The organism is Brasilonema octagenarum UFV-OR1, from assembly GCF_963888615.1.
GTDB classification, from domain to species: domain Bacteria; phylum Cyanobacteriota; class Cyanobacteriia; order Cyanobacteriales; family Nostocaceae; genus Brasilonema; species Brasilonema sennae.
In genome coordinates, this window is the sequence record NZ_CAWPKW010000139.1 from 1 (window position 1) to 85487 (window position 85487).

Here is an 85487-nt window from a genome sequence, read left to right on the forward strand (position 1 = left end):
AATTCTTGGCGCTCTTGGCGACGCCAGTCACCTACGGAGGGAAACCCTCCTGCAGTGCTGGCTCGTCTTGGCGGTTCGATAAATTAAGCTTTTTGGCTATTTTTGCGTAAGTCCTAAAGAAGTCAGGGATCTTGTTTTTTTAAGACTCCTCACCTTTTACTCTTTACTTGCCTGTGCTTGGCTCGTAGCGTGCAACTTAAGAAAACTATCAAAAGCGTACCAACCTAACACATACCAAGGAATAGTTTCCAATTGCAATCCCTTAGTAAGCAACTGCCGAATAGAAAACACACCCAGTCCCAAAGGAAAAAGCAAGCGCAAATCAACAGCATTATTCGTCGCTTGTCTAACTCGCTTATTCAAGTCAACAACTGCATTTGATACTTCTGCTGCGGCTTCAGATTTTCCTAATGTGACATCACCAAAAATAATTCCTAAATCACATAATGTCGCGTAAACATTGTCTCGACTTACATCGTCACCATCGTGATTGATGACGATACTGCCATTTTGAATATTAGTCCGTACTTGGTTAATATTAGGATTTGCTTGCAGCGCATTAGCAATCCGTTGCATGTCCCCAGATTGACGATGGGGGTGTGCAACTCTCAAACGCAGTCTTCCTGGAGTAGAACTGACAACCCGCGTAGATATTGGTTGAAAAACTTTTTTTATAGATCTTTCTTCAATCACTTTTGGCATATCAGTGAGATTAATATAACCATTTTTTGACACGTAATTATCCTCCTAATTCAGAAATTCGTAATTCGCAATTGAGCAGAAAAATGATTGCGAACTACGAATTTCCTTGGTGTTCCCTGGCTCAGCCAAGGAACACGAAATTAATCGAAAGCTATGCACCATTATCGAGCGTATTGTCAACAGGGGAACCCACAACATCAACTGCTGGTAGCTGTCTTCCTTCAGCAAGTTCTGCTCTTGCTTCGGCTACCATGTCCTCCCAACTTTCGCCAACTTCTGCAACGGCTCCCTTGCTTTTTTCAAAAAGAACAAGTCCGCCTTTGATGATTGATTTGGCTATGGGTTTACCAATACCTGTGACAATCGGAATGACGACAGGTGCGAGGAGTACTGCTCCAATACCAGCTATAATACCAGGTGCGCCAGCGTCTTCAACAAAATCGGTGATTTTAGGTGCCATGATTATTTTCCTCCTGTGAACGGGAAAAGTTTTTACAAAGTTGTTCAGTGTACTATCGTTAAGATAGCTATCTCCGAATAGCTGATGGTAGAGCTTTTTGTTTGCGGTTTTTGAGAATTGGGCGCAAACCATTAACTCCCGCAACAACTGTTGAGCCATTATTAACGACAGTTGCTGCTAAGGGGTTAAGACCAAACAAAACTGCGATCGCTAATGCTGCTACGTTAGGAACAGCGATCAGAGTCGTGTTTTGCTGAATTATTTGCCTAGCATTGCGGGCAATTTCAATCGCCTCCAACAAACCATACAAGTCATTCTCCATTAGCACTACGTCTGCTGTCTCGCGAGCGATTTCAGAACCATTGGCAAAGGAAACAGAAACATCAGCATAGGCTAATGCTGGCGAATCATTGATTCCATCACCAACAAATGCAACTGTCTTACCTTGTTCGTGCAGCTCACGGACAACAGTTGCTTTCTGCTCAGGAAAAGCTTCTGCGTGGGTGTGCGTTGGAGGAATTCCCAATTGAGAGGCTACAGCGCTAGCAGTTCGTTTATTATCCCCAGTCAGCATGTGGACCTCCACACCTTCGGCTGTCAAGAGCGCTGTGATAACTTCTCGGCTTTCTGAACGGAGTACGTCACTATACTCTATCATACCTTGAAGTTGACCATTGCTAGCAACATAAATGACTGAAGTTGCCTGCTTTTGATGTCCATTGAGATCCATCTCAACGCCTTCTTGACGCAGATAGCGCTCACTACCCACGTAAACAGTTTCCCCGTCAATGTCTGCACGAACACCTAGACCAAGTTGGTAGTCCCACTTAGTACGGGAAAGCGTTTGTACTCCTTGTTCTTGAGCATAGCGGACGATCGCCTCCGCCACTGGGTGAGTCAGACGCTGCTCAGCCGCTGCAGCAAGTTCCAGGACTCGTGTTGTTGATGTTGCAGGATTTCGACTTTCGACACCAACAACAGCCACTTCACCTTTAGTCAATGTGCCTGTTTTATCAAACACAATGGTGTCAACTTCTGCAAGTTTTTCTAGTGCTCGTCCGCTACGAATCAGAACACCGTGCCGTGCTGAGTATGTTAGCGCGGCTAATACAGTTGTTGGTATTGAGACACGAATTCCAGTGCATAAATCGAGAGTGAAGATGCTGGCTGCTCGTGCTGGGTTACGAGTAAGGGCAAATACTGCCCCGCCAAGTAGCAATGTTGGTACGACTGCTTTTTGAGCAATATTCAGAGCCTGGTTTTCCATACGGGTATCGTGAACAGGAGCTTCTTGCATTAACCGAATGCTCTGTCCAGCACAAGTATCATTACCGACTCGTTCCGCCGAAATATAAATTCGTCCCTCGCGCATGAGAGTTGAGGCGTAAACGGTTTGTCCCTTTTTCTTCAACACGGGCATAGACTCACCAGTGAGTTTTTGCTCATCCAGTAACGCTTTACCTCGTAGGATAGTACCATCAACTGGAACTTGTTCACCCGGATAAACTATGACTGTATCGCCTCGGTGTACATCTTGGATCGGAATTTGCACCTTTTCGCCATCGCGTTCCACCCAGACAAACTGTCCCAGGGAACTGAGTAGATCCAAAGTTTGTTGAGCTGAAGAACGAGCCGTGCGATCGCGTATATTCTCGCCAATTTCAATCAAACTCAGCATCAGCGCAGGTGTGAGAAATTGACCCTGGACTGTGGTAATAGCAATAGCAATAAAATCTAGAAAGTCAATATTCAGTTTTCGCTCATCCCTGATCCCCTCCCAAGCTCGTTTGAAAACAGGTAATGTGGCAAGGGCGATAGTTCCTGCAACCATCACAGGCGGAATAGACCATCCTATCGGTCCACCCAACACAGCCAAAGCCGTAGCCAAACCCGAAAGTTGCATTCCTGGCCAAGATTTTTCTTCTGCATCCGATGCAGGTTTAGGCTGGGAGGGTTTAAGAACGACAACTTCACTAGCTGCTTGAATTAAATGATCCAGATGCGAACGTATCTTAGTATCTGAAACTTTGCTGGATTTATAAGTCACTGTTAGTGACGCGGCTGCACGTTTAACACGAACACTTGTCACAAGGGTGTCAGCTTCTAATAACACTTGTAGGCGCTGTGCATAATCTGCATCAGAAAGCAAACGAGGTACTCGCAACCTCACTCTTTCCGGGAGCCTATGCACAATACTATATGAAACTTCGGAAGACTTAACCTCTGGGTGTCCATTTGAGTGTCCATTACTCTCAACTCTAGAAATCCCATTTTTTGCTGCTACAGCTACTTGGGATGCATGACCTCTGGAAGTTGGTAGTTGTACACTGAGTTTTGCCATTTCTTCTCTCTAATACAAAGTTTGTTCAAATTGGAGTTTTAAAAATCTGCTGCTTTGAGATTAAGACAGGGTACTTCAGGCAGTTCAAAGACAACTGCCTTGAGACTTGGTGGGGCTTGAATTTGACTGCCCTAATTGCAAAAGTGGGCAAGACTCTCTTCTAGTTCACTGATGGAAACTACAGTATCGCTAGCAGCAGATTGAATCAGAGTGGATAAATATGATATGACCTGTTCCAAAAGGTTTAAAGAAGGTTTTTTGGAATTGGGCATTATTCCAGACTTGTAGGTAATGACAATTGAGGCTGCGGCGCTATTAACGCGTTTGCCAGTAACTAGAGGATCTCCTTTAAGCAACGCTTCCAAGCGTTGGACGTATTTTGAATCTTTGGCTATTCGAGGTATACGAAAACGTACTCGTCCTGGAATGGCATGAGCAATGCTATATGCTACTTTTGCTGGTTGCTTTGCTTTGTGATAAGTCTTATCAGGAGTATGATTCGACTGTTTTGATGAGGTAGGTATCTTGTCTGCTTCTTTTAATTCGGAGTTTGGGGAGACTTTGGCTGTCTCTAATTTAGAGTCCAAACATGTTTCCATCCTGACAAGTTCAGGACTAGATAAGACGTTAGCCTTCACAGGTTCATAACCATTCTCTTTTTCTTTGTTGACAAGTTCAGGACTAGATAAGACGTTTGCCCCCACAGGTTCATAACCATTCTCTTTTTCTTGTGCAACACTCAGACGAGCAGCTGCTTGAGGTACGGAGGATGAACTCACTGGCTTTTCTTCTGGTTTGCCTGCAAACTCAATGATACTAGCCAAACACAGACGCATCTGCACATCTGGCACTCCAGGTTGGTAATCTATGACAATAGATCCTGCGTTCTCGTTAACTTTGTGACTTATAACCCGAGGATCACAAGCAAGCAAAGTCAGCAAGCGCTGCACATATATGGGATCTACAGATATTTGAGGGACACAAAAGCCTACGCTACCAGAAGTTGCATAGACAATACTGTAAGCGATCGCACAATATGCTTTTGCTGTTGGATAACTAGTCTGTTGTTCTACGACCTGAGATTCTCTATATGAGTGGGATGCTAATTGCGTTGTTAAACCAGCCATTTATGTCCTCCAGTATTCCTTGGTCTGGAACAGGGTCTAATGGAAAGTTCGCCATAAAGGATAGAGCTGTATTCAAAGCTGGAGATTTAAAATCAGACCACAGACCAGGTGTTTCTACTATGGGTTGCTGTTTTAGCGTTGTTGATTTTGGAGGTTCTTCGCTAGGCTGATCAACTGGTTGTGTCAGGGCTTGGTTTGTTTTTCTCTTTCTGGCGTTAGTTTGCGCAGTTAATTTGGCAGGTTCTTCGCTAGGCTGATCAACTGGTTGTGTCAGGGCTTGGTCTTCTATCTTTATGGGGTTTGTTGGCGCAATTGTTTTGTCTGCCAATAGCATCAAACCAACCCAATGAGATACTGGAATCTCTGATTTATAGGTAATAGCAATAGATGCAGCATCCGGGCTGACGCGTACGTTTGTCACTTGGGGTTCTGTTTTGAGTAACCTTTCGAGTCGTCGTGCATAGGCGCGATCGCGTCCAATTCGAGGCACATTCAACCGGATACGTCCTGGAATCGCATGAACTACGCTGTAAGCAATTTCTGCAGGCTGTGCTGCTACTTCAATAGATTTATGCTCCACTTTCGATAATGAAGGTTGGTCAGTTGTATTGGGTTTTGTCGAAGATTTATTATTCTCTGCTTTTCGCGAAGAAGGGACTGCACTTGTTTGTGATTTTGATTGAAGTTCGTCTATAACCCGACGAGTCGCATTTGCTGTCACATAGTAAACTGGAATCGATGCCAAACCGCTGATTCCGAGTCCTCCAGTGACTGCCAATCCCGTAAATAAGGGAATAAACGAAATGCCTTGCTCTTTCCAAAAATTAGGAGATTTCCATGCAGCGAAAGGGTCTTTTAAACTTCCTGTCTGAGCCGAAGCTTGCAACGGATGTATGTTCAATTGCTGGAGTCGTTCCAACATTTGAGGTAAGGGCAGTTTCTTCTCATCAAAGTTAACAACTAAACTGCCTGTTTGCTCATTGACAAAGACTTCCCTCACGCCGTCTTGCTTTCGTAACTGTTGAGAGATTGTTTCAAATATCGAGTTATGACTACCGTCAGTAGCGCGGATTCTAACGCGTCCTGTTGTTGCATGAACAACTTGCAATTCAACTATGGGTGGCTGCATCAGTGACTCTGCACCAGATTTGTTAATAGTTTCACTTGATTCATCGCTTAATTGCTGAGACGAGAATAAATCCACAGGCTCTTTTTCCTGAGGACTTACTCTCTCGCTACTACTGAGAGTTTTGGCCATTTACCCGATTACTGCGTCAAGCCTGATGGTTAACAATAGGTTAAGTGTACCTTAATTTCTTAGGTGAATTTTCATTCTTCAGAATGATTTATAGTTAAGTATTGTTAACAAGTTGTTTTTGATATTGCTGTTCTGTGATTATATCCAAAGTACTTTCCAGCCTATCCAGAAAGATGATACCATCAAGGTGGTCATGTTCATGTTGAAAAATACGAGCGACAAAATCAGTAAATTCCTGCTTTTGCGTTTTGCCATGTCGGTCTGTGTATTCCACTTCAATTTCTCGGTATCTGGGAACTAGCCCCCTAATCCCTGGAACACACAAACAACCCTCCCAGCCTTTGACTATCTCGGTCGAATGGGCAATGATTTTAGGATTAATCATCGCAGTTGGTTCCATTTCTGGAGCGTTGGGATATCTGGGATTGGGGCGAGAGGCAACAATAAATAAACGAGAAGATTGAGCCACTTGAGGTGCAGCAATACCGACACCATTAGCTTGATCAACTGTTGTTACTAGATCGTCAATTAGTTTTTGAATCTGCTCATCATTGATGTTTTCAACGAAGGATCCTTTTTGACGTAGTATCGGCTCGCCTAGTTGAAGAATTGATAATAATTCACCCATAATAACTTTTAATAATAGCTCTCATCGAGAAAATTTATGAAAGAGAAAATATGAATCAGGAATATTTGTTTCATTCATAATTCATACTTTATCATTTTTATTCTGCTACTGCGGGCGCATAAATAAACATACCATTCAAATGAGTGCGAAAAGCTTATAAGGTCAGCTTCTTGTGAAGTGCGTCCCTCTAGGACATGTTTGGAATGAGCCAATGAGCGAATTCAGCTTTTATACCTTTCATACCATTTCACAATCGGACCTGATAAAAATAATTGGTCTTTAATTCTTTCTCCCTGCTCCCTGTGCTCGCGTGCTCTCTATTTGTATCAAGCTTAAAGTGAAACGGTATTAGCGGTATTAGCTTCCACGTCGAGCTGGTAAAGGTGCGGGTTGAATAGCTATTTGTGTTGTTTGCCCATTACGTATAACTTCCAATTCTAAAGAAGAACCAATTTTACTCTTTTCGACTATCTTTTGCACTTCTTCTATTTTAGTGACTGGCTGGTTACTAATGCTTTGAATCACATCTCCTGTTTTTAGTCCAGCAGAAGCTGCGGGAGAACGGGGTACAACATCAATTAATAAAACTCCCTTATCTGTTGTCAAGTTAATACCGAATTTTGAATTCACTTGTTCTTTAATATCTGGAGTCAAAGTCGCCATTGTAATACCTAAATAAGGATGTTCAACCTTACCTTTTGCGATTAATTGCTGAGCAATCCCCTGTGCGGTATTGATCGGAATGGCAAATCCTAACCCTTGAGCGCCGCGAATGATCGCTGTATTCATCGCAATCACATCTCCGCGAGCATTTAACAGAGGTCCACCAGAGTTACCAGGGTTAATAGCAGCATCAGTTTGAATGTAATCAACACGTTTATCAGTAACACCAATGTCACTGCTAGAACGACCTGTAGCGCTGATAATCCCAGATGTAACTGTATAGTCCAAACCCAAAGGATTACCGATCGCAATCACCGCTTCTCCTGGTTGTAATGACTCAGAGTTACCTATAGAAACAGTTGGCAGGTTATTTGCTTCTATTTTAATCACAGCAACATCAGTTACCGGGTCTTCACCCAGTACGCGTCCCTTAAAAGAGCGACCATCTTTCAGTTTTACTGTGACGCTTTGAGCACCGTTCACCACATGGGAATTGGTCAAGATTTGACCGCCAGCGTTAATAATGAACCCAGAACCGCTACCCTTTTCGATTCTTTGTCTTGGCGGTTTTGAGCCAAAAAATCGCCTAATAACTGGATCGTCAAATTCCTCGGGAACTTGAGCAACAACAGTCCTTGCAGCATCAATACGAACAACTGCGGGTCCTACTTTTTGTACGACTCCAACAACGAAGTTAGGATTATTGGACGAAGAGACAACAGGTAAAATACTTGGGGAGGGGTTATCTGTTGTCTTTTGGACTGATGTTTGAGCCTGAGCATCTGTTTTTGTAGCATTAAGCGTACTTACAGGGATAGAACAACCCCCAATAGAGATCACTGTCCCACAACCAAGCAGCATGAGCAAAATACCATTTCTTGACCACCTTTGGGACAAACGCGTTTTTGGGAACACGGAAACGGGGAGATGGGGTGAGTGAGGGAGGGAGGGAGTCACAGAGCCAGGGAGGGAGAAGGATGAGGAGAGAGCTTCTCCCCTGCGGCTGTGTTTTCCTTGTTCTGTTTGCGGCTGAAAGTCATAGTCTGTGGTCTTCATTTGTCTTTGCTTCTCCGTATGAATCTATGGGTGATAAAATCTTGGCTACAGGGGGTAGAGCAAGAATGATGACAACTCAACGGCAAGTGTTCAGATCTAGAATGTTGTTTGCACTTCCTTGTACTTGCTTATATCTTCATTATTATTGTGACCATTGCCGAGCATTGGTGGTAAATTATGGAAATGCCCATAGAAAATCTGTGGAGTCAGGTACTGGAACGCTTACAACTAGAGCTATCCCGTCCCACCTTTGAAACTTGGATCAAAACCGCGAGCGCTGAGCGATTGGAAAATAATTGCTTGGTAATTTTTACTCCTAACCCGTTTGCTCGTAATTGGTTACAGAAATATTACATAAAAACAATTGCTAACGTTGTACAAGATATTCTTGGTTATCCTGTAGATATTTATATCACTGTTAATCAAGGTGATGAAGTTTCTGATGTCAAGGAACAAGAAGCTTCTTGGGGATTTCAAACTCAAACCAGTCCAACAGATGGGCTCCCTCAAAACCGACTAAAAACGACAGAATTAAATCTCAAGTATGTATTCTCTCGATTTGTAGTTGGTGCTAACAATCGTATGGCTCATGCTGCTGCATTAGCAGTTGCTGAATATCCTGGAAGAGAGTTTAATCCTTTATTTTTGTGTGGTGGTGTGGGTTTAGGGAAAACTCACCTAATGCAGGCAATTGGTCACTATCGATGGGAAATTAGTCCAGATTCAAGAATATTTTACGTCTCTACTGAGCAATTTACGAATGATCTCATTGCTGCGATTCGTAAGGACAGTATGCAAAGTTTCCGAGAGCATTACCGTGCTGCTGATGTCCTTTTAGTGGATGATATTCAGTTTATTGAAGGTAAAGAATATACTCAAGAAGAATTTTTCCATACTTTTAATACTTTACATGAAGCTGGTAAGCAGGTCGTCTTAGCTTCTGACCGTCCTCCCAACCAAATTCCTGGGTTACAACAACGTCTGTGTTCCCGATTTTCTATGGGGTTAATTGCTGATATCCAATCGCCAGATTTAGAAACAAGAATGGCAATTTTACAAAAAAAAGCTGAGTACGAAAATATTCGTCTTCCAAGGGAAGTTGTTGAGTATATTGCTTTTCACTATACTTCTAATATTCGAGAGTTGGAAGGAGCATTAATTCGTGCATTAGCGTATATTTCTATTTGGGGTTTACCAATGACGGTAGAAAATATTGCACCCGTTTTAGAACCACCAACGCAGAAGGTAGAAGCCACACCAGAAGCAATTTTATCAGTGATAGTTGAGAGTTTTGATGTATCAATAGAAGACCTTAAAGGGAATTCACGGCGACGAGAGATTAGCTGGGCGCGTCAAATAGGAATGTATCTTATGCGACAACATACAGATCTGAGCTTACCAAGAATAGGAGAAGAATTTGGTGGAAAAGACCATACAACGGTTATGTATAGCTGTGAAAAGATTACCCAACTGCGACAAACAGATCAAAACTTGGTGAAAACACTGCGTCAATTGAGCGATCGCATTAACATGGCTAGCCGTCCTCACAAATCATCTTGACAAAAACAAACAAAATAAGTAAAAAAGCGCGAACAAATCGAGCTATTACCAATGACTAATGACTAATGATCAATGACCAATGACTACCTTGACGAGTAAACTTTATTTGTACCAAGCGACTTATTGTGTTTTCCACAAGAAACGGTTACCTCAAGTGTTAAGTTAAGTATAAAGAATCTTTAAGATAAAATTGCTTTGTGGAAAGTTTTTTATTTTTTGTGGAAAACTTTCCACAAATCTGTGGAAAAGTACTTAAGTATAAATACTCTGTGGAAAACTAACCCTATTTTTCCACAAGTTTTCCACAGCTAGCAACCTGTTAAAGCATCTTTGAAGTAGACGTGCATCAAGTTTTCCACAATTTCCACAGGTACGACGACTGAATAACTAAAAATAATAAAGTTGACGAATGATTCCTTGATGGTACAAGCTCCCGGACTCGTCCGTGGAATCAATAGTTTAATCCAAAATTCTCAAGTCCTGGATCTGTCCGTGGGATCAATCCAAAATCTAAAATCTAAAATCTAAAATCTAAAATCCAAAATTGTCTGACCATGAAATTAGTTTGCACCCAAAGCGACCTTAGTACTAACCTCTCACTCACCAGCCGTGCTGTACCTTCACGCCCAACACATCCAGTACTTGCCAACGTACTACTACAAGCGGATGCTGAAACTAACCAAGTCAGCTTAACGGCATTTGATCTGAGTTTGGGTATCCGTACTAGTTTTAGCGCCGAAGTCTTGCACTCTGGAGAAATTGCGATCCCCGCCAAGCTGCTTAATGACATCACTACTCGCCTTCCAGAAGGTGAAATTACTCTAGAAAATGAATCAACTTCTACAGATGATCCCTTAGCAGGGGAAGGCTCAATTGTGACTCTGATACCCAAAAGCGGGCGTTATCAAGTACGCGCAATGGGAGCACAAGAGTTTCCAGAACTCCCTGTTATCGAAAATACTCCAGCACTACATATTCCTGCTGGTGCATTAATTGAAGGATTACGAGGTTCTTTATTTGCAACTAGTGCAGATGAAACCAAACAAGTTCTCACCGGCGTACATTTAACAGTTCAACAAGACACACTGGAATTTGCAGCAACTGACGGACATCGTTTAGCTGTCGTACAGACGACTAATGAGAGTCCAGACACAAATACGGAAACTGGCTTAGAAGTGACAGTACCAGCCAGAGCATTAAGAGAACTAGAACGAATGCTGGCTCACGCGCACTCAGAAGAGGAACCTGTGGCGTTGTATTTTGACCAAGGTCAGGTTATTTTTGAATGGCAAAATCAAAGGCTGACAAGTCGTACTCTGGAAGGACAATATCCTGCTTATCGTCTACTCATTCCCCGACAATTTGAGCGAGAATTGGTTTTAGATAGGCGACAATTCTTAAGTGCTTTAGAACGAATTGCTGTCTTCGCAGATCAAAAGAATAATGTTGTTAAGGTGAGCATGGATAGCGAAGAACAGGAGATTACTATATCCTGTGAAGCTCAAGATGTTGGCAATGGTAGAGAATCAATGTCAGCACAGATATTAGGAGAAGATATAGATATTGCTTTTAATATTAAATATTTGATGGAAGGTTTAAAAGCATTGCCATCTGTTGAAATTCACGTGCAGCTAAATGGAAACTTGACCCCAGTGATTTTCACTCCAGTTGGTGGTTTTAAGATGACTTATTTAGCGATGCCTGTTCAATTGAGGAATTAAAAAAGAATCCAAAAGTCTTCTCGTTCCTTGCCTCTGGCAAGGAACGAGAGAGACGAGAGAGCTTATTACGCCGCAGCAAAACGGATTTTGAGATAGTCTCCGTCCATTTTTGCCCCTCCAGGTTGCAGTGCGGCCAAAGCTTGTGGCAAAACTAAATTTCGGCGATGATTACCAATAGTGATGTTTAATTCATCTCCACTTTTACTGAGTTGAACTTGATTTTTGGGAATGCCTGGTAAATACAATTCCAAACTGTATTGATTATTTTCTTGAACAACTCTTATTGTGGTTTCTTTGTAATAAACCTGAGTTGGATCTTCATCTTTGTACAGTGTTTCCTTCAGACGTTCTAAAGCAGCCAAACCACACATCTCTTCAGAATACAGTGGAACTTCCTTGACAGGTAACGGATGGAAGTTTTCATGAATTTCGTGGCGGTACTGCTTTTGATTCTCTTTCCAACGCTGGAAAAAAGGATCTTCTACTGCTTCGGGAATAATCCGATTTGCGACGACTAAATCTGTTGCAACGTTATATAAGCTCAAATAAGCATGAGCGCGCAGAGATTCTTTAATCACCATTTTTTCAGGATTGGTGACAAGCCGTACTGAGGTTTGAGTGTTATCTGTTAATACTTTTTCCAGAGCTTCTATTTGTTGATAGAATTCATAAGGTGCGTCCATCACCTCTTTGTCTGGTAAAGAAAAACCAGCAATTGGTTTAAAAAAAGGTTCAACTAAAGGTCTTAGTGCAACAGAAATGTTTTGGAAAGGTTTGTAAAAACGCCGCATGTACCAACCACCAACTTCTGGTAAACTCAACAGACGTAGTGCTGTACCAGTAGGGGCTGAGTCAATAATCAAAACGTCAAACTCACCCTCATCGTAATGGCGTTTCATTCTGACCAAGCTGAAAATCTCATCCATGCCTGGTAAAATAGCTAATTCTTCCGCCTGCACTCCATCTAAACCCCGTGCTTGTAAAACTTGAGTGATGTAGCGCTTTACAGAACCCCAGTTTCCTTCTAGTTCAAGTAGTGCATCCAGTTCCGCACCCCACAAATTCGGGCGAATTTGTTTGGGTACATGTCCCAGTTCTAGATCAAAACTGTCTGCCAGAGAGTGAGCAGGATCTGTACTCAAAACAAGTGTACTATAACCCAGTTCTGCACAACGAAGTCCAGTGGCGGCGGCTACGGAGGTTTTTCCCACGCCGCCTTTGCCTGTCATTAGAATTACACGCATGGATGGTTTTGTCCAAGATGAGAAGTGTTTACATTTATTTACATTATGAACTCTTTAAGGGAAATAAATGCTGTTTCAGGACATCTAAACGCGAACAATGCCAATAATCTATGTGAGACACAATTAACCCTTGAGGGTTGAAACGCAATTCACTCCAGCCTGGGATAGAAATACGTGGCTTCCAAGGAAGGGGGGTATTCCAGCTGAGTGTCCACTCAGTTTTGATTGTGTCTCCTGTACGATTCATGCTGTGCAAGTCCATTTTGGTATTTAAAAACCAAGTACCGATGAGTTTAATCATCTGCTTGTACTTTTCAACACCACGAAATTTGTTGAGCGGATCTTGAAAATAAACATCTTGAGCGTAGACGCTGTATGTTTGATTATCAGGAAATCTTTGATAGTCTTGTTTGAGAATTTCAATGAGATTCATAATGAAATAATCCAAAAGACAAAGTGAAAAAACTTAAAGAATGAATATCTTATATATCTTATAAAGAATAATCGATGCTCAACACATGAAGTCATTCCTACTGTTCTGCCAATTCATGCTTCCTTTCCACAGGTGCAAAATGTCAGCAACAGTAAATTTATGTGTCAAGCAAATAGACACTGATATTTACACGTATGTAATAATAAAAAAAATAACTTGAATAATAACCATCTATGACTAAAATCTGGTCTAAAATTTTGAACTGGAAAGGAGGCAAAAAGCAGATTGTCCTTTGATTTCTGGCGAGAAAACAACTTTCGACTTGAGCCTTGGGGGAGTGACTACCAACCCCCAATTGATATAGAAGAACTTTCGGAATCGGCTAGTGAGGTTGACGCCACCGTAGAAGAAACCGACTGGAGCAAGTTTTGTAAGCGTCGTCCTCAGATTGATTTGCCCCAACGACTAATTTTTATCGATGGTCGTCGTCGCATTGATGCTGCCCTTGTCGGTGGTAGTGGCAATACAATTAATTATGGAGTCTTTGGTACCATCGCTGTGGGTGCAGTACTTGTAGATAGAAGCACCCACACCGCTAAGAGCGAGAACTTCAATATCCGCCGCATTTTGGGATTTGGAGGTAACCAAAAAGCGCCACTGACGCACATTCCTTGTCCTTTTGGAAGTGGGGCGGAATTAGTCTATGAGCCAGCCGAACCTTACGTAGAAAATAATCCTGACATTCGCAAGAATCTGGTTCAGAATGCAATGCTCAAGGCAGAGGCGACTCTGGCAAAGCAAAATTATACCATGCAAGCAGATACTTTAGTGATTCGCGATGGGCGACTACCGTATAATTCGCCGAATTTTACTGTGGGCTATGTGAAGACTATGCACAAAAACTATTTGAGCGAAAAACATGCAGACTTGTTGTGGGAATTAAAACCAACAGAGCGATCGCCCATCTTCTTAATCAAAGAACAAAACCGACCTCACTGGAGTTGGTATCTCAAAAGCGGCAATTCCCAAACTAACTCCCAAAGTTTAGGCTACCACGATTTGCACGGCATTGTGCGACTTGAATTGTCTAACGAAATTCCTCTAGAGACAGCCCAAAAGATAGCTGACCAAACCACCTATCTCATCCCTGAATATGCTTCCCATCCTTACAAAGACCCCCGCGCACCGCAAAACCTCACTCCTGTTGGCGCACTCGAACGCGAATTGGGACGGCGGATGGGCGATGCAAATCTCATTAAACGACGCGTGCAACACTATTTAGCTTCTTTAGGAGTTACGCCATGACGACTCCCATTGGTTATGTTCTTGGTACTCAAGAGGCGACTCCCCTAGAATTTTGGGTTGCAGTGTTACCCGGTCATGTTTTGCGCCTTGATGATGTGATAGAAGTGCAAACTCATCGACCTGATGGTGGCGAAATTGTTCACTTTTATGGTGTTGTGGATCATGTCCGCACATTATATGAAGGAACGCAATTTGACACAGATACTTTCTTAGTTAAAAGTGGTAGTCTACCAGTAAATATTTCTTATGCCGCCCATATTCAAGTCACACGAATTGAGCCAGAAGAATACTTACCACCACAACCAGGAGACACCGTCAATCTAGCTGTGGATGAAGATTTAAAACGTGCTTTACACTTTGATGGTATGGAAAAACGCATCAGCGCAGGAACGATGCGTAACAGTGACAGCAACATCAGGAAGAATTAGAACGAGTAAAACAAAATCAGACACAAAGACAAAAGAATCGAACTTCGGCAGCACAAGTCTTAAATGATGTTCAAAGTAAGCTACAAGCAGCTACCAAGCAAGCAGAAGATGCTGAACAAGAACTTACTCAGTATTCTTCAGGCGGTACGCGCTTACAGCAATTGCAACAAGTTTCACCCTTACTGAGTACTTGGAAAGTTATACTAGAACAGACTGTCAAAAGCCGTCAAAAGCTGGAAAAGACGACTTCCGAAAAACAAAAGTATGAAAAAATTTATCAAAAGGCAATTGTCGAATTAGAACAAGCAAGAATAGCACTGCAAGAAAAAGATAAACTCTTACAAGAAGCAGAAGAAGCTAACAAAAAAGTAATTCAAAGCAATCACGCTACTGCATTGCGCCAAATTCTTCATGATGGCGACAATTGTCCAGTTTGTAATAGCACATATCGAGAACCCCAGTTGCTACCTCTGCCAGAAGTTATTCTAGTCGAGACAAAGGAATTATTGCATCAGAAAGCTTCTGCAGAACAAGCACAAAAAGCTACTGAAAATCATTTGACTAAGGCAGAAACCACACTGAATAATTTAAAGCAACAAGAGTTAGAGTATAATCAGGATTTGGTAGCCAATGAGACTCGATTAACTAATTTACAACAACAAATTAGTGGTGTATTGCATACAGATTCTTGGGAAGCAGATGCACTGAACCAAGAGCTTAAGATACTGCAAGAAAATGATCTCAAATATCATCAAGCTTTGACAAAACACAAAGACGCAGTAGCACTAGTACTTCAAACTCAACAAGCCTTAGAATCAACTAGAAATACCCATAATACAGCTTCGGAAGAATACCAAAAGGCTACTCAAGAAACAGAACGTTGGCAACAATCGTTACAGGAAGTTGAAATTAAACTTCATGAAATGACTGGCGGTAAATCTTACGCCGAGTTGCACGCAGCATTAGAAAAAGAAAAGCACGCGCTACAGAAACAAGAACAACAAATTACCGAATCATATCAAGCAGCAGATAAAAAGGTTATTCAATGTGAAACTGAAAACAAAGAAGCTACTAATAATGCAGAGGCTGGGCGTATTCAAAGAGAACAGTTACAAATGACTTGGGATGCTGCACTCAAAGGCGCAAGTTTTACCGAAGAAAGTTTTATAAAACTATCAGCAGAGTCTGCACAGCAAGCAAGTTGGCAACAAGCAATTACAGATTACAATAATGCCAAAGTGAAGTTAGAAACTCAAGTTGAGGAAGTAAAGTTGCAAGTGGGCTATAGCACAAGCGATGAATTAACTATCAACTCTCAGCGTGATGCGAAAAATACTGCTTCCCAAGAATTCCAACAAGCGCAAGATCAACGCGCTAATTTAAAAATTTGGATGCATAATACAAAATTAAACCAACAACAAGCTGAGAAACTACAGTCAGATTTATCCAAAGTCAAAGAACAAGCGCAGACCTATACTACCCTGACTCGGAACCTCAAGTCAGATGAATTTCAAGCGTACATCCTAGAACATCTCGAAACAGATTTAGTGACTCGTGCTACAGATGCTTTACGGGAATTGACTGATTCTCGATACGCGTTAAAACTTCAAGAAGGCGATTACTGGGTTGAAGATAATTGGAATGGTGGTGAGTCAAGGCGAGTGCAAACCCTTTCGGGTGGTGAAACATTTGCTACTTCGTTGTCAATGGCATTAGCATTGTCAGAAAAACTTTCGATGGGTGCAGAATTAGGCAGTTTGTTTTTAGATGAAGGATTTGGAACTCTGGATGCAGATACCCTAGAAAGCGTTACCCAAATTCTGGAATCCTTACGACAACAAGATAAATTGATCGGAATCATTACTCATGTTAAGGCACTTGGAGAGCGATTGCCCACACAAGTTAAGGTTCGCAAGTCTCCAGAAGGTTCTAAGATAGAAGTTGAGACATTTTGAAATTTATGTCTAAGTGTCAAAATCAAGTGTTTCAAATTTTTACACAGAATTAGAATCAACTTCATTCCACAGGCGCTGTAACTGATAACGCCATACAGTTAAAACTTCCTCTCTGGCTTGTGAAGTTTGATCTAGTTCACCCATCAATCCTTCTGCATAAAAGCGTTCTAAGTTTTGCATTGTGGCTTCTAAAGACTGATTTTGCAGTTTAGCCGCTATCACAATCTGCCGAATGCGTTTTTCAATCAGCCGGTTAAAGACATTATCTAAACCATTTTGATACAGAGAAATCAGTTGGGCGATCGCATTTCCAAAATCTTCTGGCGTTAAACTATTGCAGTTGTGCTGAAATACCCCCCATAAAACTCCTTGCTGCAACGCATAACGTACTTCTTGAGTTTCTTCAAAGTTTGCTTCTAAAAACTGTTCTAAAAAAGGTAGAGCCTCGGACACTGGCATAATCGGTAATAAAATGCGTAATCCGCTTTCATCATCTGACAGCAAAACTAGCAGCCGAAACTTGGGAGTTTCTACTTGCCAAGAACCAGGTGCAATAGCATTGACAGACGCTGCACCAAATAACTCTTTGAGCGTATCCGCGATTTGCGAGGGTGTCATAGTCTTTTTTTTCGCTTCAGTTTCTAGCGTACCTTTTTCAGGTAGCAATATTATCTGCTTTCCTCATAAGTCTTTCTTTTGAGGTAACTAGGTAAGCGTAATTAATTCTTAAGATAAAACCTCACCCTCAATCCGTCTCCTTATTAAGGAGAGGGAAGCTGGAGGCAGGGTGAGGTTTTATATTTAATTCAAACCGCCTACCTAGCTGTCTTTTCATTAATTGCTATTTGCTTTAAATTTCTTGACAGAGGTGCCTGATTAATTCTTCAAACCTTTCTGATAAATTAAAAATACTGAACCAATTGGCCCAGGGTTTTCCACATAAATGTTCTTATTATAGTACAGCCCTGGAGACATTCCTCCATCAAATAACATTCCTTCTTGAATCTTGCCTAAACAGTTGTTGCGAGCAATTCCTTCAAGAACATCATCAAGCATATCTGGTAAAAGCTCTTGATTAAGTTCAGATACTTGAATATCGGAATTTGCCTTCATATCATTGACGAGTAAAATGACATAACCTTTATTAGTAATAGCTACAAGAGAGCGATTTCTTGCTTGTTTGCAAGCAAGTTCTCCTAAATCTTGACAAATATCTTTAAACTTGCCGTTACGATAGAATCTACCATTTCCTCCTACTAAGTTATAGTTTAGATCATTATCCTTTCTTCTTCCTACTTGAAGAGTTACCTGACGCTGGTTTGGTTTAGCTGCTGATATACCGAATGAAGAACGTTTATTCTTAAAATCTCCTGAATATTCCACTCCCCGAGAAATGTTTAACCCTTGAGGTTTATTATTAGTATCGATGTAGTCCGCATTAATTCCTGCAATTGGTAGTTGCCCGTTTAATTTGGCATTTTCGTTACTGACGAGTTCATGAAATAATTTTGGTATATATTCTTGACGAAATTTTCCTTTATTATCTTTTGCATAAAGCTGATGAGACAAACCCAGATTGACTTTGAAGTCTAAGGCTTCTGATTTTGGGTTAAAAATAATGACATGGTTAATACCTTTTGTATCTCTTTCTCCCTGATTATTGGTTTTTAAGAATGCAAGACTGAATTTAGCCTTTTGCCCTAAACAAGTTTGAGACGCTTCACTTGATGCGTTGAAGTTAAGATATTTATACCCTGCTAAAAAACAGATAAAGATTATAGATATCCATAAGTAAATTCTTATTTTTTTATAAAAAAGACAAACTTGAGTCATCATAAGTAAACAATTTCTCTAAAAAATTAAAACTTTACATCGATTTCAGGTGCCAAAAATTAAGGGGCAAACTCTTAGTCGATTAAGTATAGCAATCCTACTTGATTTGCTTGAAAGTGCCTGCGCTTTGCGCATAAGTCGTGCATCCTTAGATTACCAACTTTTTTTATCAGTCGGGAATCTTGTTGTTCAATGATTTAGGATTGCTATATCATGGCAATTTATAATATCAGGATTAAGAGGCGATCATGGTGAAAGAGGCGATGCTCCGGAAGAGCCGCCCCAAAAGGGCGATCGCATGATTGCGGGGGCTTTGCCCCATCGCTCTTGTATTCTGCAAAAACTATATATAGCAGGGAACGCTTAACGCTTAACAGACTTTCAAGTCTATTGGTAACCGTGTGTTCTCATTAGTTCGTGTCCTAATCTACCTGGCGACTGCTATACCTCAACACTTATAGAAACTTGCAAGAATATTTTACAGTACGAGGAGTTCCAAACATGATAAATTCTTTGTTACAGCGCTCACTTACAGAAAAAAACTTTACGAAAACATGAAATCTGTTTCACTATATAGACGTGGCAATCTGAACTAGGCTAAGCTAAGATACGATATCTAGTTATACCAATTTTCTATGAATATGAGTTTAATCTTTCTTAAGAATTTTGTCTGGAAGGCTTACACACTTTGGTTGTTTATCACCAAAGATTAAGCAAAAGTTTAATCCAGAATTGGTATTGCGAAACTTGGTTGATAATTTAGATCTAAGTTAAAATCTTTGCCTAAACAAAAAAATATTGTGAGCTACTGCATGAACCCCTGGTGTCAACAGCGCCAAAATCCTAATTATGTGGAGTGTTGTCAAACCTGTGGGAATAACTTATTTGTAAATGAGCGATATCGATTAGTAAAACCGTTGCGCGAATTGCGCCAAGAACAATATAGCGAAGTCTTTGAGGTAGATGATCGGGGGACGCGAAAAGTCCTAAAGATTCTCAAAGAAGACGAGCCTAAGTTGATCGAAATGTTGCAGCGAGAAGCAAGCGTCTTGAGCACTCTCAAGCACCCAGGAATTCCTAGAATAGAGCCGGATGGATACTTTACCATAACTTTGACGCTTGACTACAGTTATAGGATATTGCACTGCTTAGTGCTTGAGAAAATTGAGGGGCAAAACTTATGGCAGTGGTTAGAGCAAAATCAACCAATTTCTCAAAAGCAAGCTCTAGTTTGGTTGCAACAACTTGTAGAAATTCTAGCTTTAGTCCATGAAAACAAACTTTTCCATCGGGATATTAAGCCATCTAATATTATGCTCAAACCTGATGGTCAACTTGTGTTAATTGACTTTGGCTCTGTTAAATATGGCACAAAAGCTTACTTAAATAGTATACGCAAGGGTTTTGAAGGTACGATAATATTGTCATCTGGTTATACGCCTCCAGAACAAATTGAAGGCAAAGCTGTCAAGCAATCGGATTTTTATGCACTAGGGCGAACTTTTGTCAACTTATTAACGGGCTACCCTCCAAGTACATTTGTTGAGGACTTGACAACAGGTCAGTTGATTTGGCGAGATAGGGCTCCTGAAATCTCAAAGCCATTAGCAGATTTAATTGATTCCCTAATGGCTGTATCTCCAAATAACAGACCTGAAAATACGCGGTTTATATTGCAAAGACTAGAAAAGATTAGTCGCGAAACTGATGAATTGATGCAAGCTATAGAGTCATCAATTCGTTCAAGTTTGTCACAACTGCCTCCACCGGTAAAATATTTTACCGAAAAAATTCTCAAAAAGAAACTTCAGCGGTTAGCCAAGCAAAGTAGAATTCCTAAAATAGCTCTTTATGGGCGTTCTGGAGCGGGCAAATCATCTCTGATTAATGCCATTCTGGGACGGAATGTTACTGAGGTTGGCTTAGCCAGAGCAACAACACAAGTCACTGAAATATACGATTATGAGCGCAACGGGTGGAAATTAAGATTCGTAGACTCACGTGGTGTAGGTGACTCACGCGATCATGCAGCCTTTGAACAAGCCATTAACGAAGTCGTCCAAAACAAAGTAGATATCTTGTTATTCGTGATTCCAGCTGATGAGCGAGCATATGTGCCTAGCGATATTGATTTTCTCACTGAACTCAAATCAACGCAGAAGCGAAAACATGGAATTGAACTACCAGTTATTTTAGTTTTAAATAAGATTGATCGAATTCAACCCACTTCGGAGTGGAATCCACCCTATAACGTTTTTGACTCCCAGATTCGCGACGCCGAACTAAAAACAGCCAGACAGCAAGCAAAGGAAGCAAATATTCGTGATTGCGTTATGGCGAGAATCACCGAGTACAAAACTCTGAGTTCAATGTATGTTCATGTTTGTACTTTATGGGATGAGTACGAGGATAAACGCTACAACATAGAAGAACTCGCTCTACAAATATATAAATGTATTCCTGACGAAGCTGGTAAACAGGGCTTTGGAGGAGCAACCGCCGCGATCGCGCTCAAGAGAGCTGTTGCTCGGGACTATACATTTGTCGCCGCATGTTTGGCATTTATTGCTGGCTGCTTTCCTTTTGGTGACCAAAAGGGAGTGTTGTCGATACAACGTCGCTTAGTCAGTATGATTGCCCAAATTGCTACTAACGCAGACCAAAGTAATGAAGCGGAAAAATTATTAAGACAATTAGGTGTTCAACAAGGTGATACGAAATCACATCTGTCTACGACATTGGCAATTGGTGAAGCGGCGATTCGTTATTTTATCGAGCAAGACAGCACTATCGAACAAGCCCAGCAGGCTTTTGCTGAAGAAAAAGAGCGGCGAGAACCAGAATTTCAAGAGGCACTCAAGGGAGGAACTAACAAAGTAGTCAGCAAACTGCGAGAGATAGATCAAGAACTGTATGAGCGCTACGGTTTGCCGCGTATCTATGACGATGATTAAGGATGATATATTGTGAAACTTGACAGAATATTGGAGTCTAAACCAAAACTGAAAAAATTAAAGTGCAAAAAAAGCTGGCTGTCACTGAATTGGAAAATCTGTTTACCCTTGGCAGCTATAATTGTGCTGATTTTGAATTACGCCGCAGTTGCCCAAACTTCCACATCCGCAGTCAAACCCTCTCTAAGCTTAGAAGTAGGTGTAGACACGGTATGGGTGCTGTTCACTGGCTGTTTAGTGTTTTTTATGAATGCTGGCTTTGCAATGTTGGAAACAGGCTTGTGTCGCTACAAGAATGCCGTCAATATATTAGCTCAAAACTTCATTGTATTTGCAGTGGCGACAGTGGCTTTCTGGGTAATTGGCTGTGCGCTTATGTTTGGGGACAACACAAATCCATTGTTTGGAACAAAAGGTTGGTTTTTTGATGGGACAGACCAACAGATGTTTAAATCCCTCAAGTCTGATGTACCTAAGTCAGCTCTATTTTTCTTTGAACTGGTTTTTGCAGGCATAGCAGCAACTATTTTCACTGGAGCGGTTGCTGAACGGATTAAGTTTATTGCATTTTTGACCTTTAGCTTTTTACTGATTGCGATTTGTTACCCAATTACTGGTCACTGGATTTGGGGAGGTGGTTGGCTATCCAAATTAGGATTTTACGATTTTGCCGGTTCGACTGTGGTTCATTCGGTTGGTGGTTGGGCTGCTTTAGTGGGAGCTTGGCTGTTGGGACCACGTTTGTACAAACTTGAATCATACGGTGCACCGATTTATCGCTATTTAAAAAACGGTAGCAACATTGCTATGCCTGGGCATAATCAGAGTATGGCTACTCTGGGGAGTTTTATTCTTTGGTTGGGCTGGTTTGGCTTTAATGCAGGCTCAACGCTGAAAGCTGATCCTGGTGCGATCGCTCATATTTTCCTCACAACCAACATGGCAGGTGCAACAGGTGGTATTGCAGCAACCCTGATTTCCTGGTGGCGCTTTGGTAAGCCTGAACTTACCATGATCCTCAATGGAGTCTTGGCAGGTTTGGTATCGATTACGGCTTCCTCTGCCTTCGTGACCGTTCGTAGTGCGTTTTGGATTGGTCTGATTGCAGGAATCCTTGTGTTTTTCTCGGTACTTTTTATAGACGCAAACTTAAAAATTGATGACCCAGTAGGTGCTATCTCAGTTCACCTTGTCAATGGTATCTGGGGGACACTAGCCGTGGGCTTATTTAGCGTCGGTATAGAAGATAAACTACGCAATAATGCTGTGCAATTTGCGCCTGGTCCAAAACCGGGATTATTCTATGGTGGGGGTTTAGAACAATTATTGATTCAGTTACTTGGCATAATCTCAGTGGGTATTTTCACATTTGTCTTCAGCGCTCTTGCTTGGTCAGCAATTCAAGCTACAGTTGGTCTGCGAGTTTCACCCCAAGCGGAACTTGATGGTTTGGATATTAGTGAGCATGACATGGATGGTTACCACGGCTTTGAGAAGAAAGAGGTGTAGCAAATCTTTAGTCCTTACTCAGGTATCTTACTTCCTCTATACATTAGAGGATTGGAAAATCTACCATATCTTTTTGCAATTTTTGATACAGATTCTTGCAATTTTGTCTGATTGGAGTCTGTGCTCTGGGACTCCTCATCTTTAAGTACAGCGTTCAACTTATCCACAGTGCGATTGATATCTACAAGTAGCATCCCTTCTGGAATCTTACTGGCTATGACTAGTAATAAAATATCAGGGCTACAGGTGGTTAAAATCATATAACCGTCTGTACCTTTAACCGAAATCTGCTCAATCCCCTCCCATTGGACTTCCTTACGGGTGCGGTGAGCCAAATAAATCATCGTTCCCGCCATAATCAATGCGGAATCATCATCCATCCCAATTGTTGTGATCGGCTTACCCTCAGAATTCACAAGTGCTGTACCCTGAAAGCCCATCGTGTTACTAGCAAATTTTTTTAAAATTGCCTTAATCTCATCTATATTCATAGCTCGCTATATGTCTGATTATGCTAGAGGATATCACTTTTTTGATGATAACCTAGCAAATTTTAGGACATTGATCGTCATAGCTTCTTGACATCCTCCCCGCGCTAACCTGGAGTACCAGGTATAGCCGGAGATTCCAAAGATTGCTCTTTATAGGCTACCAAGTCGTTAGAGTGGACTACGCACCTTGCCTTTTTTACAGCAAAGTCTTTACACTGCTTACTTACCTTGAGGTGCTAGGCTATATTCGCCAGAAGCGGACTTATTATAATACCGCCTTGAGGAGTACATTGTTCGGTACTGTGGAATATCTCGGCTTCTACGTATCCTGCTTTTAGCCACTATTTGATTAACTACTCTGTCGGGGATTGTTCCGATACGAAATAGAAGTGAACGAATGCGATCGCTTAGCTGGAGCATAGCGGCAGATCACTAGTGAGAATAGGATATGAATTAGGAGTGATCACTTCAAAACTCATAACTCCTAACTCATAGCTATTATTTCAATTACCAAGTTGGATCACTAAACAAATTTATCGTCAACTCTTCGCGTCTTGGCGGTACTGCTGTAATGCAAGCACGAATGGTATGTCCATCCTCAACTTCCACACTGCAAGCGTGACATGACCCCATCAGACACCCAGTGGGAATAAACACGCCTGCTCGGTCTGCTACATCGAGCAGAGGTTCTCCCACTTCAGCATCAATTGTAACATCATCTGGTAGGAAGCGGACGCGAACAGTCATGAAAACTACCCTCAAGGTAAATACGGTGTTAAGTCCAAATGGCGTTCAACTTCAGCAGCGATAGAGTCTAAAATATGCTCTCTTTGTTCCCGGTAATTGGCAACTCCTGTTGGCAAAGATTTTAAACCCCGCTGTTGACGTAGACGATTTAACCAAGCACGTCTCCAAGGACCATTGTCGAAGATACCGTGGAGATAAGTACCCCAGACCGATAAGCAATTATCCACCAAACCTAAATTAGCATCATCGAATAAAGTATGGTAATTTTCGGTTTCTGTGGGAGGAATTTCTATACGTGATCGCCCTTGATGAATTTCAAACCCGATTACGGGTAAGCCCATTTGTGGAAAATGCGAGTTAACTTGGCGTTGACGAGCGACTTTCTGTCCTGTGATCACAGTTTTTATCGGTAATAACCCTAGTCCTTGATATCTACCTGCTTGTCCTTCAAGTCCCTCTGGATCGGCTATCATTTGACCTAATATTTGGTAGCCGCCACAGATGCCTAAAACTGTGCCACCTGCTGCGGCATAATGTTGAATTGCTTCTGCCATACCGCTTTTTTGCAGCGATATCAAGTCAGGAATTGTTGTTTTTGTGCCAGGAATAATCAGTGCATCAGGATGTCCCAATTCTTGCTTGGGACTAATATATTTTACCCCAACACTAGGTTCTGATTCTAGTGGATCAAAGTCAGTAAAGTTAGAAATTCTCGGTAAGCGGATGACACTAATATTGAGTTCAGCTTGAAATTTTTGTACTCTTTGTTCCAAAAGATCGAGGGAATCTTCCGCAGGATATAACTCTTCTAAGTAAGGGATAACACCGATAACAGGAATACCAGTGCGTTCTTCCAACCATTTTATTCCTGGTTCTAGGAGCGATCGCTGTCCACGGAATTTATTAATCACAATACCGCGAATTAAAGCGCGTTCTTCTGGTTCGAGTAACTCCAAGGTTCCCACAACATGGGCGAAAGCACCTCCTCTGTCAATATCAACAACTAGTAGAGTTGATGCATTCAGGTATTTTGCTACCCGCATATTGGTTAAGTCTCGGTGCTTGATGTTAATCTCCGCAGGACTACCAGCACCTTCACAAACCAACAAATCAAATTCTGTACTCAGATGCTGTAGAGATTCTTCAATTGCCCGCCACCCTAGTTCAAAATATTGTTCGTAGTACTCTACAGCGCTAACTCTAGCCATAGGTTTTCCCTTGATAATGACTTGAGAAGTCATATCTCCTTGTGGTTTGAGTAAAATAGGATTCATTTCTATCCAAGGGACAACTCCCGCAGCCCAAGCTTGTACCGCCTGGGCGTAGCCAATTTCTCCACCATTAGCGGTCACATAAGCATTTAAAGCCATATTTTGACCTTTGAAGGGAGCCACTCGCCAGCCACGGCGCGATAGTATACGACAAATAGCTGCCGTTAACAGTGATTTCCCGGCGTGGGATGTTGTTCCCACTATCATAATTGCTTTCATTTCAAACCTCCAGGAGATCCCTGCTGAATTCGGTATATAAATGAGAACCGCTATATACTCTTAATTCTAAAAGGGTAACCTAAACCAACGAAGAACGGCATTGTATAGGTTGTCACTCCATGTAGAAGTCCGCCAAGATTTTGTTTGAAATTGTTCTACTATCTGACGACCAACAGGAGTGAGGCGGAAACTATCTGTAATTCCTTGACCATCTACTTCGCGCCGCAGAACACCCACTTGAATCAGCCACACAAGTGCATTATCTGCTACTAACTCGGAAAGAGAATGTTTAGTGTAGCCATTTTGCACACCAGTACTAGCAGTTATTTCACTTAATGCTACTCGACGGGAGCGCATTGTTTCAAACAAGCAAGGATTGAAGGGAGAACACACTAAGGCCCGTTCGGCTCGTTCTAGGGTACTGCGAGAATAGGTAAAGGTTTTCTGGTTTTGAGAATCAATACGAGGCATGTTGTAAATTTGAATACTTTTTAGCTAAGAAAGAGGGGAGTTGAATTTTTAATAAGCCCATGGGCTTGTATGGATGAATCTCACACCTCGAAGCTGTGGGTGCATCAAAAAATATTAGCAAATAGTTAACAATAGCATACACTATGCAAGTCAACACAGGCAGGTGCGTTAACATCCTATTAATGTAAATCACATTACACAAAGCTTATGGAACCAGATTCTCTACCAACTGAGGTGATTCTGACGCATTCACGTCAGTCCCTTGGAAGTATGAAACTTGATTGGGCCCCACAACCTGGGAACTATGTTGACTTTGAAGGCAAAACATACGCAGTTTTAGAGCGCCGCCACCGTTATCAACTCAGGGCAGGGCGCTATCGTTTGCAAAAAATTGCTTTATACGTACAGTCCGCTATACGACCAAGTGAAAAAAGTCTTGTAGCAGGACGCTGGGTGATCGGCGATGCCACCTGCCGCTACAATGCTTGTTCAGAAATCATGCGCTGTGCGGTTAACCCAGATGGACCATGTGAAACATGCCGCTACTACGAGAGTGCGTAAGTGCTGAGTAAAGTAAAGGAAGTTGAGAAACAATCACTCATCACTCGTGACTCAGCATTCCCAAATACCTCTGTGACTGCTAAACGCGAACCATTAACAAAATCCCATCCTGACTGAGGACGTTTGCCAGCACTTTGAATTTCTCGCAAGAGCAATAAGCCTTCTCCAGTTTGGACAATTGCTCCCATCCCCTTGATGATGCTTACAACTTCCCCTGGACTACCCGAAGCAGTTGACAAATTAGGTAATTGATGGTTTAAGTCTTGGAGTTCTGCTGGTAGTTCATAACCATCAGCATCATCAAGGGGAGCAGTGGCAGTAATTTTCAATGGTTGGTTGCGGAAGATAGTGGTACAGTCTGGATAAAACCCTCTGGTTTGATTGTGTAATTGTATAGCACTCTTTGACCAATCTAATTGATAATCCTCTTTTTTAATCAAAGGCGCATAAGTCGCTTGAGAATTATCTTGAGCAATTGGCTGAATTTCCTGAAGTTCCAGCTTGCACAAAGTCTCTACCAACAAATCTGCACCCATAACTGCAAGTTTTTCTGCCAAATCATGAGCATTATTTAGCAGTTCTATCGGTGTTGTCGCTTTGAGAAGCATTGCACCAGTATCCATTCCTGCATCCATTAACATTGTGGTGATACCGGTTTGAGTCTCGCCGTTATACAAACACCACTGAATCGGAGCAGCACCTCGATACTTGGGTAAAATTGAGCCATGCACATTAACACAACCCAATTTAGGCATATCTAAAATTTCTTGAGAGAGAATTTGCCCATAAGCAACGACGACAAACACATCAGCGTCTGAGTTTTTGAGTTTCGTTAAAGTTTCAATGTCTTTTTTCACCCGCGGAGGTTGCCATACAGGGACATTAGCAGAGGTGGCGACAGCTTTTACTGGGGAGGGTATCAGTTGATTTCCACGTCCCCGACGTTTATCAGGCTGTGTTACAACTGCCAAGACATCAAATTCTGGATGATTCAGTAGTTTTTCCAGAGTTGGTACAGCAAAACTAGGAGTGCCAAAGAATACGATTTTCATCAGTCATCAGTTATTAGGAGGCAGTGCTCGAAAGTGGGTTCAGTCAGGCTACAGGACATGTGCGCCTTTGCGGCTGTGCCGACGTTAAAGCACAAGCGCCTCACCTGCCGTTCATGATTGAGCCACTGCGTTATATCGTACTCGAACTGACTTGATCTCCTGTTTTTTCCTAGAGCTGTTAAGATAATTCCTCAAGCGTTGTATTTTTTTGATCTTCGATCATTTTTGCGATCAGCCTTTATGCTTTAATGGGTCAATTAACATTTGTGTATCCCTATCCCAAAAGTATTGGGGAATTCTCTAAGATGTTGTACAAGCGATTTACGGAGCGGGTTTATCAGTCGTCCTAATTTGTTGGTTTTGTTAAACCTCTTAAGAACCGCCTGAGTGATGGTTTCCAATTTTTTGGTTTACTACCGTTCCGAAAAATCCTGTACGCAGAACGGGTACTACTAATGACTCAGTTTTGTAAAAGTATGCGAAATTTGAGTAAACTATATCGTTAAAACTGCTAGTTCCTTGTTATACATATTAATGATAGCTTGCTCTATTGCTGCATTCCTGTCTCCTCCTCACACAGCAACCGCCCTCTAGGAAGTCAACAAATGCTTAAACATCTTATGCTGTCTGGATGGTTCCGTGCGCAACCATTCGTTAAGTACCTCGTTTTTGTGATGCTGATCGCGCCCTTGACGGCAGCATCAGAGGACATGACTTCGGCACAACAAATACAAGGCGCTAAAGTACCTTCTGTAACAACACAGCCAGACTCTGTAGCAGTTCACTCCCAGTTAAAGGCAACGGCTGCGGTTGATCAAGCTAATTTCATTTCAGTACCAAAAGCAGCGCCAATCAACTCCCTGACAGAAAAATCTGACTCTATACCAAAGTCTGTAAGTGCGGTTTCCCAACCGCAAACACAAATAGATGAACAAACAAATAAAATTGATGCTTTAACTGTTAAAGATAGTTCTGAGTCAGTTCAGATGCCGGTGGATAATGATTCATTGGCACCAGTTGAGCTAGCGCCACTACCACAAGAATCTGAGTCGGCATCAAACGAGATGGCAGCTAGTCAACAAAATTTAGTGCAACGATTGAAAGCCTCTAAAGTTATAGCGTTGGCAACGAACAATGTCTCTGCATCTGGGGAAGTGCCTGCTGCTAAAACATTGGAAACAGTTAAAATTGATCCTTTCAAAAAAGGACAACAAAAGTCAACAGCAGTGCCTGTTGTAGAACAATCACGACAACAAGCTCAAGCCGCACAGCAAGATCCTATAGGAAGTCCCCATCCTATTCCTTGGGCTTGGATACAGGCGACTCAAGATGCTATTAGTTCTAGAGGTGCTTCTGGAGTGCGTTACTACCGCAGTATGCCTGTTATTTCTGCAGATGGTAGATATGCTATGTACAGCCGTGTACAACTGGAAGTCCGACCACAAATGTACAATAGCCGCGTGAATAGTGTTCTGTTTGTAGAAGATAGGCAAACTAAGAACTTGCGAGTGGTTAGCTCAACTGCTCCGATTAATGATCCCCTATTAAAGGTTCAGGTTTCCTCAGCAAGTGATTCACAAGGAACTATTGCGGTATTGGTTCCTGTTAGCTGGTCACAGAAAGGCGATCGCTTTTTAGCACGCAAGCTTGAAGGAGCGATGAACACTTCTGATGTCACAGATTATGCAGTCATATGGGATCGGGAACAAAATCGTTCTGAGAGTGTCACTCCTTCACAAGAACAATATAAACACGATATCGCTGTGTTGTTAGGTTGGAGTAAAACTCACCCTGACCAAGTGGTATTTCGTGCCGGCGAATTAGGTGAAGAACAATGGTCCTTGGTGACAGTTGCTTACGATGGCAAAACTACATCTGCTACAACTACAGAGCAGCCAGTTATCTATGGTCAAAGGATAACAGACGTCTGGGCTGGTCCACAAGTCGCCTACAGGTAGATCATATTTGTCCAGTTGCCCATAACTAAGACTAACACAGAAAAAATCAAACCTTTAATTTAGCGACTGAGTGAAAATATTCGCGTTCAAGAGTAATAATTCAATCACTTCAGTCGCTTAACTAGTTTTTACAAATTGGAATCTGAGCCTGAAAAAGAGCAGAAATCTAAAATAGAAAATCTCTACTTTTCTAGGCTCAATCTTCAAAAATGATAGAAAAGTCAAGAAGCCGGTGGATAAAACTTCTGCATTTTGTTTGCCTATTTAATAGGCACCTGTCTTGTTCAGAACAACTAGAACAGTTTTGAACAAAATTTTCACATCTAGCCAGATTGACCAATTTTCAATGTAAGAGAGATCTAATTTCACCGCGTCTTCAAAGTTATCAATATTGGAACGTCCAGAAACCTGCCACCATCCAGTAATACCGGGCAACACTTCTTGACGGATAAAATGTCCTGTTTGGAATTTATCTACATCTCTTAGAGGAAGAGGACGCGGACCGACCAAACTCATTTGTCCAAGTAAAACATTTAAAAGTTGGGGCAATTCATCTAGACTATAACGGCGCAGAAATTTACCAACTTTTGTGATCCGAGGATCATCCTTCATCTTAAACAGGACACCATCTTTGATTTCATTGTTTGTTTCTAAGGCTTTTTGCATCTTTTCCGCATCGGTTACCATTGTGCGGAACTTACAAATTTGAAACTTCTTACAATGTAGACCAATTCGATCCTGCCTGAACAAGATTGGTCCTGGAGAATCGAGCTTAATCAGCAGAGCAATTAACGCAAAAACAGGTGAGAGTATTAGTAACAAAATAATGGAACAACAAAGGTCAAAAGACCGCTTCACCCAAAAATCACTGCCTGCAATAATGGGTGCTGGAATACTCATACAAGGGACTCCACCTATGACCCATAATACGGATTTAGGATGGAAAGCAGTGGTTTGTGTAGGGAGTATTCTCAGGGTAATACCAGCTGTGTAAAAATGCCAGCAAATAAACAAACGATTTTTAATGGCATTCCAAGAAACAAAAACCTCTACTATTCCTTGATTGCGAAGATATTCAAAGGTTTGTTCTCTGTTAAGTCTGTCGAGACACTTAGAGTTAGAAGTACCCTGTACAATATAGCACTGTTCTTGTTGTATTAACTTAATATGACTCTCTTGTTCTTGTTTATCTGAAATCAGAAAAACGGGATAACAAATAGCTTTTTTCTTGCGAAGAAGTGTAGTGGTAATATCAAAGAGATAACGCCCGATACAAATGAAGGCAACAGATAAAAACCACAAGATTATAAAAAAGGTTCGAGAAAAATAACTCCCGGATTCGTAGAAAACATCAATCAGCAAGAGGAACATTTGTGACAAAGATACTGCTTTAATCAGATTATAATAGTTACGACGATCAATGCCTCCTTTATAAAGTCCTTGAGCTGCAATAATTCCTATTTCAATAGTTAAAACTAGCGGTAGTTGAGATATATTGTGTGTCCAATGAAATACTAATTTAGTCCCAAAAGATACGGAAAACTTCCATGCAATGATTAGGGAAATAACATCCAAAAAGATAAGTATTAAGACCCGCAAAAGTCGGATAGCTAATCCTCTCTGTATCCTTGTACCTTTGGGTGAACGTATATCGGGTTTTAAATTTACTTTTGATTCACTTCTGGAAGCCACAATTCGTATCCCTCCTTATATTTGTGCCGTTATGGCGATTGTTATTCGAGTCGAATACATTTGGTGTATGCAACCATAGGCTCTTACCGTTAAAGGCAAGAGTGATTCTTAATAAATCTGATCGAGAATTGAAATTAACGCTTTGGAGCTTTGTCAAACGCTCTTGCCATAGCATTCCATGCCAATTTAGGTTTGAGATTAAAATCGAAAGGTAAAGGTCGTAATGGCGCTCTGTCTGAGCGAGGAAACCTCGAAAGCCAGGTGTCGCTATCAGTAAATCCCCAACTTATGACAGCAATGACAGCTGGTTCATTTAGAACAACAGAAAGATAGTCTTCGTAGACACTTGCAACCATGCGATCGCGGACATCTATATCTTTAGGCAAGTCATTATCTGCTACATCTAGCTCAGTAATCAGAATTTTTAGACCAAGACTGGCAACATCACGTAGAAAAGCTCTCAGTTTTTTTGGATTGAATGGTTTATCTGCAAACAAGTGAGCTTGTATGCCTAAGGCTTGAACAGGTGTACCTTTAGACTTCAAAGTTTCTAGCAATTTCAGTGTAGCGATTCTTCTTGCTTCATGCTCGGGTATATCATGATCCAATAAAGCATCGTTATATACCAACAGCGCCTTGGGATCAGCATCTCTAGCAGTGCGAAAGGCAATGTCGATATAATCTGGACCCAAAAACTTTAGCCAAGGTGTGTTTTGTAAATTATCAGGTCGTCCGTGTTTCGGCTCAATTGCCTCGTTTACCACATCCCATGAGTGAATTCGTCCAGCATACCGTTTAACAATTGTTGAAACATGGTTTGTTAGAATGTTCTCAATTTCTTTAGAAGTCGTTTTTTGGTCTTGAAATTTACTAGTTAACCAATCAGGAATGACTTGATGCCAAACTAAAGGATGTCCCCGGAAAAGCATCCCATGTTCAGACGCAAATTGGGCAAAAGAATCAGTATCATGAAAGTTAAAATGATTGATACTAGGTCGAGTTACACCCCAATAAAACCCCCCTACTAGAAGACCGCACTCCCGAATGAAAGCAGACTGTAACTGCTTATTTTTGGATAAATTTTCGTAACCAAAAGACGGAAATGCTCCATAGATTAATCCTTTAAGAGCAGCCCGTTTGCGTAAAGAAGTATTACCGACCACAGAAAAACGTCTCTTTGGGCTATATGGAGCTTTAACTTGATTGTAGTTCTTGAATCTATTGGCACAAGCAAAAGGAACCGTGCTTGTTAAAGTTCCTAATCCTAGTAGAAGTTCACGCCGTTTGATCAAAAATCGCATTTTGATTAATTGTTAGTACATTAACTCTGCTAACAACATTTTCACACTTTTACCAGCCACTGACCAGTTAAGACGAGACTGATATTCATGAAATGAGGATAATGCTAGTTGTTTGTACCTTGAGTACTCAACAAATAAATTAGAAATGTAGTCACAATATTCTTTAATACTGGCTTCTTTAGAAAAGGTTTTACCGTTCACATTATCTTTGATAATTGTTCCAATTCCACCAACATTCGTTGCAAGACAAGGAACACCAAATGAGTTTGCTTCACAAAACACTACTCCAAAGCACTCTGCTTTAGAAGGCACAATAAGGAAATGTGCAGTAGATAAGAGTGAATCAAGCTGCTTTCTACCCTCCACAGTAGATTTGCTAATAAAATCAAATACTTTAACATAACTGGGTAGCTGTTGATCAACAATAGGTAGACAGCCTACAACTGACAACTCTGTACTTAAACCTGACTGATTTAATTGTCTGGCCACTTCAAGAGCAACATCGCCACCCTTTCTATACCAATCAACACCTAAGAAGACTAGATTACATTGATTTGAGGGTCTTGAATCTATAAGTGCTTTAATATCATCAAGAGTTTGCTCTGATTCTATGTTGGCACCGAAGGGGACAATTTTTACCTTTGCTGGGTCAATTTGATAGTTATCAATCGCTGTTTTAGCAGCCCATTCTGATGAATAGATTGCTAATTGACATCGTTCGAGAGCAGATCTTTCTGCAGCGTGACCGCTTTGAATAGTTTCTTGGCACAAATTACTGAATTGCGGATAAAAATCAACCATGCCTGCGAAGGTGGCATCGGTCCAAAAGGCAATTGGTTGATTGCAATCAAGATAGGAGATGGGAATGGTTCCTTCGCTGAATACAATGTCACAATTAAGCTGAGATAACTTGCTAGCAACCTGCTTTGCATAATGCTTCAAAATGAACGGTTCTCTATCTCGTAAGTATCTCTTTTTAGGGAAGGCACGGTATGCAAGTTGCTTTCCTTGAAATAATAAAACATTTTTCTGTTTTAAACAACAGATGTAATCAACCTTAGCGTCTTGTTGGCGTAGCGTCTGCACCATATGGTAAACAGTCCCCGACCACGCTTTAATATTGGTAGCATCATGCCTGGTTACATAAGCTAGTTTCATTGCTTTTGTGTGTTTATAATAAGTGTGCTATTGGACTCGTATTTGATTTTTAACGAAGCTAGGTACACTTTTTTTGCTTCTTAAGCGTTAAGCGTCTCTACTTTGTCAATTCACCCTTCGGGTTTGCCCTATGGCTAACGCCACGCCTTACGGCTATCGGGTTCGCAGTCGCCTCTGTCGGGAAACCCTCATCAAGCACTGGTCTCACCAAATAAAACCGGATTCCTATATCAGATCGTCGTTTTGTAATGACGCTGCATAATGACTATCATGAAGAGTTAATCTAGGGAATTTGTTTCAAACAGTCTCCAGCCGAACTTGCTTGCTAGCCATTGCATCACAAAAAACAGCAAAAATCGTGGATTGTGCTTAAAGTAACGTTTCCATAAACGTTTTGGTTCCATGATCAGCCTAAAGAGCCACTCCATACCCCTTTTCTGCATCCAGCTAGGGGCTTGCTTAACACGGCCTGAATGAAAATCGAAGGCGGCACCGACACCAAGGGTGACGGCAGGAATCCGGTTTTTGTGAGCTGCCATCCACAATTCTTGTCTAGGACAACCAATGCCCACAAATAAAATTCGTGCGCCTGACTCTACAATTTGCTGGGTGTAGGCATCATCTTCTTCGGGTGTTAACGGGCGAAAAGGTGGGGAAATTTTACAGGCAATTTGAAGGTCTGGAAAACGCTGATGCAAAAATTTTACAAATGCACCTAAGCTTTCTGATGTTCCACCATAAAGCCCAATTGGTATACCAGCTTTTGCTGCAGCTTCGCATACGTACAGCGTCAGGGTAGGGCCGTAGACTCGGGAGGCATTTTTGACACCAAGCGCAGTCAAAGCCCAAACTAAGGGCATACCATCGGGTGTTACTAGGGCAGCACTGTTAACTACACTCGCAAATGCAGGATTGTCGTAAACTTCCATAGTCATGTGGACGTTAGCGACACAGATGTAGCAACTTTTTCTCGCTTGGGCCCAGTCCAAAATCCGCTGTGTAGCGTCTTCGTAACTGGTAATGTCCACTCGCATGCCCACTATATAGCGGTGCTTAAGAAGATTCCGTTGACGATTTGTGAGCTTCATGTAGTATTATCTCCGTGTCAAGACGCACATTACGCATACTGAAGTTGCTAAAAAAGGTACGGGTTCAGAACAGATGAATCTGCCTGAACCCGCTATAATTGCAACACGCATATTTAATTTCAAGATAAGTTTGATCACGTTTGCTAGGTCATCATTAACTCACCTCTTACGGTTGACAACTTGGTTATAAATATCCATCAACATCTGGTAATTTCTTTGTGCCGTGTACTTCGCTTCAAACTCAGCTCTAGCTTCTCGCCGCATATGAGTGAGCTTTCCTGGATTCGCTAAAATCGACTCCACCTTGGCTATTAAATCATCCGCATCACCAGGACGGAAGTAAAACCCAGTTCTGCCAGGATCTACAACCTCTGCTATTGCACCGATATTTGCAGCGAGCACAGGAGTACCTTTAGCAAAAGCCTCGATAGCTACAAGACCAAAGGTTTCATACCATTCTGATGGAAAGACTAAAAACATGGCTTCACCCATCAAAGAATGCACTTCTTGTGTCGATCTACGTCCAAGGTATTCCACTTGGGAAAGTTTATTAGCTGCTTGTTTTACTTGATCGGCTAACGGGCCATCCCCCACAATCTTCAAAGGAATTTGTGTGTCAAGTTTTTCCCAAGCTTTTATAAGTGTTTTTATTCCTTTTTCAGGCGACAGGCGACCGACAAAGAGCGCATATTTACCTTTTCCATGACCTTCACCAGGGTCAGGATAGATAAAATTTGGTTTGACAGTAAGCTTTGATGGAGGCAAGTTTGCTTGAATAAATTTATTGCGGGCAAACTCTGTAATGGTGATGTATTGGTCTACATTGTTTTCCCAGGTTTGTAGAAATCGATGTACAAATTGCATCGTTGCAACGACACTTGCCGCTGTTTTACTATCCCGATAACAACCGTGATAAATACCAGGCCAAGGAAAAGATTTTCCAAGGCAGTCTTCACACACCTTGCCCTCTCGAAAGAAATAGGAATTGAGGCAAAATAAACGATAGTTATGCAGCGTTTGTACGACTGGTATACCTACCTCCTGACAGGCATAGTGAACCGAAGGCGACAACAGTGGGAAAAAGTTATGTATATGCACAACATCAGGTTGAAACCTGGCAATTTCTGCAAGTACTAACTGTTTTGATGAGAGGGAATAAATGGCACTGACAGCTGCCTTAAATTTTTCTAAAGAACTCGTAATATTGTCATTATTGACTTCCAGTAAAGCTATAGTGTGACCATTTGCCTCTAAAAGGGCTTTTTCTGTTTGCATGGTGACATCTTCGCCACCACCAATTTGATAGCGATTATGTAAAATTAAGATGCGCACGATTGTCTCACTCCTGTATTTTAATCAACAGCTTGATGTTGCCATTGATTAAAGTAATAACCTTTCATTCCTTTGAGAAGGTAACGCTTTCCACGTGCCATTAATTTCAACATTTGTCGTAAATACGCTCGTGCAGATGAGGGTACTTTTTGCAATAATTCATCATGACGAAGTAAAGCCATCTCTTGTTCATTAATTTGTTTCTGTAATGCAACTACAGATTTGTTTTCTGTGTGCCATCTAAAATCTGCTAGATAAGAATGAACGTGAATGAATTTATATCTTTTTAAAGCTAATCTCAGAAAAAATTCGTAATCCATCGCATATTGAAAAGAATCATCTAAAAAGTTTCCTTCATCAAATATCCTTCGTTTAAAGAATGTAGAAGTACTGGGTATATATAAAACATGAAGATATTTCAGTATGAAATAGTCAAAATCGATTTCTCTTCGGGATTGAAAAACATCTCCCTTTTCATTTATCCAACGATAGTCTCCATAAGCAATATCACTTTGCGGAGCTTCTGCGAAGCAGTTTGCTATCTTTTGAAAGCATCCAGGAAGATATTTGTCGTCTGCATTGAGCCAACCGACTATGTCACCTGTCGCCATACTAAAGCCTTTGTTAAGAGCGTCACTTTGACCCTTATCACGCTCAGATTTCCAAATCAGATGATCATATTTTTTGAGATGTTCAATAGTTTTATCTGTTGAACAATTATCTAAAATGATATGTTCAAAGTTGGGATAATTTTGTTCTTTTACGCTTTGGATGGCAAAATTTATATAATTACCTTGATTAAAAGAGGGGGTAATTATTGATATTTTGGGATACATTTTGATGACTCCTGATCAAATAGCTTAATGGAGGGTTGATGAAAACGATGTTTTGAAAATAAAAACTACAAATAAATTTATTTGTAGTTTTCACTACCAAGACACTTATCTTTTTTGGTTTGCTCTACTTAAGAGTTCTGTGTACATCGATAGATACCGTTGAGCTTGGATTTGCATAGTAAATTCTTGTTCTGCTTTCTCACGAGCATGATGACAAAGTTTTTGATATCGCTCTGTGTTTTCTAAAACCCAAGTAATTCCGTAGCTCAAATCTTCTATCTTGTAAGGTTGAGCTAAATAACCATTTTTCTGGTGCTCAATCATATCAGGCATACCACCAATATGAAAAGCAATACAGGGGGTACCACAAGCAATAGCTTCCATTACAGTGTTCGGCAAGTTATCCTCAATTGAAGGTGCGATGAAAACATCTGCTGCCGAATAAACTAAAGACAATGAAACATCATCTGCTAATTTCCCTGTGTAATGAGTGCGAAAGCCTAGGTCAATCTGATTATCAGATTGTGAAGACCCAAATATAACTAGTTCTAATCTGTCTTGCCAAACAGATTTACTTAAATCTTGCAGTGCTGCTTGTAATAAAGTAAATCCTTTTCTCTTATGCTGTGTTGCATTAACTGCTCCAAAAACAATAAGTTGCTTATCTTGCGGTAGATTGAGTAACTCCCTTGCTATATGTTTATTGACTGGCTTGTATTTGTTAGTATCAAGACCATTAGGAATGACTTCTACTCGTGTATTTCGGAAAATAGAACTGGCTTGAGCACATTTAGCAAGCCATGAGCTAGGAGAGACAAGTGTAATATCAGCTTCTTGCCAAGCTCTAGCTTTACGTTGCCATTGCCAGCGAGATAAATCTCTTTGTTTTTGACTATTAAGTTGGGGACAAGCGCCACAAGAGTTCATGTAGCGATCGCAGTTCTGGCTATAATGACAGCCTCCCGTAAATGCCCACATATCATGAAGAGTCCAGACTATAGGCTTATTTAGCTTTGCAATGGTTTCAACCTCTAAATAACCATTACTAATCCAGTGCAGATTTAGGATATCAGGATTGAGTTGTTTAACTTGAGGACGGACTCTATCTGGAAGCCAAGATAAATAATAGTCAGTCAGTTCTCGCTGGGGATAAAAATTTAGCAGCAGTCTACTTAAAGATGGTCTAAGCTTGGCAATTCCCTTTTCTAACTTAGTGTGTTGAGCAATAACTGTTTTATCATCAGTATTTTTGGCTTGTACTAAAAGTTGGGAATTGATGCCTATACTGTGTAAACCTTGATGAAGTCGATATACAGCCCGACCAGCTCCTCCACTATCGTAAGTACTCATCTGTAAAACTTTCATATATCAATTTCCTCTTTGATCTAAATAATCCCTATTTTTTACCTTTGTAGACAAATTTAAAGCATTTTACTTTTTCAAAAATATTTAAAAAGGATCGAAAAAATGGATTTTTTTAATTAGTAGGGATAGAATTTTTGTATTTACTGAGTAAAGCTGTCATTTTTAAGCTACTAATTAAGATTCCAATTATAAACAAAATATCCCATCCTGCTTCAATGTAAGCATTAGAAATAAAGGCCCAAATACAATATCCGATAACACAACAAAATAATGTTTTCCCAAAAAGTGAAATTTCCTGGTCTTGAAAGATTGATAACTGAAAAGATTCTTTCAAGAGAGTAAGGAGAAATCCTAAGTATATAGAAAATCCAACTATTCCCCACGACACATAAGTCCAAACATATACATTATGTGAGGGAATAACTTCAAATGCGTTCTCTTCACCAGCACCTCTAACAATTCCATTGATACGACAAACATATTCCCAACCACGGGAGCCAAAACCAAAAAGAGGTGAATTTTCATATGTGTAATTACTAGTAGGAGTCCATACTCTCTCTACACGAAATCCCCAAGTTCCTTCACCCTCAGACTCCTTAGAAAAAGAAGATTCAGCAAAGCTAACAACATACAAATTGTATATCAAAATAAAAATAATAAGAAATGGAGCAAGTCTCGTAAAGTTTTTGATAGAAAAAGTAAAATGAAACAAAAATAAAAGAATTGGAAAAGTGATAAATAGCGCCGTTCTTGTTCCATTTATAAACAAAAGCGGAGGAAGATAAAGTAATAAGGCAACCTTTAATATTAGCCCTTTTAGACCTGATTTTTGTTTAATATAAAACAAGGCAAGCGGAAATAAAGTAATTAAGCTATTAGCATCTTCGTTCGCAGAAGCAAATAGACCGAAAATGTCCTTTTCCTGAGTACCATAGGAGGCAATGATACTAGATAAACTCTGAGATGAACGCTGAATCACTATTGGATACTGAACAATAGTTGCTAGAAAGACTAATAGTAATGTAATGAACAAAATTTTTCTAATTAAATGGGTTGTTTGACTGTTTAAGCTTAATACTGTAGATAGATACAGCAGAGACCAGAAAATATACTTTGTACAACCAGAAAGATGAGTTGGTACAGCTGCTGGAGGAATTGCTACGATTTGGAACAAAAAAAGTATAGGAAGTAGTAGCAATGGCCAGCCCATACTAACTGCGAATCTTATTCTCTTCTCGTCAACTTTTCTTAATTGCTCAATTAAAATAAGGACTAAAAGTGGAAGAAAAACTAGTCTTGTTGCTCCAATAACACCTAAATTAAGTTGAGGAAGCGATAAGATCAGATCACTCACTGCTAAAAATGTAGGAATGTAAAATATTTTAATTTTCATTTTTTATAAACATAATACATTTTTAAGCATTTTAGTTAATATTAATCCAGTTGATATCAAGTATTTATATATATTTTTTTTACCTTGAACGAATTCATTTTTACTTCCAAAAAATCTATCTTTACAGCCATTCTCATATTAATAGACTACAAATCATAGGATCGGCATTGCCCACCTTACATAAAACCGCTGTATAAAACACTTTTTACACTTTTATCCCAAAGGTTAGTTGGCTTTTATGATTTTTTTAATCCTCTGTTTAATAACTTGGAGTAAAGTTTGCTTAAACAGCGTTTTTTGTGTGAAATTATCTGCGTTTACATTGCTAACCATGAAGGGTGGATGCTTCAGAGGAAATTGCATTGCCTCTATAGGCATATTGATGTAAGGGCTTACTTTTTTAGAAGTGAAATGAGTCGATTCTAGACCAAAGCCAATATTAGAAATTAAATTTGTCTTGGGAATAATACCTAGACTACTCTGTATCCAGCAGGCAAATGTCCATTGAAAATCCCAAATTCCATCTGAAGGGTTTTCAAAAACAGACTGAAAAAGATTACTCCAATATTTGACTGCCTTATAGTCTCTTAAAATATCGTTCAGATAACCTTCCGCTTGAATCTGTGGCCAAAGCTTCATATCAATATCAAAGTGCTGCCAAGCACGTCTCCAGCTTGCCCAACCCCAGCAGTGGTTATAAATAGAAAAGTAGTAACTATCATTCGTTCGTCTATGCCCAAACTGATAATTTGACCCGGAAATTGAAGCGACTCGGGAATCATATCTATATTTATCAAGTAATTCTTCACAAAATGGGAAAAATGTAGGATGATGTACGCAATCGTCCTCTAAAATAATTGCCTCTTCAACATTGCTAAAAACCCAATTAATACCACTGGATACACGTTTGCCACAGCCCAAGTTGGTATCAGAGTAGTTTTTGATGACTTCGCAATTCCAATCAACTCGCTCTATAATTGCACGAGTGGCTTCGCACTTTTCTGCCTCACCAGGACGTTCGGGACGGGCTGCGTCTGCGATCACAAAAAGTTTTGGTGGTTTAGCTTGGCGAATTGCTTCAAATACTTTTTCAGTTGTATGAGGTCTTTTGAAGATGATAAATGCTACTGGAGTTTGCATAGAGAATTTTTCTTAAATATGATGATTATTTCGACAGTTATTAAATAAAGCTATAGTCTTCACAATCAAATATCTTAAGTAGGTCAACTTAATTAAACGTAAAATGTCATTACGAGCGTAACGGAGTGAAGCGCAAAGCGCACGCTAAGAGCGTTCGCGCAGGCTGTCCCCTTGGGACTCAGTAATCGCCAAAACTCTATCTTACGTTTTTCAATGTTGACCTACTTAATAATTACCAACTAGTTATATAAGACATAAAAGGCTTAGCTTTCTTAGCGAAGTCAAATTCTTCTGCAAAACAAAATCTAGCATTGTTAGAGAAAAAACTGTAATTGTTTAATATCCGTTCGATAGCTAATTGAATCTCAACAGGATCAGAAGGATTTTGGATAACAACGCCAATTTTGTATTTTTCAACCAGAGTAGATAGAGATTCCAAATTATTGACTAGTACAGGTTTTCCATATTTTAAATAAAAAGACAACTTTCCTGAGGCTTTAGCAATTTGACCAAAATTGTGATTTATATTTTTATAAAATGCCAATCCAATAGTTGCAGAATCAAATACTTCATTGAGCCTTTCAAAAGGCAGGGGTTGTAACGATAGAAAAAGGTTATGAGAGTTTGTTTCTCTCAATGACTTTATGTAGGGTTCTTTTACATCCCTTTTTTCTTTTTCGTGGAGAACTAATGCACTTCCATTGTTGATAAACCTAAAAGCAGAAGCTAATTCTTGAGAAAAAACTTCATCACATATCATCCCAGCTTGAATTATGATGTATGGAAAATCTTTATCACTCAATTTCAAGATATTTCTCAAGTAATTACTATCAGTGAAATTTTGATTGACATCATCACAAGACATAGTCGAATTAGGCAGGTAAAAGACCTTACTATGATGATAGTTATTAAACTCTCCAAGACTTTTAAATCTGTCCTCGTCTTGAATAATAACACACTCAGCTTTTCGATATGCCAAGCATTCCAACCACTTGATAATTCTAGCTAGCTTTCCAAAGTACTTTGGAGGATAAATTTCTAAAGAAAGATATGCAAACTTTCGCTTGAAAAAATAGAAATTTAGCAAAGATGCAATTGAACCATTTGCATCAACACCAATAATAATACTGTTCTTGGGTAAGATAAAGTCATAGTTTTTGAATGTATAAAAAGCAGATTGTAATAGAAATAAAAATAACTCTATTACTCTTACTAACATTCCTAGTTTAATAATGCCAAGAAATGTATAAATTCTATTGATTGCAGGTATGTCATATCCCTTTGGAAAATAAACAGCGACTGTCCGTTCATTGGGTATTTTGAACGTTGATAAGTTATGTTTGGTAGAATAGAGAAAGACACGGTACCCTTGCTCGCTAAGAGAGTTAACTAAGCTAATGATAGTTGGAGCAATACTTATATGTCCTTCATAAAAAAATATGCAGCACGATCTATTCATGGTTTATATTCCTCTTATCCACGAATGACAAAGTAAACGCCCCAAGTGTCAAACCCTGGTTCTCGATTGGTCATCCACTCCTGATATTCGAGTATTGTCATCTGAAATTTCTGCGACACCAATTCGATTTCTGGCTTAAACAGATAACGCATTCGGTGAGTTTCTTGAAGCTCATTAACCGAATTGCTGTTTTTGTCCTTAATAAAGACTTGGTAATTGACATCTACTAAATTTTCATTTGCATGCACTACTGGTTCTGCAATTCTGGTAACTAGTATTTCCTCATCTTCTAGACGTTTGACTCTAACTCTAGGACGTTCAGTTAACACTGCAGGTCCATACCATATATCAAAAACAAAAATTCCGCCTGGCTTTAAATGTTCCTTTACAGTAGTAAAAGCTGCCAGTAAATCCTCATTCGTAATTTGGTAGCTGATGACATGAAAAAGAGAGAGGATGACATCAAATGTCTGATTCAGCCTGAGGTGACGAATATCTCCATGAGTAAATTTCAGTTGAGAAGCTAATTCTGGATGAAGTTGGGAGAGGCGGCTGTCAGCTTTTTGTAACATTTCTTGACTCAAATCCACCCCATGAATTTGGTACCCTTCCTTTGCTAGGAGAACTGCATGATTTCCAGTACCACAGCCTAACTCTAGAATATTCTGTGCATTTGGTGCATGAGTTTGAATTAACTGTTGAATAAACTTCGTTTCTCCAACATAATCCTTGTCTCGGTAGAGAATATCATAGTAACGGGCATAGTTGTTAAAAATACTCATAATAATCAAGCCTTTAGTTTGAAGTACAATCCGTGATAAAAGGGAACTGACTTCTCTGGATCATATGGAATGATGATACAAGAGTCATTTCTATCTTCCCAAATATCAACTAATTCATAGCCTATTTTACTAAATTGCTCTATAAATTCTATTTGATTAAACACGTATTGTGGGTAGAAGACCTTACCTCCATTTTGTAAAGTTACATACTGATTACCATTGTATAACGGTAAACGATTGAGTAACAAATGCTTAGGCTTGTGATACAGAGAAAGCGAGCTTGCCAAGTTCTCTACATATTGAATTGCACCAGAAGAAATAAAAATTTCTTTACCCTTAACATCTTTCAAATCAACTGTGAACTCTAAATTTTCAACAGAACGTTTCTTTGCTAGAGTTATACCATGATTTACTATTGCCGGTACATCACAAACCATCCATGTTAAATCTTTTGGATACTCTATGTACTTTGCGTAAGAATAAAAATGAATACCAACATTGCCACCAAAATCAAAAATTGTTTTGCCTTGATTATGATGAAAAATCGAAGTTAACCAGAAAATTATTGGATAATCATAGGAAGCAATAACACCACCACTATTCTCCCAGTTATTATCCTCTAGCATTTGCTGGTATTCTTGAGCAAGTTCTGCACTATCATACCCAATACTTTTTGTCTGAGGTGCTGATTCTATGGCTTCTTCAAATGTCTGAAAGACGCCAGAAAAACAGCCGTAGCAATCTCTAGCAAACCGATGCTTATACTGCTTTTCTTGAAAGAATCGGTAAATCGGTTTAGCAAATGGAATCTGCTTGATAATCTTCTTCATTTCAAAATATCCTTAACTGCCAGTGCGACCTGTGTCATTTGTTCATCTGTAAGTGCGACTCCGCTAGGAATATAGAAACCTCGACGAGCGATGTTTTCTGCCACTGGGCAAGATTCTTCTTCAAACAATCCCATCTTTCTGAACACAGGTTGTTCATGCATACACCAAAAGAAAGGACGAGTACCAATCTTGTGCGCAGCAAGATACTGCATCGCTTCTTGAGCGTCAAACGCTACATTGTCTTTTAAAACTAGACCGTACACCCAGTATATATTTGTTGCATATGTAGCGCGCGGCAACGGTAACTGTACGTCAGGGATATTCGCCAGTAACTCTGTGTAAATTTGTCCCATCCGTCGCTTACGTGCTACAAACTCATCCAAACGCTCTAACTGAGCAACTCCAATCGCTGCTTGTAAGTTAGTCATTCGCATATTCCAACCCAACTCTTCATGCACAAAGCGTTTTTGAGGTTGAAAGCACAAATTGCGTAAAGAACGGCAACGTTCTGCCAACTTCTCATCATTAGTCAGCAGCATTCCCCCCTCGCCTGTGGTTATGTGCTTGTTAGGGTAAAAACTGAAGGTACTGATAGTGCCTAAGCTACCACAAGGGCGTCCTTTATAAGTTTGACCGTGCATTTCGGCAGCATCTTCTATAATATGCAGCCCATACTTGTCGGCTAAGTCCGACACTTGATCCATATCTACAGGTAGCCCATAGATATGAACAACCATAATGGCTTTTGTCCTGGCTGTAATTTTGTCCTCAATCTGGTTAACATCCATATTACAGGTGTGCGGATCACAATCTACAACTACCGGTACAGCACCAGCACGGACAATCGCAGCCGCACAAGAAATAATCGTGAATGTGGGGAGAATCACTTCATCTCCAGAGCCAATTCCTAATGCTGCAACTGCTGCATCAAGAGCAACAGAACCATTGCAGACAGCTATTCCATATTTGCATCCCACACTGGCAGCAAATTGTTCTTCAAATTGTTTAACAAACGGTCCTTCAGAAGAAATCCAACCAGTTTCAATACACTCAAATAAGTATTTATTTTCGTTTCCGTTTAGCAGTGGTTCGTTGACTGGAATTGGCTTCATGGCTTACTCAACTCCAGTATCTTAGCTTCCTGTGCTGAAATGCCCACAAACCGGGTTTTATCCCGGTCTCCCAAATAGGGACCTTGTTTAACCTCAATCATCTCAATTTCTTCAAGCACCTCAAAACCATGCCCGCCTGTGACTAGAAGAATAACATCACCGCCTTCTAGGATACGGCTTTCTAGATACTTCTGTTGATCGTTGTAAAAGTCAACACGCAACTTACCTCTTTTAATAAAGAGAACCTCTTGAGTATAAAGCACTTCACGAGGTACGGGATTATGGACGTGAGGCTGAATAATTTTTCCCTTTGGATGACGCATATATGCTAATTGCTGGGAAAGTTCGTTGGGTGTGAAGAAGTGAATCCCTGGTTTGTCAAATTTATTGGAAATAATCACAGCAAGTAACTGATCGTGGTAGATGATTTGTTCCATCATGATTCATTAAAGTTGAGTATCGGTAATTGATAATACCACTACCGTTATCTAAAAAGACAGCTTAATGTCGATCTTTACGCATTGTTCAAAAATTGCAAAAGCATATGCTCAAACCCTTATTTATCATCAGTGGAATTAAGTTTTTTGCTCTCAACAGAATTTATGACATATTAGCTATAATCTTTTTCACAAACATGCCTTAGATTGTTCGATTGAAATAAAGTCGAGCTAGGAGTTCTGGCTTTTGATAAGCAGTAGTCTAAAGCATTAATACTCTCTATCAAGTAGTTAGTCTTGAGAATTAATTGCAGTTTTTTAGTTTGTAGCATATTCCAAATAAGTACTTAGATTAAATTCAGGTAAACATTTCTATAAAATTTGGTTAAAGTCTTTACTCATACAGAATGGAATCAGAAGCACATAGCCAGAATGTGATTTCATTGAATTTTTAGTATTTATTATTTAAAGATTATTTAAAGAAACATTCAAGATGAGATCGTTTGTCCCAAGACCACCTCTCGATAACTTCCTGACTTGACTATCCTTCCATGTTCAAGTACATAGATGCGATCGCAATGTTCTACAGTGGAAAGTCTATGAGCAATAAGGATTAAGGTTTTTGTACGACTCAATGACCGGATTGCCTCAGAAATTAGGTTTTCTGTTTCATTATCTAATGCTGATGTAGCTTCATCTAAAATTAAAATCTCTCTTTGGTGGTAAAGCGCTCGAGCAATTCCTATCCGTTGACGCTGACCACCAGACAACCGCACCCCACGTTCTCCAACAGAAGTTTTCATTCCATCAGGGAGTTGCAAAATCAATTCTTCAAGTTGAGCAGTTTTAATTGCCCTTTGCAATTGTTGTGAATCAATTTGATTATCTGGGACACCAAAAGCAATATTCCTTTCAATCGTGTCGTCCATTAGAAAAATTGATTGAGGAATATAGCCAATCATATTTTGCCAATAGCGTAAATTGTCATTATAAATCGATACTCCATCAACTTTAATGTCTCCATCATTAGGTATCAATAAACCTAAAATAACATCTACCAAAGTCGTTTTTCCTGCTCCAGATTTACCAATTAAAGCAATCGATTCACCCTTGTCAATAGTTAAGTCTAAATTATTTAAAGCTTGTTTTGATACGTTAGGATAACAATAATTAAGTTGCTTTATACTTATTTTATCTATAAAATTTAGTTTCTTTAAATTATTTGATTTTCTAATAAATTCTTCTGGTTCGGATTTATACAAAACATCGATGTAATTGATACTCTTTAATTTACTATTTTCTAATTCTTGTAAGTCAAAATACAATTTATTAAGTGAATAACTTGAATTTCTTAATGTACCTAGTGCAGACATTAATTGACTAGCTGCTGGAATTAACCGAATAGAGGCAACAGCGAAAATACTTAAAATTGAAATTAGGTTTTGTGGATTTTGATTGAAGACTAAAGATATAGATATGAAACATACTATAAATGTAACTAGAAGTGCCTCAATTGCAATACGTGGTAAGTTTTGAAAAACTTGAAATAAACTACCTGTCAATGCGTGTCTTTGAGCTTGTATGTTCATCTGACTCTCAAAGTACGATTCGCAACCTATAACTCTTGTTTCTTTTAATCCTCCTACACTATGATTTATAATCCGAATCATTTCAGTATCTGATTCACTTCCTTCTTTACCCCAATAAGCCATCTTGTCTTTAAATCTATTATAAAAAGCAAATGCCAATGTGAGCATTAACAAAATGCTGGCTGTTGCCGAAACATCTGTTTTAAGTAACAGAATTATTAAAGCAAATACAACAACAGAGTTTGCAGCAGTACTCAGAAGAGGAAGCGTTACAGAATAACAGAAAAGAAAAGTTTCGTGAATAATATTTTGAATTAATGAGGCACTATTTTTACTTAAGTGATAAGTATAATTAACTGTTAAATAACCATGCAGTAACCTGAGTCTAAGTAATCCCTGCTGAGTTAGACTGAAGTTAAAAATGTATCTTTGAACTTGGAAGTATAATAATGATTTAATGGCAAAAACAAAAATAATTCCCAATCCTAATAAAGCAATATATTGACTAGTAGATTTTAAACCTGAATTCACGTAGCCCCAATGTAACCAGGAGCTTTTAAAAACTAAATCTGGGTGTGTGGCTAAACTCATGAACGGTCCTACTAATCCAATACCTAAAGCATCCAAGACTGAAGTTAATAAAAACAAACATAATAAAACAAAAATTGTTCTTTTCTTCGCCGATATGACGTATAAAAACTTTGAAAGATATGTTTTCATCTTACTTGGTTAATGAATTGTCTTAAAATGTAATATTTTGCTTTCGTTTTTTGCCAAATGAACTATCTAAAAATGACAAGCGGCTTTTGATATGTCACAGCTTGATCCAAAAGGTTCAATGAAAAGCTAGCTAAACAAGGATGATTAGTCAGTTAGTAGTATTCATAAATTATGAGATTATTTTGTGATTATCTAAGTAATTACCTCAATAGTAATTGGTAGACGGTTTTGCAAAAAATTACCTCTACCAATAGTTCTTGATCAAGTCCGTCTTACAACTACAGAATTTTGAGATACACTACGACTCGACTCAACTGCTTCTTTCGTATAGTAAAAATAGCTGTCAGGCTCACCCTTGACATTCACACCATTAATTACCATACCCAACACATTGTGTCCTGACTGTTTCAAAAAGTCTCTAGCCGCATTGGCACTCGGAAAATCAACGACTCCTGGACGAACAACCCATAGTATACCGTCAACTAGATTGCCTAACACTGCAGCATCTGCGACTCCGCCTAAAGGAGCGGTATCAAAGATGACAAAATCATATTCTTCTGCAAACGAGCTAACAAGTGCAGCCATACACTTAGAGTCTAATAATGCTACTGGATTTGGAGGTACAACTCCAGCAGGAATAACGTGTAGGTTAGGCATCACTTCCTGTAAAGCTAGATCAAGGGTATCCGGATTAACTATGACATGACTTAGACCTACAGCATTCGTCAAATTCCAAATATGATGCTGGACTGGATGACGCATATCGGCATCGACCAGCAAAACCCGATGTCCCACTTGAGTCATCGCCATCGCTAAATTCGCTGCCACCTCAGATCTACCCTCACCAGAAACGGAACTCGTCACCACAATGACTCTTGGTTCTCTATCCGAACTTAGAAACTTCAAGTTAGCTTGTAGCATTTGGTACGCGTCACCAACAGGGAAGTGCGGAATGTCTCTGCCAATCACTCTGGGAATTGGTTGATCCACCTTTGACCTTTTAAAACTCTTCTTCTGATTTTTACCTGTTAAAGGTATGACCCCGAGTAAGGTGTATTTGAACAATTCCTTGGCTTGTTTAACTGTCTTAAGTGATGGGTCAATTGTATCTAAAGCAAAGGCAGCAATGGCACCAAACAAGACACCTAAAACTGCTCCAGCCCCTATAATCAGGATTTTTCCACTTCCAGTAGATTTATCAGGTACCAAGGCAGGGGAGATGACACGAGCATTTCCAATATTTTGATTTTCTGCTACTTGAACCTCTTGCAGTCTTGTTAAGAGTGTTTCGTAAGTCGTTTGAGCCGCTTTCAGTTTGCGCTCAAGTTCCCGCTGAGTCTGTTCTAGCCTGGGCAAGATATTTGCTCGCTCTTTGTAGAGAGTTCGTTGGTTTGACAATGTAGCGATTTGTTTGACGAAACCAACGCGTTGTGCTTCCATGCCAGCATAATCTTCCAGTAGCTTTTCTCGCAGAGAGCCATTCTGTAAATTCCCCAGGGAAATTTGCTGATTGCTACCAGTGACCTGCTTCATCCGCTGTTGTAGCACGCTGTTGAGAGCCGCAACTTTTTCTTGCAAGTTGACAATAATAGGGTGTTCTGGCTTCAAACGAGTACGCTCAACCGCAAGTTGGCTTTGTGCTTCCTGGAGTTGAGTCAGCACTTGCTGAATCCCAGATGCCTGAGTCAATGAGGAATTGATCACGGTTTGCTGCGAATCAATTTTTGCTTGAGCCTGTAATTTTTCTGACTTAGCAGTGACATCTTCTAGTTGAGCCTGGGCTTGAGAAATTTGATCATCTAACTTGGCGATCGCCTCAACTGCAGCAGTGGCTTCTTCTTGGAGAGTGATGATTTGATTGTTCTCTTTAAATTTGCGCAGCCCTGATTCAGCTTCTTTTACAGATACCTCTGTTGTTGGTAGTTGTTTTTGAATAAACTTGCGGGCGGAGACTGCCTCTTGCCGATTCGCTTCTATGTTATTTTTGATGTAAGCCTGCATGACCTTATTGACAACTCTAGCAGCCAGTTTTGGGTCTTTGTCAGTATAGGAAACCTGCAGGATTTCAGTTCCTTTGAGACTGCTGATTTTTAGTGAATTGGTTAATTCTTCAATTGTGATGCGTTTACCTTTCTCATCTCTAAGATTAAGTTCTGCAATGGTTTCCTGAATAACTGGAACAGATGCCACTATCTTTGCTTGAGTCTCAGACGGATTGCTTTCAGTAGTTAAAGCCTCAAGCCGTCCAATAGCTTCCCCCAAACCTGTTAGAGAGGAGGTACGGTTTGTCTTAATCAACAGGCTTCCTTCTGCCTTGTACGTGGGTTTTGATGAAAATGCAAGTAAGGATGCAATGATCACAACAACTCCACAAACTCCTACTGTAGGAAGCCAGCGTCTTTGCAGGATCAGCCAGTATTTTTGAAAATCTATTTCTTCAGAGTTTGGTACAGGCTCCATAGCAGACATTGATTTTCCTATTGTTTCCTATTGCATTTTATGATTGTTACTGTCTGACGCACTCAATCTCCAAAGTGGAAATCTTTACTTGCGTTATAGCTAAGCATCTTTGTATGTCTGCGAGTAAACTCGCCTACGGAAGGATTTCCCTCTGGATGAATGACCCCTATCGCTTGTTGCCAAAGTTCTGGAGATACTATCGATACCTCATAGATACAAATTTCCTTATTTTGAGTTTTGTTAACACGCTTTTTAACGTGATACCATTTGGTTTGTTGGCACTGATCACACCAAAATGCCTCCAACCACTCACCTTCCAAGGAAACCGCAGTCTTGGCTGCAATCAAAATCAAAGCATTCTGTCGGCTAAATCCCCGTTGCTGTAGTTGCCCTGCACGATCTGCAAGCAGAGGATACTTTTGACTGACGCTTTCAAGATAGCACCCATGAATTGGACAGTAGATAGCTCGTCTTTTTGAACGGTTTCGATTTCGCTCACACCTTCTATGCAATTTGACCTCCAGTTTCAGTAAATACACCTCATCAAAAAATATGTTAAATAAAATACGCTCAAGAAGACCGTTTTACTTAACATTTACTACTTCAAAATCGCCCGTATCATTAAAGTCAAATAAATAGTTACCTACAAACAGTTTAAAAATCAGTAGTGATTTTCTTCGGATATTTTCATTAGAGCAATAGACATCTCCGAAAACTAATCTCAAACCCTCACATGTCAAGGATAATGTTTTATTTATGGAGATGTCTAATAGAAAATTTTTATCATTTCTCATAAATAGTCATTTGTGACTCACTTATATGAAATTGAAAAAACACTCGATTGCCAAGAAAATAACCTGTTAATGAGGTAATAAGCAAAGTCTTCTATGTAACATAAAAACATTGACTTCACTGGATAACTTGTGAGGTTGAACGCTTTTGATTTTAGTTACACTATTTCTCTGATTCGGCCTTGTGATAAAGGCTACGTTGGAGGAACTGAGATCAAAAAGGCCATCAAAGTCCAACTCCGCACATAATTCATCAGATATTTTACTACAACGATATATCCAGTAATTCGATGCCAGATAGTCTATAGAGATTGCTACGATTTTTATTAAACTCTACATAAACTAAGTCCTAAATAATGCATGAGCTGAATATAGTTGATAACCAGTGATATTTTACGTGTAATCAACGTCTTTTAAAGTATAACAGATCTCTGTTGTCATTTTTTTGTAAGCATAACTTTGTTTTAAATTCTCTCAAAAATTCTAGATGTTGTACAAATTGTTACTATCGTAAGCCTGAGTCAATGGAGAAAAACTTTACCAAACAGGTTGCCAGAAATGTTCAGGTTTTAATTAAGTAGTAATTGTTGCAAGTAATTGTATCGTACTACATATTGCTTTGCAACTAGGTTAGTCAGGTCTAATATTTAAACCATTGATAGAACTGTTGAAAAATTCATCATTATGACTGTTAAATATTCCCTAGTCATGATATAAAGTTTAATTGTTTGACTAACTTTCTGTATACTAGCAGGAAATTATACGCAGCTATATAAAAATATGACGAAAATATATTTCTGATTTTTCTAAGTTCTTGAACTTTCGTTTAAAAAAAACATTAATTTAAACAGTAGAAATAAGGAGAATCCCAAATATGTACATTCACTGAATGGGTTATTACTGAGTATTAAAAAAACAGAAACCTCAAAAATGCGTCGGACGAATAATTTTATGAAATTTTGATTTTTAAAGTGAATATGTATTAAAAATTACATCTATCAAAAACATCAAAAACACGGTGAAGATACTGGTTGAATTAGATCTCAATTATAGTGTTATTGACATCCTAAATTATAACGATCACAAGAGCAAGGGGAGAGTGAGATAGTCAAGGAATTAGAAAAACACCCCCTCGACATGGTTTCAACCCCAACTGGTCAAACTATTTATCCATAAAAGTACGGATTGCTCTGCAACGCGATTTAATTGAACATCTCCAACAGAGGGCGATGCTCATGCGCGGAGCAAACATTGCTGATCGCCATGTTTAGTGTCTAGCTCAAAAGTGTCGAACGCTTTTGAGAACTGCCTAAGTCCTGAAATCATTAGACCACAAAGCGTAGGGAGGTATTATCCATAAAAGCTATGTGATGGACATTTGAGATACTCCTGAACAGTTTCCAGAAGGAAGCCGAAACCTGTTCTTGTAGGCGGAACCTCAGATCTTGCACCTCCGGCTGAGTACGGCCAGAACTCAAGTTCTGGGCTCACAAACACGCGTCCGTTAAAACGGATTGGAAAACTAACAACAGTCCGTTAAAACTGAGATCTTGCACCATTATCAAGAACGCAACCTCATCCGCCTGGGAATCAATTAAGAGGCTTACAGTTCAAGTCTACTTTAGTAGACTCAAAAGCTTATGCAGTCGTCTTGAGACGACTTTTACTATGAGCAGGCGGGTTTAAACCCTAGGCGGTTGTTGATAAGGAGGCAGAGCCTCCTGATTATTGAGAATGGTGCAAGATCTCAGTTTTAACCGACTTAGACTTTGAGCCAAGAAATTTATTTCTTGGCGGACGAAAAGTATGGTGCAATATCTGAGGAACGCCCTCCCGCAAGGTAGGAACTGCTCACCGGGGGAATAACTGGAAAAATAAGCGACTCGCTTATTTTTTTGTCCCAATGCGTCACCCGACGAAAGAAAACCAAATATTCCCCGTCCTCAACGTAGAGTGCAGGACGAGGAATATCAATAGTTGTGTTCTGTTCAACTCAGAACCGTCAAAAAATATAGTTCATCTTTGGCAGCTTTCGTCGTACTAAGACTTAGGCTTATAAGTCGAGGCAACATGCAACTCTTTTAACTGCTTCGTATCTACCAACGAAGGTGCATCTGTGAGCAAACAACGTGCTTGTTGCGTCTTTGGAAAAGCTATGACGTCGCGAATTGATTCTTCTTTGGCTAGCAACATCACCAAGCGATCTAAACCATAGGCGATCCCACCGTGAGGCGGGGTACCATATTCAAACGCTTCCAACAGAAAGCCAAACTTATTATCTGCTTCCTCTGGGGAAAGCCCAATCGCCTCAAACACCTGCTCCTGAATTTCGCGCTGATAAATCCGCAGACTTCCACCGCCTACTTCAAAACCGTTGAACACCAAGTCATAAGCTTGTGCTCTTGCACTTTTTAAGTCACTCAAATCATCAGGATGAGGTGCAGTAAATGGGTGATGCAGTGCTTCTAGGCGATTTTCCTGTGCGTTCCATTCAAACATGGGAAAGTCTGTAATCCAGAGCAAGTTAATTTTTTCTGGATCTATTAACCCAAATTCTCTAGCGATAACTTGGCGTAACCGATCTAATGTTTTATTAACGGTAGCAGTGTCAGCAGCCGCGAAAAGCAGTAAATGACCGGGTTTTGCATCTGTCCGGCGTAAGATTTCCTGTTTTTGCTCTGGGGTGAGGTTGTCTTTAATTGCACCAATAGTGTCGATTTCTCCATCATCCCTGACTCGGATGTAAGCTAAACCTTTAGCACCTGCATCAGTTGCTTCCTTGAATAAATCACCGCCTGGTTTGATACGGACGTTAGAAATTGAATCGTTCCCGTTGGGAATAGGAAGAATTTTGACAATTCCTCCATTGGTAACAGCTTCGCGAAAGACTTTGAAGCCACAGTCTTTGACAACATCCGAGACATCGACGAGTTCTAAATCATAACGTGTATCTGGTTTATCACTACCATAACGTTCCATTGCCTCGGGGTAGACTAGACGCGGGAAAGGACGTTGTAATTCAATGCCTTTAACTGTCTTGAAAATATGACAAACTAACTTCTCGTTTAATTCGATAATCTCTTCTTGGGACATGAAGCTCATTTCCATGTCCAACTGGGTAAATTCCGGTTGTCTGTCGGCGCGTAAGTCTTCATCGCGGAAGCAACGCGCAATTTGATAGTATCGATCTAAGCCGGATACCATCAGCAATTGTTTGAACAGCTGGGGTGATTGCGGTAAAGCAAACCATTCACTAGGGTTAACGCGACTGGGTACGAGATAATCCCGCGCACCTTCGGGAGTGGAACGGGTGAGGATGGGGGTTTCGACTTCTAGGAAACCTTCCACGTCTTCTAGGTAACGACGCATCGCTTTGACAACTTGATGGCGCAGTTGCAAATTGTTTGCCATGCGATCGCGCCGCAAATCTAAATAACGATACTTGAGCCGCAACTCTTCCCGCACAGGATCGGCGTCTGCAGTGGAAACTTGAAATGGTAACTGTTTAGCGACTGAGTTGAGAAGTTTAATTGTATCGGCGTAGATTTCTATTTCGCCTGTAGGTATGCGGGGGTTTAAGGATTCTTCAGGACGTTGCGTCACTCTACCTGTGATTTCAACAACGTATTCATTTCGTAGGCTATTTGCCAGATCATAGGAATTAGGGGTACGCTGGGGATCGCTGACAACTTGCACAATACTAGTGCTATCGCGTAAATCTATAAATATTACACCTCCATGATCGCGGCGACGGTCTACCCATCCGTACAAGGTAACAGTTTCTCCAATGTGTTCTTTTCGGAGTTCGCCGCAATAGTAAGTTCGCATAAGTCTTTGTTCTTAATAACCGAGCTAGAGAATTCAAGTCCATGTTAAAGCTTTTTCATTATCTAGCATCATTAGTCATTCCAGTTCAATAAATCTCATGCATAAACACTAAAGATGTAAAGGCGCAGCAATTGATGCATCTCGAAGAGCGTTTTAGGATTTATTTTTTTTTAAATTAACGTTGAAGGCGAGGAGTTTAGCCGCGTCTTGGAAGCGATGATTGCCCTTAGAGGCGACTTGTTATGCTCAAAATGAAAATTTAGATGTTCTGGAAAGACGTCCTCACCGCCATAATCTTTGACTATGGCGGGAGTTTTCTCTCGGAACTAGGTAATGCTGAAGTTATAGATTCATTGCCAGCAACAGCATTACTTAACCCGCACTTTGATTGTATCGACCTCAACACAGCTTGATCGCTTAGAAATTGCGCTCTAAATTTAGTACGGTTTTCTCACTCAAGTTTTTCAGTCCTCTTCTTGGTTTATACTTAAAGTTCATCCTCTTATTGCTGCCGAGAGCGACTGGTCGTTAAGTTATTTTGATGACAACTTAGCTGACATCCTGATCACAGGTTCCAAAAACTTATCCAAATCCGGCGAACGTCCCTAAACTGCTAAGTTTTTTCTCAAAGAATAGGCTTCCCCTAATCTCTGATTGGGCTGCGGTGAGCGACTTTGAGCAGTAGGACGCCCGAGAGCGATGCTGATAGACTGCGCCGCTTTTGGCGATGCTCCAGCAGGAAGCTTTACCATTGGCGATAGCGTCATTTTCGTCTGCTTTTATCAAGTACAACGTTTTGGATACCTTGAAGAGTCTTGGTGTTGACAACGAATTTGTTTATCATGATCACTCACCATAAACTTTTACATACAAAGCTGTATCCAGAAAATTACGCAAAAGGCAGAGTTTTGAAGCGGTATTGTGGTACTATTACTCTATTTGGTGTTCGTAGTCAAAACTACGCTCTTTTTTTTTGGTTACGACAAAAGTTATTGCCCAGGTCAATCAGTAGATTTACTGAAAGTGAGAAATTAATAATTTTTTTGCATACGACCATAACTGGAGTCGGATAAGACAGTAAAATTTCAAAAATGTCATGCTATTGCAAAGGAGTCAGAAGCTATGTGTTGCTAACTAGAAGATTACCAGTTCAAAAACTCTTGACTTTATGAAAAATGGGTAAAACGACTTACCTAAACTTACGCGAACATACCCACAACTTATCAAGCAATGCGCTTTTAGGGAGTTTACTCCGTTATAGACACCCACATAACAGCTTTACGCAATATACGGTATCCGCTGTTGCGTTGTAATGAGTTGCATCAAAAAGGCTAACATCGTTGCAACTCCTCAGTTGCCATCAAATCAAAGATTTAGTTAACAAATCCTATGCGGTAAGGTTTTGCTTACCCCTAAACTGGCTCTGGCATTAGGTGAACCTGTAGGGGTAATTCTAAATTACTGCTGGTTCCAATCCGCCACTAAAAAATGACTCTGACTCAATTGTGAATTTTGACTGGCTGAATTTTTATTCAATAATTGAACTCCTCTAGACAATAACCCATAAATAGGGAAAAGCAACACAGGGAATCTACGGATTAAGGCATCACCACTTTTTAATAAATCTTATGGCGCAAAATACCAACAGATTAGGAATACTCGAAAGACCCGCTAAGAGCTTGCACGATTTAGCAAGATTTATCATCACCCCTTGGTTAGAAAGAGCATCCGTCAAATCTCTGCAAAAACGAGTCGATTATCTAGAACGACGTTTATCTCAAGATCTACCTAATACCGAACAACGTTTGGGATCGCTGATTCAGCAACTACAACGCCAGTTCAACTTTCTCCAAGACAATACAACAAATCGAATAGACAAGTTATTAGAGTACGATTTGCCTCAACAAGTGCTGGACGTGCTGAAAGAGCAGACTGATTTGATAACTCAAAATATAAAACCGATTGTGGAAGATTTGATACGCGAGCAAGAGGAGAAGAAACGTTCACAAGAAAGTATCAGCGAAGCACTTACTCAAGTCAAACATCACAAAATTGAAGAATTTTCAGAACATCTTATAGAGTTCACTGCGTCACTTCCACTTGTAGAAGAACAATCAGCTGCTTCTTTAGAAGCAGGATTGTGGCTTTTAGCTCATCGAGAAGAAATAACACAACAAGTGGCGGATGAGTTATTGGGTTCCCAAGATGCCCAAACACAAGTCTTTCGTCAGAACCTTAGTAAATATTTGAAACTGCTTGGAAGCTGCTTGGAAAACGGGATTCAACCTCGTTTACTTCACAAAGGAATCATCACTCATGAACAGCCGGCAGTTGAGGTATATGTGAATGGGTTCAAGTTGATTCAAAATAAATATATAAAGTCTTGGGAACAATCAGCACAAGTGTCAACGGAAGCAGCTCAACAGTTGAGGGCGTACTTTAAGTACTTGATTGATTATTTACTCAAGATCCTAGTATAAACTTTTTTATTTGCCCCTTCTAAAAGAAGGATGGGGCTTTGGGCGCTTTTTGGTAAATTAATTTTAAAATTTCCAAAAAGCAAGTTGATGAATCAGATTTTAAGTGTAGCGCCTCCTCAACAGGTTACTACTCAACAGCAAGCTCTAAAGTCCAAGCAAATTCTTGTAAAGTCGTTAATTGTCTTGGGGTGGGAAATGCTTTTGGCATTACCCATAGGTTTGATTTTGGCAAGATTTCACATTGGAGGAATTGCCTGGATATTTGGTGGTATAGTCTCTGGTGCAGTTGTGCTTCAGACTTATCGGGTTTGGGGTGGGTGTACCCTCAAACCTAATCGGACAGCTAGAAAGACGGGAATGGCGCTTGTCGGACTAAATGTTGGCTTTTGTGTAGGTAACGCTCATTTAGCTGATGTTGCTTCTTGTCTTCCTATTTTCGCTTTGATCACGTTCTTTTTGTTGCTGTGTGGTACCGTAATTGGCTACATTTACTCCCACATCAGCAAAACAAATATTTTAACAGCGATGCTGGCTACAGTACCGGGTGGTGTGGGGCCGATGTCGGCGATCGCTGCAGACTACGGCAAAAATGTTACCCTTGTCGCACTCGTACAAGCAATTCGCGTTACAACTGTAGTTTTTTTGATTCCCATCATTGCTAGAGTATCATCTGGTCAGCAAATTTATCCGCAAGCACTCCCCGTCAAAAGTGTCTTGTTCAGTCTCGAACCATCCCAATTAGGATTACTTTTACTAGCGCTGTTATTTGGTGGATTAGGAGTATATCTTGCTATCTTAAGCAAAATTCCGGCTGGCGAGTTTTTTGGTGCAATAGTCGCTGGGATAGCGTTTAATCCTTTGTGTGAATGGCTGCCTTTCGTGGGTGATGTAAACTTTACTTTACCGCCTCTAGTCAATATAGTGGGGCAAATGCTTTTGGGAATAACCATTGGTGAGTATTGGGGTGACAAACCCGCTTTCACAAAAAGGACTATAGTCTGCGCTTTAATGTCTGTTGGAATGACGCTGGTTGCAGGGGGACTGGCTTCCATCCTTGCTATGGAATTAACTTCTTGGGACTGGCTAACCTGTTTGCTGGTTACAGCACCGGGAGGTTCGGCAGAAATGATTTTAGTTGCCCTGGCATTAGATCATAATGTCGAAATTGTCACAGCTGGTCATTTGGTGCGATTAATTGCTATTAACAGTTCTCTACCATTGTGGGTATTTCTGTTTCGCCGTCTTGAGAGTCAATCTTTGGAATCAACTTCAGTAGAGCGAAAAGTTTTGTGAAAGCGGTGTTTTTGGCGATAAACTGTAGCTTTTCAGACTCAATTCAGGAAATGAACAAAAGCTAACTACTTGAGACAAACGATAAATTGAGCTTATCAATCTATCTGAGAAGGCGAAATATAAAGCTTTGATAACAATTCTTATGGGTGGGGCTTGTGTATGGGAAGTGAAAAAGTGATAATCTATCTCAACAAAGATTAGTTTATTAAACTCATCTATTGCACAGCCAATCGGTGTGAGGGCTAGGAAAAATGCAACTACCACTCTCCAAGGATGCTACAAAAGTCCGAGGCGCGGCATAGCCGCGCCTCGGTTTAGTCAAACTATCAGCTTTTGTTCTGTTAACGAGTTTTGTTTCGGTGCTTGTTGCTGAAAAAAGTTTGTGTGAAGAGGCAGAACAGATGCATAGCTCTGGTACAGGTGTTGAGAAATCATCACAGTTGTTATCCAAAACAAAGCGACAGGGAACAACTAAGAAGATTCGCCAACTGAGTGAGATAGAGCGTCCCAGCACCAGCGCCCAAATGTTACTGGGGCAGTCGCCAGCACCACAAACAGCACCTTCTGCTGAAGTCGTCCAAGTTACAGAAGTTAAGGCAAATCCCACCGATAAAGGTGTGGAGATCATCTTACAGACAACTAAAGGGCAGGCGTTGCAACTAGTCAATCGCAGCACTGGCAATACCTTCATTGCTGAAATTCCCAATGCTCAACTGCGCCTACCGTCGGGAGAGAGATTCATATTCCGCTCCGAAAAACCAATTGGGGGTGTTACCGAGATAACAGTAACTAACTTTGACGCCAAGACTATCCGGGTGACAGTCAAAGGTGAGGCGGGTGTACCAATTGTTGAGTTGTTTGATAGTCCAAATGAGGGTCTTATCTTTAGCGTCGCGAGTACTGCACAAAGGGCGCAGCAGGGGCAAAACCCCACCCCAAATTCCTCCCCGAACCTCGCAGAGGGGCAGGCGGAGGGGTCACAGCAGCAGCAAAACCAGACACAGCTAACTCAACCATCAGCATCGGGTGATGAACCGATTGAGTTGGTGGTGACAGGGCAGCAAGACGGATATCTCATCCCTGATGCTTCCATTGCAAAAACCGACACTCCCATCCTGAATACCCCTCGATCTATTCAAGTAATTCCTCAACAGGTGCTAGAGGATCAGAAAGTTGTTGAGCTACAAGACGCCTTGAGGAATGTTTAAGGAGTAGTCATATCAGGAGGACCTCGTGATGCATTTCAAAACTTTACCATTAGAGGCTTTAGTAGTGGTGGTATTTACAGAAACGGTCTGAGAATCGGAAGTAAGGTATTGAGTTGGATATAGCTGGTGAAATTTTACCAGGTTGGAATATCATTGCTTCTTATGCCTATACAGACGCAAAAGTTACCAAAGACACCAGAACAACTCTTGTTGATAATACGTTGAATAATGTCCCTGAACATAGCTTCAGCTTGTGGACAACCTATGAGCTACTAAAAGGAAATCTCAAGGGATTGGGATTTGGTTTAGGGTTTTTCTATATTGGAGAGCGACAAGGTGACCTAAACAACACCTTTACTTTACCAAGTTACTTGAGAACAGATGCTGCCATTTTTTACAAGAAAAATGACTTGCGAGTGGCTCTCAACTTTAAAAATCTCTTTGGTATTGATTACTTTGAAAGTGCAGATAGCGACTTACGTGTTTTCCCTGGTTCGCCATTCACGGTTCAAGGAAGCGTTTCATGGCAGTTTTGATTTTCCTCAAGGTTTCCTTACAAAAGCAGGAGCATCGACCATGAACTCTAAATCACTTTACCTTACACCGCTACCTCGGCTCAGCCGTAGGACTGCGACTGATTATCTTCGGCTTGACCGGCAACTTAGGATAATAGAGAATAGAATTACGGATGCTATCAATGGTTGCCGAAATCAAAGAATTTGATGCCCTACATTGGGTGAAAACTCGTTCATCCCTTAATCCCGATGAATCAACCTTTCTCGTTTGGCAGGGCAAGATTTATGCTTTTGTCCCAGGTGAGAAGAGAAAACTTCTATTTCAAATAGTGGGTTACAGCGTGAGTAGGTGTATTCCAACAGAAGAAGGCTGCTGGGATTTTACCTCAAGGGAACTGACTTACTACCTTCACCCAGAAACAGGAGAAATTTTGCATAAGTGGCATAATCCTTGGACAAACGAGACAGTTCCAGTGGTACACGTTGCAAATAGTCCCGTACAAGGTCATTTTAAAGGTAAGTTTTCAGCACCAGTAGACGGAGACTGGACAACCTTTGTGTTTGATATATTTCCTACTTACCCTAATCCTCTTGGGGAAAATCCCAAGTTTGCTGAGTATAGCCCACACCCGATTTATCAAGCAGCGGAATTGTTTAAATTAACTGTACCAACTGCAGATTTATTAAACTCTGAACTTCCCTCGGTAACTGAACTCAAGCTAAGTTGGGACCGCATTGGTCCGTGGCTTCCTTGGATGAAAATGGGTGCACATGCTGGTCATCTGATCTATAGTGCTTATGGAAGCAAAGTCAATAGCTTGGGCGAGTTACCGCAAGTGCTGCAAGATGAAATCAATACTCGTGTTCCTTTGTACAAGGATGCGCCCAAATCGCTTCTTGATGTAGAAGATATAAGTTCTTGGCTTTATTTCCAACACCACTTTGATGCCTACTTGACAGGTGAAACCTTTCCAGTGCCAGAAGCGGAGGATGTTTAGCTTTGTTGTGTAGAGAACAACAAAGCAAAGACAAAATACGAATTAGTATTTTAATACGAGGTAGACAAAGTAAAAATATGTCTCTCGCATTAAAAACTCAAACTGACTTTTGAAACTGCGGTAGCGAGTTGTGGGCGTAGGGGATGGATAGGCATCCATTCCCATGTCTTGTGCCATTAACACGGCTCGCTTAAGATGCAAAGGGTCGCTAACAATCAGAAATTTGGACAAATGGTATTTATCTGCTACCTTTTGAGCATTCTCAAGGTTTTGGTGAGTTGTGTGAGATTCTGTTTCGACAAGAATATCGGTTTCTTTGACTCCCCGCGCCATTGCATAGCGTTTCCCCACAACGGCTTCTGATGTATCATCATTTTTGCCAACGCCACCAGTAAAAATGATAGTACGTACAACTCCTCTTTTGTAGAGATGAATGGCGTGGTTGATTCTTTCTCGGAAAACTGGAGATGGTTTGTCTCCCCAAACTGCTGCACCCAGGACTATAGCAGCATCAGTTTTGACAACACGGTTAGCCCTACCATAAAAGTATATGCTGAATGCTGTGATTGCAACTACCAGCAAAAGTGCAGACATAATCCCAAGTATGACCAAAGCTAGCCATTGTGTTTTGGTTTGGTAACTGGGCATTGTTGATATCTCCGAAATTAAAATTTACAAGACTTCATCTATCTTTTAACAACTTTATGGAGCTTCTAACAACGTCCAAAAGTACCCATCTGGTGCAACAAAAGAGAAACTCATCTCTCCAAACTCGTTAGGAACGAGGTTTGTATACTTTTGCACGGGGCTTGCTTTGATGCGATCGCAATACATATCTAGTCCTCGCACCCGGTAGGTGTAAAGACAAACTCCCAAGCAACCCGGTTGTGCAGCTTCAAACCTAGAATTTAACTTAATCACATCAGGAAAGCGAATGATATAAAGTCTGCCGGAACGTGCGGCAAATATGTTTGTTTGAGAAGACCGGGGATCATCAAAGGCGGTAAGATAAAACTTTTCCCCCTTTTGGAGATCAAAAATTTCTCGACCTGCTATAGAAGATTCGTAGCTTGTTTCTACATCGTCACGCACACGCAGCAAACCTAAAACTTCGTCATAAAACTTTAGAGTTTCTTTGCTGTCATCCTGAATAATCATCCCCATATGAGTAAACTGGCTTGTCTTGAGGGGAGAATTTACGTTAATGTTCCCATAATGTGGTAATGTATAACCAAATCTCTGAAAGAAAACCTGTCGCATTAAAGGTTGTAATAAGAGCATTTCTCGCACTCCGATCACTGGTTCGATGAAAGGACGGCTTTTTTTCTCCTTGTTGTAAATCACTTCCCAGCGAGGGAATGTATTTTTAATTTCCCAACCGGCTGCTTTTGCCTCCTCCACATGATTTAAAATGTTCAACACATCGTCTGTTAAGGTCGTAGCCCAGCGATTTCCCTTCACTTTCATTGATCCCATCCCTAATCCCTGATTGGTGGGATTTTCCCAAATCATCAGACGAAGCAAACCATGATCTATATATTGATGGTAAAGACGAATCGAACGTAAGGACGAATTGATGCCATACAGTTGGTATGCTGCTGCTTGTGATAATTCACCAACTTGACCAACGCGATAGCCAAAGAGTTCCCAGTATTGAATAGCAGAAATTGGTTCTTTGACACCAATACACACTTCGTAGATGCCTTCAATAGCAGTTTGTTGCCCTTGGTTCATAGTTAGTTATAACGTATAATAAAAGAACTTTTTGAAACAGTGTGCTATTTGAATTATCAATCTATTAGCTTGACATAAATGTATCAGCTTGATAATTGCAAACTCAACAGAAGTAATATGTAATTGTATTAACAATTACATAGATGATTGTAAAACTTTCCTAATTTAACTATGTTTTTATATAAAGTAACGTCAAAACGTTTTTAGAGAGAAAAATAAAGACAGAAAGCACCATGAATTGGGATAAAAATGGTGAAAAACCCGTTTGTACAGACCTGATTTGAGATAGATAAAAAGTCTGCATAACTAACAAACGTTGAGAAACTATGAAGGCGATCGCCATGCTTGTGTTTATCCTTAACTAAGCTATATGTTGGCAAGTAGAATTTTTATCCCTTTTTCTGATTGAAATGTTTGAAATAGCGCCTTTTGAATGATTTTGATAAAACTTCGACAAAACTTTATAACAATATTGAGTATGATCTAGATATACTGTTACCATTGTGTCTAAATCCTAAAATCACAACATATTGTTGCTAGTTTCAAAAAGTGACAGTTACTAGTATTCGGGGTGACTATCTATACATATTTGATGAGAAAGTGTGTTGTCAGTAAATATGCGTCTACTTAATTTACTGCTGAATTAGGTAGAGGCAAGATAGCTTGACACATTTTTATAAGGTTTAAGGAGAAATTCTCATTAAACCTAAGTTACGTACACCATAGGCTATTATCGTTTTAATAGAGTACCAAAAGCGTAGTGAACAACCATTTGGAAAATTAGTTTTGATGTTGTTGACAGTAGAAGTGAGTGTCTCAACAGAGGATAGTTTGACACTTCTTCTAGACAAGATGATGGTACCAATTCTTTTTTTTGGTTTACTTCACTAGAAAATAAGAGTTTTTGAGCACAAGAAGTAGTGGAGGAAAATTTTCAGGTGTGCAGATGTAAATAGTTGATGACGGCTAGTTACCTATGATAGAAACAAAGACTATAGAAATCGTTTATCATACTATTTTGTTTGCTCATTGACTAGTAACAGCTAGTCTATTTTCCTATTATTGATGCTAACACATCTGATGAGATGAACCAATATTATTATAATACATTCATAGGCGATTGTTCAGTATTTTGTATCTAGGAAATTGCATCTACCAAAAAAGAAACCTTGACTGCTTCCAGTACATCATTGGAAAAAATTGGTAGAAAGTTAAAATGATTGACACACAGAAGAATCATATCACAGAGGAAAAGAAAGATTTTCCAGACAATTTATTCATAAACTCGTTGCAAAAAAGTACTGTTATACAGTATGCAGATGATCTTCAAAATTCCCGAAAAAAGGGTGTTGTTTCCTGGTTAAAACGAGCAAGTTTACGTAGAAAAGCGGTTGCCTTTGCCTTTGCCTTCGGTACATTGCCAATCATATTAGTAGGGGTGTTCACCTATAACATAGTCAACAACTCGACTACAAAGGAAATCACCAATGCTAAACAAGATAAAGCTAATTTCTTAGCAGACAACATAAACAGTTTTATGTTGAGACGATATGGAGATATTGAAATTTTCTCTAAACTGGCATTCTTACAAAACGGTAAATTCAGGCAAGTATTCAATCGTGAACAGATGCAAGCACAGCTAAGAAACTTAAATATTGAAAACAAGTATGAGAGCATTGCTGTGTTCGACATTCAAGGTAACTTACTTGCTGAGTCCCAAGGACAATCGATTCCTAATCAAAAAAACGAGGACTATTTTCAAAAAGTAGTCAAAACTAACACACCTGAAATCAGTCTACCTTCAGCAGCACAAAACAAAGAGAAAGCTAAAATTTACATATCTGCTCCTGTTAAAGATAGTGAAACAGGTGAAACCATTTATATTATCCGAACAGCTACGCTTTTAAAATCTTTAGAAAAGGTAATATCTACATCGAAAATAAGTCAAGAGAATTACTATTTGATAGATGATTCCAGAAAAATTTTTCTGAGCAAAATAGGATCTCACTTAGGTAATGATGCTAAAGAAGAAATTCCGGGATGGGATAAACTGCAACCACAACAGCAGGTAGTTTCTGGTATATTTTCAAACGAAAAGGAAAATACTGAAAAATTAATAACTTATGCGCCTTTGCCAAAAGTAGAAGGATTGCCACAATTAAAATGGGCATTAGTTCTAGATTTAGATACAGCCACTGCATTTGCAACACAGAGACAATTATTACTGGCATTGCAGATGGGGACTTTCATCACAGAATTGCTCGTTGGTGGCTTTGCAGCAATTGTTGCTAATAGTCTCGTGCGACCAATTTTGGTTGCGACAATGGCAGTTCAAAAATTGGGTAAAGGCAATCTTGATACTCGAATTGCGATTAAAGGCGAAGACGAACTTGCAATCTTGGTTTCTAACATCAACAAGATGGCAGACCAAGTGCAAGACTTACTACAAAAACAAGCTACAGAAGCTCATTTCTTAAAGTTACTCACAAATATCTTCCTCTCAATTCGTTCCTCTTTGAGTAGTGAAGAATTGTTCAACCTTACAGTTACAGAAGCAAGACAAGCACTCAAAGCGGATCGGGTTGTTATTTATCACTTTAATGCTCAAGGAGGCGGACAAATCGTAGCCGAATCCGTTGCTTCTGATTTTCCTGTTTCTCTTGGGGAAAAAATTAAATATACCTCTATAAGTCAGGAGATGATAGAGGCTTACAGAGAAGGTCGGGTGATGGTTATTAACAATCTTTTGGAAGCAGGCTTTCCCCTCGAATACCACAATTTCATGGAAAAATTGCAAGTCAAAGCGAAGTTAGTAACCCCTATTTTCAAAGAAAATCAACTCATAGGTCTTTTGATTGCTCATCACTGTCAGGAAATTCATAATTGGGAGTTCAGTGAAATTAATTTCTTGCGGCAGTTGGCGCTTAAAGTTGGGTTAAACTTGGAACGTCTCAGTTTACTTGAGATGGCACAGACACAAAAAGACCTTGCCATCGACTTGTCTAAAACCCATAACTCGCAAGATGTATGCAATTTAGCGGTTCAAAGCATCCGTAAAGCCTTGAAAGTAGAGCGAGCAGTCATTTACAAAATAGACGAAAATGTCCATGGAAGCGTCGTTGCAGAATCAGTAGTAACAGGTTGGCCTTGTTGTCTTGGTGCAGAAATTAACGACCCTTGTTTAAAAGATTATGTTGAGAAATATCGTCAGGGTCGTGTTGTAGCCATCAATGATATTTACCAAGCCCAGCTCAACGAGTGTTATATCAAACAACTAGAAGCGTTTGCAGTCAAAGCAAATTTAATCGCACCAATTTTGATAGATAACAACTTGCTCGGTTTGTTAATTGTCCATCAGTGTTCTCAATCACGTCTATGGGAACAGTCGGAAATTGATTTGTTTGAGCAATTTGCCAGAATTGTTGGGCTAGCTTTAGAACGGTCTAATCTTTTAGAGCAAGCTGAACAAGGACGCCAAATTGCAGAACAAGGTTCAATGCAGCAACGCCAGCAGAAAGAAACGCTGCAAATGCAATTGCTAAGATTGATATACTGTTTAGAAGAAGCATCTCAAGGTGACCTAACAGTGCGCGCTGAAGTCACCGGTGCGGAAATAGGCACTGTTGCTGACTTTTTTAACTCCTTATTAGAAAGTTTGCAGGAGATTGTGATTCAAGTCAAGCTAGCAGCGACTCAAGTGAATGCTGCAGTTGCAGACAACTCAGGAGCAATGGGTGAACTGGCAATTAACGCACTCAAACAAGCACACGAAATTAGCCAGAGTCTAAATGCTATTGACCAAATGAGGCAATCGATTAAAACTGTGGCAAAAAATGCCCAACAAGCCGCAGAAGTTTCCCGTACAGCATATCACGCCGCCAAAACAGGAGACACAGCTATCGACCTGACAGTCGAAAATATTCTCAAATTGCGGGACACGATGGGGGAAACAGGGAAAAAAGTCAAGCGTCTTGGAGAATCTTCCCAACAAATTTCGCGTATGGTGGCATTGATTAATGAAATTACCAAGCAAACCAACTTGTTAGCTATCAACAGTAGTATTGAAGCAGCGCATGCTGGTGAAGAAGCGCAAGGTTTTGCTGTTATTGCTGAAGAAGTTAGTTTGCTAGCAGCTCAAAGTAGGGAAGCCACTTCAGAAATTCAAGAAATTGTTGCCAATATCCAACTGGAAATCAGCGAAGTTGTCAAAGCTATGGAGTTGGGAACCACACAGGTTGTTGAAGGAACGACTCTGGTTCAAAATACCAAACACAGCTTGAATTATATTCTGGAAGTCTGTCGTCAAATTGACCAATTCGTACAGTCAATTTCTAATGCTACAGTTTCTCAAGTACAAACCTCGCAAGACGTTTCCCTGCTGATGCAAGATATTGCTAAAGTCTCTGAAACAACTAGCAACTCATCTCACCAAGTTTCCACTTCTCTACAGAAAACAGTAGAGATTTCCCAACAGTTGCAAGAAAAAGTGCGGACATTTAAGCTACATTCTCAAGAACAGCAGAGGCTGATTGATAGCGATAAGCTGTAGGACTTTGGCGTGAGGCAACGACTGTGAGCGCTCAATGGTAACAAACCATTTTATCTAAAATCTCCCCCAACTTCTGGCTCACTTGCGTCCTTTGACGCCACTTAACAATTCAAAATGGACTGCGTCCCGCTATGATCTAGCAATTTAGTTGCTGGTAGGGACTGCGTATGATTTCAATGGGACGCAGACAGAATTTATTTATTGATGAATCTAAAAAAGACTCCCAAAGTATTACAGGCATTGGCACAATGAAGGCAGTGCTGATTTATGTGCAAAACGTGAGTTCAGAAAGTCTAGAAATTGCCAAAGCTACGTACCAAAGTGCTAAAGTTGCCTTTGAAAAGGGGCAGTACCGAAAAGCTGTTGAACAACTGGAAAAGGCAAGAACCCTCGTGGCTCCTAATTCTCGCCTCGGTGGTGAGTTACAAATGTGGCTCGTCACAGCTTATCAAGCAGCAGGGCGCACAGAAGAGGCGATCGCCCTTTGCGAACAACTCAAGCGCCATCCCCATTCAGAAACGAGTAAACAAGCAAAAGAACTACACTATATCCTCAAAGCACCAAGATTAGAACGACCAAGGGAATGGATGACCGAAATTCCCGATTTGAGTGCAATGGCTGACAATCAAACCAAACTTCCTCTGAGTGTAAAGAATACCAAATCTTCCAAAAAGCAGATGCCTCCTGAACGAGAATTTCTTGACCTTACTCAGGTCAATACCAGAGATAATCGATTTATTTGGATGGCGTTGATTGTCATTGGTTTAACGTTAGGTGGTTTATTTTGGTTGAGTTTGTAATTGACTTTGGGGGGTTTTCCGAGAATGCATTTGTATGCTTTAGCAAAGGATTTTGTGCGTGTACTTAGATTAGTAGGACGTTCTAGCAAGCGCGAAGGCTCGAAATCTAAAATTCAAAATCCTGTTTTGTGGATTGTGCTTGTGGTTTCTCTGTTACTATCTGGTTGTGTCAACTATGATGTAGGTGTTAATTTTTACAATGCAAATGGCGGCGAGTTTGTACAACACATTAAGTTGGAAGAGCGACTAACCAGTTTTAGTGGCGATTCTGTGTATGAATGGTTGAATAGTATAGAGCGTCGCGCCCGCAAATTGGAAGGCAAGACACGAAGGGTTTCTAATGAAGAGGTTATTGTTTCAATTCCCTTTAGTAGCGGTCGGGAACTACAAACCAAGTTTAATGAATTTTTCCACCCTAGTACCACTCAAACACTTGAGTCCATAAGAAGTGAAACTGAGTCGCAATTGCCGCAAATTGATTCTAATTTACTGTTGTTTCAGAATAATTTCCTGCTTTTAGTGCGGAATCGATTGGTTTATGACTTGGATTTGCGATCGCTTGCTCTACTTTCCAGCAAAGGAAATGTTTTGGCGAGTCCTGGCTCAATTCTCGATTTAGAATTTGGCTTAAACGCTCCTTGGGGTGCTAGAAATGTGGAAAATACTAATGTAATTCTTCCAGAAAAAAATGGAAATCAGTTGATGTGGAAGCTCAAAACTGGAGAATTGAACCATATAGAAGTGGTCTTTTGGCTTCCTAGTCCCCTAGGTTTTGGTACTTTATTCATTATTCTGTTTGTCTGGGCAGGTTTTTATCTGAGATACACTTTTATGCCAGATCCCAGAATTCAATTTGTTTCACAAGGAACAGTCACAGAATAGTCCTGTGCTTCATTACGCTGTATTCCACTCCTGGCGGACATAGTTACTTTTAATTATGTCCACATTCTTTAGTTTGGCTCAAACTGCTTGCTTTTAATTCATCAAAAGATTGATTAATTTTTGTGTAATAGGAAAACCAGTCTGATTTTCAAAATGTATAAACATTGGACTGGGGTTTGCTTCTAAAAATATATACTCACCGTTTGGTTTACAACGCCAGTCAATAGCAGTCCACTCTAGCATAAATGCCTTTGCTATTGCTAAACATTGTTGTTGAATTGATTCTGGTAACTCTCTCGGAATTAACTCAGCATCCAAATCTTCGCGAAAATCTACCGCATGACTGCGAATTTCAGCAGAATAAACTGATTCTCCAATAACATAGCTACGAATATTTGTCCCAGGAATGTACTCCTGTAGTGTGACTGGAGAAAGACTCAAAGCCAAGTTCAATCTCTTTGGTTCTAAATGCTCTTGTGTCAAAAACTGGGTATGAGCACCACCATAAACTGGCTTAAAAATAACTTTTTCATTTATCTGAACAAATTCTGTAATTTCTCCTGGATGATTACTAATCAAAGTGGCTGGAATAGTCACTCCTATTTCTTTGGCTTTGCTAAGTTGTAGAGGTTTTTCTTTATGAAACTGGTATGCTTGCCAAGAATTAACCCAATGACATGGACAAGCCTGGATTAATGAGCGCAGTGTACTTATTGAATCATTAAATGCAACATACTGTTGGTTTGAGTCTTTTAACTGCGGAACCTGAACGCCGGAAAAGCTACGCCAAAATATACTGTGAATATCTAGGAAATTTAATTGATGTTCTTCAGATAGAGCTAAAGATCCCACCTTAGTATCAGGTCTCCAAGACATCCTTAATTGTGTTGGAAATAGCTGAGTATCGAAATAATTTACCGTCGCACCAGCATCTGTAAGAGCATTCTTCAGATGGGCAGCATGAGCATCTAAAGAATTGCCCAAAATTAAAATGTTCATTTTAAATTAGCGGTTTTAAGAAGTCTGAAAATAAAATAAATTTAACCGCATATAGTTTCAGCACTTGACTCTAAAGTGCTGAAACTATATGGTATGTAAACTTGAACTGAAATCGTTTTTCAGTCAATTACTAAAGTGGGTTTTGTCTCCGCCATGCGCTTATCACGCGGAGTTTTCAACCAGTCGCTTTAAACTTCACATTAACGACCAATCTACCAAGGAAAGTGACCTCCAATTTCAAACCAACCTTTGGTCACTGGAGGCTTTTTGGGTGGCTTCTCTCCTGTTTCACTTCCTGGACAGGGGGCAGAAATACAATTTATCACTCCCCCTCCTTCTTCACCTACAGCTTGAGTGGTGACTGTCCCTCCTCCTCCTTCTTCACCTAAAGCTAGAGTGGTGAATTTATCCGATCCACCTAAGACTTGAGCAGCCTCTTCGTCATTGAGTTCCTCTTCAAAATTGAGTTCTATTGCTTCTAAATCTGAAACATCTAGACCAAAGGGATGGTTCATTACAGTTCTCCTGGGTTGATAAAATTTCTGGGTTTTGTACTGGGTTTGCGGAGTGTTAGGAAAAGGTTCTGATTCCTGTACTTGTAGTACATATATCAGATATTTGTGGTTCTTGTTACTATCTTTTTGTAACAATTTTATACTTGCATAATTTTGAAAAAAGTCAAGTAAAGACTGCTCTTTTCCTAGTAATAACTGTCCTGTTATCTGCTATCTGACTCGTACATTCAGTTGTTGATCCCCAACGCTATGAGTGAGGTCAACGTACTTGGCTGTTTGAAATGACTGCTGATAAACCTGCCATAGAGGAGGTACAGGGCGCGGCTGTGCTGCGTTGATGGACAGGCAAACAACAAAGCTCAAGAATGTGACTAAATACAAAAGCGCGAGTTTTTTCATTACGGCGACAAACGCTGAATTTTCCAACTACCATCATCTAAGCGAGTATAAAGCAAGCGATCGTGCAGACGGTTAGAACGTCCTTGCCAAAATTCGATTTCTGTGGGGATCACGCGCAAGCCACCCCAGTGTTGTGGTCGCTTAACATCTTGGTTTTGATATTGAATTTGCAACTCCTGCATCCGTTGTTCCAGCGCTTCTCGGCTTTTTATAACCTGACTTTGCTCAGACGCCCATGCACCTAGGCGACTGTTCAAAGGACGGCTATAAAAATACTCATCTGACTCGTTTTCGGAAACTTTTTCTACACTCCCACAAATACGGACTTGGCGTTCTAGTTCCGCCCACCAGAAAACTAATGAAGCTTGAGGATTTTCTGCTAACTGCTGTCCTTTATGACTGTTGTAGTTGGTATAAAAGATAAAGCCCCGTTGGTCAAAACCTTTGAGCAGCACAATTCTTGCTGAGGGCTGACCGTTTACTGTAGCTGTGGCTACAGTCATCGCGTTTGGTTCTGGAAGTTGGGCTGCTAATGCTTGGTCAAACCATTGTCTAAACTGTATAAAAGGATTAGAGTTTACATCCTTTTCGCTCAAACTTTGCAGGGTGTAGTCTTTGCGAAGGTCAGCGATCGTTTTGTCCATTTTCGTTTACTTTCCTATTATTAAGTACGTATTTCAGTACTTGGTGCCTGTATTTGCAAAAATATTTATCTAATCTAGTAGTCCACCACATCAACTTTGAGGGGTAGATGAGGTGAAAAAATTCTTACTCTCCCCCAGCTTCCCCAGCTTGCCTTAACCCCGCAATTTTGGGTAGTCCGAGCACTAGATGGTCATCAGCTTTCACTAAGTTGTACCTAATGTATCAAAGCGTTTTAACACAGATAACATAAGATGTACCGTTCAGCCTCAGTTCAACGTCTGTTAATATACGGCCTGAGCGGTCCGATTATCGCTCTCAATCTCTGGTTGCTGTATGTGATTTTTCGCTTATTCCAGCACCCCATCACCATTGTGAGCATTGCAGCAATTCTGGCTTTTTTACTGAACTACCCAGTCAAGTTATTTGAACGCATTACCTTGAGCCGTGCTCAAGCAGTTATCATTGTATTGCTGTTAACTTTAACGCTTTTGGTCATTCTTGGCGTTACGCTCGTACCAGTAGTTATTGACCAAACAATACAACTTTTAAATAAAATTCCAGATTGGCTAGCCACCAGTCAAGCAAACTTGGAGCAGATTGAAGCTTTAGCTAAAAAGCAGCGTTTTCCCCTAGATTTGACGGTAGTCAGCAATCAAATAAATGCAAACATTCAAAGTTTGCTGCAACAGTTGGCTTCCGTTGTTGTGGGATTTGCGGGAACACTGTTATCGGGTTTAGTTGATCTGATATTGGTAGTAGTGCTGGCATTTTATATGCTATTGTATGGCGATCGCGTATGGTCTGGCTTATTCAACTTCTTACCACCTCATATTCGATTCCCCTTAACCACATCTTTACGACTTAATTTCCACTACTTTTTTCTCAGCCAGATTTTGCTAGCATTGTTCATGGTAATTAGTCTTATTCCTATTTTCTTACTTCTCAAAGTACCTTTTGCCTTGTTATTTGCCATACTCATAGGTATATCCCAACTCATCCCCTTCATCGGGGCGACTTTAGGTATTGGTTTGGTTACTTTTTTAGTTTTGCTGCAAAATTGGTGGTTGTCAGTGCAAGTCGCTATAGCTGCCATAGTCATCCAGCAAATTAAAGATAATCTGTTAGGTCCCAAGTTACTTGGCGATTTTATTGGTGTTAATCCCATCTGGATTTTTGTAGCTATTCTCATGGGATTTGAGATTGCTGGTTTATTAGGAACACTGGTTGCTGTTCCTATTGCTGGCACCATCAAAGTTACCTTCGATGCTATCAAAGGCGGTAACAGAAAAAACAGTGTAACTGAGTAGGAGTTTCGGGAATGATTGATAAAAATTTCATATACATAGGGAAATGTAAAGATTATTTTTATGATTTTTTCGATCCATTTTTGTAACAAGAGTAGGTGTATCAAAATATCATATGTTATACTCTACGAGTTATATTCATTCTCATACCATTTTGTTTTCTAGCAATCCTAAATAGTTTGTGAAATTCTTCCGCAAGGTTGTTCTAAGTCAATTCTCCAGTGTTTTTTATTTCTTTGTACAAATGACAAAAGTCTCATAGACGGGTTTACTGCCTGTCACTCGTGGTGTAAGAAACTCTTTGTCGAGCGTAAGCTCAAAAGGCGTACTGATTCCAAAAAGTACTGAGTAACCCCAAAAGTTGTTTGACAAGTAAAATAAAACTGCTGTAGATGTTCAACCTTAACGTTTTCAAACTTTTTTGGATAGGACGTTGCGCTATAGTTCAAGCACCATTCAAAATGGTATTAGCCACAATTTTCAGGGAAGCATTGAGCAAAAAAAATTATCTAGTCTTTGGTTTTCAATGAGACAAATCAACTTTGTTATAATCTTTATCTTTTGTTTAGCCTTGGCTTTATTTGCCCTCGAGAACACCCAACCCGGAACAATCAATATCGTTCCAGAAGTACAGGTGCAGGCACCAATTGCAATTGAGTTGCTTTTGGCAGCTGGGATAGGAGCAGTTCTGGCTTGGTTGTATAGTATCTGGACACATTTTCTGCGACTTGTACTTTCTGGTCAACAAGTGCGACAGAAAAATGTCCAAATTAAGGAACTAGAAAGGAAAGTTGAACAATATCAAGCAGAAGTTCAATCTTTGAAACCTGTTCTACCGCCAGTGAATGATTCTGTAGCAAAAGAAGCACAAGTCATCAGCCAATAACAGAATTGTTTCGTGAGTACTTAGTAGTTGTTAGTCGTCCCACTATCGACTACTAACACAACAAAGAACAACTCATAAGAAATAGCAATTTCTTATACAAAACCAGTAAATCCAATATCCAAACAATTAATGGATGCTTCTGAGTTATTGGAAAAAATTACACTTTTGATTCATCAGGCGGAACTTGGGGAAATAGACCCTTGGGATGTCAAAGTGATTTCGGTGATTGATAATTATTTGGAATTAATGGGATCGCAAGCAACCAGCAAGGGCTATGAAGCTGACTTGTTGAAATCAGGACAAGCTTTTTTATCGGCATCGAAACTTGTGCTATTTAAAGCAAATACTTTGATGGAATTGCAATCAGCAGCACAAGATCAAGAAGCGGCCGTTGATGATGGATTGCTTACGAGTGAAGACGGGATCATTCATCAAGCTCAGCGCTTACCATTAGAGCGGCACTTGCGTCGTCGTCCAATAGCAATGCCACCATCAAAGCGTCGCGTGACTTTGCAAGAACTGATTTCGCAATTGCAAATCATGGCGCAACAATTGAAACTCGTAGAAAAAGTTAATAAACCTGTCCGTCAGAAACGGCAACCTAGTTTGCAAAGTATGCGGGCAGCATTAGAGTTGGCTCACCAGGAAAATCTTACAGAGGTGGCTTTTGAACTAGAGCAGCTCTTGCAAAGTGTGGCAACACAATTGAGTTCACACAACAGTTGGCTCAATCTTGAACAACTGGTGGAGTTGTGGACGCAAACAAAGCAACCACAACAAAATAATACACACACATCGCAACATAGTCATATAGTTGTTAGTGTTTTCTGGGCTTTACTACTGCTTTGCGCTCAATCGAAAGTGGAGCTATTTCAGGAGGAGTTTTATCAGGAAATTAAAATCAGGTTACTGACTGATTCAGCTAATCATGAATCCATAGATGCTCCCTTGAATTCAGAGTTTGCAACATAGGAATATTCAAAATTATCAGAGTTTGGCTTCAGCAAGTTCCAAAATCCGATTAAATTGAAAAAGATAACGAATGAGAAGATGTAGACACCAACAAAAATTTTGCCAAGTCGCAAAATCCTTTGTGTACAGGTTACCTACTCTGGATGGTGAATAGACAGCGCTCTCTAGATGAAAGTTTTGTGCATCTTGGTGAGTGAGTTGACTGTTGGCGCAACTCCTGTGTTCGTGGCGTTGCAAGAGCGTGCTCTCGGGGCATACTAAGCATACGTATGCTTTATTACGCAGTTTTTCTCCGTAAGTCGGGTGAACACTCACTCTGCCGCATAGCATGTGGAAACGAATTAGGACATAGGCGTGCTGGAGGTATATTCATATCTCTTCCTCCAGACTGTTTTATATTGGCGCAACCCTAGGCAGGACTTACGGTGTAGCCATGCCCCAGGCATAGGGCTTCTCGTAAAGTTCAATGGGCTTTAAGCAGGGTAGGTTAGAGTAGGATAAAGAATGATATGAGGTCATGAAGTGTGAATGCTCAAAGCTAGGTATGAAAAATTTATACTTTATACTTAATATTTTATATTTTATTCATGCTTTATACTTGACACTACTAGGCACGTTATGCCGATGACTGAGCCAAAGTGTCTTGATCTCTGTTATCCGTGCTTTGCGGGGTGACTTCAATCAGAAATAAACTCACGATGAAATATGACTTAATAACAGTAAACTCGCTTGTGGTTGAGGAATAAACACATATGAAGGCGATGATTCTCGCAGCTGGTAAAGGTACTCGCGTACGTCCGATTACCTACACAACGCCCAAACCGATGATGCCCATTTTGCAGAAGCCAGTGATGGAATTTTTACTGGAACTTTTACGCAAACACGGCTTTGACCAGATTATGGTTAATGTAAGCCATTTAGCAGAGGAAATTGAAAGTTATTTCCGTGATGGTCAGCGGTTTGGCGTACAAATTGCCTACTCTTTTGAAGGTCGTATTGTTGAAGGTAGTCTTGTTGGGGAAGCAGTTGGATCTGCCGGGGGCATGCGGAAAATCCAAGACTTTTATCCATTCTTTGATGATACCTTTGTAGTGTTGTGCGGTGATGCCCTGATTGACCTAGATTTGACAGCAGCTGTGAAGTTGCACAAATCTAAAGGAGCTCTTGCCACCATTATCATGAAATCCGTGCCTAAGGAAGAAGTTTCTAGCTATGGTGTAGTCGTCACCAACGAAGATGGTCGTGTTAAAGCTTTCCAAGAAAAACCCAAAGTTGAGGAAGCTCTAAGCACTAATATCAACACAGGTATTTATATTTTTGAACCAGAGGTTTTTAATTATATCCCATCTGGGGTAGAGTATGACATTGGTAGCCAACTTTTCCCCAAACTGGTAGAAATTGGTGCGCCCTTCTACGCTATCCCAATGGACTTTGAATGGGTGGATATTGGAAAAGTTCCAGACTACTGGCGGGCAATTCGTGGTGTCCTTTCAGGGGAAATAAAGAACGTGCAAATCCCTGGACAACAAGTCGCACCTGGTATATACACTGGCATGAACGTTGCTGTCAATTGGGATAAAGTCGATATTACAGGTCCAGTTTATATCGGCGGCATGACCAAGATTGAAGACGGAGCCAAAATTGTCGGCCCTACGATGATAGGTCCAAACTGCTGGATATGCAGTGGTGCTACGGTAGAAAACAGTGTCATTTTTGAATGGTCACGATTGGGACCGGGAGTACGGCTTGTGGACAAGTTGGTATTTGGTCGTCACTGCGTAGACAAGACTGGAGCAACGATAGATGTCCAAGCAGCAGCTCTGGACTGGCTCATTACTGATGCTCGCCGAGATCCACCATCGCATACACCAGTGGAACGGCAAGCTATTGCTGAATTGTTAGGAAATAATGCTACTTAGTCATTAGGAGGGAGTACGCTCTTGCGACTTTTAGCGTTGTAGCATCTGCCGTTTTAAAGTCATTAGTCACTAATTGATGACTAATGACTTTTGACTTTTAACTGTTCAGGTAAGTGTAGCGTCGCAAACTTTGTTCATAGGTTTGCAACAGCCTTTGAGCTTCCGCTAAAGTAATGTGATTTTCTTCTAAAGCATGCTCACAACGCTGGCGAATGCTTTCGACCATATCTTCAGAGTCATACTGCACATAGCTTACCACTTCGCTCATGGTATCACCTTTAACAACGTGTTCAATTTGGTAACCTTTTGGAGTCAGTTGGATGTGAACTGTGTTGGTGTCGCCAAAGAGATTGTGCAAATTGCCCATAATTTCTTGGTAAGCTCCGTTGAGGAACATTCCGAGATAGTAGGGTTCTCCTGATTTGAGGGGGTGCAGTTCTAAAACTGATTTCACATCCCGCAGGTCAATAAACCTGTCGATTTTGCCATCACTATCGCATGTCAGGTCTGCCAAAATTCCTCGCCGTGTTGGTTCTTGATCCAAACGGTGAATTGGCATAATAGGGAAAAGCTGGTCAATAGCCCAACAGTCGGGTGCAGATTGAAACACAGAAAGATTGATGTAGTAGATAGAAGCCATGATTTGTTCTAGGTCTTCCATCTCGTCCGGTACGTATTCCTGCTTTCTGGTTATTTCAAGAATTTTTTGACAACAAGCCCAGTAAAGCCTTTCAGCTTTAGCGCGTTCTGTAAGACTTAAAATTCCTAAGTTGAAACGACTGATGGCTTCTTCTTTGAATTGGGTAGCGTCGTGGTAGAGTTCTTGGTAGTTCTCCTCGTTAACAGATTGGAAAGTTTCCCACAGGTAAGTAATAACCGGGGATTCACCTTCTTTTGGCTGTTCTGGTGAGTCAAGCGGGACAACACTGCTACTAAGAACGTCAAAAATCAGTACCGATTGATGGGAAGCAATCGCCCGTCCGCTTTCGCTTATCAGTGTTGGTACTGGAAGTTTTCGTTCGGCACAAGTATCTTTTAACTCTGCCACGATATCGTTGGCATAGTTCTGCATATTGTAGTTTTTTGAGGCATAGAAGTTGGTTTGCGAACCGTCATAATCGACACCCAAGCCACCTCCAACATCGAGATACCTCATCTTTGCCCCTAATGCTGCCAGCTCCACATAAATACGGCTAGCTTCTTGAATGGCATCTTTAATCACATTGATGGCTGAGATTTGCGATCCGATGTGGAAGTGTAATAGCTGCAAGGAACCCAATAGGTTAGCATTACGTAACTTGTCAACTGCCTGAATAATCTCAGGGATGGTGAGACCGAATTTAGCGCGATCGCCTGTAGAAGTTCCCCACCGTCCCATCCCTTGGGTACTTAGTTTAGCTCTCACACCCACAATTGGCTCAATCCCCAATTGTTGGCTGACTTCGATCACCAAATCAACTTCTTCGACTTGTTCTAAAACGATAATCGGCTTTTGACCTAGTTTTTGTGCCAGCATCGCTGTCTCGATGTATTCTCGGTCTTTGTAGCCGTTGCAAATCAGCAGCGCTCCTGGTGTATCCAATAAAGCTAGACCAATCATTAACTCTGGCTTTGAACCAGCTTCTAAGCCAAATTGATGGGGTTTGCCGAACTTTACCAAGTCTTCAATTAAATGCCGTTGCTGATTGCACTTGACAGGAAATACGCCACGGTAAACACCAGGGTAGTTGTAGCGGGCGATCGCTTTGGCAAAACAAGCGTTTAACCGCTCAATCCTGTCTTCCAAAATATCCGAGAAACGAATCAGTAGCGGCAATCCTAGACTACGCTGTTTAAGGGCGTTGACGAGTTCATATAAGTCTAAAGAACCACCGCGATCGCCTTTAGGAGAAACAGTGATATGACCTGCTGCGTTTATAGAAAAGTAAGGCTGCCCCCAACCTTCTATTCGGTAAAGTTCTTCACTCTTTTCAATTGTCCACTGGCGAGGTACATCTGCTGATGTGGCTGGTGGTAGCAGCTTTTTTTGTTTATTATTTTTCAATTCCGCTTTTTGTCCATCGGACGGCAGTTTCAGCACCCCTTCTAATTTCTCTGTTGACTCAACATGCATTTCTTCGCTGACCTCGATGTTAGACCCACGAAAATACAATTTAGCGTATTCGTCTGTATGTGCACATGCACTTAGAGATAGTTTCTGAGATATTGTCAGTATTGGTCATAACTCATTCCTATTTGTCATTAATTCTTGACAAATCAGAGAAGACAAACGACCCTTCTGGTATGCCTGTGGCACACTATTGGTGAACGCCTAACGGGAGATCCCTTCGGGTATCTCCTGCACGCCTACGCTACGCGAATGCAGTCGCCTACGGAGGAGCCAGTACTGTTCGCGCAGCATGGCACTTTGTGCCATAGGAGGGTTTCCCGACAGAGGTATCTGGCGTTGGAGATCCTCCTCATGCGCGCTGTCTCACCAATCGCCAAGGTGCAGGAGATCGTCCTGCATAGCGCTGGCTGCCAAAAGACAAATTCAGTAAATTTGAGGAGATAGTTTTGGAACGTACATTTTTAGCAATTAAGCCCGATGGCGTGCAACGTGGATTGGTAGGTGAAATTATCCGTCGCTTTGAAGAGAAAGGCTTTACCCTTGTTGGTTTGAAATTATTAAAAGTTAGTCAGGAATTGGCTCAAGAGCACTACGACGTTCACCGAGAAAGACCTTTTTTTGCTGGGTTGGTAGATTTTATCACTTCTGGCCCAGTCGTAGGAATGGTTTGGGAAGGCGAAGGCGTTGTCGCATCTGCCAGAAAAATCATTGGCGCAACAAACCCACTTTCGGCAGAACCAGGGACAATTCGAGGTGATTTAGGGATTAATATTGGTCGCAACCTGATCCACGGTTCCGATGCTGTCGAAACAGCACAACGGGAAGTGTCTCTGTGGTTTAAAGAAGAAGAACTAGTTTCTTGGCAACCAACCATAACACCTTGCTTACACGAGTAATTTAGGAAGCGAGAATTGATGAGGAGTCAAGGATTTTTTCCCTCACTCCTTGACTCCCTCATCTGGCTCCTACTCTCTACTTCCTTCCATCACTTCGGGTTTATTTTGTTCTTCTATTTCTTCTGAGTGGGTTCGCTTAGAAAATCCCCATGCCAAGATCAGGGCGATCCCAGTAATCATGAACCATTCTGGCGGTACCAAAGAATCGTTCACGACTCTAAGCAGTAATCGCAAGCCCACTAATGCCACAGTCATATAACCTGCATCCTCCAAGTGGACAAATTCATCTAACCAACGAATAAATAAACCAGCCATAAAGCGCAGAGTCACAACACCAATGGTTGTGCCTATAATCACAAGCCACTTTTCATTAGAAACAGCGATCGCAGTCGTAACACTATCAAGAGAAAACGCCAAATCTGTGAAGGCAATAATCGGGATCACTTGCCACAGAGAACTAAACCTGGGACCGTGGTCTTGATTGTCATCGGCTTGATCGGAAGTAAAATGTTGGAATACTAGCCACAGAAGGTAACCTGCACCTAGTAACTCAAACTGCCAGAACTGTTGCACCCAGGTGGCTGTTAGAAGTAAGGTGATTCGCAGGACATAAGCAAATACTAAACCAATATTCAGCGCCCGATCTTCGAGATCCTTGTCTTCTAGTCCTTGGGCGATCGCAGCCAGAGCGATCGCGTTGTCAGCAGACAGTATTGCCTCTAAAAAGACGAGCACTAGCAGCACTATCGGTGCTTCAATGCTGAAATGAAACTGAAGGTAATCGAATATTCTATCTAGCATTCCAGTTTTCTTAAAGAGCAAAAATCATAAATTACCACAAATCGCAATCTTAATATACAAAGCGCAATAAAATGCTACTTTTATTAAGCTTAACGTGTGGATGGCAAATTCTCAAAGCGAATCAGGATTACGGGGAGCACGCGAGCACCCGACGAGTAAGGAATACCTGAGCCTTTGTAATGCACGGACGTTTGCCACGGCGATTGCGACTGCGTAAGGAATAGAGCTTGTGTGCAATCTGCTGCAACTGTCATGCGACTTATACTTACCAAGAAAAAGTCTGAAATCAGACTTTTCAAACATCCTCTAACTCAACTACTTTTTCGAGTCAACTGAGTTGGTAGGATTCAATTACCAACAATCATTTTTGGGTTGGACTTAAAAAATTGTTAAAAAACTCTGATTCTCGGCACCGACTGATTATCTCTGTTGCTATTGGAGTATTAGTCTGCGTACTATTGCCGTCTTGGCTGCGCTTACCTACGCGCACTCTCTGTGCTTGGAACTTAGGCGCTGACTGTTTCTTAGGCTTGACTTGGTGGATAATGTTCAGGACAACTCCACAAAAGATGCGCCGTTTCGCGCAACTTGAATATCAAGGACGTGTGGCTATTTTAACCTTAATTATCGCTTCTGCTTGTGCAAGTGTTTTAGCGATTGGGTTCTTGCTGACTGGTAATACAAAAAGTTTGTCAACTATTTTACTAACCCTACACGTCACGCTGGCTGTGATGACGATTATCAGCTCTTGGTTATTAGTACATACTATCTTTGCCATGCAGTACGCGCGTACTTATTATCAAGTTAGCAATAGTAATACAGAGCAAATAGCTGGTGGTTTAGATTTTCCCAATGACGAAGAACCAGATTATTGGGACTTTCTATATTTTTCTTTTGTGATTGGCATGACTAGTCAAGTCTCAGATGTCCAGACAATATCACGTTCAATGAGGCGTTTGACTTTGCTACACGGGATCTTATCCTTCTTTTTTAATACTAGTATTTTGGCTATGAGTATCAATATCATTGCCGCCCTGATTTAAATCAGGTTTCTTAAGCCGATGCTAAAAGTATAGGTTAAACATATAAAAATTTTGTATCTCTACTTATAGAAAGAGGAAAACCTTGCCTTTGAGTTCTTAGGATGAACACAAACATAAGCAATCGGAGTGGATCTATGCCTGTTAACAACATAGATGAATTATCTCAAGAACTAAAAGACCAACTGCAAGAAGTTCCTCAAGAAGGAAAGCAAATTTTTGTTGCAGCATTCAATGCAGCTCAAAGTGACGGTTTCAGTGAACAGGGTGCCTATGAAGTTGCTTGGAATAGCGTAAAAAACCAGTACGAGAAAGGTTCAGATGGCAAATGGCATGCAAGGGGCGAAGTTACCGCTCAACACAACAAAGCTATTACCCAAGGTGGCAACTAAGTTCTTTTTGCGTTGGTTTTAAATTTCCGGCGGTTTGTATTAAAGACAAACCGTCTTTTGCTTATTTCTAGGTTTAAAAATGATTGCAAAATACATCAGATGAAAGTAATACAAGTTGCCAAAGTATTATAGATATGCAGGTCACAAAACACGAAATCTCTATTCGTCGTATGCAAGACGATGTACAAGATTATGAGTTGATGGCAAAATGGCTGACTGATGAGAAAGTATTGAAATATTACGAAGGGAGAGATAATCCCTTTCCTTTAGACAGAATTATAGAATCTTACCAGCCTATGGTCAGGGGAGATGATCCAGTTATCCCTTGCCTGTTTTACAATCAAAAAACTCCCATTGGTTACTTGCAGTATTGTGCCCTCAACGACTTATCTGATACAGAGAGGCAAATGTATTGTCTGGAAGAAACTGAAGATGTTTATGCGATTGACTTATTTATAGGAGAAATCCAATATTGGAACCAAGGAATTGGCACAAAAGTAGTTTCATTGGCTCTAAACTATATTTTTGAACAACTGCAAGCCCGCAAAGTTGTAATCGACCCACATGTGTGGAACACTCGTGCTATCCGTTGCTATGAAAAATGCGGCTTTGTCAAGCTAAAAATATTACCAGAACATGAACTTCACGAAGGAAAGTGCTGGGATTGCTGGTTAATGGCGACAAACCACAAGAAATCAGTACACTGAAAGAAATTACCCCGCTGGCATTGACCTTCCGCGCTTACCGATGACTCAACAACCTGCTAGAATCTGTATCCTTGGTGGAGGCTTTGGTGGTCTCCATACTGCTCTGCGCTTGAGCCAGCTTCCTTGGGAACCTTCGCAAAGACCCGAAATAGTTCTGGTGGATCACAGCGATCGCTTTGTTTTCTCTCCTCTTCTCTACGAACTTCTGACTGGGGAATTGCAAACCTGGGAAATTGCCCCACCTTATCAAGAACTTTTGGTCACTACAGGTGTTCGTTTTTGTCAAGGTTTTGTATCAGAAATTGACATAGACCAGCAACGTGTACATTTACAGGATGGACCAGAAATTTCCTATGATCAATTGGTGTTAGCGCTAGGTGGCGAAACACCGTTGGATACTGTCCCTGGAGCAACATCTTACGCCTATTCGTTTCGGACTATTGCAGATGCGTATCGTTTGGAAGAACGCCTGCGAGTTTTAGAAGAATCGGATGCAGATAAAATCAGAGTAGCTATAGTTGGTGCTGGTTACAGTGGTGTAGAGTTAGCTTGCAAACTAGCAGATAGACTTGGGGAAAGAGGACGATTTCGGCTGATTGAAATATCTGACCAAATTTTGCGAACCTCGCCAGACTTCAACAGACAAGCAGCTAACAAAGCAATAGAAGCACGGGGTCTGTTTCTCGATTTAGAAACTAAGGTAGAAGCAATTGCTCAAGACAGCATCTCATTAGAGTATAAAAATCAAGTAGACACAATTCCTGTGGATTTGGTCATTTGGACAGTGGGAACGCGGGTATCACCCGTGGTACGAAACCTGCCTGTCAAACAAAATCAACGTGGTCAAATTAGCACCACATCAACTCTCCAAGTCCACGATCATCCCGAGATTTTTGCCTTGGGGGATTTAGCAGATTGCCTTGATGCTGAAGGTAAGCAAGTCCCTGGAACAGCACAGGCTGCTTTCCAACAAGCAGATTACGTTGGTTGGAACATTTGGGCAACTTTGACAAATCGCCCTTTGCTTCCCTTCCGCTATCAGTTCTTAGGTGAAATGATGGCATTGGGAATAGACAGTGCCACCCTGACTGGTTTAGGCATCAAACTAGAAGGTTCGTTAGCATACGTCGCGCGTCGTCTTGCCTACCTTTATCGGCTACCAACTTTAGATCACAAACTCAAAGTTGGTTTTAACTGGCTTACTCGTCCGATTGTAGAGACACTTTATAGAAAATAAAAAATTACATACTTGGCATACAGGACTGTTTGAGTCAGTGAGATAGGTAGATAGCTAATAGCGAGTCAGTGATAGTTTATGAAGGAAAAACCGCGAGTTATCTTTTTAGATGCTGTTGGCACACTTTTTGGGGTGAAAGGCAGTGTAGGAGAAATCTACACTCAGATAGCGCAGGAGTTTGGAGTCGAAGTTTCTGCTGATACTTTAAACAAAACATTTATACAGAGTTTTAAAGCTGCGCTACCCCCAGTATTTCCAGATGCAGAGGAACAAGACATTCCCCAACGCGAGTTTGATTGGTGGCTTGACATTGCGCAAAACACTTTTGAACAAGCAGGTGTTATCCAGAAGTTTTCTGATTTTTCGACTTTTTTTAGTGAACTCTATATTCACTTTGGTACAGCTAATCCGTGGTTTATCTATCCCGATGTCTTGCCAGCTTTGGTTAGCTGGCGGCGGATGGGAATAGAACTGGGAATACTATCGAATTTCGATTCCCGTATTTACTCAGTGTTACAAAGTTTGGAGATCAGAGAGTTTTTTGAGTCTATCACTATTTGCACTCAAGCAGGTGCTGCCAAACCTGATAGCAAAATCTTTGCCATAGCTTTGGAAAAACATAAGTGTTCATCAGAGGCTGCATGGCACATTGGTGACAGTCTCACAGAAGATTATCACGGAGCGAGGGGAGCTGGGCTAAGAGGCATTTGGATAAATCGTCAGAATTAATTGTTGACATCCTCCCTACCAAGCGCAAAGCTTGAGGGTTGGATCACAACAATTGAAAAATCTGCCAAGCGCGTTAGCTCCGCGCCCCTCTTGTGGCTAGCGGTGAGGGGGTCGCAGTCTTGGCGGTTCCCGTCGATTGCGAACCCCCGAACCCGGAGGGCTTCCCGCAGGGTACTTTAGTTCAAGGCGTACTCAGGGGAAGGTGCAAGATCTGAGT

At 40.6% G+C, this 85487-nt stretch carries 71 protein-coding genes and 1 pseudogene; 28 read left to right on the forward strand and 44 right to left on the reverse strand.

Going from position 1 to position 85487, the window contains the following annotated elements:
• Positions 1-156 precede the first annotated feature (156 nt).
• The 7 genes from AC5590_RS09185 to AC5590_RS09215 form a co-directional block, all read right to left on the reverse strand.
• A complete protein-coding gene (locus AC5590_RS09185; protein ID WP_169263665.1) occupies positions 157-735 on the reverse strand; it encodes an HMA2 domain-containing protein in 579 nt (192 codons plus the stop codon).
• A gap of 118 nt (positions 736-853) precedes the next feature.
• Positions 854-1162, reverse strand: a complete 309-nt coding sequence (locus tag AC5590_RS09190; RefSeq protein WP_169263666.1) for a DUF5132 domain-containing protein — start codon at positions 1160-1162, stop codon at positions 854-856.
• Positions 1163-1229: 67 nt separating this feature from the next.
• Positions 1230-3503 (reverse strand): heavy metal translocating P-type ATPase, encoded by a 2274-nt coding sequence (locus AC5590_RS09195; protein WP_169263667.1) that lies wholly within the window; start codon positions 3501-3503, stop codon positions 1230-1232.
• A gap of 131 nt (positions 3504-3634) precedes the next feature.
• Entirely contained in the window at positions 3635-4630 is a 996-nt protein-coding gene (locus tag AC5590_RS09200) for an HMA2 domain-containing protein (protein WP_169263668.1), read from the reverse strand.
• Positions 4590-5888 carry an HMA2 domain-containing protein gene (locus tag AC5590_RS09205; protein ID WP_248277158.1) on the reverse strand — a complete coding sequence of 433 codons (1299 nt, stop codon included), beginning with the start codon at positions 5886-5888 and terminating at the stop codon, positions 4590-4592. Before AC5590_RS09205 ends, AC5590_RS09200 begins: the two co-directional genes overlap by 41 nt.
• 94 nt (positions 5889-5982) lie before the next feature.
• Positions 5983-6516, reverse strand: a complete 534-nt coding sequence (gene def, locus AC5590_RS09210; protein WP_169263669.1) for a peptide deformylase — start codon at positions 6514-6516, stop codon at positions 5983-5985.
• 357 nt (positions 6517-6873) lie between these two features.
• Positions 6874-8040 (reverse strand): HhoA/HhoB/HtrA family serine endopeptidase, encoded by a 1167-nt coding sequence (locus tag AC5590_RS09215; protein ID WP_169263728.1) that lies wholly within the window; start codon positions 8038-8040, stop codon positions 6874-6876.
• A 372-nt stretch (positions 8041-8412) separates the two neighbouring features.
• Between AC5590_RS09215 and dnaA the strand changes: the two genes are divergently transcribed.
• The gene (gene dnaA, locus AC5590_RS09220) at positions 8413-9795 is read left to right on the forward strand and encodes a chromosomal replication initiator protein DnaA (RefSeq protein ID WP_169263670.1); all 1383 of its coding nucleotides are present in this window, start codon (positions 8413-8415) and stop codon (positions 9793-9795) included.
• Positions 9796-10103: 308 nt separating this feature from the next.
• On the opposite strand, the gene AC5590_RS09225 is transcribed toward dnaA, so the two are convergent.
• A complete protein-coding gene (locus AC5590_RS09225) occupies positions 10104-10250 on the reverse strand; it encodes a hypothetical protein (protein ID WP_169263671.1) in 147 nt (48 codons plus the stop codon).
• A 99-nt stretch (positions 10251-10349) separates the two neighbouring features.
• Here AC5590_RS09225 and dnaN point away from each other — a divergent pair, with 99 nt between their 5' ends.
• Positions 10350-11516, forward strand: a complete 1167-nt coding sequence (gene dnaN, locus AC5590_RS09230; protein ID WP_169263672.1) for a DNA polymerase III subunit beta — start codon at positions 10350-10352, stop codon at positions 11514-11516.
• Positions 11517-11581: 65 nt separating this feature from the next.
• Here dnaN and AC5590_RS09235 read toward each other — a convergent pair whose 3' ends face one another.
• Entirely contained in the window at positions 11582-12760 is a 1179-nt protein-coding gene (locus tag AC5590_RS09235) for a TRC40/GET3/ArsA family transport-energizing ATPase (RefSeq protein ID WP_169263673.1), read from the reverse strand.
• A gap of 43 nt (positions 12761-12803) precedes the next feature.
• A complete protein-coding gene (locus AC5590_RS09240) occupies positions 12804-13193 on the reverse strand; it encodes a C6orf136 family protein (protein ID WP_169263674.1) in 390 nt (129 codons plus the stop codon).
• Positions 13194-13478: 285 nt separating this feature from the next.
• On the opposite strand from AC5590_RS09240, the gene AC5590_RS09245 reads away from it, so the two are divergent.
• The 3 genes from AC5590_RS09245 to AC5590_RS09255 all read left to right on the forward strand — a co-directional run bounded on the left by AC5590_RS09245 (position 13479) and on the right by AC5590_RS09255 (position 16881).
• Positions 13479-14498 carry a hypothetical protein gene (locus AC5590_RS09245; protein ID WP_169263675.1) on the forward strand — a complete coding sequence of 340 codons (1020 nt, stop codon included), beginning with the start codon at positions 13479-13481 and terminating at the stop codon, positions 14496-14498.
• Positions 14495-14926 carry a hypothetical protein gene (locus AC5590_RS09250; RefSeq protein ID WP_248277159.1) on the forward strand — a complete coding sequence of 144 codons (432 nt, stop codon included), beginning with the start codon at positions 14495-14497 and terminating at the stop codon, positions 14924-14926. The genes AC5590_RS09245 and AC5590_RS09250 overlap by 4 nt, the downstream gene beginning before the upstream one ends.
• Positions 14927-15087: 161 nt before the next feature.
• Positions 15088-16881, forward strand: coding sequence for an SbcC/MukB-like Walker B domain-containing protein (locus tag AC5590_RS09255; RefSeq protein WP_169263676.1), 1794 nt, complete (start codon positions 15088-15090; stop codon positions 16879-16881).
• 39 nt (positions 16882-16920) lie between these two features.
• Here AC5590_RS09255 and AC5590_RS09260 read toward each other — a convergent pair whose 3' ends face one another.
• Together AC5590_RS09260 and AC5590_RS09265 are read right to left on the reverse strand one after the other, a co-directional pair.
• The gene (locus tag AC5590_RS09260; RefSeq protein ID WP_169263677.1) at positions 16921-17499 is read right to left on the reverse strand and encodes a hypothetical protein; all 579 of its coding nucleotides are present in this window, start codon (positions 17497-17499) and stop codon (positions 16921-16923) included.
• A gap of 258 nt (positions 17500-17757) precedes the next feature.
• Positions 17758-18717 carry a phosphodiester glycosidase family protein gene (locus AC5590_RS09265; RefSeq protein WP_248277160.1) on the reverse strand — a complete coding sequence of 320 codons (960 nt, stop codon included), beginning with the start codon at positions 18715-18717 and terminating at the stop codon, positions 17758-17760.
• 776 nt (positions 18718-19493) lie between these two features.
• On the opposite strand from AC5590_RS09265, the gene AC5590_RS09270 reads away from it, so the two are divergent.
• Both AC5590_RS09270 and AC5590_RS09275 read left to right on the forward strand, forming a co-directional pair.
• On the forward strand, positions 19494-21668 hold the full coding sequence (locus AC5590_RS09270; RefSeq protein WP_169263678.1) for a protein kinase domain-containing protein: 2175 nt from the start codon (positions 19494-19496) through the stop codon (positions 21666-21668).
• A gap of 30 nt (positions 21669-21698) precedes the next feature.
• The gene (locus AC5590_RS09275; RefSeq protein ID WP_211178311.1) at positions 21699-23177 is read left to right on the forward strand and encodes an ammonium transporter; all 1479 of its coding nucleotides are present in this window, start codon (positions 21699-21701) and stop codon (positions 23175-23177) included.
• A 14-nt stretch (positions 23178-23191) separates the two neighbouring features.
• Here the strand turns inward: AC5590_RS09275 and AC5590_RS09280 are convergent, their stop codons facing one another.
• The 4 genes from AC5590_RS09280 to AC5590_RS09295 all read right to left on the reverse strand — a co-directional run bounded on the left by AC5590_RS09280 (position 23192) and on the right by AC5590_RS09295 (position 26376).
• Positions 23192-23668, reverse strand: coding sequence for a roadblock/LC7 domain-containing protein (locus AC5590_RS09280; RefSeq protein ID WP_169263679.1), 477 nt, complete (start codon positions 23666-23668; stop codon positions 23192-23194).
• A gap of 507 nt (positions 23669-24175) precedes the next feature.
• A complete protein-coding gene (locus AC5590_RS09285) occupies positions 24176-24415 on the reverse strand; it encodes a 2Fe-2S iron-sulfur cluster-binding protein (protein WP_169263680.1) in 240 nt (79 codons plus the stop codon).
• A gap of 11 nt (positions 24416-24426) precedes the next feature.
• Positions 24427-25905 (reverse strand): cobyric acid synthase CobQ, encoded by a 1479-nt coding sequence (gene cobQ, locus AC5590_RS09290; RefSeq protein ID WP_169263681.1) that lies wholly within the window; start codon positions 25903-25905, stop codon positions 24427-24429.
• Positions 25906-25971: 66 nt separating this feature from the next.
• Positions 25972-26376, reverse strand: a complete 405-nt coding sequence (locus AC5590_RS09295; RefSeq protein WP_169263682.1) for an Npun_F0494 family protein — start codon at positions 26374-26376, stop codon at positions 25972-25974.
• A 207-nt stretch (positions 26377-26583) separates the two neighbouring features.
• Here AC5590_RS09295 and AC5590_RS09300 point away from each other — a divergent pair, with 207 nt between their 5' ends.
• The gene (locus tag AC5590_RS09300) at positions 26584-26937 is read left to right on the forward strand and encodes a DUF6464 family protein (RefSeq protein WP_169263683.1); all 354 of its coding nucleotides are present in this window, start codon (positions 26584-26586) and stop codon (positions 26935-26937) included.
• On the opposite strand, the gene fmt is transcribed toward AC5590_RS09300, so the two are convergent.
• Positions 26922-27989, reverse strand: a complete 1068-nt coding sequence (fmt, locus tag AC5590_RS09305) for a methionyl-tRNA formyltransferase (protein WP_169263684.1) — start codon at positions 27987-27989, stop codon at positions 26922-26924. The two genes, AC5590_RS09300 and fmt, sit on opposite strands and share 16 nt — an antisense overlap.
• A 605-nt stretch (positions 27990-28594) precedes the next feature.
• Here fmt and AC5590_RS09310 point away from each other — a divergent pair.
• Complete coding sequence (locus AC5590_RS09310) at positions 28595-29947, forward strand: hypothetical protein (protein ID WP_169263685.1); 1353 nt, start codon at positions 28595-28597, stop codon at positions 29945-29947.
• Positions 29948-30211: 264 nt separating this feature from the next.
• On the opposite strand, the gene AC5590_RS09315 is transcribed toward AC5590_RS09310, so the two are convergent.
• The 18 genes from AC5590_RS09315 to aspS all read right to left on the reverse strand — a co-directional run bounded on the left by AC5590_RS09315 (position 30212) and on the right by aspS (position 55260).
• Positions 30212-31639, reverse strand: a complete 1428-nt coding sequence (locus AC5590_RS09315) for an exopolysaccharide biosynthesis polyprenyl glycosylphosphotransferase (RefSeq protein ID WP_169263686.1) — start codon at positions 31637-31639, stop codon at positions 30212-30214.
• Positions 31640-31773: 134 nt separating this feature from the next.
• Positions 31774-32940, reverse strand: a complete 1167-nt coding sequence (locus AC5590_RS09320) for an endo-1,4-beta-xylanase (protein ID WP_169263687.1) — start codon at positions 32938-32940, stop codon at positions 31774-31776.
• Between the two features lie 12 nt (positions 32941-32952).
• Positions 32953-34098, reverse strand: a complete 1146-nt coding sequence (locus AC5590_RS09325) for a glycosyltransferase family 4 protein (protein WP_169263688.1) — start codon at positions 34096-34098, stop codon at positions 32953-32955.
• Between the two features lie 278 nt (positions 34099-34376).
• Complete coding sequence (locus AC5590_RS09330) at positions 34377-35186, reverse strand: WecB/TagA/CpsF family glycosyltransferase (protein WP_169263689.1); 810 nt, start codon at positions 35184-35186, stop codon at positions 34377-34379.
• 159 nt (positions 35187-35345) lie between these two features.
• Positions 35346-36518 carry a glycosyltransferase gene (locus AC5590_RS09335; RefSeq protein WP_169263690.1) on the reverse strand — a complete coding sequence of 391 codons (1173 nt, stop codon included), beginning with the start codon at positions 36516-36518 and terminating at the stop codon, positions 35346-35348.
• Positions 36519-36538: 20 nt separating this feature from the next.
• Positions 36539-37354, reverse strand: coding sequence for a glycosyltransferase family 2 protein (locus AC5590_RS09340; protein WP_169263691.1), 816 nt, complete (start codon positions 37352-37354; stop codon positions 36539-36541).
• 105 nt (positions 37355-37459) lie between these two features.
• The gene (locus AC5590_RS09345) at positions 37460-38719 is read right to left on the reverse strand and encodes a glycosyltransferase family 4 protein (RefSeq protein ID WP_169263692.1); all 1260 of its coding nucleotides are present in this window, start codon (positions 38717-38719) and stop codon (positions 37460-37462) included.
• Between the two features lie 112 nt (positions 38720-38831).
• Positions 38832-40112, reverse strand: coding sequence for an O-antigen ligase family protein (locus tag AC5590_RS09350; protein ID WP_169263693.1), 1281 nt, complete (start codon positions 40110-40112; stop codon positions 38832-38834).
• A 225-nt stretch (positions 40113-40337) separates the two neighbouring features.
• Complete coding sequence (locus AC5590_RS09355; RefSeq protein ID WP_169263694.1) at positions 40338-41252, reverse strand: glycosyltransferase family 2 protein; 915 nt, start codon at positions 41250-41252, stop codon at positions 40338-40340.
• A 232-nt stretch (positions 41253-41484) separates the two neighbouring features.
• Positions 41485-42711: a glycosyltransferase family protein gene (locus AC5590_RS09360; protein ID WP_169263695.1), complete on the reverse strand. Its 1227-nt coding sequence runs from the start codon at positions 42709-42711 to the stop codon at positions 41485-41487.
• A gap of 14 nt (positions 42712-42725) precedes the next feature.
• Positions 42726-43493: a class I SAM-dependent DNA methyltransferase gene (locus AC5590_RS09365; RefSeq protein ID WP_169263696.1), complete on the reverse strand. Its 768-nt coding sequence runs from the start codon at positions 43491-43493 to the stop codon at positions 42726-42728.
• 5 nt (positions 43494-43498) lie between these two features.
• The gene (locus tag AC5590_RS09370) at positions 43499-44323 is read right to left on the reverse strand and encodes a methyltransferase, TIGR04325 family (protein ID WP_169263697.1); all 825 of its coding nucleotides are present in this window, start codon (positions 44321-44323) and stop codon (positions 43499-43501) included.
• Entirely contained in the window at positions 44320-45435 is a 1116-nt protein-coding gene (locus AC5590_RS09375; RefSeq protein ID WP_169263698.1) for a DegT/DnrJ/EryC1/StrS family aminotransferase, read from the reverse strand. Before AC5590_RS09375 ends, AC5590_RS09370 begins: the two co-directional genes overlap by 4 nt.
• The gene (locus AC5590_RS09380) at positions 45432-45875 is read right to left on the reverse strand and encodes a cupin domain-containing protein (protein ID WP_169263699.1); all 444 of its coding nucleotides are present in this window, start codon (positions 45873-45875) and stop codon (positions 45432-45434) included. Before AC5590_RS09380 ends, AC5590_RS09375 begins: the two co-directional genes overlap by 4 nt.
• Before the next feature lie 485 nt (positions 45876-46360).
• A complete protein-coding gene (locus AC5590_RS09385) occupies positions 46361-48181 on the reverse strand; it encodes an ABC transporter ATP-binding protein (RefSeq protein WP_169263700.1) in 1821 nt (606 codons plus the stop codon).
• Positions 48182-48442: 261 nt separating this feature from the next.
• Positions 48443-50641 (reverse strand): GumC family protein, encoded by a 2199-nt coding sequence (locus tag AC5590_RS09390; RefSeq protein WP_211178314.1) that lies wholly within the window; start codon positions 50639-50641, stop codon positions 48443-48445.
• A gap of 62 nt (positions 50642-50703) precedes the next feature.
• The gene (locus AC5590_RS09395) at positions 50704-51153 is read right to left on the reverse strand and encodes a hypothetical protein (protein ID WP_169263702.1); all 450 of its coding nucleotides are present in this window, start codon (positions 51151-51153) and stop codon (positions 50704-50706) included.
• A gap of 2319 nt (positions 51154-53472) precedes the next feature.
• On the reverse strand, positions 53473-55260 hold the full coding sequence (aspS, locus tag AC5590_RS09400) for an aspartate--tRNA ligase (RefSeq protein WP_169263703.1): 1788 nt from the start codon (positions 55258-55260) through the stop codon (positions 53473-53475).
• Positions 55261-55523: 263 nt separating this feature from the next.
• On the opposite strand from aspS, the gene AC5590_RS09405 reads away from it, so the two are divergent.
• On the forward strand, positions 55524-55673 hold the full coding sequence (locus tag AC5590_RS09405) for a hypothetical protein (protein WP_169263704.1): 150 nt from the start codon (positions 55524-55526) through the stop codon (positions 55671-55673).
• A 192-nt stretch (positions 55674-55865) separates the two neighbouring features.
• Here AC5590_RS09405 and AC5590_RS09410 read toward each other — a convergent pair whose 3' ends face one another.
• Complete coding sequence (locus AC5590_RS09410) at positions 55866-56027, reverse strand: hypothetical protein (protein WP_169263705.1); 162 nt, start codon at positions 56025-56027, stop codon at positions 55866-55868.
• 861 nt (positions 56028-56888) lie between these two features.
• Here AC5590_RS09410 and AC5590_RS09415 point away from each other — a divergent pair.
• From AC5590_RS09415 to AC5590_RS09435, 5 genes and pseudogenes are all read left to right on the forward strand, one after another.
• The gene (locus AC5590_RS09415; protein WP_169263706.1) at positions 56889-57740 is read left to right on the forward strand and encodes a hypothetical protein; all 852 of its coding nucleotides are present in this window, start codon (positions 56889-56891) and stop codon (positions 57738-57740) included.
• A gap of 87 nt (positions 57741-57827) precedes the next feature.
• On the forward strand, positions 57828-59033 hold the full coding sequence (locus AC5590_RS09420; RefSeq protein ID WP_169263707.1) for an AbrB family transcriptional regulator: 1206 nt from the start codon (positions 57828-57830) through the stop codon (positions 59031-59033).
• 359 nt (positions 59034-59392) lie between these two features.
• Complete coding sequence (locus AC5590_RS09425) at positions 59393-60241, forward strand: AMIN domain-containing protein (RefSeq protein WP_348982687.1); 849 nt, start codon at positions 59393-59395, stop codon at positions 60239-60241.
• A 104-nt stretch (positions 60242-60345) separates the two neighbouring features.
• Positions 60346-60777 (forward strand): annotated as a pseudogene (locus tag AC5590_RS09430) (TonB-dependent siderophore receptor); the annotation flags it as partial.
• Positions 60778-60938: 161 nt separating this feature from the next.
• Positions 60939-61754 carry a DUF1838 domain-containing protein gene (locus tag AC5590_RS09435; protein ID WP_169263731.1) on the forward strand — a complete coding sequence of 272 codons (816 nt, stop codon included), beginning with the start codon at positions 60939-60941 and terminating at the stop codon, positions 61752-61754.
• A 42-nt stretch (positions 61755-61796) separates the two neighbouring features.
• On the opposite strand, the gene AC5590_RS09440 is transcribed toward AC5590_RS09435, so the two are convergent.
• Both AC5590_RS09440 and AC5590_RS09445 read right to left on the reverse strand, forming a co-directional pair.
• Complete coding sequence (locus AC5590_RS09440; protein WP_169263708.1) at positions 61797-62402, reverse strand: YdcF family protein; 606 nt, start codon at positions 62400-62402, stop codon at positions 61797-61799.
• 54 nt (positions 62403-62456) lie between these two features.
• Positions 62457-63488 carry a VOC family protein gene (locus AC5590_RS09445; RefSeq protein WP_169263709.1) on the reverse strand — a complete coding sequence of 344 codons (1032 nt, stop codon included), beginning with the start codon at positions 63486-63488 and terminating at the stop codon, positions 62457-62459.
• Positions 63489-64704: 1216 nt separating this feature from the next.
• On the opposite strand from AC5590_RS09445, the gene AC5590_RS09450 reads away from it, so the two are divergent.
• The 3 genes from AC5590_RS09450 (at position 64705) to AC5590_RS09460 (ending at position 69719) form a co-directional block, all read left to right on the forward strand.
• Complete coding sequence (locus AC5590_RS09450; RefSeq protein ID WP_169263710.1) at positions 64705-68037, forward strand: GAF domain-containing protein; 3333 nt, start codon at positions 64705-64707, stop codon at positions 68035-68037.
• A 278-nt stretch (positions 68038-68315) separates the two neighbouring features.
• Complete coding sequence (bamD, locus tag AC5590_RS09455; protein ID WP_169263732.1) at positions 68316-68837, forward strand: outer membrane protein assembly factor BamD; 522 nt, start codon at positions 68316-68318, stop codon at positions 68835-68837.
• A gap of 24 nt (positions 68838-68861) precedes the next feature.
• On the forward strand, positions 68862-69719 hold the full coding sequence (locus AC5590_RS09460) for a DUF3153 domain-containing protein (protein WP_169263711.1): 858 nt from the start codon (positions 68862-68864) through the stop codon (positions 69717-69719).
• Between the two features lie 93 nt (positions 69720-69812).
• Here the strand turns inward: AC5590_RS09460 and AC5590_RS09465 are convergent, their stop codons facing one another.
• The 4 genes from AC5590_RS09465 to pdxH all read right to left on the reverse strand — a co-directional run bounded on the left by AC5590_RS09465 (position 69813) and on the right by pdxH (position 72276).
• Positions 69813-70718, reverse strand: a complete 906-nt coding sequence (locus AC5590_RS09465) for an ATP-grasp domain-containing protein (protein ID WP_169263712.1) — start codon at positions 70716-70718, stop codon at positions 69813-69815.
• A gap of 212 nt (positions 70719-70930) precedes the next feature.
• Positions 70931-71233 (reverse strand): hypothetical protein, encoded by a 303-nt coding sequence (locus AC5590_RS09470; protein ID WP_169263713.1) that lies wholly within the window; start codon positions 71231-71233, stop codon positions 70931-70933.
• A gap of 210 nt (positions 71234-71443) precedes the next feature.
• Positions 71444-71632 (reverse strand): hypothetical protein, encoded by a 189-nt coding sequence (locus tag AC5590_RS09475; protein ID WP_169263714.1) that lies wholly within the window; start codon positions 71630-71632, stop codon positions 71444-71446.
• Positions 71632-72276 carry a pyridoxamine 5'-phosphate oxidase gene (pdxH, locus tag AC5590_RS09480; protein ID WP_169263715.1) on the reverse strand — a complete coding sequence of 215 codons (645 nt, stop codon included), beginning with the start codon at positions 72274-72276 and terminating at the stop codon, positions 71632-71634. The genes AC5590_RS09475 and pdxH overlap by 1 nt, the downstream gene beginning before the upstream one ends.
• A 252-nt stretch (positions 72277-72528) precedes the next feature.
• Between pdxH and AC5590_RS09485 the strand changes: the two genes are divergently transcribed.
• From AC5590_RS09485 to AC5590_RS09500, 4 genes are all read left to right on the forward strand, one after another.
• Positions 72529-73584, forward strand: a complete 1056-nt coding sequence (locus AC5590_RS09485; protein WP_169263716.1) for an AI-2E family transporter — start codon at positions 72529-72531, stop codon at positions 73582-73584.
• 523 nt (positions 73585-74107) lie between these two features.
• Positions 74108-74467 (forward strand): lipopolysaccharide assembly protein LapA domain-containing protein, encoded by a 360-nt coding sequence (locus tag AC5590_RS09490; protein ID WP_169263717.1) that lies wholly within the window; start codon positions 74108-74110, stop codon positions 74465-74467.
• A 129-nt stretch (positions 74468-74596) separates the two neighbouring features.
• On the forward strand, positions 74597-75439 hold the full coding sequence (locus AC5590_RS09495) for a segregation/condensation protein A (RefSeq protein WP_169263718.1): 843 nt from the start codon (positions 74597-74599) through the stop codon (positions 75437-75439).
• A gap of 752 nt (positions 75440-76191) precedes the next feature.
• Positions 76192-77358 carry a nucleotidyltransferase family protein gene (locus AC5590_RS09500; protein ID WP_169263719.1) on the forward strand — a complete coding sequence of 389 codons (1167 nt, stop codon included), beginning with the start codon at positions 76192-76194 and terminating at the stop codon, positions 77356-77358.
• Between the two features lie 97 nt (positions 77359-77455).
• Here AC5590_RS09500 and speA read toward each other — a convergent pair whose 3' ends face one another.
• Entirely contained in the window at positions 77456-79471 is a 2016-nt protein-coding gene (gene speA / locus AC5590_RS09505) for a biosynthetic arginine decarboxylase (RefSeq protein ID WP_169263720.1), read from the reverse strand.
• 443 nt (positions 79472-79914) lie between these two features.
• Here speA and ndk point away from each other — a divergent pair, with 443 nt between their 5' ends.
• Positions 79915-80364, forward strand: coding sequence for a nucleoside-diphosphate kinase (ndk, locus tag AC5590_RS09510; protein WP_169263721.1), 450 nt, complete (start codon positions 79915-79917; stop codon positions 80362-80364).
• A 69-nt stretch (positions 80365-80433) separates the two neighbouring features.
• Here the strand turns inward: ndk and AC5590_RS09515 are convergent, their stop codons facing one another.
• The gene (locus AC5590_RS09515) at positions 80434-81165 is read right to left on the reverse strand and encodes a TerC family protein (protein ID WP_169263722.1); all 732 of its coding nucleotides are present in this window, start codon (positions 81163-81165) and stop codon (positions 80434-80436) included.
• 386 nt (positions 81166-81551) lie between these two features.
• Between AC5590_RS09515 and AC5590_RS09520 the strand changes: the two genes are divergently transcribed.
• From AC5590_RS09520 to AC5590_RS09540, 5 genes are all read left to right on the forward strand, one after another.
• Entirely contained in the window at positions 81552-82208 is a 657-nt protein-coding gene (locus tag AC5590_RS09520; protein ID WP_169263723.1) for a DUF1345 domain-containing protein, read from the forward strand.
• Between the two features lie 134 nt (positions 82209-82342).
• Positions 82343-82597 carry a ChaB family protein gene (locus tag AC5590_RS09525; RefSeq protein ID WP_169263724.1) on the forward strand — a complete coding sequence of 85 codons (255 nt, stop codon included), beginning with the start codon at positions 82343-82345 and terminating at the stop codon, positions 82595-82597.
• Between the two features lie 134 nt (positions 82598-82731).
• Positions 82732-83304 carry a GNAT family N-acetyltransferase gene (locus AC5590_RS09530; RefSeq protein ID WP_169263725.1) on the forward strand — a complete coding sequence of 191 codons (573 nt, stop codon included), beginning with the start codon at positions 82732-82734 and terminating at the stop codon, positions 83302-83304.
• A gap of 40 nt (positions 83305-83344) precedes the next feature.
• Positions 83345-84541 carry an NAD(P)/FAD-dependent oxidoreductase gene (locus tag AC5590_RS09535; protein WP_169263726.1) on the forward strand — a complete coding sequence of 399 codons (1197 nt, stop codon included), beginning with the start codon at positions 83345-83347 and terminating at the stop codon, positions 84539-84541.
• A 78-nt stretch (positions 84542-84619) separates the two neighbouring features.
• Positions 84620-85270 (forward strand): HAD-IA family hydrolase, encoded by a 651-nt coding sequence (locus tag AC5590_RS09540; RefSeq protein WP_169263727.1) that lies wholly within the window; start codon positions 84620-84622, stop codon positions 85268-85270.
• The last annotated feature ends 217 nt before the right edge of the window (positions 85271-85487 follow it).

Bases quoted from the DNA above. Each gene is read 5' to 3' on its own strand.
- AC5590_RS09475 (WP_169263714.1), bottom strand. From the start codon at position 71,632: ATGAAAAAACTCGCGCTTTTGTATTTAGTCACATTCTTGAGCTTTGTT.
- AC5590_RS09320 (WP_169263687.1), bottom strand. From the start codon at position 32,940: ATGCGATTTTTGATCAAACGGCGTGAACTTCTACTAGGATTAGGAACT.
- speA (WP_169263720.1), bottom strand. From the start codon at position 79,471: ATGCATGTTGAGTCAACAGAGAAATTAGAAGGGGTGCTGAAACTGCCG.
- AC5590_RS09330 (WP_169263689.1), bottom strand. From the start codon at position 35,186: ATGAAGCTCACAAATCGTCAACGGAATCTTCTTAAGCACCGCTATATA.
- AC5590_RS09200 (WP_169263668.1), bottom strand. From the start codon at position 4,630: ATGGCTGGTTTAACAACGCAATTAGCATCCCACTCATATAGAGAATCT.
- AC5590_RS09300 (WP_169263683.1), top strand. From the start codon at position 26,584: ATGGAACCAGATTCTCTACCAACTGAGGTGATTCTGACGCATTCACGT.
- AC5590_RS09485 (WP_169263716.1), top strand. From the start codon at position 72,529: ATGTACCGTTCAGCCTCAGTTCAACGTCTGTTAATATACGGCCTGAGC.
- AC5590_RS09310 (WP_169263685.1), top strand. From the start codon at position 28,595: ATGCTTAAACATCTTATGCTGTCTGGATGGTTCCGTGCGCAACCATTC.
- AC5590_RS09445 (WP_169263709.1), bottom strand. From the start codon at position 63,488: ATGAACCAAGGGCAACAAACTGCTATTGAAGGCATCTACGAAGTGTGT.
- AC5590_RS09240 (WP_169263674.1), bottom strand. From the start codon at position 13,193: ATGAATCTCATTGAAATTCTCAAACAAGACTATCAAAGATTTCCTGAT.
- dnaN (WP_169263672.1), top strand. From the start codon at position 10,350: ATGAAATTAGTTTGCACCCAAAGCGACCTTAGTACTAACCTCTCACTC.
- AC5590_RS09265 (WP_248277160.1), bottom strand. From the start codon at position 18,717: ATGATGACTCAAGTTTGTCTTTTTTATAAAAAAATAAGAATTTACTTA.
- def (WP_169263669.1), bottom strand. From the start codon at position 6,516: ATGGGTGAATTATTATCAATTCTTCAACTAGGCGAGCCGATACTACGT.
- AC5590_RS09515 (WP_169263722.1), bottom strand. From the start codon at position 81,165: ATGCTAGATAGAATATTCGATTACCTTCAGTTTCATTTCAGCATTGAA.
- AC5590_RS09410 (WP_169263705.1), bottom strand. From the start codon at position 56,027: ATGACGCTATCGCCAATGGTAAAGCTTCCTGCTGGAGCATCGCCAAAA.
- AC5590_RS09345 (WP_169263692.1), bottom strand. From the start codon at position 38,719: ATGAAAGTTTTACAGATGAGTACTTACGATAGTGGAGGAGCTGGTCGG.
- AC5590_RS09260 (WP_169263677.1), bottom strand. From the start codon at position 17,499: ATGACACCCTCGCAAATCGCGGATACGCTCAAAGAGTTATTTGGTGCA.
- AC5590_RS09525 (WP_169263724.1), top strand. From the start codon at position 82,343: ATGCCTGTTAACAACATAGATGAATTATCTCAAGAACTAAAAGACCAA.
- AC5590_RS09215 (WP_169263728.1), bottom strand. From the start codon at position 8,040: ATGCTGCTTGGTTGTGGGACAGTGATCTCTATTGGGGGTTGTTCTATC.
- AC5590_RS09415 (WP_169263706.1), top strand. From the start codon at position 56,889: ATGGCGCAAAATACCAACAGATTAGGAATACTCGAAAGACCCGCTAAG.
- AC5590_RS09350 (WP_169263693.1), bottom strand. From the start codon at position 40,112: ATGAAAATTAAAATATTTTACATTCCTACATTTTTAGCAGTGAGTGAT.
- AC5590_RS09460 (WP_169263711.1), top strand. From the start codon at position 68,862: ATGCATTTGTATGCTTTAGCAAAGGATTTTGTGCGTGTACTTAGATTA.
- AC5590_RS09360 (WP_169263695.1), bottom strand. From the start codon at position 42,711: ATGAATAGATCGTGCTGCATATTTTTTTATGAAGGACATATAAGTATT.
- AC5590_RS09325 (WP_169263688.1), bottom strand. From the start codon at position 34,098: ATGAAACTAGCTTATGTAACCAGGCATGATGCTACCAATATTAAAGCG.
- AC5590_RS09285 (WP_169263680.1), bottom strand. From the start codon at position 24,415: ATGACTGTTCGCGTCCGCTTCCTACCAGATGATGTTACAATTGATGCT.
- fmt (WP_169263684.1), bottom strand. From the start codon at position 27,989: ATGAAAATCGTATTCTTTGGCACTCCTAGTTTTGCTGTACCAACTCTG.
- AC5590_RS09535 (WP_169263726.1), top strand. From the start codon at position 83,345: ATGACTCAACAACCTGCTAGAATCTGTATCCTTGGTGGAGGCTTTGGT.
- AC5590_RS09390 (WP_211178314.1), bottom strand. From the start codon at position 50,641: ATGGAGCCTGTACCAAACTCTGAAGAAATAGATTTTCAAAAATACTGG.
- AC5590_RS09440 (WP_169263708.1), bottom strand. From the start codon at position 62,402: ATGCCCAGTTACCAAACCAAAACACAATGGCTAGCTTTGGTCATACTT.
- AC5590_RS09295 (WP_169263682.1), bottom strand. From the start codon at position 26,376: ATGCCTCGTATTGATTCTCAAAACCAGAAAACCTTTACCTATTCTCGC.
- dnaA (WP_169263670.1), top strand. From the start codon at position 8,413: ATGGAAATGCCCATAGAAAATCTGTGGAGTCAGGTACTGGAACGCTTA.
- AC5590_RS09355 (WP_169263694.1), bottom strand. From the start codon at position 41,252: ATGCAAACTCCAGTAGCATTTATCATCTTCAAAAGACCTCATACAACT.
- AC5590_RS09490 (WP_169263717.1), top strand. From the start codon at position 74,108: ATGAGACAAATCAACTTTGTTATAATCTTTATCTTTTGTTTAGCCTTG.
- AC5590_RS09450 (WP_169263710.1), top strand. From the start codon at position 64,705: ATGATTGACACACAGAAGAATCATATCACAGAGGAAAAGAAAGATTTT.
- AC5590_RS09385 (WP_169263700.1), bottom strand. From the start codon at position 48,181: ATGAAAACATATCTTTCAAAGTTTTTATACGTCATATCGGCGAAGAAA.
- AC5590_RS09280 (WP_169263679.1), bottom strand. From the start codon at position 23,668: ATGAATATAGATGAGATTAAGGCAATTTTAAAAAAATTTGCTAGTAAC.
- AC5590_RS09375 (WP_169263698.1), bottom strand. From the start codon at position 45,435: ATGAAGCCAATTCCAGTCAACGAACCACTGCTAAACGGAAACGAAAAT.
- AC5590_RS09340 (WP_169263691.1), bottom strand. From the start codon at position 37,354: ATGTATCCCAAAATATCAATAATTACCCCCTCTTTTAATCAAGGTAAT.
- cobQ (WP_169263681.1), bottom strand. From the start codon at position 25,905: ATGAAAGCAATTATGATAGTGGGAACAACATCCCACGCCGGGAAATCA.
- AC5590_RS09470 (WP_169263713.1), bottom strand. From the start codon at position 71,233: ATGAACCATCCCTTTGGTCTAGATGTTTCAGATTTAGAAGCAATAGAA.
- aspS (WP_169263703.1), bottom strand. From the start codon at position 55,260: ATGCGAACTTACTATTGCGGCGAACTCCGAAAAGAACACATTGGAGAA.
- AC5590_RS09250 (WP_248277159.1), top strand. From the start codon at position 14,495: ATGACGACTCCCATTGGTTATGTTCTTGGTACTCAAGAGGCGACTCCC.
- AC5590_RS09190 (WP_169263666.1), bottom strand. From the start codon at position 1,162: ATGGCACCTAAAATCACCGATTTTGTTGAAGACGCTGGCGCACCTGGT.
- AC5590_RS09365 (WP_169263696.1), bottom strand. From the start codon at position 43,493: ATGAGTATTTTTAACAACTATGCCCGTTACTATGATATTCTCTACCGA.
- AC5590_RS09435 (WP_169263731.1), top strand. From the start codon at position 60,939: ATGGTTGCCGAAATCAAAGAATTTGATGCCCTACATTGGGTGAAAACT.
- AC5590_RS09495 (WP_169263718.1), top strand. From the start codon at position 74,597: ATGGATGCTTCTGAGTTATTGGAAAAAATTACACTTTTGATTCATCAG.
- AC5590_RS09205 (WP_248277158.1), bottom strand. From the start codon at position 5,888: ATGGCCAAAACTCTCAGTAGTAGCGAGAGAGTAAGTCCTCAGGAAAAA.
- AC5590_RS09530 (WP_169263725.1), top strand. From the start codon at position 82,732: ATGCAGGTCACAAAACACGAAATCTCTATTCGTCGTATGCAAGACGAT.
- AC5590_RS09235 (WP_169263673.1), bottom strand. From the start codon at position 12,760: ATGCGTGTAATTCTAATGACAGGCAAAGGCGGCGTGGGAAAAACCTCC.
- AC5590_RS09540 (WP_169263727.1), top strand. From the start codon at position 84,620: ATGAAGGAAAAACCGCGAGTTATCTTTTTAGATGCTGTTGGCACACTT.
- AC5590_RS09420 (WP_169263707.1), top strand. From the start codon at position 57,828: ATGAATCAGATTTTAAGTGTAGCGCCTCCTCAACAGGTTACTACTCAA.
- pdxH (WP_169263715.1), bottom strand. From the start codon at position 72,276: ATGGACAAAACGATCGCTGACCTTCGCAAAGACTACACCCTGCAAAGT.
- AC5590_RS09465 (WP_169263712.1), bottom strand. From the start codon at position 70,718: ATGAACATTTTAATTTTGGGCAATTCTTTAGATGCTCATGCTGCCCAT.
- AC5590_RS09500 (WP_169263719.1), top strand. From the start codon at position 76,192: ATGAAGGCGATGATTCTCGCAGCTGGTAAAGGTACTCGCGTACGTCCG.
- AC5590_RS09405 (WP_169263704.1), top strand. From the start codon at position 55,524: ATGTTCTGGAAAGACGTCCTCACCGCCATAATCTTTGACTATGGCGGG.
- AC5590_RS09380 (WP_169263699.1), bottom strand. From the start codon at position 45,875: ATGATGGAACAAATCATCTACCACGATCAGTTACTTGCTGTGATTATT.
- AC5590_RS09195 (WP_169263667.1), bottom strand. From the start codon at position 3,503: ATGGCAAAACTCAGTGTACAACTACCAACTTCCAGAGGTCATGCATCC.
- AC5590_RS09370 (WP_169263697.1), bottom strand. From the start codon at position 44,323: ATGAAGAAGATTATCAAGCAGATTCCATTTGCTAAACCGATTTACCGA.